General features: G+C 68.2%; 45 protein-coding genes, 2 tRNA genes, 3 pseudogenes and 1 riboswitch (2 of these 51 only partly in view). Of the genes and pseudogenes, 14 read left to right on the plus strand and 36 right to left on the minus strand.

Annotated elements, in window-relative coordinates; all coding sequences use genetic code 11:
* The 3 genes in view from A176_RS15805 to A176_RS15815 are tightly spaced (at most 48 nt apart) and all read left to right on the plus strand, a layout consistent with a single transcriptional unit that may run on beyond the window.
* A protein-coding gene (locus A176_RS15805) for an efflux RND transporter periplasmic adaptor subunit (protein WP_002640141.1) crosses the window boundary here: on the plus strand, nucleotides 1–543 show its end. 693 nt of this gene lie to the left of the window's left edge; only the last 543 of its 1,236 coding nucleotides appear in the window; its start codon lies off the left edge, out of view; it ends in the stop codon at nucleotides 541–543.
* 9 nt (nucleotides 544–552) lie between these two features.
* Nucleotides 553–3,660: an efflux RND transporter permease subunit gene (locus A176_RS15810; protein ID WP_002640142.1), complete on the plus strand. Its 3,108-nt coding sequence runs from the start codon at nucleotides 553–555 to the stop codon at nucleotides 3,658–3,660.
* Nucleotides 3,661–3,708: 48 nt separating this feature from the next.
* Nucleotides 3,709–3,978 (plus strand): DUF2277 domain-containing protein, encoded by a 270-nt coding sequence (locus A176_RS15815; protein ID WP_002640143.1) that lies wholly within the window; start codon nucleotides 3,709–3,711, stop codon nucleotides 3,976–3,978.
* 38 nt (nucleotides 3,979–4,016) lie between these two features.
* Here A176_RS15815 and A176_RS15820 read toward each other — a convergent pair whose 3' ends face one another.
* The 4 genes from A176_RS15820 to A176_RS15840 all read right to left on the minus strand — a co-directional run bounded on the left by A176_RS15820 (nucleotide 4,017) and on the right by A176_RS15840 (nucleotide 7,279).
* A complete protein-coding gene (locus A176_RS15820) occupies nucleotides 4,017–4,745 on the minus strand; it encodes an immunity 52 family protein (protein ID WP_044890898.1) in 729 nt (242 codons plus the stop codon).
* A 14-nt stretch (nucleotides 4,746–4,759) separates the two neighbouring features.
* Nucleotides 4,760–5,683: a Tox-REase-5 domain-containing protein gene (locus tag A176_RS15825; protein WP_049872313.1), complete on the minus strand. Its 924-nt coding sequence runs from the start codon at nucleotides 5,681–5,683 to the stop codon at nucleotides 4,760–4,762.
* A gap of 21 nt (nucleotides 5,684–5,704) precedes the next feature.
* Nucleotides 5,705–6,882 (minus strand): IS3 family transposase gene (locus A176_RS15830; RefSeq protein WP_420811432.1). Its coding sequence is split into 2 segments (ribosomal slippage): nucleotides 5,705–6,597 and nucleotides 6,597–6,882, totalling 1,179 coding nucleotides; the frame shifts between segments, so codons are not numbered across the junction.
* Nucleotides 6,845–7,279 carry a hypothetical protein gene (locus A176_RS15840; RefSeq protein ID WP_049872316.1) on the minus strand — a complete coding sequence of 145 codons (435 nt, stop codon included), beginning with the start codon at nucleotides 7,277–7,279 and terminating at the stop codon, nucleotides 6,845–6,847. Before A176_RS15840 ends, A176_RS15830 begins: the two co-directional genes overlap by 38 nt.
* Nucleotides 7,280–7,511: 232 nt before the next feature.
* Here A176_RS15840 and A176_RS15845 point away from each other — a divergent pair, with 232 nt between their 5' ends.
* Entirely contained in the window at nucleotides 7,512–8,342 is an 831-nt protein-coding gene (locus A176_RS15845; protein ID WP_021781563.1) for a cysteine hydrolase family protein, read from the plus strand.
* Nucleotides 8,343–8,359: 17 nt separating this feature from the next.
* On the opposite strand, the gene A176_RS15850 is transcribed toward A176_RS15845, so the two are convergent.
* Together A176_RS15850 and A176_RS15855 are read right to left on the minus strand one after the other, a co-directional pair.
* Nucleotides 8,360–9,202, minus strand: a complete 843-nt coding sequence (locus A176_RS15850; protein WP_021781562.1) for an alpha/beta fold hydrolase — start codon at nucleotides 9,200–9,202, stop codon at nucleotides 8,360–8,362.
* A 132-nt stretch (nucleotides 9,203–9,334) separates the two neighbouring features.
* Nucleotides 9,335–10,867: a methyl-accepting chemotaxis protein gene (locus tag A176_RS15855; protein WP_002640151.1), complete on the minus strand. Its 1,533-nt coding sequence runs from the start codon at nucleotides 10,865–10,867 to the stop codon at nucleotides 9,335–9,337.
* 295 nt (nucleotides 10,868–11,162) lie between these two features.
* Between A176_RS15855 and A176_RS15860 the strand changes: the two genes are divergently transcribed.
* On the plus strand, nucleotides 11,163–11,627 hold the full coding sequence (locus A176_RS15860; protein WP_002640152.1) for a GNAT family N-acetyltransferase: 465 nt from the start codon (nucleotides 11,163–11,165) through the stop codon (nucleotides 11,625–11,627).
* 66 nt (nucleotides 11,628–11,693) lie between these two features.
* Here A176_RS15860 and A176_RS15865 read toward each other — a convergent pair whose 3' ends face one another.
* Together A176_RS15865 and sugE are read right to left on the minus strand one after the other, a co-directional pair.
* On the minus strand, nucleotides 11,694–12,884 hold the full coding sequence (locus tag A176_RS15865) for an MBL fold metallo-hydrolase (protein WP_049872317.1): 1,191 nt from the start codon (nucleotides 12,882–12,884) through the stop codon (nucleotides 11,694–11,696).
* Between the two features lie 60 nt (nucleotides 12,885–12,944).
* The gene (gene sugE / locus A176_RS15870) at nucleotides 12,945–13,265 is read right to left on the minus strand and encodes a quaternary ammonium compound efflux SMR transporter SugE (protein ID WP_002640154.1); all 321 of its coding nucleotides are present in this window, start codon (nucleotides 13,263–13,265) and stop codon (nucleotides 12,945–12,947) included.
* Between the two features lie 17 nt (nucleotides 13,266–13,282).
* Nucleotides 13,283–13,353, minus strand: a riboswitch (guanidine-III (ykkC-III) riboswitch).
* Nucleotides 13,354–13,554: 201 nt separating this feature from the next.
* On the opposite strand from sugE, the gene A176_RS15875 reads away from it, so the two are divergent.
* Nucleotides 13,555–14,172, plus strand: coding sequence for a hypothetical protein (locus tag A176_RS15875; RefSeq protein ID WP_002640156.1), 618 nt, complete (start codon nucleotides 13,555–13,557; stop codon nucleotides 14,170–14,172).
* Nucleotides 14,173–14,219: 47 nt separating this feature from the next.
* On the opposite strand, the gene A176_RS15880 is transcribed toward A176_RS15875, so the two are convergent.
* The gene (locus A176_RS15880; RefSeq protein WP_002640157.1) at nucleotides 14,220–15,371 is read right to left on the minus strand and encodes a hypothetical protein; all 1,152 of its coding nucleotides are present in this window, start codon (nucleotides 15,369–15,371) and stop codon (nucleotides 14,220–14,222) included.
* 185 nt (nucleotides 15,372–15,556) lie between these two features.
* Here A176_RS15880 and A176_RS15885 point away from each other — a divergent pair, with 185 nt between their 5' ends.
* The gene (locus A176_RS15885) at nucleotides 15,557–16,561 is read left to right on the plus strand and encodes a formylglycine-generating enzyme family protein (RefSeq protein WP_044890895.1); all 1,005 of its coding nucleotides are present in this window, start codon (nucleotides 15,557–15,559) and stop codon (nucleotides 16,559–16,561) included.
* Between the two features lie 61 nt (nucleotides 16,562–16,622).
* On the opposite strand, the gene A176_RS15890 is transcribed toward A176_RS15885, so the two are convergent.
* Together A176_RS15890 and A176_RS15895 are read right to left on the minus strand one after the other, a co-directional pair.
* A complete protein-coding gene (locus tag A176_RS15890; protein WP_002640159.1) occupies nucleotides 16,623–17,513 on the minus strand; it encodes an HpcH/HpaI aldolase/citrate lyase family protein in 891 nt (296 codons plus the stop codon).
* Between the two features lie 18 nt (nucleotides 17,514–17,531).
* Entirely contained in the window at nucleotides 17,532–17,774 is a 243-nt protein-coding gene (locus tag A176_RS15895; protein ID WP_002640160.1) for a hypothetical protein, read from the minus strand.
* Between the two features lie 359 nt (nucleotides 17,775–18,133).
* Here A176_RS15895 and A176_RS15900 point away from each other — a divergent pair, with 359 nt between their 5' ends.
* Entirely contained in the window at nucleotides 18,134–19,015 is an 882-nt protein-coding gene (locus A176_RS15900) for a hypothetical protein (RefSeq protein WP_002640161.1), read from the plus strand.
* A gap of 84 nt (nucleotides 19,016–19,099) precedes the next feature.
* Here the strand turns inward: A176_RS15900 and A176_RS15905 are convergent, their stop codons facing one another.
* The gene (locus A176_RS15905) at nucleotides 19,100–21,139 is read right to left on the minus strand and encodes a membrane dipeptidase (protein ID WP_002640162.1); all 2,040 of its coding nucleotides are present in this window, start codon (nucleotides 21,137–21,139) and stop codon (nucleotides 19,100–19,102) included.
* Between the two features lie 232 nt (nucleotides 21,140–21,371).
* Here A176_RS15905 and A176_RS15910 point away from each other — a divergent pair, with 232 nt between their 5' ends.
* Nucleotides 21,372–22,808 carry an ELWxxDGT repeat protein gene (locus A176_RS15910; protein ID WP_002640163.1) on the plus strand — a complete coding sequence of 479 codons (1,437 nt, stop codon included), beginning with the start codon at nucleotides 21,372–21,374 and terminating at the stop codon, nucleotides 22,806–22,808.
* A gap of 115 nt (nucleotides 22,809–22,923) precedes the next feature.
* Here the strand turns inward: A176_RS15910 and A176_RS15915 are convergent, their stop codons facing one another.
* From A176_RS15915 to A176_RS15930, 4 genes are read right to left on the minus strand one after another with little or no spacing between them, the layout of a single operon-like run.
* A complete protein-coding gene (locus A176_RS15915) occupies nucleotides 22,924–27,975 on the minus strand; it encodes an amino acid adenylation domain-containing protein (RefSeq protein ID WP_049872318.1) in 5,052 nt (1,683 codons plus the stop codon).
* Nucleotides 27,930–55,571 carry a non-ribosomal peptide synthetase gene (locus A176_RS39220; RefSeq protein WP_049872319.1) on the minus strand — a complete coding sequence of 9,214 codons (27,642 nt, stop codon included), beginning with the start codon at nucleotides 55,569–55,571 and terminating at the stop codon, nucleotides 27,930–27,932. Before A176_RS39220 ends, A176_RS15915 begins: the two co-directional genes overlap by 46 nt.
* Nucleotides 55,572–55,574: 3 nt before the next feature.
* Entirely contained in the window at nucleotides 55,575–68,567 is a 12,993-nt protein-coding gene (locus tag A176_RS15925) for a hybrid non-ribosomal peptide synthetase/type I polyketide synthase (RefSeq protein ID WP_002639673.1), read from the minus strand.
* Nucleotides 68,560–85,731, minus strand: a complete 17,172-nt coding sequence (locus A176_RS15930; protein WP_002639672.1) for a non-ribosomal peptide synthetase — start codon at nucleotides 85,729–85,731, stop codon at nucleotides 68,560–68,562. The genes A176_RS15925 and A176_RS15930 overlap by 8 nt, the downstream gene beginning before the upstream one ends.
* A gap of 457 nt (nucleotides 85,732–86,188) precedes the next feature.
* Between A176_RS15930 and A176_RS15935 the strand changes: the two genes are divergently transcribed.
* The gene (locus tag A176_RS15935) at nucleotides 86,189–87,811 is read left to right on the plus strand and encodes a S8 family peptidase (RefSeq protein WP_002639671.1); all 1,623 of its coding nucleotides are present in this window, start codon (nucleotides 86,189–86,191) and stop codon (nucleotides 87,809–87,811) included.
* An 11-nt stretch (nucleotides 87,812–87,822) separates the two neighbouring features.
* On the opposite strand, the gene A176_RS15940 is transcribed toward A176_RS15935, so the two are convergent.
* From A176_RS15940 to A176_RS16005, 14 genes are all read right to left on the minus strand, one after another.
* Complete coding sequence (locus A176_RS15940) at nucleotides 87,823–92,235, minus strand: protein kinase domain-containing protein (protein ID WP_002639670.1); 4,413 nt, start codon at nucleotides 92,233–92,235, stop codon at nucleotides 87,823–87,825.
* Between the two features lie 528 nt (nucleotides 92,236–92,763).
* Nucleotides 92,764–92,840: transfer RNA gene (locus A176_RS15945), tRNA-Pro, on the minus strand.
* 88 nt (nucleotides 92,841–92,928) lie between these two features.
* The gene (locus A176_RS15950; RefSeq protein ID WP_002639669.1) at nucleotides 92,929–93,318 is read right to left on the minus strand and encodes an integration host factor subunit alpha; all 390 of its coding nucleotides are present in this window, start codon (nucleotides 93,316–93,318) and stop codon (nucleotides 92,929–92,931) included.
* 90 nt (nucleotides 93,319–93,408) lie between these two features.
* Nucleotides 93,409–95,823, minus strand: coding sequence for a phenylalanine--tRNA ligase subunit beta (pheT, locus tag A176_RS15955; protein WP_044890476.1), 2,415 nt, complete (start codon nucleotides 95,821–95,823; stop codon nucleotides 93,409–93,411).
* Nucleotides 95,824–95,887: 64 nt separating this feature from the next.
* Nucleotides 95,888–96,937 carry a phenylalanine--tRNA ligase subunit alpha gene (gene pheS, locus A176_RS15960; RefSeq protein ID WP_002639667.1) on the minus strand — a complete coding sequence of 350 codons (1,050 nt, stop codon included), beginning with the start codon at nucleotides 96,935–96,937 and terminating at the stop codon, nucleotides 95,888–95,890.
* A 160-nt stretch (nucleotides 96,938–97,097) separates the two neighbouring features.
* Complete coding sequence (gene rplT / locus A176_RS15965; RefSeq protein WP_002639666.1) at nucleotides 97,098–97,445, minus strand: 50S ribosomal protein L20; 348 nt, start codon at nucleotides 97,443–97,445, stop codon at nucleotides 97,098–97,100.
* 99 nt (nucleotides 97,446–97,544) lie between these two features.
* The gene (gene rpmI, locus A176_RS15970; protein ID WP_002639665.1) at nucleotides 97,545–97,751 is read right to left on the minus strand and encodes a 50S ribosomal protein L35; all 207 of its coding nucleotides are present in this window, start codon (nucleotides 97,749–97,751) and stop codon (nucleotides 97,545–97,547) included.
* 167 nt (nucleotides 97,752–97,918) lie between these two features.
* Nucleotides 97,919–99,847: a threonine--tRNA ligase gene (gene thrS, locus A176_RS15975; RefSeq protein ID WP_002639664.1), complete on the minus strand. Its 1,929-nt coding sequence runs from the start codon at nucleotides 99,845–99,847 to the stop codon at nucleotides 97,919–97,921.
* Between the two features lie 74 nt (nucleotides 99,848–99,921).
* Nucleotides 99,922–99,993, minus strand: a tRNA-Val gene (locus tag A176_RS15980).
* 78 nt (nucleotides 99,994–100,071) lie between these two features.
* Nucleotides 100,072–100,779 carry a uracil-DNA glycosylase gene (locus A176_RS15985; RefSeq protein ID WP_002639663.1) on the minus strand — a complete coding sequence of 236 codons (708 nt, stop codon included), beginning with the start codon at nucleotides 100,777–100,779 and terminating at the stop codon, nucleotides 100,072–100,074.
* Complete coding sequence (locus A176_RS15990; RefSeq protein WP_002639662.1) at nucleotides 100,776–102,014, minus strand: AI-2E family transporter; 1,239 nt, start codon at nucleotides 102,012–102,014, stop codon at nucleotides 100,776–100,778. Before A176_RS15990 ends, A176_RS15985 begins: the two co-directional genes overlap by 4 nt.
* 181 nt (nucleotides 102,015–102,195) lie before the next feature.
* Entirely contained in the window at nucleotides 102,196–102,558 is a 363-nt protein-coding gene (locus A176_RS15995; RefSeq protein ID WP_044890417.1) for a PEGA domain-containing protein, read from the minus strand.
* A 46-nt stretch (nucleotides 102,559–102,604) separates the two neighbouring features.
* Complete coding sequence (locus tag A176_RS16000; RefSeq protein WP_002639660.1) at nucleotides 102,605–103,420, minus strand: hypothetical protein; 816 nt, start codon at nucleotides 103,418–103,420, stop codon at nucleotides 102,605–102,607.
* 123 nt (nucleotides 103,421–103,543) lie between these two features.
* Complete coding sequence (locus A176_RS16005) at nucleotides 103,544–103,882, minus strand: PilZ domain-containing protein (RefSeq protein WP_193409846.1); 339 nt, start codon at nucleotides 103,880–103,882, stop codon at nucleotides 103,544–103,546.
* Nucleotides 103,883–104,111: 229 nt separating this feature from the next.
* Here A176_RS16005 and A176_RS16010 point away from each other — a divergent pair, with 229 nt between their 5' ends.
* Nucleotides 104,112–104,831, plus strand: coding sequence for an FKBP-type peptidyl-prolyl cis-trans isomerase (locus A176_RS16010; RefSeq protein ID WP_002639658.1), 720 nt, complete (start codon nucleotides 104,112–104,114; stop codon nucleotides 104,829–104,831).
* Nucleotides 104,832–104,837: 6 nt separating this feature from the next.
* Here the strand turns inward: A176_RS16010 and A176_RS16015 are convergent.
* The 3 genes and pseudogenes from A176_RS16015 to A176_RS16025 form a co-directional block, all read right to left on the minus strand.
* A pseudogene (locus tag A176_RS16015) lies at nucleotides 104,838–107,032 on the minus strand (hypothetical protein).
* A 33-nt stretch (nucleotides 107,033–107,065) separates the two neighbouring features.
* Nucleotides 107,066–107,270, minus strand: a pseudogene (locus A176_RS16020) (cold-shock protein).
* A gap of 115 nt (nucleotides 107,271–107,385) precedes the next feature.
* The gene (locus A176_RS16025; RefSeq protein WP_002639655.1) at nucleotides 107,386–109,275 is read right to left on the minus strand and encodes a M2 family metallopeptidase; all 1,890 of its coding nucleotides are present in this window, start codon (nucleotides 109,273–109,275) and stop codon (nucleotides 107,386–107,388) included.
* A gap of 222 nt (nucleotides 109,276–109,497) precedes the next feature.
* Between A176_RS16025 and A176_RS16030 the strand changes: the two genes are divergently transcribed.
* Together A176_RS16030 and A176_RS16035 are read left to right on the plus strand one after the other, a co-directional pair.
* On the plus strand, nucleotides 109,498–110,625 hold the full coding sequence (locus A176_RS16030) for a hypothetical protein (RefSeq protein WP_002639654.1): 1,128 nt from the start codon (nucleotides 109,498–109,500) through the stop codon (nucleotides 110,623–110,625).
* Entirely contained in the window at nucleotides 110,625–111,191 is a 567-nt protein-coding gene (locus A176_RS16035) for a DUF3105 domain-containing protein (protein WP_002639653.1), read from the plus strand. Before A176_RS16030 ends, A176_RS16035 begins: the two co-directional genes overlap by 1 nt.
* Nucleotides 111,192–111,201: 10 nt before the next feature.
* On the opposite strand, the gene A176_RS16040 is transcribed toward A176_RS16035, so the two are convergent.
* The 3 genes from A176_RS16040 to A176_RS16050 form a co-directional block, all read right to left on the minus strand.
* Entirely contained in the window at nucleotides 111,202–112,752 is a 1,551-nt protein-coding gene (locus tag A176_RS16040) for a DUF1501 domain-containing protein (protein WP_002639652.1), read from the minus strand.
* A gap of 11 nt (nucleotides 112,753–112,763) precedes the next feature.
* Complete coding sequence (locus A176_RS16045) at nucleotides 112,764–113,258, minus strand: hypothetical protein (RefSeq protein WP_002639651.1); 495 nt, start codon at nucleotides 113,256–113,258, stop codon at nucleotides 112,764–112,766.
* Between the two features lie 178 nt (nucleotides 113,259–113,436).
* Nucleotides 113,437–114,840, minus strand: coding sequence for a hypothetical protein (locus A176_RS16050; RefSeq protein WP_420811437.1), 1,404 nt, complete (start codon nucleotides 114,838–114,840; stop codon nucleotides 113,437–113,439).
* A gap of 183 nt (nucleotides 114,841–115,023) precedes the next feature.
* Between A176_RS16050 and A176_RS16055 the strand changes: the two are divergent.
* Nucleotides 115,024–115,343 (plus strand): annotated as a pseudogene (locus A176_RS16055) (SDR family oxidoreductase); it runs 594 nt beyond the window's last position.

The raw sequence follows: 115,343 nt of genomic DNA on the forward strand, positions 1-115,343 counted from the left end.
GAGGCGACCACGCCCCTGTTCACCGTCGCCGACCTCTCCCAGCTCTGGGCGATGCTGGACCTCGCCGAGTCCCAGCTCTCGCGCGTTCGCACGGGCCAGCGCGTGGCCATCACCGTCCAGGCGCTCCCCGGTCAGGCGTTCGAGGGCGAGGTGGGCTACATCGGCGACATCGTCGACGAGAAGACCCGCACCATCCCCGTCAGGGTGGTGGTGAACAACGCGGACCGGCGGCTCAAGCCTGGGATGTTCGCCCAGGCCACGGTCGCCACCGAGGCCGAGGCGCCCGGGGCCGGGCCGGGTGCGAACCACCACGTCGTGGTGCCCCGGCAAGCCATCCAACAGGTGGCGGGTGAGTCGGTCGTCTTCGTCCCCATCTCGGAGACGCAGTTCCGCCCCCGTGAAGTGAAGACAGGCGCCACCTCCGCCAGCGAGGTGGAGGTGCGCTCCGGCCTCCAAGCCGGTGAGCGCTACGTCGCCCAGGGCGCCTTCATCCTCAAGTCCGAGCTCTCCAAGGAGAGCATGGGCGAAGGCCACTCCCACTAGGCGGCCACCATGTTCGACAGGCTCATTCATCTCTCCATCAAGAACCGCATCCTCGTCTTCATCCTCACCGGGGTGCTCATCGGCTTCGGGCTGAACGCCCTGCGCGAGCTGCCCATCGACGCGGTTCCCGACGTCACCAACGTCCAGGTGCAGGTCCTCACCTCGTCACCCGGGCTCGGTCCCGTGGAAGTCGAGCGGTTCATCACCATCCCCGTCGAAACGGCGATGAGCGGCCTCCCTGACACGGAGGAGCTTCGCTCCGTCTCCAAGTTCGGGCTGTCCGTCGTCACCATCGTCTTCAAGGAGAACGTCGACATCTACTTCGCGCGCCAGCTCATCCAGGAGCGGCTGGCGTCCGCGAAGGAGAACATCCCGGAAGGATACGGCTCACCAGAGATGGGCCCCATCTCCACCGGCCTGGGTGAAATCTACCAGTTCGAGGTGCGCGGCGAGGGCCAGAGCGCCATGGAGCTGCGCAGCATCCTGGAGTGGCAGATCTCCCCTCGCCTGCGCTCCGTCCCGGGCGTGGTCGAGGTCAACGCCTTCGGCGGTGAGCTGAAGACCTACGAAGTGCAGGTGGACCCGGCGCGGCTGTCCGCCTACGGCCTGCCCCTGTCGCGGCTCTTCGAGGCGCTGGAGCAGAACAACGCCAACGCGGGCGGCGCATACATCGCCCGGGGCCCGGAGCAGGTGCTCATCCGCGGTGAAGGCCTGGTCGAGTCGCTGGACGACATCCGCACCGTCGTCCTCGCCACCTCGGACCAGGGCGTGCCCGTCTACGTCCGCGACGTGGCGGAGGTCACCTTCGCGCCCCAGGTCCGTCAAGGCGCCGTCACCCGCGATGGACGGGGCGAGGCCGTCACCGGCATCGTCATGATGCTCATCGGCCAGAACTCGCGCGAGGTGGTCAACGCCGTGAAGGCCGAGGTGGAGAAGATCCGCCCCGCCCTTCCGCCCGGCGTCACGCTGGACACCTTCTATGACCGCACCGACCTGGTCCGGAAGACGATTCAGACGGTGGCGACGAACCTCATCGAGGGCGGCCTGTTGGTCATCGTCGTGCTGTTCCTCATGCTCCGGAACCTCCGCGCGGGACTGCTCGCCGCGGCGGCCATTCCGCTGTCCATGCTCTGTGCCTTCATCGGCATGCGCGCGCTGGGCGTCTCCGGAAACCTGATGTCGTTGGGCGCCATCGACTTCGGGCTCATCGTCGACGGCGCGCTCATCATCGTGGAGAACGCCGTCCGTCACATCGCGGAGCGCAGCCACGCACTGGGCCGAGAGCTCACTCGAGAGGAACGCGACGACGTCGTCTACCACAGCGCCGTGGAGGTCCGGCAGGCCGCGGCCTTCGGGGAGGTCATCATCGGCGTGGTGTACCTGCCCATCCTCGCCCTCAGCGGCATCGAGGGGAAGATGTTCAAGCCCATGGCCATCACCGTCATCTGCGCCCTGGCCGGAGCCTTCGTTCTCTCCCTCACCTTCGTCCCCGCGCTCGCGTCCGTCCTCCTGCCTCGGAAGACACAGGAGCGGGAGAGCTTCATCGTGATGGGGGCTCGGCGCGTCTACGAACCCGCGCTGGCCTGGTGCCTCCAAAAGCGGGCCGTCGTCGTCAGCGTCGCCGCGGGACTGCTGGTGGCCAGCCTGGCCACCGTGCCGTTCCTGGGCGCGGAGTTCATCCCCCGGCTGGACGAAGGCGCCATCGCCATCCAGGCCTGGCGCGTCCCGTCCGTCTCCCTGGAGGAATCCGTCCGCCAGACGGGGCTCATTGAAACGGTGCTCAAGCGCTTCCCGGAGGTCACCACGGTGGTCTCCCGCACGGGCCGCGCGGAGATCGCCACCGACCCCATGGGCGTCGAAATCAGTGACATCTTCGTGATGCTCAAACCTCACGAGGATTGGACGACGGCGAAGGACCGTGAAGGGCTCATCGCCCGCTTCAACGAGGCGCTGGCCAAGGAGGTCCCCGGCAGCCTGTTCAGCTATTCGCAGCCCATCGAGCTTCGCGTCAGCGAGCTCATCGCTGGGGTGCGCTCGGACGTCGCGCTCAAGCTCTATGGCGAGGACCTGGAGGTGCTCAAGCAGACGGGCGACAAGCTCGCGGCCGCCCTGTCGAAGGTTCCTGGTGCCGCGGACGTCAAGGCGGAGCAGGTGGCGGGATTGCCCGTGGCGCGCATCCGAATCGACCGGCAGGCGATTGCGCGCTACGGCATCAACGTCCGCCAGGTGCTGGACACCATCGAGGCCATTGGCGGCAAGGAGGTGGGCACGGTGGTGGAGGGCCCGCGGCGCTTCGCGCTCCAGGTCCGCTTCGCCCCCAGCGCTCGGACGAGCGTGGAGCAACTCGAGGAGCTTCGGATCGCCAGCCCCACGGGGCAGCTCATCCCGCTGTCTCAACTCGCGAAGGTCGTCGTCGAGGACGGCCCCGCGCAGGTGAGCCGGGAGAACATCCAGCGGCGCCTCACCATTGAAACCAACGTGCGTGGCAGGGACCTCCAGAGCTTCGTGACGGAGGCCGAGCAGGTCATCGCGCGAGAGGTGAAGCTGCCCACGGGCTACTGGGTGGACTGGGGTGGCCAGTTCGAGAACCTCCAGTCCGCGTCACGCAGGCTGGCCTTCGTGGTGCCGCTCACCCTGCTGCTCATCTTCGTGCTGCTCTACACCACGTTCAACGCGGTGCGGCCGGCCCTGCTCATCTACCTCAACATCCCGTTCGCCATCACCGGCGGGCTGTTGGCGCTGCTGGTGCGGGGCATGCCGTTGTCCATCTCCGCGGCGGTGGGGTTCATCGCCCTGTTCGGCGTGGCGGTGCTCAACGGACTGGTGCTCGTCGCGAGCATCCAGAAGCTGCGGCACGACGGCTTGGAGCCCAGGCAGGCGGCCCATGACGCGGCCCACCTGCGTTTGAGGCCCGTGCTGACGACCGCCCTGGTGGCCTCCTTGGGCTTTCTCCCCATGGCCTTCTCCACGGGCGCGGGCGCGGAGGTGCAGAAGCCGCTGGCCACGGTGGTCATCGGTGGGCTCTTCACGTCCACGTTGCTCACCCTGCTGGTGCTGCCCACCGTCTACGCCTGGTTCGATGGTGGGGCCCCTCGGCAGGAGGGCAGCCCGGGGTGATGGCAACGGAGCGTGGCCAGTTTCCTGGCCACGCTCTAGCCTGGGGGCATGTGCCGGAACATCAAGCCCCTCTTCAACTTCGCGCCTCCCGCCACCGACGCAGACATCCGCGCGGCGGCGCTCCAGTTCGTCCGGAAGATTGCCGGGACGCGGGCGCCCTCCAAGGCGAACACGGAGGCTTTCGAAAAAGCCGTGGAGGAGATCTACGAGAGCTCGAAGCGCATGCTCGACGGACTGGTGGCCACGACCCCGCCTCGGGACCGGGCCCGGTTCGAAGCCATGAAGCGCTTGCGCTACAAGAACGCCGAACCTCGCTGAGCCTTGCAGAAGGTCCAGCAGCTCGCGTAAGCGCCGGGTTAGACGGGAGGCACGACGCCAGCGCGCGCCAGGAGCTCCGTCACCCGCGCAGCCAGCGCCAGGTGGTCCGGGTTTCTGGCCGTGAACCGCTCCGGGGTCAGAACGATGAGTGTCCCCTTGTCTTCCACCGGTTCAATTCGGACTGGGGCCGGCAATGGCGGCACCTTGCCCCGCTGCCTGGCGATGTACGTCACCCATCCGATCCAGAGCACGGCAGGGTCACCCTGATCGACCGACTGGAGGTGCTCAGATGACATCGCCACGGCAAAGTCGGGCTCCCACGCAGTCGCCATGCTCCTCACGAGCCCAGACAGCACCGGAGCCACCAACACCCGGTCTGCATTCGGTCCCTTGCTGGGGAGATCGAACATACAGGTGTTGCCCACTCGCTCGGAGTAGCCGCCACACGTCACTCGGAGCGCACTGCCATCCTGATCGTCGCTCGCGCCATTCCACGCGCTGAAGCGGAACCCAAGTTCCTCAACGACCCGGTCCCTGCCATCGCTGACGAGCTTCTCCAGTTCCGCACGCGTGGGCACGATGGGGCGCAGCAGCGCGTCCTTCCTCGACTTGCCTTGCCGAAACCACTGACGGAATGACGCGTCGACGTTCGCCAGCGAGGCAAAGAGCGCTTCCGCGCGCAGCGCACAGGCCGCCGCAGCTTCCCTACGGGCGCCCCAGTAGGCTCCAGCAAAATACGTTTCATCCTTGTGGAAAGCGGTGGGCATCAGCGGGGCTCCTCCTACAAGGGTGGGACATAGATGACTTCTATCCCGATGACCCGTTCCTTCTGGAATAGGAGTCGGATGGCTTCGGCCGTTTTCTCCTCGGCAATACACCACCTGATGGGCACACCCTTGGGAGTCACAGCCAACTGGCGCTGCGCCTGTTCGACAAGGGCTTTGGCTCCCGACCCCTCGAACCAGATTTTGGGCTTCAGGTTCTCAAGGAACTTGTTCGCGTAACCAGGCCCCTTCGCCTCCAGCAGGACGCCGTTCTCGAAGCCATCGAACTTGACGTTCCGCACCCAGTACGCCTCGTCCGCCGGGCGCCCCGAGATTTGCTCCTGGTAGCGCCGGGCGCGAGGAGACATGGACTCCTTCGCGGGCCCCCAATGCCCCGGGCCGTCGGGCGGGCCGGCCCCCTGCGCCGCGGCATTGGCACGCTGGAGAATGATGGCCGCGCCGGGTCCCCCGCTCAGCACCCCGGCGACCTGCTTCACCGGGACGGCGACACGCTCCAGCACCAACGTGCCCTCGGCCGACAGCGACAACACCGGCACCGACCCCTCAACCCCCACCATCGCCCCTTGAAACGTGCGACTCACGGAGGACGCCGTGCCCCAGGCTGTGAGCAGCTCCGTCGCAAGCCTGGAGACGGCCTGGACCTGCTCGCCACGCGTCATGTACTGGAAGCGCCGCAGGTATTCGGGCGACGAAGCAATCAGCGCCGCCACGGCGGCGGGCATGCGCTGGAGCGCCAACAGGTTGTCGGCGGGCGATGTCGAGAAGAACTGCCCCACCGCCAGCGCGAGCCCGACGAAGGCCTCCTCGGCACCATCGAGTGAGCGGCTGAGATAGTCCGCGTCATCGTGGACGTCAGCGAAAGCGCCGTGGCCCGACTCTTTCAGCCGGCCGTTCAACTCCCGAAAGACACTGAGCCTCACCCGCTTCGGTGGACAGGTTGACTACGCTGCCTGCCTTCGCACCTCAGCCGTTCGCTCGTATTCCACAGGGCTGATGTAGCCGAGAGCGGAGTGAAGACGCTTCCGGTTGTAGAACACCTCAAGGTAATCGAACAGCGCTCGTCGAGCCTCTTCTCGCGTCCGGAAGCTGCGCGTGTGGACGAGCTCCATCTTCAAGCTGCTGAAAAAGCTTTCGACGACGGCATTGTCCCAGCAGTTGCCCTTGCGGCTCATCGAGCAGGTGACTCCGTGCTCTGCCAGCCGCTCCCGGTAGTCCTCGCTGGCGTATTGGCAGCCCCTGTCGGAGTGATGAATCGCAGGGGCGCCACGCCCGGCGAGGGCCATGTTGAGGGCACCCAACGCGAGATGTCGGTCGATTCGCTCGCCCATACTCCATCCCACGACACGGCGGCTGAAGAGGTCGAGCACGACGGCGAGGTAGAGCCAGCCCTCCGCCGTCCAGATGTAGGTGATGTCGCTCGCCCAGGTGCGATTGGGGCCGCGGGGGAGGAAGTCCCGGGCCACCACGTTGGGGGCAACTGGATGGGCGTGGCGGCTGTCGGTGGTCCGCGCGAAGGGGCGCCTGCGGCGGGCCGCCAGGCCCTCCTGCCGCATGAGACGCGCCACACGCTTCGCGGAGACTCGGGCGCCCCGAGCGCGCAGCTCGGCATGAACACGGGGACTGCCGTAGGTACCTCGGCTTTGCTGCTGAATGGCCGCCACTTCCACTGACAGCTCGCGGTCGCGCTGTCGCCGCTGGGACTCGGGCCGCTTCGCCCAGGCGTAGTAGCCGGAGCGAGAGACGCCCAGCTGGCGACAGAGGAAGGCGACTGACAGAGAGGCCTTCTCCACGTGGATGAAGCGGAACTTCACTTCATCTCCTTCGCGAAGAAGGCCGCCGCGTTTTTTAGGAGCTCCTTCTCCATTTCCAGCTGCCGCACGCGTTTGCGCAGTTGGGAGAGCTCCGCCCTCTCCTCGCTGGTGAGTGCACCCTGCTTGCCCTGGCCCCGGTCCGTCCGGGCCTGCTCAACCCACCGGCGGAAGGCCGTCTCTGTCAGGTCCAAGTCCCTCGCCACCTCCGCGACGGATTTGCCCTCCTCAAGTACCAACTTCACCGCTCCGGACTTGAACTCCGAGGTGAAGCTACGTCGCTGCCGCCTCTTCTTCTCGCGCTCCGACATCGAACACCCTTCCATCACATCGGGGGTGTCCACGGAAGCGGGAGAGGCTCACACCGCCCCTCCCCGAGTAAAAAACGCCCAGCGTGAACTGCCCCGCGCGGAAGGCCCCATCCTTCCACTCCACGGCGCTCACACGTTGCTGCGTCTTCCCACTGCGCACCCATGCGAGGTAGCCGTCTGGTCGAAGGACGGCCAGATGCGTGAAGCGTTCCGCCCGAAGGTCCAACTCGGCGCGAGACACTGCTCCCGCGGTCAACACCTCGCGCAGCATGTACCCAACAGCCATGCGGGCCGGGAACTGTCCGAGCGTCACCTCCTTCTTGCCCAGTGCCTCCAACAGCGTCGCGGCCTGCGTGGGCGTCAGCGTCCTCTCGGGCCATTCTTCGAGCTCCGCCAATCCCGCGCCACGCACGAGCGCACCGAATGCATCACGCCGAGGGCCTCGCGAAACGCCCGCCCCTCGGGAAGCGACCGGTACGTCCACCTCCAAGGCGCTCCCACCGGGCAGCGATGACCGCTGATGGAGAGAACCCCTTCGAGTCGAGGCTTCACTCCCTGCGCAGCCCGTAACGATGAAGACCGCGCAAAGAACCCAAAGGCCAGCACGCACCCATCACCCCCTGGAGCAAATGCTGGCACTGACGGCGGACAACCAGCAACCCCATCCCGAGGCAGTCACCACCCTGGCGCTCCTCGCGGGCGCGCAGTTGAGCCCGGACCGAAGCACACATTCCCAGGCCCCAGCCCGGCTCGCCGTCCCAACAGGCAGTGCATACCCTTCCGCGGAGCAGCCTCCTGACGGCGGGGTGGACGTGGCGACGCAGCAAGGCAGGACCCGGAAGGCACGGAAGCGGACGTCCAGCGGTCAACGCTCCGACACGGCGCTGCTGATCATCGACGTCATCAACGACCTGGAGTTCCCAGGCGGTGAAGCCGTCCTCCCGTGGGCCCTTCGGATGGTGAAGCGCCTGGAGCCCTTCGCGGCCAGCATGCGGCGGGCCGGCGTCCCGGTCATCTACGTCAACGACAACTTCGGCTACTGGCGCAGCAACTTCCGCGACATCTACGCGCACTGTACCGGTCCGGGCATCCGGGGCCGGAACGTCGCACGAGCCCTCAAACCTCAGCCGGATGACTACTTCATCCTCAAGCCCAAGCACTCGGCCTTCTTCGCCACGTCCCTGGTGCCGCTCCTGGACCATCTGGGCACGAAGAAGCTCATCCTCGCAGGGCTGGCCACCAACCTGTGCATCTTCTTCAGCGCCCATGACGCCCACATGCACGAGTACAAACTCACCGTGCTGAGCGACTGCTGTGCGGCGGAGAGCGACAGCGACCACGACCTGGCGCTCTCCCAACTCCAGCGCTTCCTCCACGTGCGCGTCTGCCGAAGCGACGAAGTGAAACAGCGCGTGAAGCGTCGCCGCTCCACGGCCCGACGTCCTCGCGCCGCGAAGTAGCCCTGGCACCCCCAGCCTCAGGGCGCGTCGTACCTCGAAAAGAAGCTCGCCAGGCTCTCGTGGTAGAGCGGATCGATGAGTGTCGTGAGGTGGCTGCGTCCCAGGACGACGACGTTCTCCACCCGGGGAAGCTCTCGCGCCATGCGTGCCGACTTCGAATAGGGACCGTCGAAGCCGCCATTCACACACAGCACCGGGAACGCCACGCGGGACAGGTCCGGGTCCACCCGCGTCCAGGCGCCCCACGCCTCGACCAGCGCCGCGTGAGCCACCCTGTCGGGAGGCGGCGTGTTCGCGTTGGAGCGCTCGATCTCCTCCAGCATCCACGCCTCTTCGGGATCCGTCCCCTGAGGATCACGCGCCAAGGCAGCGGCCCGGAGCGCGTCATCCTGCTCGTCGACCCCAGCCCCTCCGACATGCGCGGAGAGGAACCGCTCCGGGACACGCTGCATCAGCCGGAGCGTCATCGAGCCGCCCATCGAGTAACCGCCGATGTGCGCCTTCTCGATGCCCAACGTGTCCATCAACTCGATGACGTCGGTCACCATCCGCTCGCCATAGGCGGAGGGCTCGTGCGGAGCGTCACTCTCTCCATGCGCCCGCTGATCCAACAGGATCACCCGGTGCCGCGCCCCCAGGGCGTCCACGAAACCCGGAGCCACCCAAGCGCTGGCCGCCGACCCCATGTAGCCATGGAGCAGCACCACCGGGCTCCCCTCCCCGGCCCGCTCCAGATAGTGGAGGCGAACCCCGTCGCTGGTGGTGAACCAACCATCCACCATCCGGTCCGGCGACTCAGAATCACAGCCCACGAGGGACACGAGTGCGACAGCCACCACGGCCACGGTCCATCTCGACATGTAGGGTCTCCGCAAGCGGAGGCAAGGACACCCCGTTCGGCCCGACGTGACGCCTCACTCCTCCCGAAACACTGCTGGTTTCGGGAAAACACCGGAGCCCCCGAAAACTGTCACCCCGCGTCCGCCGCCGCGTCAGACGTTGTAGGCGCGGACGACCTGGGACACGCGTTCGGACAGCATCTTCAAGGAGTCCGCCGCGTCGCTGGTGGTGGAGATGCGTGACACCGTGTCCGTCATCAACGTGTTCAGCTCATTCACGGCGGTGAAGATCTGCTCGATGCCCGTGGCCTGCTGGCTCACGGTCCGCGCGATCTGCCGGGCCGCCGCGGTGCTGTCCTCGACGATGGTGGTGAGCTGCTTCAGGGTGTCTCCGGAGGTGCGGACCTGCGCCAGGCCCGCCTCCATGCGCTCGGTGCCCTCGGCGGTGATCTCCACGGTGCCGATGATGGCCTGGTTGATGTCCAGGAGGATGCGCCGCACCTGATTGGTGGCGCGGATGGACTGGTCCGCCAGCACGCGAATCTCACGGGCCACGACGGCGAAACCGTGTCCATGCTCGCCGGAGCGCGCCGCTTCGATGGCCGCGTTGACGGCCAGCAGGTGGGACTGGTCCGCCAGGTCCTTCACCGTCTCGGTGATGCCGCTGATCTGCTTGGTCCGCTCGCCCAGGGCGGTGATGCGCGCGGCGATCTCCGCCACCTGATTGCGCACCTCTTCCATGCCATCGATGCTGGCCGCCACCGACTCCTCGCCCGTGCGGCTCAACTGCTCGGCGCGCTCGGCCACCTGGATGACGGACTCCGCGGAGCCCGACGCGAGCAGCGCCGTCTGACGAATCTCCTGCGCCGTCACCTGCGTCTCCTGGAGCGCGGCGGCGTGCCGGGTCACCATCTCGTTCTGCTGCTCGGCGGACTCCGTCAGCCCCATCACCGAGTCACTGAGCAGCTCCGTGGAGGACTGGAGCTGGTGCAGCAGATCCTTCAGCTTGCCCACCAGCAACCCCACGGCTCGCGCGAGCTGCCCCACCTCGTCGTTCGAGTCGATGCGGATGACCTCGCGCAGGTCGCCATGCACGGCGATTCGCCGCACCACCGACTCCAGTTTGACCAGCGGCGAGACGATGGCGCGGCTGATGAAGAAGGCCGCCCCCGTGAACACCAGCAACGCGACGACCACCACGATGCCCACGTTGGAGAGCGCGCCCTCGACCCGGCCTCGCGCCTGGGTGCGGTCGAAGCCCACGTGGACGCGGCCAGCGCCGCCTGGCACCAGCGCCATCAGGTCCTGCAGCTCCGTCGCGCCATCCCGGAGGATCAGCCCATCCTCCGACGCCATCAACTGCTCACGCGCGTCGCGGAGGACCTGCGCCTTCTCACCGGCCACGCCCACGAGCGCGCCGTCCGCGTCGAAGGCGGCCACATAGGCCACACCACCATGTTGGGCCACGGCCTCCAGCGTCTGCTGCACTTCCTCGTGCGCGTGACGCTTCATCCCATCCGACAGCGCGGAGGCCAGCACCGTGGGCAGCGCGCCGCTCAGCTCCCGGCCCTGGGCCTCGAAGGCCTCCTGGAGCCGAGGCACCGTGTAGCCCTGGGAGAGGAGGACGAACAGGAGCGCCACGACGATGGGCGCCAAGGTGATTTTATGCGTGAGAGAAAGTCGCATCCGCCCCGCCCCATCCGGGCACCCACTGGAAATGATGCTCCATCCAACAATTCAGACGCGGCGCATTGTGGGCGCCTGCGTGCGGGGGTGCAATCCCTCGGGAAACCACTACTTCACAGACGCACCCGGCTGCTCTGCCAATGGAATTTCACGCCGGGCATGAACAACGCCAACCACGGCGCCGATCCAAACCCAGACACGCGCAAAAGTGAATGGACACATGCAAGGCTTTGTGCACGGGGTCCACCATTTACGTATCGGCGCACGGCGTGGGTGCTACAGTCGACCCCACATCATGCAAGAAACCACCTACCAGCGGCTCCGCGCCGCGGACGCCGACCTGGCGCTGATGCGAGATCTGAACGCCGTCTTCGCGGAGGCGTTCGAGGACCCCGAAGCGTATGCCCAGCCCCCCGAGGACGACTACCTGCGCGCCATCCTCGGCCGAGAGGAGACGGTCGTCCTGGTGGCCCGGGTCGACAGCCAGGTCGTGGGCGGACTCGTGGCCTATGAGCTCCCCAAGCTGGAGCGGCGATGCAGCGAGCTCTACGTGTATGACCTCGCCATCGCGACGCCGTTCCGGCGCCGGGGCATCGCGAGCGAGCTGTTCGTGCGCCTGAGGAAGATTGCCGCGGACCGCGGCATCCCCGTCATCTTCGTCCAGGCGGACGCGGGAGATGCGCCGGCCGTCGGACTCTACGCGGGCATGGGCACGCGCGAGGACGTGGCGCACTTCGACATCACGACCACGAAGGCCTGAGCCCCCGCGCGGCACGGGGAGCCGCCATCGCTCCGCCGTGCGGCTTCGGACCTCGCGGCGACGCGCTTACGGCGCGTCACCCGCGACCGCGGCCCGCACCGTGCTCCACCACGCCGTGTCGGAGCGCTCCTTCGTGGGCTCCACGGGATGCCCCAGGATGGGCGTGAGCAGTGAGACACCCCGCTCACGCGCCTCGGCCACCAGCTCGTTCGCGGGTGCGTCCCAGGCGTGCAGCGCCAGGTTGAACGTGCCCCAGTGGATGGGCAGCAACGTTCGCCCCTTCACCATCTCGTGCGCCTTCAAGGCCTGCTGCGGCCCCAGGTGGATGCTCCCCCAGGACGGGTGGAACGCGCCCACCTCGAACATGGCGACGTCGAAGGGGCCGAAGCGCCGCCCCACTTCCTCGAACTCGTCCGTGAGCCCCGTGTCACCGCTGAAGAAGACGCGGTGCTGCGCGCCCAGCAGCGTCCAGGACGTCCACGACGTGCTGTTCCGGTCCGTCAGGCCCCGCCCCGAGAAGTGCTGCGCGGGCGTGGCGACCACCCGCAGCCGCCCCTCGCCCAGCGACACCTCCTGCCACCAGTCCAGCTCCACCACGCGCTCGGCGGGCACGCCCCACTGCTCCAGGTGCGCCCCCACGCCCAGCGGGGCGTAGAACGGCACCTTGCGCGACGCCAGGGCGCGAATGGTGGGCATGTCCAGGTGGTCGTAGTGGTCATGCGAAATCAGGATGGCATCCACGTCCGGCAGCGCCTCCAACGGCAGCGGTGGCGGGTGGAAGCGCTTGGGGCCGGCGATGGTGGTCGGCGATGCGCGCTCGCCCCAGATGGGGTCGGTGAGGACGCGGAAGCCATCAATCTCCACCAGCAACGTGGAGTGCCCCAGCCACGTCACGCGCAGCCCCGTCTCCGGCGGCTTCGCCAGCGCCGCGGCCACGTCTTGCTCCATGGGCAGCGGCGCGGGCGGCGTGCGCTGCTGCGTCCCGAAGAGCATCTCCTTCAGGGTGCTCCACGTCGGCCCGTTGAGCGCGACCCGGTCCCCCGCCGTGTTGGTGAAGATGCCGTCCTTGTAGCGGGAGGACGCCTTCATCCGCGCCAGCCTCGCGCCCTCGGCGTTCGCGCCAAAGGCCTGGAGGCCGTCGGTCGTCGTCCAGGTGAGGATGCCGAGAACCCCGGCGGCCAGCGCCACCACCATCAAGGAGTACCGCCACCAGCCACGCCGCCGAGGCCGCGTTGGGGCCAGGAATGCTTCGCTCATGGCCCCAACGTCTAGCGCTGACCACGAGTCAGCGCCCGGGAAATCAGCCCTCGGCCGCGACTACCGGCCGCTGGTGACCTTCAACCCCACGATGGAGACCAACAGCAGCGCCAGGAAGAAGAGGCGCGCCGGGGTGGCGGGCTCACGGAAAAGCACCATCCCCAGGATGGCCGCGCCCATGGCACCAATCCCCACCCAGACGCCGTAGGCGGTCCCGATGGGCAGGTTCTTCGTGGCCACACCGAGCAACACCATGCTGGCGACGATGGCACTGCCTGTCAGCACGCTGGGAACCAGGCGAGTGAAACCTTCGGTGTACTTGAGGCCGATCGCCCAACACACCTCGAGCAATCCCGCGATGACGAGGAGAATCCAGGACATGACGTACGACTCCTGATGTCGCGTCGTCTTGTCCTCACCGGGTACGGCGCACCTCGTCCGGGCCGACGACCTCACGATGAGGCGCCGACGGGCCCCTGTATAAATCCCCCGTGCTCCCAGTTCAACCGAAGCCACGAGGCCACTGCCCCACGGGGAGGGACACGGGAGCTGCGTCATGCAAGCACCCATGGAAGGGCTCGCGATGGAGGCTGGCTTGGTCCGGGTTGAACCGGGCTGTCCTCGGTCTCAGCTTCTCTCGGAACATTCCCAGCGGTCGGAGGCATTCGAGATGAAACGAATCCAGGCACTGGTCGTCGCGGGCGCGTTGTGTGGGGGCACGGCCCTGGCCAAGGACGAGCCGAACATGCGGGGGCTCACGGTGACCGTGGGTGGCGGCGTGGAAGGCTACAGCGGAGGACTCGCGCCGCGCATCGACCCGGGCGCAGCCTACGGCGCCACCGCGGCGCTCAAACCGTCTCGCGTGTTCGGCATCGAGGTGGGCTACACCGGCGCCATCAACAAGATCGACCGGCGCGACGTGCGAGAGCTGGCGCGCAACCCGGACATCGTTCGCAATGGCGGACAGGCCGTGGCCACGATTGGACTCACGGCCAGCCCCATCCAGCCCTACATCCTCGGCGGATTGGGCATCAACCGATACAACGTCCGCCGAGGCGCCGAGGCGCTCGGCTACCGCGACGACACCGCGGGCGCCGTGCCCTTGGGCGCGGGGCTGCGCTTCTACTCGGGCGCCTTCACCGCGGACCTGAGGGCCAACTACAACCTTCTCTTCGACCAGGAGCTCGTCCCCTCGCTGCGGCCGGCGGAGAATCAGCCGATCTCGGACGTCACGTTCGCGGGGGGCTCCAGCTACAACGCCACGCTGAACATCGGCGCCACGTTCTGAGTGAGCGGCGCGGGGGCCCGGGACACGCTTCCCGGGCCCTGCTCGCGTCACCGCAAGCCGTCGTGGATGAACTTGAGGACGGCGAGGAACTGTCGGTCCATCACCAGCAGGATGAGCAGGGGCGCCAGCGCCGAGCCGATGACGGCTTGCAGCGCCAGCAAGTCCCAGGGAAACAGCCGCATCCTCCGCGCCAGCGTGTACGCAGTGCCGATGTCCGCCAGGGAGGACATCTCGGGCGCCCCTAGCAAATCCTTCTCCGGTCCGCCTTCGAACCACTTCTGCTCGAACTGCCGGGAATGGCGTGCCGCGAGCGGAGAGAAACCCGCGCTGCACCGCCGCTTGGCGCGCACCAACTGCGGGACGAAGAAGCCCATGGGCGCGAACACCATCGCCACCGCGCCCGCCGCGATGACGGCCAGCGGAATCACGTAGGCCACCGGGTTCGCGGACAGCCCCTGGGGCTCGACCCGGGACGTGTACGCGGCCACCACCACGGCCAGGGAGAACACCACCGGCGAGAAGCTGGCCTGAGCGACAGGGAGGAATCCCAGTCCCGCCATCATGTCGGGATGGGTGGGCACCAGCGTCAACGGCAGCCTCGACACGCGAAGCAGGAAGGCGCTCCACACGACGCCTCGCCACAGCCACCGGAGCGCGAGGAAGCGAAACAGCGGCTGGCTCACCAGGAGGTTCCACCATCCCGCCATGGAATAACCATTTCCATCCGGCCCCAGCGTCCAGGAACGGGTGGCGGCGTCCGCGGGGGCGATGAGGGTGAGCGCATAGGCCAGAGTGAGCAGCAGCACCTCGACGACGTAGCTGTCACGCCAGCGCATGGCCCTATGGGCGTCCGCTTCGAAGGTCTCCAAACCATCAGCCCGCACGAGGTTGGAGTGAAGGAAGTGCCTGGCCGCGAAGCGCAGGCGCCCATCGATGTAGGGCTCCGCGCCAATCAGCACCGGCAAGGCAATCAAGAGCTGGGCGTGGACCTGCAGCTCATCGAAGAGCGAGGCCACGGCGTGGCGTCCGCCGACCAACGAGAACAAGAGCAGCGGGAGCCAGGCGAGCACGGCGACCACGAGGGCCCGCAGCACCGGGTCATAGCGGTGCCGAGGCGCCCGGCGCAGCCGCTGCTCGGCTTCGAACAGCAGCCCGCCCTTCACCAGGGAGAAGTCGGCAAGCGTCGCGTGCAGGTCCATGGCGCGGAGGTGCCGACAAGGGCGGCACCGGGTTCACGGTGGGGACGCCCGCGTCACCGGACAAGCGCGCTCGGGCTGGCTGCCGGGCCCCGCCGGGAGGGTCGGACATGGACACGCGCCCTGCCCCTCAGGGCCGGATTGTTCCCAGCCGCGCGGCCCCCACGTTTCCCACGGGAGGCACGCACATGAGCATCGACGTCATCGACGAGGTCGCGGCCCAGGACGAGCACCCCATGACGCGCGGCGCGGAGCAGCAAACCCGCTCTCTGCCCGGCATGGTCTACATCCCGGGTGGCACGTTCTGGATGGGCTCGGACCACCACTATCCGGAGGAGCGTCCCTCGCATCAGGTGACGGTGACGGACTTCTGGCTGGACAGCCAGCCTGTCACCAACGCCGACTTCGCGCGCTTCGTGGAAGCCACCCACTACGTCACCGTCGCTGAGCGGCCGTTGAATCCGGCTGACTTCCCCGGCGCGAAACCGGAGCTGCTCGTCCCGGGCTCGCTCGTGTTCAAGAAGACGCTCGCGCGCGTGGACCTTCGTGATTTGACGCAGTGGTGGTTCTACACGGCGGGCGCGTGCTGGAAGCACCCCGAAGGCCCGGACAGCACCTGGGAAGGACGCGAGCAACATCCCGTGGTGCACGTGTGCTTCGAGGACGCACTCGCCTATGCCACCTGGGCGGACAAGGCGTTGCCCACGGAAGCGGAGTGGGAGTACGCCGCGCGAGGCGGCATGGAGCGCAAGGTCTATGTCTGGGGCGACGAGTTCGCGCCCGGCGGCAAGCTGATGGCCAACACCTGGCAGGGTGAGTTCCCCTGGCAGAACCTCAACACGGACGGCTTCGAGAGCACGTCGCCCGTCGGCAGCTTCCCGCCCAACACCTTTGGCCTCTTCGACATGGCCGGTAACGTGTGGGAGTGGACCACGGACTGGTACCAGGAGCGGCACAAGAGCCAGGGCGGCAAGCCCTGCTGCATCCCCGTCAATCCCCGGGGCCCGGCCACGGCGGACCGGAGCCTGGACCCGTGCCTGCCCCAGGTGAAGATTCCTCGCCGGGTCCTCAAGGGAGGCAGCCACCTGTGCGCGCCGAACTACTGCCTGCGCTACCGGCCCGCGGCCCGCTCGCCACAAGCCGTGGACAGCGGCACGTCGCACATCGGGTTCCGCTGCGTCGTCCGGCCGTGACGGGCGTGTGTCTCCCGCTACCGCTGCGTGCCCAGGTTCTTGTCGGCGGAGACCCTCTTCTTCATGGGTCTCCCGTGCTGGGCCCTCGCCTGAGCGAGGCCAGCTCCAGCTCATCCATCAGATGTTCATGGGCCAGGACGCGCCGCGCCGCCACCACCAGGGGAGGTCCCACCATGGCGCTTCCGAGCCGCCGGATGCCCCCCGCGCCCTCCTCCGCCTGCGCCACCACGCGGCGCGCGTGATCCAACGAGCGTGAGCACGGCCGGAGCGCGCGATGGACCGCCGCCACCTGCTGCGGATGGACGACGATCTTCCCATTGAAGCCCAACGCGCGGGCGCGCCGCGTCTCCTCCTCCACCCAGGCCAGGTCGTCCAGGTCGAAGCACGGCGAGTCGATGGCGGACACCCCCGCCGCGCTGGCCGCCATGGCGATACGGGAGCGCGCGAACACCAACGACTCCCACGCGAGCGGAACGCCCAACTGCGCGGACAGGTCCGCCGCGCCAAACACGAGCGCCTGGAGACGCGGCGTGGCCGAGGCGATGGCCTCCACCGCCGCGATGCCCCGGGGCGTTTCGATGATGGCCAGCAGGGACACCTCCGGCAGGTGCGGCCCCAGCAGCGCGTCAAGCTGCTGCAACTCCGCGGGCGACTCCACCTTCGGCAACAACACCGCGTCCGGCCAGGCGCCACTCTCCAGGAAGGCCAGCACGTCTCGCAGGCCCTCCTGGGTGCGAAGGCTGTTGATGCGGACCGCCAGCGGGCGGGATGGGCCTCCCCGCGCCACGTGCTCGATGACCCGCCGGCGCGCCTCCGACTTGAAGGCCCGAGGAACACCGTCCTCCAGGTCGAGCAACCCCACATCCGCCCCCGCCTCCGCCGCCTTGTCGAAGCGCGTGGGCTCCAGGGCGGGCGTCACCAGGATGGACCTGCATGCAATCGGCCACGACACGACGCCACCTCCACTGCCTCAAACGCCTTGGCTGGACAGCGGTTGCACGGCGTCGCACAGGCGTTCGAGGTCCTGTCGCGACACGTTGGAACGCAGCATGATGCGCAGGCCGCGCGCGTCGAAGTAACGGATGTCCTCGCGCGGCGCCTGCTGCCGTGCCGCCAACTCCGGTGAGGCAGGGATGCGGGCGGAGACCGCGCCAGCGCCAATGCCATGAACAATCATCGACCCGCTGTTGCGGTAGCGGTTCTTCGCATCCATCGACGCCTCCTTCACGAGACGGCGTCGGCCATGCTCTGACTATTCATGGCTCCCTGGGAAGACCCGTCCCGAAACGTGCTTGAGACATCGCATTCACACACAACCGCAGTGGAAACTTGGAGTCCGGACGCGGGTATTGGCCGACGCCTTGTACAGCAACTGTCTGCGAAGCCTGGTCGGTGAACCACCGGGCATGCAGCGGTTCGCGAAGCCACCGCGGGGCCGCCGTCAACGCGGCCACCGCATGCCGCGCCGAGAATCGACATGCGGCACGCAACTCCTCGGGCAGATGAAGGACAATTCCTACAAATGCATGAGGAAACACACCTCATGCTTCACTGACCTGGGGGGTCATCATCATGGGGAACTTCACGAAGGCGACGTCGACGTTGGTGCGGCTCGGAACGCGGGAAGCCAGCCACACGGGAGCCAAGCAGGCACCCAAGCTGTTCAAGCAGCCCGTCGCCCACTTCTCGTCGACGGCCAAGACGCCGTCGAAGATCGCCCAGGAGGTCAACACGCGGAACAACAGCCTGGACCTGATGAGCGACATCATGGACGCGGAGGACCGCCGCCACGGCGGCAACAACGCGATGATGCCGCCCATCAAGTACGACGTTCCGCTGTCGCGCCGGGAGAACTTCGCGTTCGACTCCATCCAGCCAGGCTTCGGCACCCCGAAGTCCGCCATCGACAAGCAGGGCAAGCTCCAGCCCGCCGGTGACAGCCCCACCATCACCGCCGCCGACCACGTCGACGGTGAGAAGTCCGTCAAGGGCAAGACGCCGTTCACGTCCTTCAGCGGCCCACCGGTGGGCGTGGACGGCAAGGCCACGGGGCCCCTCGTCGACAACCCGCTCTACGGCAAGGACCGCATCGTCACCAACCCGGCGAAGGACCCCAAGATGGGTGTGGTGCTCGACCAGTTCGCCATCCAGCGGGAGCTGCGAACGAGCACCCGGCCCGGCTTCAACGACATCGCCGTGCTGCGCTCCGAGCCCCGTCCTCAGCCGCTCTGGCAGCCCACCGCCGAGGAGCGAGCAATCATGCCGAAGGTCGGCGTGGACCCCGAGAAGCCCTTCTTCACCTTCCGCGAGCGCGCGATGGTGAACTCAGCGCGGGACCTGGAGTACCTGGTCAAAGGCACCGTCGGGAACTTCGACTTCTTCCAAGGCCAGGCGGATGGCTCGCTCAAGCCCCTCACCAAGCAAGAGGTGATTGACGAGGCCGCCAAGAAGTAGCCCGGAGCCAGCGGTCCTCGCGGCCCCGGGAGACAATCCGGCGCGTGCCCCGAAAGCTCACGGGTCACGCGCCGGAACACCGCATCAGCCGCAGGTCATCGTCCAGCGGCAGTTGTTGGACAGGCACTCACGGCCGCTGGCGCACAGCGCGCCGCGGGCCTTCTTGTTCTGACACTTGCCCGCGTTGAGGCCCCAGCCACAGTACTGGCTGCTGCCGCAGTCGGAGTCCGTGGAGCAGACGCAGCTTCCGGTGAGGCCCGAGCAGCCGTCCATGGCGTTGCAGGCGCCGCTGATGCACTCCTGCGCGAAGCGGCAGCTCTCGCCCATCTGCTTGGAGGCGGGCGCGTACCGGTGGCCACACATCTGGGGATAGGCCGCCTCGCGGGTGGCCTTCGGGACGTACGTGGCCACGCCGGTGGTGTCGATGTTCGTCGCGGCGTCCGCCATGCCGGTGCGCGTGCCAGTGGCCCGCTCCCACATGCGGATGAACGTCTCGGCCGAGCCCTCCAGGCCCGTGGTGTTGACGCCGAGCTGCTTCAGGTCGCGCACCACGTCCGGCAGCAGGCCGACGTGGGCCAGGCCGTAGACGTCGAAGTCGGTGCCGAGCGGCGCCGGACCGGACACGCGCTGCTGGTGGGCCTGGGCGGCCGCCTCCGCCGGGAAGCCCGCGGAGCAGGCGCCATGATCACCAAAGCGCGGGCGGGTCTGCTGGATGAAGCCGTTGAGGTCCGCGCCGAAGCCCATGTTCACCTTGAGGCCCATGCGGCCGAACTCGTAGGCCTGCGCCAGCGAGCGCGTGGAGCCCTGGCAGTTGTTGGCCACCGGCGTGCGGGTGTAGTCGCGCGTCTCGTCGTGCGCGGTGCGCAGGCCGAACATGCCGCCCGTCTGGCGCAGGTAGCGGACGATGGAGGCGGGCGTCGTCTTCTCGTTCGCGGCCAGGCCCGGGTGCATCACCTCGCGGAAATGGCCGTGCGAGATGTAGAGCGGGTAGTAGTTGCGTCCCTGGGAGATGGCGAAGGTGTCGTCCACGGAGCGCTCGGACATGTGCGCCACGTCCACGAGCATCCCCCGGTTCATCATCTCCGCGACCAGGGCCTTGCCCTCGGCCGTCAGGCCCTTGGTGTTCTTGCAGTTGGCATCCACGTCGAAGCCCAGCGTGAAGCCATTGCCCGTGAGGCCACAGTCCGTGTCCACGTGGCAGTTCTCCAGGAACTGCGCGACCTGGAAGATGGCGTTGTGGGGCGCCGCGCCGCCAAAGCGGTTGTCCAACTGGTGCACCGGCTGGATGGAGCGCACGCCCAGGTTGTGGACGCGGGTGAGCTCGGACTGCCAGTTCTTGGTGCCGAAGAGCTTGCTCGACTCGATGGAGAGCACCATCGCCAGCTTACCGGAGGCGATGATCTGCCGCGCGTGCGCGGGCGACAGCGCGATCTCCGCCCAGGGCGTGCGCGCGTCGAAGTCACGCGCCATCTGGAGCTGCACGTCCACGTCCATCATCTCGTCGCAGGGACGCTTGATGTTCTGATACGGCAGCGCCTTGCAGAGGAACTCGTTGCTCACCAGCGAGATGGTGACCAGGGACATGCCGCCCCGGTGCGCCTGCTGCAGCCAGCCTTCCCAGGCCTGCTGATGCGCGATGGTGTCCCAGCGGGGCCACTGCGTGGGCACGTTCATCCGGCCCAGGTGCAGACCCGTGTCGCCCTCCGTCCCCTCTACCTGCCCGATGATTTCCGACGCAACCGCGCCGCCAATGCCGAACATCTGGGAGAGCACGGGGATGCCGCTCAGGTTCACCCCGCCCGCGTTGGGACACACGTTGAGCATGGAGCTCAAATCCATGCGCACGCGCGCATGGTCGCTCTCCGGGAAGCCGCCGTCACAGCTCACCAGCGTGCCGGTGTGCTTGCCGTGGAACCATCCGCCGCTGAACGCCTCCTCGGCGAACATGTGGTGGTGCATCTCCGCGAAACCCGGAACGGAAGCGGGCTGCGCGACCTCTCCCGTCACCGCCGCTTCAACGGGGACGTCTTCCTCCGTGGGCTGGCACCCCTGCGTGAGCGCGAGCGCGGAAACGAGGGACAAGGTCAACAAACGCCGAGGGTCAGGGCCGATACATCGCTGCATACAGTGCACCTTTCCAGTACCGCGGGGAGGTGCCGTGGGAGTACCAGGAGTGACTCCTGTTTTTCAATGATTCCAACTTTTTCTTGAGAACTGAAACAACCGCGTAGCGTGAGTCTTGGCGTGGTGTGAAGCGTCAGGTCACAACACGATTGCAAGCCTCGCGGGCAGGTGGGGCAATCGCCCACCCTTCACAGATTGACGCTCCAAAGTGGTCTCGACTTCGGAGCCGTGGATGAAGAAGCCCTGGCGTTGCTTCCCGGTGGTGCTGCCCCTCTTGGCTGCTTGTGAGCTGCCGGCCGTGGACGCCTTGCAACCGTCGCACAACGAAGCGCCTTCGCGGCCACAGAGGGAGTGGGAGCCTTGCGGACTCGCCGCGCCCAGGCTGCTGGACCTTCATCCTGGCCCAGGGGACGCGAAGATAGGCGAGCAGACCCCCGGCCCCACCGGCCTCTTCTTCACCGCGGACGATGGCCGTCACGGCACCGAGCTGTGGACGAGCAGTGGAACGCACGGTGACGGCACGCGCTTGCTCCGAGACATCGCGGGAGGCGCGATGGGCGCGGACCCCACGGACCTCACGCGCGTGGGGGACCGTCTCTTCTTCATCGCGGATGACGGCATGAACGGCCGGGCCCTGTGGACCAGCGACGGCACCCGTGCGGGCACGACGCTGCTCAAACGCATCCTGCCCGTGAGGGCGGGGCTGGGTGAAGGGCAGGCCCTGGTGGCGTACAAAGACCGGATCTACTTCGCCGCCGAGCACGCCCATGGGACACGTGGCACGGAGTTGTGGACCAGCGATGGCACGCCAGCAGGCACCCGAGAAGTCGCGGACCTGGCGCCCGGCCCTGAGAGTTCCTACCCTCGCCGCTTCGCCGTGCACGACGGTTCGCTCTACTTCGTGATCAGCCGGGGCGAAGAGAACTGGCTCGTGCGCGGAGAAGGCGGCGCCAGCTTCACCCCGCTCCACAAGGTCTTCGAGGACACGGTCATCTTCGGAATGAAGAGCGTGGACGAAAAGCTCTTCTTCCTCGTGGACCCCGATGAGGGCGAAGCCACCCTGCACGTCACGGACGGCACGCCCGCGGGCACGCGCCGCTTGCGCTTCTTCCCCGGCGAGTATCCCCACGACCTGGTGGCGATGAATGGCCGTCTCTACTTCAGCGCGGGCTCCGGAACGGATGAGGGCGAGGAGCTCTGGGTCAGCGACGGGACCGTCTCCGGGACCCGGCGCCTGAAGGACATCCGGCCGGGAAGAAAAGGCTCGTCGCCCGCGTCGCTCGCGGTGCTCGGAGACCGCATCTACTTCTCCGCGGATGACGGCAAGCATGGGCGCGAGCTGTGGGTCAGCGACGGGACCTTCGGGGGAACGAAGCTCTTCAAGGATCTGATTCGGGGCACGCGAGGTTCATCCCCCTCCGAGGTGACCACCCTTCATGACTGGTTGTTCTTCAGCGCGGAGAATTCAAACGGAAAGGCTGAAACCTGGATCAGCAATGGCAGCACATCGGGCTTCTGGCGAATTGACACGGATGGCGCCCACGCGGCGAAAGGCTTTGTCCGCTCCGGTTGGGATGTGTTCTTCACCGCCGAGACGCGAGGCAGCGGCCGCGAACTCCATGCCCTGCCCTTCCGTCCGACTGGAGAATGCGCGCAGGCTCGACCCTGAGTGCATTCGTGCGTCCGCGAACCGCGACGGGTAGAGCCTGCTGCCCAGAAGCGCCCGTCGCCGTTCGATGCCGCGCCGGTAGCCACGAGCTACCGGCGCGGCGCACGAAGCGGCCCTATTCGCCGCCGTGCCGCTTCACCATCGCCACCAGCACGTCGACCGAGGGCGCCTTGAGGATGGAGTGGTGATCTCCGGTGACCTCGGCCACGTCCACGCCTCCGCCCGCCAGCGCCGCCCACCCCCCATCCGCGCCCGTCGGAACCTGCGTCTCGCTGGCGCGAAGCAGGCTGACACGTCCGCCGTAGGGCCCCGGCGAGTACCGCCACAAGGCGCGGAGGTTGCTCGCGTACACGCGATACAGCGCGTGGAGTTGCTTGGAATCGACGCCCCTCGGCAATGCGCCTCCGTGCCGCGCATGGTTGAGCAACCGCGCCAACTGCGACGCCTCGCTCGGGAGCGGTGCATCCACGGTCCGCTCGGGAACGGGGAGCCCGAGGAGCTGGGCCGTGAACTCCACGAACCGGGCGGCCATCCACTCCGCACCGACGGGCTCCGACGGTCGTTGGTCGAAGGCATACGCATCGATGAGCAGGAGCTGCTCCACCTGCTCACCCTGCTGCTCCAGTTGACGCGCCATCTCGAAGGCGACCACGCCTCCCAACGACCAGCCGCCCAGCCGGTACGGACCGGAGGGCTGAAGCTCGCGCATCGCCGCCACGTAACACGCGGCCATGACCTCCACTGTCTCCAGCGGCGCGCTCGCGTCCTCGAGCCCCGGCGACTGGAAGGCGTAGAACGGCTGGTCCGGGCCCAGCCGCCGCGACAGCTCCAGGTAGGGCAGGACATTGCCGCTGACAGGGTGGACGCAGAAGAAGGGCCGCTGCGAACCCGCGCCACTCAGCGTCACCACGGGTGACACCTGCCCCGGTGCCTGCCGGAGCCGCGTGGCCAGGTCCTCCAACGTGCCCGCCTGGAACAGCGACACCACCGACGGGCTGCGTCCGAGCCGCTCGCGGATGCGTGACACCAGCCGCATGGCCAGGAGGGAGTGGCCACCCAGCTCGAAGAAGTTCGAGTGGATGCCAATGGGCCCAGTGCCCAGCAACTCCTCCCAGATGCCCGCGAGCACCAGTTCCAACGTGTCGCGAGGTGCCACATAGGCCCGAGCCTCCTCGGACCTGAGCGCCTCGGGCGCCGGCAGCGCCGCGCGGTCCACCTTGCCGTTGGGCGTCAACGGCAACGCGTCCAACGTCAGGATGACCGTGGGCACCATGAAGTCGGGCAGCCGCGCCTGCATGAAGCTCCGCACCTGCACCGTGTCGAGCGCCCCCTCCTGGCGGGCCACGATGTAAGCGACGAGGCGACGGCCCGCGCTCGCGTCCTCGCGTGCGATCACCACGGCCTCACGAATGGCCGTGTGACGACGGAGGGTAGCTTCGATTTCACCCAGCTCGATGCGGAACCCTCGCACCTTCACCTGCGCGTCGATGCGGCCCAGGTACTGCAGCTCACCGTCGGGCAGCCAGCGCACGCGATCCCCCGTGCGATACAGCCGGGCCCCAGGCTCCTGGCTGAACGCATCCGGCACGAAGCGCTCCGCCGTCAGGTCCGGCCGGTCGAAGTACCCACGGGCCAGTCCAGCGCCGCCCAGGTACAGCTCACCCGCGACGCCCTGAGGCACGGGCTGTCCGAAGACATCCAACACGTAGGCGCGCGTCCCATCGAGCGGCCGGCCCACGGTGGGCTCACGGGGAGCACCGCGAGGGGCCTCTGCCCACGTCGAATACGTCGTGTCCTCCGTGGGGCCGTACAGGTTGCGCACCCGCTGGACGCCGGGAGCCACCGCGTGAATCGCCTCCACCAAGGTCCCCGGCAACGGCTCACCGGCCAGGTTCACCGCCCGCACCGACTCCGGCACGGCGTTGGCGCGCACCAACTCCGCCATCGCCGACGGCACGGTGTTGATGAGCGTCACGCGCCGCGCGCTGGGGAGCGTCGGCAGTTCGAGGGCATTGCGCGCCATGACCACGGTCCCTCCTCGCGTGAGGGGCGCGAACAGCTCGAAGACGGACAGGTCGAAGTTGAGCGACGTGGAGGCCAACACGCCGGCCATTTCCGCCGGAGAGAAGGTCCGTGCCGCCCAGCGCAAGAAGGCCACCGCGCTTCGGTGTTCCAATGCCACGCCCTTCGGGCGGCCCGTGCTTCCGGAGGTGAACAGCACGTAGGCCAGGTGGTCCGGCGCGGCGCTGGCGACAGGCACCACGTCGAGCGGCACTGGCGTCCAGGCCTCATCGAGCGTGACCCGGGCCGCGTCCACGGGAGGCAGCCCCTCCAGCAACGCCCGCTGCCCCACGAGCACGCGAGGCTTCGCGTCCTCCAACATGTAGGCCAGCCGCTGCCGAGGATAGGCCGGGTCCAACGGGACGTAGGCGCCGCCCGCCTTGAGGATGCCGAGCACCGCGACCAACAGGTCCTCGTTGCGCTCCGCGCACAGGCCCACGCGAACCTCGGGGCCCACGCCCAGCCCGCGCAACCGCGTCGCGAGCTGACTCGCGCGCTGGTCGAGCTCCCGGTACGTCAGCGACGTGTCACCGGACACCACCGCCACCGCCTCGGGCGAGGCCGCGACCTGCCGTTCGATGAGGGTGTGGATGCACGCATCCGAGGGTCCGCCAGAGCCCGTGTCATTCCACTCCACGAGCACACGGTGATGTTCGCTCGGGTCCAGGAGGGGAAGCTCGAACAGGGGACGGTCGGGGGCGGCAACAGCGCTCTTGAGCAGGGCCTTCAGGTGCCCCAACAGCCGCTCCACCGTCGCGCGCTCGAACAACGCGGTGCAGTACTCCAAGCCTCCCGCGAAGCCCTCCCGGCTCTCCGTGAATCCGAGCGTGAGGTCGAACCGCGAGACGCGCTGCTCCACGGACACGGGGTTCAGGCCCGGGTGCTGGTGGGACGCGCTGTGTCCGGCCGCTCCTGGCGTGCTGTCGAAGGTGAGCATCACCTGGAAGAGCGGCGAATGGCTCAGGCTTCGCTCCGGGCGCAGCGCCTCCACCAGCTTCTCGAAAGGCACATCCTGGTGCGCGTAGGCGCCGAGCGTCACCTCTCGGACCCGGGCGATCAGCTCCCGGAACGAGGGGTTGCCATCCAGTCGGGTCCTGAGCACCAGCGTGTTGACGAAGAAGCCAATGAGTCCTTCCGTCTCCGCGCGCGTGCGCCCCGCGATGGGGGAACCGACGCACACGTCCTCCTGTCCCGAGTACCGCGCCAGCACCGCCTGGAACGCCGCCAGCAACAGCATGAACGGCGTGGCGCCTTCTTGTTGACCGAGCGCCCGCACCGCGTCGGACAACTCCGTCCCCAACGCGAAGGGAACGGTGGCCCCCTCCAGGGACTGCACCGCGGGGCGGGGCTTGTCCGTGGGCAGCTCCAACAACCGAGGCGCCCCCTCCAACTGCCGAGCCCAATAGCCGAGCTGCGCGTCCAGGACTTCTCCCTGGAGCCATTCGCGCTGCCAGACGGCGTAGTCCGCGTACTGAAGCGGCAGCTCCGGCAGCGTCGGCACGTGGCCGCTCGAGAAGGCCGCGTAGAGCTGCCCCATCTCCTCGACCAGCCGGCCCATGGACCAGCCATCCGAGACGATGTGGTGCATCACCAGCACCAGCAAGTACTCCTGCTCGGACAAGCGGAGCAAGGCGATGCGCAGCAACGGCCCGTACGCCAGGTCGAACGGACGCTGCGACGCCTCTTGTGCGAGCCGCTGCGCTTCCGCCTCCCGGGAGACCGCCGGCAACATCCGCAGGTCGACGATGTCGAACCGCACGTCCGCCCGGGCGTCGATGACTTGCACCGGCGATCCATCCAGCACCGTGAAGGTGGTGCGCAGGGATTCGTGCCGGAGGACCAATGCCTCAAAGCTCCGCTTCAGTGCGTCTTCGTCCAATGGACCGTTCAACCACACCGACGCGGGGACGTTGTAGACGGTGCTGTTCGGCTCGAGTTGCGCGAGGAACCAGAGGCGCTGCTGCGCGAACGACAAGGGCAGCGGCCTGTCTCGCGGCACGCGGACCAGGAGAGGCCCCTGAGGTGAACCCGCGGTGCCAGCGGCACGCACGAGGCGCATCGCCAACCGGTCCACACTCGGAGATTCGAAAACATCCCGAAGGGTGAGTTCGACGCCCAGCTCTTCCCGGACACGGGACACCAACTGCGTCGCCAGCAGGGAGTGACCACCCAGCGCGAAGAAGTCCACGCCAAGACCGACGCGCTCGACGCGCAGCACGTTCTCGAAGATGGCGGCCAGCTTCTTCTCGGCCTCCGTCCGCGGTGCCAGATACCCCCCAGTGGACAGCCGCTCCGCGTCGGGCACCGGCAGTGCCTTGCGATCCACCTTGCCGTTGGGCGTCAGCGGCAGTGACTCCAGCACCACGTACGCAGACGGCACCATGTACTGCGGGAGCCGTTGCTGCAGATGACCTCGCAGGGCATCCGCGTCCGGCCACGCTTCCTCGCGCGGCGTCACATACGCAACCAGTCGTTTGCCTTCGGCGCCATCCTCACGCGCCACCACGACGGCCTCGTTGACGTCGGGATGGGTCGTCAAGGCCGCTTCGACTTCCCCAGGTTCGATGCGGTACCCACGCACCTTCACCTGCGCATCCGCGCGCCCGAGGAACTCCAACGTCCCATTCCTCAGCCACCGCACCACGTCGCCCGTCCTGTACAGCCGCTCGCCGTCTCCAAACGGGCTCGGCACGAAGCGCTCCGCCGTCAACTCCGGCCGCCCCACGTACCCCACCGCCAACCCGTCTCCTCCCACGTACAGTTCGCCCGGCACGCCCACGGGCACTGGACGCTGGTGCGCGTCCAGCACGTACGTCGTCGTGTTCTTCACGGGACGCCCAATCGACACCGTCGCGCCCACGTCCTCCGGCTTCTCCATCCGGTGCGTGCTGGAGAACGTCGTGTTCTCCGTCGGGCCGTACCCGTTGATGAGTACCTGCCCAGCCGCAAGCCGTTCCTTCACGCGAGACACCGGCAGTGCGTCACCACCCGCTAGCAACTGCTTCACCTTCGCCAGCGCCTGCGGCTGCCTCGCCTGCATCTGCTCGAAGAGGGCCGCTGTCAGCCACAGCGACGTGACTCCCGTTTCTTCCAGCTTCCGGCCCAACTCCTCCAGCGACGGCGTCCCCGCGGGTACACCACCAGCTTCGCCCCATGGAGCAACGCACCCCAGAGTTCCAGCGTCGACGCGTCGAAGGAAATCGGCGCCAACTGCAGCCACACCTCTTCCGGCCCGAAGTGCGCGAAGTCCGTTCCCAGCACCAACCGCGTCACCGCGCGGTGCGGCACGCCCACGCCCTTCGGCTTCCCCGTGCTTCCCGACGTGAACATCACGTACGCCAGGTTGTCTTCGTGAACGCGCGAACTCGGGTTGCTCTCCGGCTGCGTCGCGATGAGCGCTTCCCACTCCGTGTCCACGCGCACGACGTGAGACGCTTCATCAAGGCCCACGCCTTGGAGCAGTTTCTGTTGGCCGACCCAATGCATCACGCCTGATTCACGCGTCATCCAGGCGATCCGCTCGGAGGGGTAACTGGCATCCAATGGGACGTACACGCCGCCCGCCTTCAGGATGCCCAGCACGCTCACCACCAGCTCCAGTGAGCGCTCCACGCACAATCCCACGCGCACTTCGGGGCCCACGCCGAGCGCCCTCAGATGATGCGCGAGTTGATTCGCGCGGCGGTTCAGCTCCCCATACGTCAGTTGCTGCGCTTCGTACTCCACCGCCACTGCACTCGGTGACCGTGACACTTGCTGCTCGAAGAGCGCATGCACGCTGGCGTCTCGCGGGTAGTCCGTATGGGCCCCGCTCCACACCTTCACCAACCGCTGCTGCTCCTCGCGCCCCATCAGCGGGAGTTCACCGACGCGCGTCCCGGGCTCTTCGAGCGCCGCTTCCATCAGCACCCGCAGGTGCCCCAGCAGCCTCTCCACCGTCTCCTCTTCAAACAAGTCGCTGTTGTACTCCAGCGCTCCCGACAAGCCCCCCTCGCTCGTCTCACCCACGCCCAACGTCAACTCGAACTTCGACGTCCTCCCCGCCGACTCCGCCGCCTCCACCTTCAACCCCGGCAGGCTCACTTCCCCTCCCGGCGCGTTCTGCAGCACCAGCATCACCTGGAAGAGTGGACTGCGACTCATGTCCCTCTCAGGCGCCAGCTCCTCCACCACCCTCTCGAATGGCACTTCCTGGTGCGCGTACGCACCCAACGTCTCTTCTCTCGCTTCCCTCACCAACTCCCGGAAGCTCTTCCTCCCCTCCACCTTCCCCCTCAACACCAACGTATTGACGAAGAAGCCAATCAGCCCCTCCGTCTCTCCTCTCGTCCGGTTCGCGATGGCTGTCCCTACGCACACCTCCTCCTGCCCCGCGTGCCTCGACAGCACCACTTGGAATGCCGCCAGCAGCACCATGAAGGGCGTCGCACCTTCTCTCTGCGCCAGCCCCTTCACCTCGCCCCACAGCGCCTTCGGCCACTCCAGCCCCGTCGTCCCTCCTCGGTACCTCTGCACCCCGGGCCGTGGCTTGTCCGTCGGCAGCTCCAGCGCACCCGGCGCTCCCTCTAGCGCCTTCCTCCAGTACCCAAGCTGCCCTTCCAGCACCTCCCCCTTCAGCCACTCCCTCTGCCACACCGCGTAGTCCCCGTACTGCACCGGCAACTCCGCCAGCGGCGACTCCCTCCCCTCCTTGTAGGCCCCGTACAGCCCCACCCACTCCTTCACCAGAATCCCCATCGACCACCCGTCCGACACGATGTGGTGCATCACCACCACCAACTCGTGCTCCTCCTCCCCCTTCCTCACCAACGTCGCCCTCAGCAGCGGCCCTGTCTCCAGGTTGAACGGACGAAGTGCCTCAGCGTTCGCGAGCCGCCGTGCCTCGCGGGCCCGTTCGTCTTCCGGCCACGCACGGAGGTCCACTACGTCAAGCCGAATGCCCGGCGCCTCGGAGACGATCTGCACGGGCATCCCGCCACGTGATTGGAATGTCGTGCGCAGCGACTCATGGCGCTGCACCAGCGCATCGAAGCTGCGCTCCAGCGCGTGGGTATCGAGCGGCCCCGTCAACCGCACTGCGACAGGCACGTTGTAGAACGCGCTCCCCGACTCCATCTGGTCGAGGAACCACAACCGCTGCTGAGCGAAGGACAGCGGCAACGCGGCCTCTCGCGAGGCCCGAAGCAGCGGAGGTGCCTCCAGCGCGGCGGGAGGTCGTTCCGCGAACGACAGCTTCCGCGCCAGCCGTTCCACCGTCGGAGACTCGAAGACGTCTCTCAGTGGCAACTCGAACTGGAATGACTCACGCACGCGAGACACGAGCTGTGTTGCCAGCAGCGAGTGGCCCCCCAGCTCGAAGAAGTCTCCGTCCACACTGACGCGTTCGACGTTCAGCACTTCCGCGAAGATCTTGGCGAGCGCATTCTCCGTCTCCGTTCTGGGCGCTTCGAATCGGTCTGCGTCGACACCTCGAGCCTCTGGCGCCGGCAAGGCCGCTCGGTCCACCTTGCCGTTGGGCGTCAGTGGCAGCGACTCCAGCACCACGTACGCCGACGGCACCATGTACTCCGGCAGCCGCTGCTTCACGTAACCACGGAGTGCGCTGGGTTCAGGCTCTGCGCCTGCTTGCGCCGTGACGTACGCCACCAACCGCTTGCCTTCGGCGCCATCTTCACGCGCCACCACGACGGCCTCGTTGATGTCGGGATGAGTCGTCAGCGCCGCTTCGATTTCCCCCGGCTCGATGCGGTACCCACGCACCTTCACTTGCGCATCCGCGCGCCCGAGGAACTCCAACGTCCCGTTCCTCAGCCACCGCACCACGTCTCCTGTGCGGTACAGCCGCTCGCCGTCTCCAAACGGGCTCGGCACGAAGCGCTCCGCCGTCAACTCCGGCCGCCCCACGTACCCCACCGCCAACCCGTCTCCCCCCACGTACAGCTCGCCCGGCACTCCCACCGGCACCGCGTTCAGGTGCCCGTCCAGCACGTACGTCGTCGTGTTCTTCACGGGGCGCCCAATCGACACCGTCGCGCCCACGTCCTCCGGCTTCTCCATCCGGTACGTGCTGGAGAACGTCGTGTTCTCCGTCGGGCCATACCCGTTGATGAGCACCTGCCCCGCCGCCAACCTCTCCTTCACGCGAGACACTGGCAGCGCGTCACCGCCAGCGAGAAGCTGCTTCACCTTCGCCAGCGCCTGCGGCTGCCTCGCCTGCATCTGCTCGAACAGCGCCGCCGTCAGCCACAGTGACGTCACCGACGCCTCTTCCAGCTTCCGGCCCAACTCCTCCAGCGACGGAGTCCCCGCCGGGTACACCACCAGCTTCGCCCCATGCAGCAGCGCGCCCCAGAGCTCCAGCGTCGACGCGTCGAACGAAATCGGCGCCAACTGCAGCCACACTTCCTCCGGCCCGAAGTGCGCGAAGTCAGCCCCCAGCACCAACCGCGTCACAGCTCGGTGCGGCACGCCCACGCCCTTCGGCTTCCCCGTGCTTCCCGACGTGAACATCACGTACGCCAGGTTTCCGCCGCCCACGCTTGGACTCGGGTTGCTCTCCGGCTGCGTCGCGATGAGCGTGTCCCACTCAGTATCCACGCTCACCACCAGCTCGCCGCCCGCCGCAACCTCGTCCGCCAGTCGCTCCTGCGCGACCAGTAGCGCCACCCCGGCCTCCCGCTTCATCCACGCGAGCCTCTCCAGCGGGTAGCTCGCATCCAGCGGCACGTACACGCCCCCCGCCTTCAGGATGCCCAGCACGCTCACCACCAGCTCCAACGAGCGCTCCACGCACAGCCCCACCCTCACCTCTGGCCCCACCCCCATTCCCCTCAGGTGGTGTGCCAACTGATTCGCTCGGCGGTTCAGCTCCCCGTACGTCAGCAGCTCGCCCTCGTACTCCGCCGCCACCGCCTCCGGTGTCTTCTCCACCTGCTGCTCGAAAAGCGCGCTCAAGCTGGCATCGCGCGGGTACTCCGAGCGCGCACCACTCCACTCCTTCACCACAAGCTGCTGCTCTTCACGCCCCATCAGCGGAAGCGCGCCAAGACGTGTCTGGGGCGCATCCACTGCGGCCTCCAGCAACACCTGCAAGTGGCTCAGCAGCCTGTCCACCGTCTCCGTGTCAAACAGGTCGCTGTTGTAGTTGGCCGCAGCAACGGCTCCATCTGGCACCTCTTGGAGCACCAGCGACAGCTCGAACTTGGACGTCTTTCCTTCGGACGCCATACCCGACAGCGTCAGCCCATCCCGCAGAGTCACTGCACTGGCCGGTGTGTTCTGCAGCGTCAACGTCACCTGGAACAGCGGACTGCGGCTCAGGTCACGCTCGGGCTGGAGTTCCTCCACCAGCTTCTCGAACGGCACCTCCTGGTGCGCATACGCCCCCAGGGTCGCCTCTCTCACCTGCCACAGCAGGTCCAAGAAGCGAGCCTCCGGCTTCACCTTCGCCCTCAACACCAGCATGTTCGCGAAGAAGCCGATCAGCCCTTCCGTCTCGCCATGCGTGCGCCCGGCGATGGGGGAGCCCACACTCACGTCTTCCTGTCCCGCGTACTTCGACAGCAACGTCTGGTACGCAGCCAGCAACACCATGAAAGGCGTCGCGCTTTCACGCTGTGCCAGCGCCTTCACGCTCGCCCACAGAGGCTTCGGCCAGTGATGCTCGAGATGGCCTCCTCGGAAACTCTGCAGTGGGGGCCGAGGCCTGTCCGTTGGCAACCCCAGGGCGGTTGAAGCACCCGTCAGTTGCCGCTTCCAGTAAGCGAGTTGCGCCTCCAGAACATCGCCCTGGAGCCACTCCCGCTGCCAGACCGCGTAATCGGGATACTGAACCGGCAGCGCGGGCAACGGCGAGGAACGTCCTTGCGAGAACGCCTCATACAGCGCGGCGACCTCACGCACGAGGATGTCCATCGACCAGCCATCCGCCACGATGTGGTGCATGACGAGCACCAGCACATGGTCCTGCTCGGAGAGGCGCATCAGCGTCACTCTCAGAAGCGGGCCACTTTCGAGGTCGAAAGGCCGGTGGGACTCGAGCGCAGCCAACTGAGTGGCCTCGACGTCCCGCAGGGCCTCCGGAATGGACTCCAGCTCCACCTGCCGGAAAACCGTCGGCGCCTCCGCCGAGATGACCTGCACCGGCTTTCCATCACGAAGGCTGAAGGTCGTCCGCAACGCCTCGTGACGACGCACGAGTTCCTCGAAGCTCCGCTGGAGCATTTCAGCATCCAGCAGTCCGTGGACCCGAAGGACGGCGGGCACGTTGTAGGACGCGCTGCCCGGCGCCATGCGGTCGAGGAGCCAGAGCCGCTGCTGCGCGAACGACGGGGGCAACACATGACTGCCATCGGCACGCGGCTTCAATGGGGGCGCCGACACCACTCCGCCGGCTCGCACAACCCGCTCCACGCTGTCCGCGAGTGCCGCCAAGGTCGATGCCTCGAACAGCGTGCGAAGCGGCAATTCAATCCCGAAGGTGCCTCGGATTCGTGAAACCACTTGGGTTGCCAACAGCGAATGGCCACCCAACTCGAAGAAGTTGTCAGTCCGGCCGATGCGTTCGACACCGAGTACCTGCGAGTAGATCGCCGCCAGCAGTTCTTCGGTGAGGGTGCGCGGTGCTTCGTAGCTGGCACCTTCCGAGCGCTCACCAGCCCCTGGGGAAGGCAAGGACTTGCGATCCACCTTGCCGTTGGGCGTCAGTGGCAGCGACTCCAGCACCACGTACGCCGACGGCACCATGTACTCCGGCAACCGCTGCTTCACGTGGGAGCGCAGCCCGCCAGCGTCCAACTCAGCGCCGTCTTGCGACGTGACGTACGCCACCAACCGTTTGCCTTCGGCACCATCCTCACGCGCCACCACGACGGCCTCGTTGATGTCGGGATGAGTCGTCAGCGCCGCTTCGATTTCCCCCGGCTCGATGCGGTACCCACGCACCTTCACTTGCGCATCCGCGCGCCCGAGGAACTCCAACGTCCCGTTCCTCAGCCACCGCACCACGTCTCCTGTGCGGTACAGCCGCTCGCCGTCTCCAAACGGGCTCGGCACGAAGCGCTCCGCCGTCAACTCCGGCCGCCCCACGTACCCCACCGCCAACCCGTCTCCCCCCACGTACAGCTCGCCCGGCACTCCCACCGGCACCGCGTTCAGGTGCCCGTCCAGCACGTACGTCGTCGTGTTCTTCACGGGGCGCCCAATCGACACCGTCGCGCCCACGTCCTCCGGCTTCTCCATCCGGTACGTGCTGGAGAACGTCGTGTTCTCCGTCGGGCCATACCCGTTGATGAGCACCTGCCCCGCCGCCAACCTCTCCTTCACGCGAGACACTGGCAGCGCGTCACCGCCAGCGAGAAGCTGCTTCACCTTCGCCAGCGCCTGCGGCTGCCTCGCCTGCATCTGCTCGAACAGCGCCGCCGTCAGCCACAGTGACGTCACCGACGCCTCTTCCAGCTTCCGGCCCAACTCCTCCAGCGACGGAGTCCCCGCCGGGTACACCACCAGCTTCGCCCCATGCAGCAGCGCGCCCCAGAGCTCCAGCGTCGACGCGTCGAACGAAATCGGCGCCAACTGCAGCCACACTTCCTCCGGCCCGAAGTGCGCGAAGTCAGCCCCCAGCACCAACCGCGTCACAGCTCGGTGCGGCACGCCCACGCCCTTCGGCTTCCCCGTGCTTCCCGACGTGAACATCACGTACGCCAGGTTTCCGCCGCCCACGCTTGGACTCGGGTTGCTCTCCGGCTGCGTCGCGATGAGCGCATCCCACTCCGTGTCCACGTTCACTCGCGGAGTTACATCTGAGATGCGAAGGGTTCTGAGCAGCCATTGTTGCCCAACGAAGACCTTCACATCGGCATCACGGGACATCCACGCCAACCGATTCAGCGGATAGCTCGCGTCGAGCGGGACGTACACGCCGCCCGCCTTGAGGATGCCCAGCACACTCACCACCAACTCCAGTGAGCGCTCCACGCACAATCCCACGCGCACTTCGGGGCCTACGCCCAGCGAAACCAGGTGGTGCGCCAACTGATTCGCGCGGCGATTCAGCTCTCCGTACGTCAGTCGCTCACCCTCATACGCCACCGCCACCGCATCTGGCGTCCGCCCCACCTGTGCTTCGAACAACTCCGCCAGCGACTTCTCGCGCGGATACTCCGCCACCGTCCCACTCCACGCCGTCACCGCCTGCTGCTCTTCGCGGCCCATCAGCGGGAGTTCACCGACGCGCGTCTCGGGCTCTGCGAGCGCCGCTTCCATCAGCACCCGCAGGTGCCCCAGCAGCCTCTCCACCGTCTCCTCTTCAAACAAGTCGCTGTTGTACTCCAGCGCTCCCGACAAGCCCCCCTCGCTCGTCTCACCCACGCCCAACGTCAACTCGAACTTCGACGTCCTCCCCGCCGACTCCGCCGCCTCCACCTTCAACCCCGGCAGGCTCACTTCCCCTCCCGGCGCGTTCTGCAGCACCAGCATCACCTGGAAGAGCGGACTGCGACTCATGTCCCTCTCCGGCGCCAGCTCCTCCACCACTCTCTCGAATGGCACTTCCTGGTGCGCATACGCACCCAACGTCTCCTCTCTCGCTTCCCTCACCAACTCCCGGAAGCTCTTCCTCCCGTCCACCTTCCCCCTCAACACCAACGTGTTGACGAAGAAGCCAATCAGCCCCTCCGTCTCTCCTCTCGTCCGGTTCGCGATGGCCGTCCCTACGCACACCTCCTCCTGCCCCGCGTGCCTCGACAGCACCACTTGGAATGCCGCCAGCAGCACCATGAAGGGCGTCGCACCTTCTCTCTGCGCCAGCCCCTTCACCTCGCCCCACAGCGCCTTCGGCCACTCCAGCCCCGTCGTCCCTCCTCGGTACCTCTGCACCCCGGGCCGTGGCTTGTCCGTCGGCAGCTCCAGCGCACCCGGCGCTCCCTCTAGCGCCTTCCTCCAGTACCCAAGCTGCCCTTCCAGCACCTCCCCCTTCAGCCACTCCCTCTGCCACACCGCGTAGTCCCCGTACTGCACCGGCAACTCCGCCAGCGGCGACTCCCTCCCCTCCTTGTAGGCCCCGTACAGCCCCACCCACTCCTTCACCAGAATCCCCATCGACCACCCGTCCGACACGATGTGGTGCATCACCACCACCAACTCGTGCTCCTCCTCCCCCTTCCTCACCAACGTCGCCCTCAGCAGCGGTCCTGTCTCCAGGTTGAACGGGCGTTGGGTTTCCTCGGCAATCCATCGCGATACCGAGAGGTCTCGGTCGGTCACCGTCGTACTGAAGTCCACCAGCACCAAGGACTGGAGGGGCTCCGCCGCGATGACCTGCACCGGCGCGCCATCTTCCATCCGGAACGTCGTGCGCAGTGATTCGTGTCGGCGCACCAACTCGCGGAAGCTGGCTTCCAAAGCCGCACCATCCAAGGCCCCCGTGAGCTTCACGACCGAAGGCACGTTGTAGAACGCACTGCCCGGCTCCATCTGGTCGAGGAACCAAAGGCGCTGCTGTGCGAACGACAGCGGCAACATCCCGCGGTGCAACACCCTCTCGATCGGCGGAGCACGAAGGGCATGCGCGTCTTGACGAGTGGCCTCATCCAAACGGCGAGCCAACGTCTCCACAGTGGGGCACTCAAAAACATCGCGCAGAGGCAACTCCACGCGGAGCTCATCCCTCACACGTGACACCAATTGCGTCGCGAGCAGCGAGTGTCCACCCAACTCGAAGAAGTCTCCGTCCATCCCGACCTGGCTGAGGTGCAGGACTTCTTCGAAAATGGCCGCCAGCTTCCGCTCGGTCTCTGTCCGCGGCGCCACGTACTGCGTGCTCGCGGTGCCTTCCGTGTCCGGGGCAGGCAGCGCCTTGCGATCCACCTTGCCGTTGGGCGTCAGTGGCAGCGACGCCAGCACCACGTACGCCGACGGCACCATGTACTCCGGCAACCGCTGTTTCACGTGACTGCGAAGCGTCCCGGCGTCCAACTCGGCGTCATCCTGTGCCGTGACGTACGCCACCAACCGCTTGCCTTCGGCGCCATCCTCACGCGCCACCACGACGGCTTCGTTGACGCCCACGGCTTCAGTCAGGGCGGTCTCAATCTCGCCCAGTTCGATGCGGTAGCCACGCACCTTCACCTGCGTGTCCGCTCGGCCCAGGAACTCCAGCGTCCCATTCCCCATCCACCGCACCACGTCGCCCGTACGGTACAGCCGCTCTCCGTCCCCAAACGGGCTCGGTACGAAGCGCTCCGCCGTCAACTCCGGCCGCCCCACGTATCCCACCGCCAACCCGTCTCCCCCCACGTACAGCTCGCCCGGCACTCCCACCGGCACCGCGTTCAGGTGCCCGTCCAACACGTACGTCGTCGTGTTCTTCACGGGCCGGCCAATCGACACCGTCGCGCCAACGTCTTCCGGCTTCTCCATCCGGTGCGTGCTGGAGAACGTCGTGTTCTCCGTTGGGCCGTACCCGTTGATGAGCACCTGCCCCGCTGCCAGTCGCTCCTTCACGCGAGACACTGGCAGCGCGTCACCGCCAGCGAGAAGCTGCTTCACCTTCGCCAGCGCCTGCGGCTGCCTCGCCTGCATCTGCTCGAAGAGCGCTGCTGTCAGCCACAGTGACGTCACCGACGCCTCTTCCAGCTTCCGTCCCAACTCCTCTAGCGACGGCGTCCCCGCCGGGTACACCACCAGCTTCGCCCCATGCAGCAGCGCGCCCCAGAGTTCCAGCGTCGACGCGTCGAACGAAATCGGCGCCAACTGCAGCCACACTTCTTCCGGACCGAAGTGCGCGAAGTCCGTCCCCAGCACCAGCCGCGTCACCGCTCGGTGCGGCACGCCCACGCCCTTCGGCTTCCCCGTACTTCCCGACGTGAACATCACGTACGCCAGGTTTCCACCACCCACGCTCGGACTCGGGTTGCTCTCCGGCTGCGTCGCGATGAGCGCATCCCACTCCGTGTCCACGCTCACCACCAACTCGCCGCCCGCCGCCACTTCGTCCGCCAGCCGCTCCTGCGCCACCAGCAGCGCCACCCCGGCCTCCCGCTTCATCCACGCGAGCCTCTCCAGCGGGTAGCTCGCATCCAGCGGCACGTACACTCCCCCCGCCTTCAGGATGCCCAGCACGCTCACCACCAACTCCAGCGAGCGCTCCACGCACAGCCCCACCCTCACCTCTGGCCCCACCCCCATGCCCCTCAGGTGGTGCGCCAACTGATTCGCTCGGCGGTTCAGCTCCCCGTACGTCAGCCGCTCGCCCTCGTACTCCGCCGCCACCGCCTCCGGCGTCTTCTCCACCTGCTGCTCGAAAAGCGCGCCCAAGCTGGCATCGCGCGGGTACACCACCACCGCACCGCTCCACTCCTTCACCACCCGCTGCTGCTCTTCACGCCCCATCAGCGACAGTTCCGACAGCCGCGCTTCAGGCTCGGAGATCGCCGTCTCCAGCAGCGTCCGCAGGTGCTGAACCAGCCGGCGCACGGTCTGTGCTTCGAACAAGTCAGTGTTGTAGTTGGCCGCCACCACGACGCCATGGGGCACATCCTCCACCATCAGTGACAGGTCGAACTTGGACGTCGTTCCCTCGGGCTCAACGCCCGTCAGCGTCAGACCCGCCGTGAGGTTCAGCTTCGTGACGGGCGTGTTCTGCAGCGTCAACGTCACCTGGAACAGGGGGCTGCGGCTCAGGTCACGCTCGGGCTGGAGTTCCTCCACCAGCTTCTCGAACGGCACTTCCTGGTGCGCGTATGCCCCCAGCGTCACCTCACGGACCTGCCGCAACAGCTCGCGGAAGCTCTGGGCCGGGGTCACATGCGTTCTCAGCACGAGCATGTTCGCGAAGAAGCCGATCAGCCCTTCAGTCGCCCCTTGGGTACGTCCCGCGATCGGCGCGCCGACGCAAACGTCCTCCTGCCCGGCATGGCGAGACAGCACCACCTGGAAGGCCGCGAGCAGCACCATGAAGGGCGTTGCGCCCTCACGCCTGCCGAATACCTCCATGTCGCGCCAGATGGGCTTGGGCCACGTTTCCTGGTGCAGGGCTCCGCTGTACGTCTGGACCACGGGCCTTGCCTTGTCGGTGGGCAACTCCAGCGCCGCGGGAGCGCCCTGCAGACGTTGCCGCCAATAGGCGAGCTGCGCCTCCAGCACCTCGCCCTGCAGCCAGTCTCGCTGCCACACGGCATAGTCCGGGTACTGCACTGCCAGCGCAGGCAGCGGTGACGGGCGACCTTGAGAAAAGGCCTCGTACAACGCCGCGGCTTCGCGGACGAGCACGCCCATCGACCAACCATCCGACACGATGTGGTGCATCATCAACACCAGCAGGTGCTCGTGCTCCCCGGTCCGCAACAACAAGGGCCGCAGCAACGGACCCTTCTCCAGATTGAAGGGCCGAATCGCCTCCGCTTCGACCCGGCGCCGAGCCGCCTGCGCGGCGTCGGGCAGCCCACTCAAATCCTCCACCGTCACAGCCACGCGTCCGGCGGGCGCGATGACCTGCACCGGCGACCCACCGTCGGCGCGGAACGTCGTCCGCAGGGCCTCATGGCGGCCGACAAGGGCTTCGAAGCTCCGCTCCAGGGCGTCCACGTCGAGCGCCCCCGACAACGTGACCACCGCCGGCACGTTGTAGAAGGCGCTCCCTGGCACGAGCTGTTCCAGGAACCACAGCCGCTGCTGTGCGAACGACAGCGGCACGACACCGCCGCGTCCCTCCCGAGGCTTCAACGGCGGCGTCACGACGCCGGCCCCGTCGCGCACCCACCGGTCGACCCGCTCGGCGAGCGCGGACACCGTGGGCGCTTCGAACAGGTCTCTCAGCGGAAGCTCGATGCCGAAGGCACCACGCACCCGGGAGATGGCCTGCGTCGCCAACAGCGAGTGCCCTCCCAGTTCGAAGAAGCCGCTGTGAATCCCCACCCGCTCGAGCCCCAGCACCTCCGCGAACAGGCCCGCCAGCAGCTCCTCCGTGGCGGTACGCGGCGTGGCAATGGAATCGGTGGCCACGGCTTGGAGCTCGGGCACGGGCAATGCCGCGCGGTTCACCTTGCCGTTGGGCGTGAGTGGCAGCGCCTCCAGCACCACCAGGGCTCTCGGAATCATGTATTCGGGAAGCGACTGGCCCAGGAAGTCACGAAGCGACTCGGCTTCCACCGCATGACCAGGCTTCGGCACGGCGTAGCCCACCAGGCGCTTGCCATCCGTCGCGCTCTCATGCGCCACCACGACCGCCTCGCGAACCGAGGGGTGCCGTTCCAGCGCCGCTTCCACCTCGCCCAGCTCCACGCGATAGCCGCGGACCTTGAGCTGGTAGTCCATGCGGCCGAGGAACTCCACGCGGCCATCCGCCAGCACGCGGGCCCGGTCTCCCGTGCGGTACATCCGCGCGCCCGGCACGTCCGCATACGCATCTGGCACGAAGCGTTCCGCCGTCAGGTCCGGCCGGCCCAGGTAGCCGCGTCCCACGGTGCTTCCGCCAATGCACAGCTCACCTGGGACACCGACGGGCACCGGCCGCAGGTGCGCATCCAGGACGTAGACGCGCGCATCGGGAATGGGCCGGCCCAGCGGCACGGCGGCCGACAGACGCCCCTCGGGTCCTCGCTCCACCTGGAGCGTGAGCACGCCCACCGTCGTCTCGGAAGGTCCGTAGTGGTTGAACACCACCAGCCCCGGCGCCAGGGCATGAATCCGGTCCATCAGCGACCAATCCGACGCGTCACCGCCCAGGACCAGGCGTTGCCGTGGCAGGACACGCTCGGGCTTCCCGGACGCGAGAAGCGCCTCCAGGTGCGCGGGTACGATCTTCAGGCAGTCCACCGCCTCTTGCTCGAAGAGCGCGGCCAGCGAAGAAGGGTCCGCTGCCCGGTCGCGTGAGACGAGGTGCAACGCACCGCCTCGGCACAGCGTGGGGAACACAGCGGTATGACCCAGGTCCGCGGCCAACGTGGACACGGAGGCGAAGGAGGCTCCCTCAGGCAGGTCCAGCCGGCGCGACACGCCTTCGACGTAATGGACGAGCTGCCGGTGTTCGATGGCAACGCCCTTCGGCCGTCCCGTGGAGCCGGAGGTGAAGATGACGTAGGCCAGGTTCTCCGGCGCCGCGAGCGGAGCGGGGTTGAGCTCACTCCACGCCGCCCAGGCTGAAGCATCCGAGTCCACGCAGACCACGGCGCCCGCATCCCACGCCAGCGTCTCCGCCAGCTTGGACTGTGTGACGAGCACCCGTGCCCCCGCGTCCGCGAGCACGTTTCGGAGGCGCTCGGCCGGAGACGTGACATCCAGCGGGACGTACGCACCGCCCGCCTTGAGGATGCCCCACAGGCCCACCAGGGCGCTGGCCGAGCGGTCCAGGTAGAGCCCCACCGAGACGTCCGGGCCCACGCCCAGCGAACGCAGGTGGTGCGCCAGTTGATTGGCCCGGCGGTTCAGTGCGTCGTACGTCAGCCGAGAATCCTCGGCGACGACGGCGACGGCTGTCGGCGTCCTCGCGGCCTGAGCCTCGAAGAGCGCATGGATGGTGCCGGGCACCAGCTCCGTGCGCGTGTCGTTCCATTCCACGAGGAGACGGCGCTGCTCCGCCGCGTCCAAGAGCGGCAGCGCGTCCACTCGCGCATCCGGCGTCCGCAGCGCCCCCTCCAGCAACACACGGAAGTGGCCTACCAACCGGTCCAGGGTTCCGGATGCGAAGAGGTCGGTGTTGTACACGACCAGGACCGACAGGCCATGCGGCGTCTCCGTCAGCTCCAAGGTCAGGTCGAACTTCGAGGTGCCGGACTCACCGGCCATCCCTTCCAGTGACAGGTCCGGCAAGTGCATCTGCACCGCGGGCGTGTTCTGAAGGATGAACATGACCTGGAACAGCGGGTTGCGGCTGAGGTCACGGCCCGGCTGAAGCTCCTCCACCAGACGCTCAAAGGGAATGTCCTGATGCGCATACGCGCCCAGCGTTCGCTCTCGGACCTGGGCCAACAGCGAACGGAACGTCGGGTTGCCCGCGAAGCGAGCCCTCAAGACCAGGGTGTTGACGAAGAAGCCGATCAGCCCCTCCGTTTCCCCCCGGTTCCGGTTCGCGATGGGCGAGCCCACGCAGAGATCTTCCTGGCCCGAGTACCGCGACAGCACCGTCTGGAACGCCGCCAGCAACACCATGAACGGCGTGGCGCCTTCTCGATGCGCCAGCGCCTTCACCGAGTCCCACAGCTCGCTCGGCCATTGGGTGTGTTGGCTGGCGCCACGGAACGTCTGAATGGCTGGACGCGGTTTGTCGGTCGGCAACTCCAGCGCCTTCGGTGCGCCCTGGAGCTGATCCTTCCACCAACCGAGCTGTGACTGCAGCACTTCGCCTTGCAGCCAGTTGCGCTGCCAGACGGCGTAATCGACGTACTGAAGCGGCAGCTCCGGCAAGGCGGCGGGCCGGCCCTGCGTGAATGCGTCGTAGAGCGCCACGACTTCGCGGACGAGCACACCCATCGACCAGCCGTCCGACACGATGTGGTGCATTACCAGCACCAGCACGTGCTCCTGCTCGCTCAGCTTCAGCAACGCCGTGCGCAGCAGCGGGCCTTGGGTGAGTTCGAATGAAGCCCCTGCGATCTGATGGATGCGCAGTTCGGCCTCGGCGGTCCTTTGCGCCTCGGGCAGGCTGCTCAGGTCCTCGACCTGGAGCCTCAGCGACGCCTCGGATGCGATGACCTGCACCGGGGCTCCATCCACCTCCTGGAACGTCGTCCGCAGGGATTCATGACGCTGCACCAGCGACGCGAAGGCCTGCTCCAGTGCATCGACCCGGACCGTCCCCTTCAGCTTCACGGCGATCGGGATGTTGTAGGAGGTCCCTCCAGGTTCGAGCTGGTCGAGGAACCACAGGCGCTGCTGCGCGAACGACAACGGCAGGGAGCCGGTTCGAGGAACTCGCGTCGGAGCTGACACCTGAAGCGCGTTCCTGCCGGGAATTGCCACTTCGAGCCGCTGGGCGAGCTTCTCGACCGTGGGCGTTTCGAAGACATCCCTCAGCGGCAACTCCACATGGAAGGCCTCGCGTACGCGAGACACCAACTGGGTCGCCAACAGCGAATGCCCTCCCAACTCGAAGAAGTCGCCGTCCAAGCCGACGTGCTCAACGCGAAGCACTTCCTCGAAGATGGCCGCCAGCTTCATCTCGGCCTCCGTTCGTGGCGCGGCGAATCGCGAACTTGTCGTACCTCCTGCGTCCGGGGCATGCAGCGCCTTTCGGTTCACCTTGCCGTTGGGCGTCAGTGGCAGCGACTCCAGCACCACGTACGCCGACGGCACCATGTACTCCGGCAACCGCTGCTTCACGTGACTGCGCAGCCCGCTGGCGTCCAACTCAGCGCCGTCTTGCGCCGTGACGTACGCCACCAACCGCTTGCCTTCGGCGCCATCCTCACGCGCCAGCACCACTGTTTCGTTGACACCCGGGTGCGTCGCCAGCGCCGCTTCGACTTCGCCCAACTCGATGCGGTACCCGCGCACCTTCACCTGCGTGTCCGCTCGGCCCAGGAACTCCAACGTCCCGTTCCCCAGCCACCGCACCACGTCGCCCGTACGGTACAGCCGCTCTCCGTCCCCAAACGGGCTCGGTACGAAGCGCTCCGCCGTCAACTCCGGCCGCCCCACGTACCCCACCGCCAACCCGTCTCCTCCCACGTACAGCTCGCCCGGCACTCCCACCGGCACCGCGTTCAGGTGCCCGTCCAACACGTACGTCGTCGTGTTCTTCACGGGCCGACCAATCGACACCGTCGCGCCCACGTCCTCCGGCTTCTCCATCCGGTGCGTGCTGGAGAACGTCGTGTTCTCCGTTGGGCCGTACCCGTTGATGAGCACCTGCCCCGCAGCCAGCCGTTCCTTCACTCGCGATACCGGCAGTGCGTCACCGCCAGCGAGAAGCTGCTTCACCTTCGCCAGCGCCTGCGGCTGCCTCGCCTGCATCTGCTCGAACAGCGCCGCCGTCAGCCACAGCGACGTGACCTCAGTCTCTTCCAGCTTCCGGCCCAGCTCCTCCAGCGACGGCGTCCCCGCCGGGTACACCACCAGCTTCGCTCCGTGCAGCAGCGCGCCCCACACCTCCAACGTCGACGCGTCGAACGAAATCGGCGCCAACTGCAGCCACACTTCCTCCGGACCGAAGTGCGCGAAGTCAGCCCCCAGCACCAGCCGCGTCACCGCTCGGTGCGGCACGCCCACGCCCTTCGGCTTTCCTGTGCTTCCCGACGTGAACATCACGTACGCCAGGTTGTCTCCACCTACCAACGGGCTCGGGTTGCTCTCCGGCTGCGTCGCGATGAGCGTGTCCCATTCCGTATCCACGCTCACCACCAACTCGCCGCCCGCCGCCACCTCGTCCGCCAGCCGCTCCTGCGCCACCAGCAGCGCCACCCCGGCCTCGCGCTTCATCCACGCAAGCCTCTCCAGCGGGTAGCTCGCATCCAGCGGCACGTACACTCCCCCCGCCTTCAGGATGCCCAGCACGCTCACCACCAACTCCAGCGAGCGCTCCACGCACAGCCCCACTCGCACCTCAGGTCCCACCCCCATACCCCTCAGGTGGTGCGCCAACTGATTCGCTCGCCGGTTCAGCTCCCCGTACGTCAGCCGCTCGCCCTCGTACTCCGCCGCCACGGCCTCAGGTGTCTTCTCTGCCTGCTGCTCGAAAAGCGCGCTCAAGCTGGCATCGTGCGGGTACTCCGAGCGCACCCCGCGCCACTCCTTCACCACCCGCTGCTGCTCTTCACGCCCCATCAGCGGAAGCGCGCCAAGTCGCGTCTCCGGAGCGAGGGTCGCCGCGTCCAGCAACACCTGTAGATGGCCGAGCAGCCTGTCGATGGTCGCGGCCTCGAACAGGTCGCTGTTGTAGTTGACCATCGCCACGACGGCGTCCCGGCCTTCCTCCACCACGAGCGACATGTCGAACTTCGACGTCTGCTCGTCTGTCTCCATCCCCTTGAGCGTCAGGCCCTGGAGGCGAACTTCGGAGGCGGGCGTGTTCTGCAGCGTCAGTGTCACCTGGAACACCGGGCTGCGGCTCAAGTCGCGCTCGGGCTGCAACTCCTCCACCAGCTTCTCGAACGGGACGTCCTGATGCGCGTACGCGCCCAGCGTGACTTCGCGCACCTGGGACAGCAGCTCGCGGAAGCTCAGCGATGCCGTCGGCCTGGCCCGCAGGATCAGCGTGTTGACGAAGAAGCCAATCAAGCCCTCCGTCTCACCTCGGGTCCTGTTGGCGATAGGCGCTCCCACGCAGATATCGTCCTGGCCCGAGTATCGCGATAGCACCGTCTGGAATGCGGCCAAGAGCACCATGAACGGCGTGGCGCCCTCGCGATGCGCCAGCGCCTTGACCGAGCCCCACAGCTCGCTCGACCACTTCGTGCTTCGATTAGAACCGCGGAACGACTGCACCGCCGGGCGCGGTTTGTCCGTCGGCAACTCCAAGGCCTGCGGGGCCCCCTGAAGCTGGTCCGTCCACCAACGAAGTTGCGACCGCAGGACCGCCCCTTGCAACCAGCCCCGCTGCCAGACGGCGTAGTCGGCATATTGAAGCGGCAACGCGGGAAGCGATGACGGCCGCCCTTGGACGAAAGCTTCGTAAAGCGCCGCGACTTCGCGGACGAGCACGCCCATCGACCAACCGTCCGACACGATGTGGTGCATCACCAGCACCAACACGTGCTCCTGCTCGGTCAGCCTCAGCAAGGCCGTGCGCAGCAGCGGTCCGCTGGCCAGGTTGAATGAAAGCTCCGTCTCCTCTGCGACGCGGCGCCTGGCCTCCGCGGTGCGCGATTCCTCGGGCAGACCCCGCAGGTCCACCGTACGAAGGTGTACCCGCACCTCGGACGCGATGACCTGCACCGGGGCGCCATCCACCTCATGGAACGTCGTCCGCAGGGCTTCGTGACGCTGAATCAACGCCGCGAAGGCCTGCTCCAATGCATCCACCTGGACCGTTCCCGTCAGCTTCACGGCGATCGGGATGTTGTAGGAGGTCCCGCCCGGTTCGAGCTGGTCGAGGAACCACAGGCGCTGCTGCGCGAAGGAAAGCGGCAGCGTGCCTTCACGAGAAGCACGCATCAACGGTGGAGCCTGGACACTCGAAACGCTGTCGCGTTCCCCCGCCAGACGCTGAGCCAGCTTCTCGACCGTAGGCGCTTCGAAGAGATGCCTCAGCGGCAACTCGACCTGGAATGCCTCACGCACACGCGACACCAACTGCGTCGCCAGCAACGAGTGGCCGCCGAGCTGGAAGAAATCTCCGTTCAGGCCGACTCGCTCGAGGTGCAGCACGTCTTCGAAGATGCTCGCCAGCCGCTGCTCGAGCTCGGTCCGTGGCACCACGTACTCCGCGGTCGCGAAGCCTGCCGCGTCTGGCGCGGGGAGCGCCTTGCGATCCACCTTGCCGTTGGGCGTCAGCGGCAGCGACTCCAGCACCACGTATGCCGACGGCACCATGTACTCCGGCAGCCGCTGCTTCACATGGCTTCTCAGCGCTGCCGCATCCAAAGCGGCAGCATCGCGAGGCGTCAGGTACGCCACGAGTCGCTTGCCCTCTCCGCCATCCTCCCGCGCGACGACGACCGCCTCGTTGACGTCCGGATGAGCCGTCAATGCCGCTTCGACTTCGCCCGGTTCGATGCGGTAGCCACGCACCTTCACCTGCGTGTCCGCTCGGCCCAGGAACTCCAGCGTCCCGTTCCCCAGCCACCGCACCACGTCGCCCGTACGGTACAGCCGCTCTCCTTCCCCAAACGGGCTCGGCACGAAGCGCTCCGCCGTCAACTCCGGCCGCCCCACGTACCCCACCGCCAACCCGTCTCCTCCCACGTACAGCTCGCCCGGCACTCCCACGGGCACTGGACGCTGGTGCGCATCCAACACGTACGTCGTCGTGTTCTTCACGGGCCGACCAATCGACACCGTCGCGCCCACGTCTTCCGGCTTCTCCATCCGGTACGTGCTGGAGAACGTCGTGTTTTCCGTCGGGCCGTACCCGTTGATGAGCACCCGCCCCGCTGCCAGCCGTTCCTTCACGCGAGACACCGGCAATGCGTCACCGCCAGCGAGAAGCTGCTTCACCTTCGCCAGTGCCTGCGGCTGCCTCGCCTGCATCTGCTCGAACAGCGCCGCTGTCAGCCACAGCGACGTGACTCCCGTCTCTTCCAGCTTCCGTCCCAACTCCTCCAGCGACGGCGTCCCTGCCGGGTACACCACCAGCTTCGCTCCGTGCAGCAGCGAGCCCCACACCTCCAACGTCGACGCGTCGAACGAAATCGGCGCCAACTGCAGCCACACTTCTTCCGGCCCGAAGTGCGCGTAGTCCGCCCCCAGCACCAGCCGAGACACCGCTCGATGCGGCACGCCCACACCCTTGGGCGTCCCAGTGCTCCCCGACGTGAACATCACGTACGCCAGGTTTCCGCCGCCCACCCGTGGACTCGGGTTGCTCTCCGGCTGCGTCGCGATGAGGGCATCCCACTCCGTGTCCACGCTCACAGCCCGGACCGTCTCACCGAGCCCCGTCTGCTGGAGCAACCCCTGCTGGCCAACCCAATGCGTCACGCCGGCTTCGCGGGACATCCAAGCCAGTCGCTCCATCGGATAGCTGGCATCCAGCGGCACGTACACGCCACCTGCCTTCAAGATGCCCAGCACGCTCACCAGCAACTCCAGAGAGCGCTCCACGCACAGCCCCACTCGCACCTCGGGCCCCACTCCGATCGCCCGCAGGTGGTGCGCCAACTGGTTCGCACGGTGATTCAGCTCGCCGTACGTCAGCCGCGTCCCCTCGTACTCCACCGCCACCGCTCCCGGCGTCCGCTCCACCTGACGCTCGAACAGAGCGCTCAAGCTGAGGTCGCGCGGGTACTCCACCACCGTCCCGCTCCACGCCTGCACCACTTGCCGCTGCTCTTCACGGCCCATCAGTGGCAAGTCCGTCAGGCGCGTCTCCGGTACGTCGACGGCGGCCGCCAGCAGGGTCCGCAGATGCCCCAAGAGCCGGTCCACCGTCTCGGGCTCGAACAGGTCGCTGTTGTAGTTCATCACCACGGCGAGTCCCTGTTGGGAATCGTCCGCGAGCAGGGACAGGTCGAACTTCGACGTCTTCTCCTCGGCTTCAAGGCCCGTCAGCGTCAGGTCCTTCAGTTGGACCTCGGAAACCGGCGTGTTCTGCAGCGTCAGGAGTACCTGGAACAGCGGGCTGCGGCTCGGGTCCCGCTCGGGCTGCAACTCCTCCACGAGCTTCTCGAAGGGAACGTCCTGATGCGCGTACGCGCCCAGCGTGACTTCGCGCACCTGCGCGAGCAACTCACGGAAGCGCAGCTCAGGTGACACCCTGGCCCTGAGGACCAGGGTGTTGACGAAGAAGCCAATCAGCCCCTCCGTCTCCCCCCGGTTCCGGTTCGCGATGGGCGAGCCCACGCAGAGGTCTTCCTGACCCGAGTATCGCGACAACACCGCATTGAACGCCGCCAGCAGCACCATGAACGGCGTGGCGCCTTCCCGATGTGCCAGCGCCTTTACCGAGTCCCACAGTTCGCTCGGCCATCGGACCGTTCGGTTGGCGCCGCGGAATGCCTGCACGGCCGGACGCGGCTTGTCCGTTGGCAACTCCAGTGCTTTTGGCGCTCCCTGGAGCTGATCCTTCCACCAACGGAGCTGCGACTGAAGCACCTCACCTTGCAGCCAGTTGCGCTGCCAGACGGCGTAATCGACGTACTGAAGCGGCAGCTCCGACAAGGCGGCGGGCCGCCCCTGCGTGGATGCGTCATAGAGCGCCGCGACCTCGCGGACGAGCACTCCCATCGACCAGCCGTCCGACACGATGTGGTGCATCACCAGCACCAGCACGTGCTCCTGCTCGCTCAGCTTCAACAACGCCGTGCGCAGCAGTGGACCTCGCGCCAGATCGAATGAGAGCCTGGCCTCCAGGTTGACGCGGCGCTCGGCTGCGGCGGGCCTTTGCGCCTCGGGGAGGCCGCTCAAGTCCACGCGCTGCAACCGCACCGACGCCTCGGATGCGATGACCTGCACCGGGGCGCCATCCACCTCCTGAAACGTCGTCCGCAGGGATTCGTGACGCTGCACCAGCGATGCGAAGGCCTGCTCCAGTGCATCCACTCGCACCGTTCCCGTCAGCTTCACGGCGATCGGGATGTTGTAGAAGGAACTCCCAGGCTCGAGCTGGTCGAGGAACCACAAGCGCTGCTGCGCGAAGGAGAGCGGCAGCGGGCCCACGCGAGATGCGCGCGACAAACGTGGCGAATGAAGGTTCGAAACGCCGTGGAGCTCTCCGGCCAGGCGCTGTGCCAACTTCTCGACCGTGGGCGCCTCGAAGACGTCCCTCAGCGGCAACTCGACCTGGAACGCCTCGCGCACACGAGACACCAGTTGCGTCGCCAGCAGCGAGTGGCCGCCCAGTTCGAAGAAGTCTCCATCCAGTCCGACGCGTTCGAGGTGCAACACATCCTCGAAGATCTTCGCCAGTCGATGCTCAAGCTCGGTCCGTGGCGCCACGAACTGCGCGGTCGCGGTGCCTTCCGTGTCTGGAGCGGGCAGTGCCTTCCGGTCGACCTTGCCGTTGGGCGTCAGTGGCAGCGACTCCAGCACCACGTACGCTGACGGCACCATGTACTCCGGCAACCGCTGCTTCACGTGACTGCGAAGCGTCCCGGCGTCCAACTCGGCGCCGGCTTGCGCCGTGACGTACGCCACCAGTCGCTTGCCTTCGGCGCCATCCTCACGCGCCACCACGACGGCTTCGTTGACGCCCACGGCTTCAGTCAGGGCGGTCTCAATCTCGCCCAGTTCGATGCGGTACCCACGCACCTTCACTTGCGTGTCCGCTCGGCCCAAGAACTCCAGCGTCCCGTTCCCCAGCCACCGCACCACGTCGCCCGTCCGGTACAGCCGCTCGCCGTCCCCAAATGGGCTCGGTACGAAGCGCTCCGCCGTCAACTCCGGCCGCCCCACGTACCCCACCGCCAACCCGTCTCCTCCCACGTACAGCTCGCCCGGCACTCCCACCGGCACCGCATTCAGGTGCCCGTCCAACACGTACGTCGTCGTGTTCTTCACCGGCCGGCCGATGGCCACCGTCGCGCCCACGTCTTCCGGCTTCTCCATCCGGTGCGTGCTGGAGAACGTCGTGTTCTCCGTCGGGCCGTACCCGTTGATGAGCACCTGCCCAGCCGCCAACCGCTCCTTCACGCGCGACACCGGCAGCGCGTCACCGCCAGCGAGAAGCTGCTTCACCTTCGCCAGGGCCTGCGGCTGCCTCGCCTGCATCTGCTCGAACAGCGCCGCCGTCAGCCACAGCGACGTGACCTCAGTCTCTACCAGCTTCCGTCCCAGCTCCTCCAGCGACGGCGTCCCCGCCGGGTACACCACCAGCTTCGCTCCGTGCAGCAGCGCGCCCCAGAGTTCCAACGTCGACGCGTCGAACGAAATCGGCGCCAACTGCAGCCACACTTCCTCCGGACCGAAGTGCGCGAAGTCAGCCCCCAGCACCAGCCGCGTCACCGCTCGGTGCGGCACGCCCACGCCCTTCGGCTTCCCCGTGCTTCCCGACGTGAACATCACGTACGCCAGGTTTCCACCACCTACCAACGGGCTTGGGTTGCTCTCCGGCTGCGTCGCGATGAGCGAGTCCCACTCCGTGTCCACGCTCACCACCAGCTCACCGCCAGCCGCCACTTCGTCCGCAAGTCGCTCCTGCGCCACCAGCAGCGCCACCCCGGCTTCGCGCTTCATCCACGCGAGCCTCTCCAGCGGGTAGCTCGCATCCAGCGGCACGTACACTCCTCCCGCCTTCAGGATGCCCAGCACGCTCACCACCAGCTCCAGTGAGCGCTCCACGCACAGCCCCACCCTCACCTCTGGCCCCACCCCCATACCCCTCAGGTGGTGCGCCAACTGATTCGCTCGGCGATTCAGTTCGCCGTACGTCAGCCGCTCACCCTCGTACTCCGCCGCCACCGCCTCCGGCGTCCTCTCCACCTGCTGCTCGAAGAGCGCGCCTAAGCTGGCATCGCGCGGGTACTCCACCACCGCACCGCTCCACTCCTTCACCACCCGCTGCTGCTCTTCACGCCCCATCAGCGGAAGTGCGCCGAGTGGCGTCTCAGGGGCCTCGATCGCCGCTTCCAGCAACACCCGCAGGTGTCCAAGCAATCGGTCAACGGTCGCGGCCTCAAACAGGTCGCTGTTGTAATTGACGACCGCTACGACGGCGTCCGGGACCTCTTCCACCACGAGCGACATGTCGAACTTCGACGTGTGCTCTTCCGTCTCCATGCCCTTGAGCGTCAGCCCCTGGAGGCGGACTTCAGAGGCGGGGGTGTTCTGCAAGGTCAACGTGACTTGGAACAGCGGGCTGCGGCTCAGGTCGCGCTCGGGCTGCAACTCCTCCACGAGCTTCTCGAACGAAACATCCTGGTGGGCATAGGCGCCCAGCGAGGCCTCTCGAACCTGCGCGATCAACTCCCGGAAGCGCAGCGACGCCGTCGGCTTCGCCCGCATCACCAAGGTGTTGACGAAGAATCCGATGAGGCTCTCGGTCTCCGAGTGCGAGCGTCCCGCGATGGGAGCCCCGACGCACACGTCCTCCTGCCCCGAGTAACGCGACAGCACCGTCTGGAATGCGGCCAAGAGCACGATGAACGGCGTCGCGCCTTCACGCCAACCGAAAGCCTCCACGTCACGCCAGAGGGTCGTAGGCCACCGGACGAGCCGGTTCGCACCTCGGAAGGTCTGCGTCGCGGGACGCGGCTTGTCCGTGGGCAGCTCCAAAGCGCGAGGCGCGCCCGCGAGCTGCTTGCGCCAATAGGCAAGCTGCGACTCCAGCACCTCGCCCTTCAACCATTCCCGTTGCCAGACCGCGTAGTCCGCGTATTGCACCGCGAGCGCCGGCAGCGGCGAGGGCAGACCATGCGCCAACGCCTCGTACAGGGCGGACACCTCTTGCACGAGGATGCCCATGGACCAGTAGTCCGACACGATGTGGTGCATCACCAGCACGAGCACATGCTCTTGCTCGGACACCTTCAGCAGCACCGTGCGGAGCAACGGTCCCTCCTCCAGACGGAAGGGGCGCCGAACCTCGTCCTCCGCCCGCGCCTTGGCCGCGGCCTCGCGGGCCTCGGGAGGAAGGTTCCCCAGGTCCACGACCTGGAGCGGAACCCGGGCCTCGGGGGCGACGACCTGAACGGGGGCGTTGCCATCGACACGGAACGTGGTGCGCAGCGACTCGTGCCGGAGCACCAGTGCCTGGAAGGCCCGTTCCAACGCGGACACGTCCAAGGTCCCTGTCACACGAACAGGGGCCCACAGGTTGTACGAGGTGTTCTCTGGGTCCAACTGCGCGAGGAACCACAGGCGTTGCTGCGCGAAGGACAGCGGGGCCGTGCCACCACTGCGCTCAGAAGGCTTCAGGGGCGGCGCCGGAGTCCCGCCGACCGCCACGGCTCTCGAAATCCGCTCCGCCAGGGCCGCCACGGTGGCGGACTCGAAGACGTCGCGCAGCGGCAGGTCGATGCGGAAGGATTCACGCACCCGCGCGACCAACTGCATGGCCAACAGGGAGTGCCCACCCACCTCGAAGAAGTTGTCGTGAAGGCCCACGGTCTCCAGGCGCAGCACGTCCGCCCAGAAGCCGGCGAGCATCTGCTCCACGGGCGTGCGCGGCGCGACGTACCCCACCCGCCGTGACGCTCTCACCGTCTCCGGGGCGGGAAGCGACTTGCGGTCCACCTTCCCATTCGGCAACAAGGGGAGCCGCTCCAATGGCACCACGGCCTGCGGCACCATGAACCGAGGCAGCCGAGACTCCAGCGCCGCGCGCACCTCCCCCCCGTCCAGCGTCCGTCCTTCGCGAGGCACGACGTAGGCGACCAGCCGCTTGTCGCCAGGGACGTCCTCCCGCACCAACACCAGCGTCTCCCGCACGCCGGGTACACCGAGCAACGCGGACTCCACCTCGCCTGGCTCGATGCGGTGCCCGCGCACCTTCACCTGGGTGTCGCCGCGCCCCAGGTATTCCAACACACCGTCACGCCGCCAACGGGCCTTGTCTCCAGTCCGGTACAGCCGCGCGCCGTCACCGAAGGGACCGGGCACGAACCGCTCCGCCGTCAGTCCCGGCTGGCCGAGATATCCCCGCGCCACGCCCTCACCGCCGATGTACAGCTCGCCCACCACCCCTGGAGGCACGGGCTCCAGCGCCCCATCGAGGACATAGACGCGGACGTTCGTCAGGGGCCGACCAATGGCCACCTCCCGTCCAGGCACGTCATCCCCGGCCGCCAGGTCAATGGCCGTGGCCACGGCGGTCACCTCGGTGAGGCCGTAGGTGTTCAGCAGCGGCACCGCGCCGCCCACGTGACGGCGCCACTGCGCCACGCGTTCGGGAACCGCGCGCTCACCGCCGATGACCAGCCACTTCAAGCCCGCGGGCAACCGGGCCTTGCCCTCTTCGAGGCTCGCCGTCACCTCGTGCCAGAAGGCGGTGGGAAGGTTGATCTGGGTGATTCCGGCCGCCTCGCACCGGGCCAGGAAGGCCTCGGGGACGTCCAGCATCTCGGGAGTGCGGAGCACCAGCGTGCCGCCGCGCGTGAGGCACGGATAGATCTCCTCCGCGCTCGTGTCCCAACTGATGGACGCGAACTGGAGGACGCGGTCGCCCGGTTCCACGGGGCAGGTCCGCCACTCCGCGCGGATGAAGTTCACCAACGAGCGGTGCTGCACCACGACGCCCTTCGGGCGCCCCGTGGAGCCCGACGTGTAGAGCACGTAGGCCGCGGCTTCGGGAGGAACCGTCACGCCAGGGGACGCCGCATCGCCTTCCGCGACGAGCGCATCCACATCCAGCCACTGGCAACCGGGCGCACCGCCCAGCTTCTCGCGCAACCGCTCCCGTGACACCACGACGCGGGCGCCGCTGTCCTCCAGCATGAGGGCCAGCCGGTCCGCCGGATACTCCGGGTCCAGCGGCACGTAAGCGCCGCCCGCCTTGAGCACGCCCAGCAAGGCCGCGACCAGCTCCACCGAGCGCTCGACGCACACGGCGACCCGGGTCTCCACCCCAACGCCCCGCGCACGCAGCCCGTGGGCAATGCGGTTCGCACGCGCGTCCAGCTCGCGGTACGTCACGGACTCGGAGCCGAACATCACGGCGGCGGCATCGGGAGTGCGCGCGGCCTGGTCCTCGAACAGCGAATGAACGCTCACGTCGCCCGGCAGCGGCTCGGGCGCTCCGTTCCAATCCACCAACAAGCGGTGCCGTTCAGGAGCACCGAGCAGCGGAAGGCGCTCCACGGGCTGCTCGGGTGCAGCGACCGCCGCGCCGAGCAGGACCTGGAGGTGCTCCAGCATCCCATCGACGGTCGACGCGTCGAACAGGTCCGCGTTGTACGTGGCCGACAGCACGAGCCCCTCGGGGCCTCGCGCCATCATCAACGTCAGGTCCAGCGCCGTGCGCGTCGCGTCCAGGTCGAGCATTCGCACGCCCAGCCCCGACACCACGGGCAGGTGCAGCGGCGCTTCGGACTCACCCACGAGCACCTGGAACAGCGGCGCGCGCAGCGGGTCCCGCTCCACGCCCAATCCCTGCAACAGCGGCTCGAAGGGAACGTGCGGATGCGCGGAGGCCGCCTCCAAGCTCGACTTCGCGCGGCGCAGCAGCGTCCGGAAGTCCGGCCGGTCCGACACATCCGCGCCCACCACCAGGGGCTCGGAGAAGAGTCCCAACAGGCCCTCGGTCTCCTTGCGGTCACGATTCGCATGCGGCGTGCCGATGAGCAGCTTCTGCTGTCCGGTGTACCGGGAGAGCAGCGCCTGGAACCCGGCCAGGATTCCCATGAACAACGTGGCGCCCTCGGCCTGGGCCCATGCGTCCAACCACTCCACCCACGCCGGCGACAACACGACCTGGCGTCGCGCCGCACGCCCCTGCGCCGTGCGCCTGGGCCGATCCGTGGGCAACTCCAACCCAAGCGGCATTCCGTCCAACTGCTTCCGCCAGAACGCGATGTGCGCGTCCAGCGCCTCACCGCGCAGCGTCCCGCGCTGCCACGCCGCATGGTCCGCGTACTGCTGTGGCAATGCCGGCAAGGACGAAGGCACACCCTGAACGAAAGCGCCGTAGAGCGACAGCACCTCCCGTGCGAGCACACCCACGGACGCGCTGTCGGAGATCAAGTGGTGCATCACGACCACGAGCACGTGCCGCTCGGGCGCCAGGCGCAGCAGCACCCCGCGAGCCAGCGGCGCGCGCGTGAGGTCGAACGGGGTTTCCCACTCGCGTTGGACGCGGTGCCGCACCGCATCCTCGAGCCCTGCCTCCAGCACTCCGTCCAGAGCCTCCACGGTGAACGGAACCTGCGCCTGGACGTCCACGAACTGCACTGGGGTTCCAGAGACTTCACCGAAGCGCGTGCGCAGCGTTTCGTGGCGGCGCGCCATCTCCTGGACGCTCCGCTCCAGGGCGGACACATCCAGGCGCCCCGTCAGCTCCACGGCCCAGGGAAGGTTGCAGGCGGAGGGCCCGGGCGAAAGCTGCTCCAGGAACCACAGTCGCTGCTGGGAGAACGTCAGCGGCGACGCGGGTCGAGGCTTCTTCTCCAACCGCTTCGCGAGCAGCGCGAGCTTCTCCTCGCGGGTGAGCGTGGGCTTCTTCTCTGACTCATTCCCCATGGCTCAACCCTCCGCCTCGGTCGCGTCCAGCAGCGCGTCCAATTCCTCGTCCGACAGTTCGTCCAGCGAGGCGGCGTCCAATGCGCCTTCGATGCGGGACACGACCTCCGCCATGCCCGCGAGCGTGGTCGCCTCGAACACCGCCGTCTGCGGCAGCTCGACGCCCAGGCGCTCCCGCACCCGCACGACAATCCGTTCCGCCATCTGGGTCTGCCCGCCCAAGGCGAAGAAGTCGTCCCGGGCTCCGATGCGCGGATGACCGAGCAACTCCGTCCAGATACCCGCGAGCGCCAACTCCTCTGGCGTCGCGGGAGCCACGTACTCCACGGCCTTGGCCGGGGATGCGGCAGGGGCGCGAGGCACCCACTCCCGCTCTTCACCGCGCAGCTTCGCCACATCCGTGAGCCGCGCCACGCCCGACGCCAGCCCTTCCATCAAGACGCGCCACTGCGTCAGCAGCCGCGCCACGACTTCCGCATCGAAGTGCGCGGGGGCATACGCCACGCTCAGCCGCAGCGAGTCCCCAGGGACCACATAGGCGATGAGCGGGTGGTTGCCCTGCTCCTGGCTCTCCACGTCCCGAACCTCGAGGCCCGGCACGCCCTGTCCCAGCGTGGTGTCGAGCGGGTAGTTCTCGAAGATGAGCAAGCTGTCGAAGAGCGGCAGCCCGCGGGACATCTCGCTCCAGCCCTTCACCTGGACCAGCGGACTGTGCTCGTACTTGCGCAGCTCCAACTGACGGGCCTGGAGCTTCTGGAGCCAGGGCACCACCTCGGCGTGCGGAGACAACTGCACGCGGATGGGCAACGAGTTGATGAACAGGCCGACCATGGACTCCGCCTCTGGGAGGTCCACGGGCCGTCCAGAGACGGTGGCCCCGAACACCACGTCGTCCGAGTCCGCGGAACGTCCGAGGAGCAGCGCCCACGCGCCCTGCGCGAGCGTATTGAGCGTCACCGCGTTGCGTCTCGCGAAGGCCTGCAACGCCGCCGTGGACTCGCGCGAGACCCACTGAATCTCCTCGCCCGTCACCACGGCCTCCGTGCCGGGAGACGGCGTGCGAGCGCTCGGCAGCGGCGTGGGCGTCGTGAAGCCCGCCAGTTCCTGCCGCCAGAATGCTTCCGCCCGTGACAGGTCCTGCCGCTGCAACCAGGCCATGTAGTCACGCCACGCGGCGGGACGCGGCAACGCGACGTCGCGGCCCTCGGTGAGCGCCGTGTAGCAGGCGAACACCTCCTGCAGCATGACGCCCACGCCCCACCCGTCCATCACCAGGTGGTGGTGGCTCCAGAGGAACCGGTACTCCTCTTCATCCACGCGGACCACCTGCATGCGGGCCAGCGGCGCGGGGGCCAACGAGAAGCCGCGAGCGCGGTCCTCACGGACCAACTCCGCCAACCTGGCGCGCTGTTTCTCGGCGGGGACGCCGCGCAGGTCGTGCTCGGCCCAGGGCAGCTCCAACTTGGAGTGGACGACCTGGAGCGGCTCCGCCAAGCCCTCGTGAACGAAGGACGTCCGCAGCACGGCATGTCGTGAGACCACCTCCGCCCACGCCTTGCGCAACGCAGCCACGTCCGCATTCCCACGCGACGTCCACGCGAGCTGCTCGTGGAAGACACCCGAGCCAGCCGGCGCGAGCGCCACGTGGAAGAGCATGCCCTGTTGAAGGGAGGTCAACGGGTACACGTCCTCCACATCCGGCCACTGCCGCAGCAAGCGGTCCAAGGCCGCGGGTGACAGCCGGGTCAACGGGAAGTCTCCAGGCGAGCGGCGTGCCGCGTCCGCGCTGCCCCGCCCGTCCACCAACTCCTTCAGTGACGACAGGAAGTGGGCGGCCACGGCCTCGATGGTGGCCCGCTGATGAACCTGGGCGCTGTAGACCCAGCTCACCTTGAGCCGGCCCTCGCTCACCACCGCATTGACCTCGAGTGGATGCGGCCGCCGTCCCCCCGCGCCGTGCCATGGCCCACTGGGCTCCTCCGTGAGCGCGAAGCGCTCCGAGCCTCGCGCCGCGGCATCGAGCTGTCCCAGGTAGTTGAAACCGACCTCCGCGCGCGGCGCCCCCTGCAGCACCTTCGCCGTGTCCTCACGCAGATGGCGCAGCAGGCCGTGGCCCATGCCGTTCGCCGGGAGCTTCCGGCGCGCATCCCGCAGGGCTCGGAGTACGTCACCCGGGCTGCCCTCTTCCGGCACTGCGACTTCCAGCGGGAAGGTGCTGGTGAACCAGCCCACCGTGCGCGACACATCCACATCATCGAAGAGCGCCTCGCGACCGTGCCCCTCCAGCTCCAGGCGCACGGTCCGGTTGCCCGTCCAGCGAGACACCGCGCGTGACACCGCCGCCAGCAGGACCTCGTCCACGCGCGCCCGGTATGCAGCGGGAACTTCGCTCAGCAGCGCCCGCGTCTCCTCGACGCCCAGGGCCACCGACACCAGCGCCTCCGAGCCCTGGGTGTCCGCGCCCTCCGGCAAGTCGACGGGCAGCGGCGCCGCCTCGCTCGCAGAGGTCCACAGGGGCAGTTCGCGGCCCAGGGACTCCGAGCGCGCGTGCTCTACCAACCGCTCCGCCCAGGCCTTGAAGGACGTCGTCTTGGCGGGCAGCGACACCGCCGCGCCACGCTCCAACTGCGTGTACGCCGCCTCCAGGTCCTCGAGCAGGGGCCTCAGTGAAACGCCGTCCACCGCCAGGTGGTGCACCACCAGCAGCAACCGGCCCGTCCGGCCCGCGCCCCGCTCGAACAGGGCCGCGCGCAGCAACAATCCTTCGCCCAGATCGAGGCTCCGGTGAACCTCCGCGCCAACGGCCTCCAACGCCGCGCCCTGCTCCGCTTCGACGACGGAGGACAGGTCCACGCGCCGCACGGCGATGCGATCGGGGACACCCGCAGTGGCCTGTTGCCACCCTTGCGCGGTCCGAGTGAACCGTGAGCGGAGCGCGTCGTGGTGGGAGACCAGCGCGCGCAGCGCCTCTTCCAACAGCCCCGCATCCACGGGCCGCCGCACTTCCAGGACAGCGGCCAGGTTGTAGTGGTGTGGCTCTGGCAGCGCCCATTCGTCGAAGAAGACGTGCTGCATCGGCGTCAGCGGCACGGGGCCTTCCACCAGCCCCTGCTCGGCGGTGCTCGCCTTCGCCGTCCCCGCCGCCGCGGCCAACTCCACCAGCGTCTGCCGCTCAAAGAGCGTGGCGGGCTCCAGCTCCAGCCCCGCGGCCTTCGCCCGGGAGACAATCTGGATGCCCAGGATGGAGTCGCCCCCGAGCTCGAAGAAGTTGTCGTGCAGGCCCACGCGCTCCACGCCCAGGACCTGCGCCCAGAGGGCCGCCAGCGTCTTCTCCGCTTCCGTCCGCGGTTCAGCGAAGGCCGTCCCCGCGCCGCCGCGCGCGGCATCCGGCGCGGGCAGCGCCGCCCGGTCCACCTTGCCGCTAAGCGACAGCGGAAGGGCCTCCAACGCCACGAAGGCCGCGGGCACCAGGTGGTCCGGCAGCCGCTCCTTCAGGAAGGCCCGAACCGAGGAGATGTCCAGTTCAGAGGCATGGACGACGTACCCCACCAGCCGCTTCGAGCCGGGCGTGTCCTCGCGCACCGCCGCCACCGCGTCGCGAACGCCAGGGAACTCACGAAGCGTGGCTTCGACTTCACCCAGCTCGATGCGGAAGCCGCGCAGCTTCACCTGGAAGTCCGTGCGGCCCAGGTACTCCAGGCGTCCGTCCCCGAGGAAGCGAACGCGGTCGCCCGTGCGATACAGCCGCGCCCCCGCCTCGCCCGAGAACGCATCGGGGACGAAGCGCTCCGCCGTCAACGCGGGCAGCCCCAGATAGCCACGGGCCACGCCAGGGCCCCCCAAGTACAGCTCTCCGGGCACGCCGGGAGGCAGGGGCTGGCCGCGTCCATCCAGGACGTAGGCGCGCATGTTGGCGATGGGACGCCCGATGTCCGGACGGTCCGCGTCGAGTTCCGTCGCCAGCGTCGCGCAGACCGAGGCTTCGGTGGGGCCATAGCCATTGAGCAGCCGCCGGCCCGGCTTCCAGCGCCGCGCCAGCTCCGGCGAACACGCCTCGCCCGCGGAGATGACGGTCTCCAACGAGGCGAGCCCCTCCGGGTCCAACTGCGACAACGAGGTCGGCGTGAGCGTCACCGTGGTAATGCCCCGCGACGCCAGCAGCTCAAGGAGCGGCGCTCCCGGCAGCAGCGAGTCTCGCGGCGCCAGGTGCAGCGTGGCACCCGCCACCAGGGTCGACAGCACCTCCAACACGGACGCATCGAACCCGAGCGCCGCGGCCTGAAGCACCCGCTTCCCTGGCCCCACCCCGTGCGCGCGAATGATGGAGTGCAGGGTGTTCCCAAGCCCCTGGTGCGGCACGAGCACGCCCTTCGGCGTCCCCGTGGAGCCCGACGTGTAGATGACGTACGCCAGGTGTCCCGGCAGCGTCCCCACGGCAGGCGGCGTCTCGGCGTTGCGCGCGATGTGACGCCACTCGGAATCCAGCGCCACGAGCAGCTCACCGCCCGCGGGCAGGACGTCCGCGATGTCGTCCACCGTCACGACGACCGACGTCCCGGCGTCCCGCAAGGTGTGCGTCAGCCGGGCCGTGGGATAGGCGGGGTCCAGCGGGACGAATGCGCCACCCGCCTTCAAGATGCCGAGGAGCCCCACCACCAGCTCCACGGTGCGATCGACACACAGGCCAACCCGCACCTCGGGCCCCACGCCCAAGGTGCGCAAGTGGTGCGCGAGCTGATTGGCCCGGGCCTCCAGCTCGGCGTAGGTGAGCTGCGAATCCTCGGCCACCACCGCCACCGCATCCGGCGTCCGCGCGGCCTGGGCCTCGAACAGGCCGTGCAGGGTCGCATCCGCCGCGACAGGCTCGCGCGTGTCGTTCCACGCCACCAGCAGGCGCTGGCGCTCCGCGTCCGACAGCAGGGGCAGCTCCCCCACGCGGCGCGACGGGTTTTCGACGATGCCTTGCAACAGGCGCACGAAGCGCTCCCACAGGAGCTCCACCGTAGACAGTTCGAACAGGTCCGCCGGGTACTCCAAGCCACCCGTGAGGCCCTCGGGCGTCTCGCGCAGCTCCAGCGAGAGGTCCACCTTGGTGGCACCAATGTCGAGTTCGACCATCTTCACGCCCAGCCCTGGCGTCCGGACCTCGACGGGCGGCGTGTTGTGGAACGTGAGCATCGCCTGGACCAGCGGCATGCGGCTCGGGTCACGCGGCACGCGCAGCTCGTCCACCAAACGCTCGAACGGAATCTCCTGATGGGTGAAGGCACCAATGGCGGCGGTCTTCACGCGGCGCAGCAACTCCACGAAGGTGGGGTCGCCCGACAAGTCGCCCCGGATGGCGAGCGTGTTCAGGAAGCAGCCGATGAGGCCTTCCAACTCCGGGCGGTTGCGGCCCGCCGCGGAGGTTCCCACGATGACGTCGTCCTGCCCCGAGTAGCGTGACAGCAACGTCTGGAACGCGGCCGTCAGCACCATGAAGGGCGTGGCGCCCTCGCGGCGGCCCACGGTCCACAGCGCATCCATCAACGGCTTGTCCACGCCCACCAGGAGACGGCCACCCCGGCCCGACCACCGTGCCGGACGCGGACGGTCCGTGGGCAGCTCCAGCACCTGCGCGCCCGCGAGCTGCTTCTTCCAGTACGCGAGCTGGGCCTCCATGCCCGCGCCCTGCAACCAGCCCCGCTGCCAGACGGCGTAGTCGGCGTACTGCACCGGCAGCTCCGGCAGCGGCGACGGCTGGCCCGACGCCAACGCCTCGTACCCCGCCACCAGCTCCCGGAAGAGGACGCCGCCGGACCAGCCGTCCGAGGCGATGTGGTGCAGCGTGAGGTGCAGCACCGACACCGCTTCGCCCACGCGAATCAGCACGGCCCGCATCACCGGTCCCCGGACCAGGTCGAAGGGCTTGCGCGCATCGGCCAGGGCCAACCGCAGGGCGTCCGCCTCGCGCGCCTCCAACACGTCGCCTCGCGCATCCAATCGCGCCAGGGTCAGGGGCATGGACTCCGCGATGACCTGATGCGCGTTGCCATCGTCCAGCCTGAAGGTGGTGCGCAGCACCTCGTGGCGGCGCACCAGCGCATTCAACGAGGCCTCCAGCAGGGCCTCGTCCACCGCGCCGTCGAGCCGCAAGGTGACGGTGTTGTTGTAGGCGATGCCCGCCGGATCCAACTGGTGGAGGGCCCAGATGCGCTGCTGCGGGAACGACAGCGGCAACGGGCGCTCACGGCTGACACGAGCCACGGGCGTCGCCAGCGCGGACGGGGCCTCGGTACCGAGCGACGGCTTTGCCCCCACGGAAGTCCGAGCCGGCTTCGCGGCCGGACGCCGTGCCTTCGACGCACGACCGGGCGCGACGAGCTCCACCTTGCCCGCATCGCGGAACCGGGCTCGCTGCCCCGTCAGGAGGTAACGCCCCTCCGTCCCGACAACCGAGACGAAGCGCGCGCGGGTGGTCTCGGGGTCGTTCCAGAACCCGAGCGGCACGCATCCACCGCCCAGGGCCAGCTCTCCCACCGCGCCCACGGGCACGAGTGCCCCGGAGGCATCGCGAACCAGGGCGGGCGCGGAGGCCGGCGTCGGCCATGCCGCCCCCACCAGGGAGGCGTCCATCTCCACCACGCGCTCGGGACGCAGACCACCACCGGTCTCGCCCCCCAGCACCCAGAGACGCACTCCGCCCAGTGCCTCACCCGCGCCGGGAAGCGCAGCCAGTGCCTGAGCTTGCGACGGAGCACACCGGAGCGTCGTGACGCCCTCGCCCTGGACGAACGCCAGCACGTCACCGAAGCCCGCATCGCCCTCCGCCCGCACGGCATCGGTCAAGGCAGGCCGCACCTGGCTTCGCTGCCGCAGCACGTCCAGCAGGCGCAGGCTGGACATCATCGGCTCCAGCGCCACGCCGAAGTCGACGAGGCATGCGATTTCGTCCACATCCAGGGAGCGCACGCGCTCCACCACCTGAACGCAGTCCTCCACCGAACCGAAGAGGCCGCCTTCGCGGATGTAGTGCTCCACCCCCTGGGCGAGCATCACCTCGACGTCCTCCGGCGTGAGCCCTCGGACATCCACCTGGAGTCCCTGGCTGGCCACCAGGTTGGCGAACACATCCACCGAGCTTCGGAAGTAGGCCAGCAGCGGCTCACGCACGGCCTCGCGCACCTCGTCCAGGTCCTGGCCCAGGAAGGTGTGGAGCATCAAGGTGACGTGGCCACGGCCCTGGCCATGTCCCGACTTGCGGTAGGTCTCCCGGTACAGCGCCACCTTCGCCGCCAGCTCGTCCAGGCTCGAGCCCAACCCGAGCACGTTGGTGAGGATGCCCGCCCCCACCTCACCGGCCTTGCGGAACGTCTCCGGGTTGCCGGTGGACGTCAGCCACACGGGCAGCTCCGCCTGCTTCGGCTTGGGACGCAGCGCCAGCTCCACCTCGTTGCCCGCGCCATTGCGCCGCAGCACCGTCCCGCCACGCCACAGACGCCGCACCTCCTCCAACCGATCGATGAGCACCTCGCGGCGCCGGTCGAAGGTCCCCGGCGAGAGCGAGAAGTCATTCGCGTGCCAGCCCGTGGCGAAGGACAGCCCCACGCGCCCGCGTGACAGGTTGTCGACCACGGACCACTGCTCGGCCACTTCGATGGGGTCGTGCAGCGGCAACACCACGCTGCCCGCGCGAATCTGCACGTTGCGCGTGAGCATGGCCAACGCGCCGCCCACCACCGAAGGCTGAGGATACAGGCCACCGAATGAGTGGAAGCGCCGCTCGGGCGTCCACACCGCGGAGAACCCATGCGCGTCCGCGAACTTCGCGCCTTCGAGCAGCAGCTCGTACTTCTCTTCCCCCGCCGAATCCTCGTCGTTGGCGAAGTACGACAAGCTGAAGTCGAGCGGCCGGCGTGTGTCCGGCGTGTGGCCCAGGACAGCGAAGCGCGCGGCGAGCCGATCGGGCGGCAGGACGACCCGCATGCCTCGGGCCAGCGCCCACAGCAGGTCCAGACCCGCAGGATCCGCAGAAGGTCCGCCGGCCGCGAGCCAGACCTCCCCATCACCCGTGCCCATTCTCGCGTCCAACGAGGCCAGGACGTGCGCCACGTTGCCATGGCTCAGCATGACGCGGCCACGGACACCCAGGACCTCGGGAGCGGGAACGATGAAGGCCAATCGCTCCACCGGAACGGCCTCCACCGGCCCCTCCGCGGCCTGCACCGATTCGACCGCCAGGGCACGAAGGCCCTTCGGCAACACCGGTACGTCACCCGCACGGGCCACCAGCAACAACCGAGGCCCCTTCGCGGGCAGAAGGGACGCGAGCTCCGCGACCTCGCCCGCCGTCACCGGCAGACACGCGGCCCCGGCTTCGAGCACGCCCCAGAGGGCGACGACGGCCTCGGGTGAAGGCGTGATGCGAACGGCCACGGGCATCCCCTCGCCCACACCCTCATCCTTCAAGCGTGACGCGAGCCCACGGGCTCGGGCGGCCAGCTCCCGCCAGGACCAACGCACGGAGCCCGTGCTGATCGCCACCGCCTCCGGTGTCTTGGACACCCACGACGCCAGTCGGTCCAGCACGGACATGGGAGCCGGGCTCGCGGCCACGTCCACTCGCGAGGTGGGGCGCGCCTCCCCCTCCGCCGCCAGCGGCATCCGCGACACGCGAAGCTCTGGATTCGCGAGGGCCGCGCCCAGAAGCGTCTCGAGGTGTGCCGCGAGCCGCGCGACGCGGGGTTCATCGTAGAGGTCGGTGGCGTATTCGATGAAGCCGTGGAAGCCACCGCTCTCGCTTTCGTTGAGCAGCAGCGTCAACTCGCCGAGCGTCGCGCCGAACTGCGCGGGCGTCCCCGGGACTTCCACCAACTGCATGCCCAGGCCCGCGACGGACGGAGGCGCCGTCGCGACATGCGCGTGCAGCACCAGCGCCGCGTCGCACAGCCGTGAGCGCGCGGGATCCCGCCCCGGCACGACGAGCGGCAACAGGTGCTCAAAGGGAACGTCCTGATGACTGGACGCGCCAATCGTCGTCTCGCGGGCCCGCCCCACCAGCTCGCGGAACGTCGGGTCACCGGACAGGTCCGTGCGCAGCGCCATCGCGTGCGCGACGAAGCCGATGAGCGGCTCCAACTCGCCACGGGCCCGGTTGCCGACCGGCGTCCCCACGACGATGTCCTCACGCCCCGAGTAGCGGGCCAGCAGCGATGTCAGCGCCGCGAGCAACGTCATGAAGGGGGTGACACCTTCACGCTGGCTGAACGCCATCAGCGCCGCGCTGAGCTCACGCGAGAAGGCGACCGGGAAGCGCGCGCCGCGAAGCCGCAGGTCCGTGCCTCGCGGCCGGTCCGAGGCCAGCTCCAGGGACGGAGGCAACTCCGCCAGCACGTCACGCCAGTAGGCCTCCTGGGCCGCCAGCGCGCCACCCGCCAACGAGCGGCGCTCCCACGCCGCCGCGTCCACATACTGCACCGCCAGCTCCGGCAGCGGCGCGGGCTTCCCTTCGAGGAACGCCTGGTAGTTCGCCGCGGACTCACGGAAGAAGGCCACCATGGACAACGTGTCCGAGGCGATGTGATGCACCGTGAGCAACATCAGGTGCTCGGTGTCGCTCAAGCGCAGCAAGCTGGCGCGGACAATGGGGCCCTGCTCCAGCGAGAACGGCAGCACCGCCTCCGCGAGCGCGAGCCGCAGCGCCTCGGCCTCTCGATCTCCCGCGTGGCCCCGCAGGTCCACCACGGGGACCTCGATGCGGACCTCCGCGGAGAACCGCTGACGCACGCGCCCGTCCTCCACGCGGTACGTGGCGCGCAGCATCTCGTGCCGGCGGATGACCTCGTTGACGCTCCGCTCCAGGACGCCCACGTCGAGCGCCCCGGAGATGCGCACCGCCAGGGGCATGTTGAGGGACGGGTTGCCCGGGTCCAACTGCTCCATCCGCCAGACGCGCTCCTGCACCACGGACAGGGGCAAATCGCCGGACCGGTCGATGCGCACCATCAGCTCGGGTGCGGCGCCGCCCTCCATCGGACGAGCGGCCAGGAGCATCGCCTCGATGCGCGCGGAGATGCCCGCCACCGTGGGCGCCTCGAACAGCGCGCTCAGCGGGAGCTGCACGGAGAACGTCTCGCGAAGGCGCGTCAGCATCTGCGCCGCCATCAGCGAGTTGCCTCCCAGCTCCAGGAAGTCATCGTCCGGGCCCACCTCCACCGCGCCGAGGCGCTCCCGCCAGATGTCCATGACCCGTTGCTGGATGTCCCCCACGGACGTCACGGGGACGGACGGCAGGACGGGCGTTTCCGCCTCCTGGGCCGCCTGCGCCACGGCCATCGTCAGCGCCGTCACCACCAACGGTGCCCCCTGCGACTCCAGGCGGCAGGGCTTCTCCTCGAAGGGGTACGTGGGCAGCGAAACGCGGCGGCCAGACGCGCCGGCGTGGAACTTCGCCCACGCCACGTCCACACCCGCCGCCCAAAGCTCACCCACCGACTGCAACAAGCCTCGGAGCTCCTCCTCCTTCGCGCGGCGCCGCAGCGAGGGCGCCGCCACCAGGTGCCGCGCCGTCCGAGTCCAGCCTCGGGCCAGCGAGGTGAGGTCCGTCCCCGGGCCCACCTCCAGCAAGACGCTGCATCCGTCGCCCAGGAGCACCTCCAATCCCGCGGCGAACCGCACCGGCTGCCGCATCTGGCGGGCCCAGTACGTGGGGTCGGTGGCTTCCTCGGGGCGAATCCACGTCCCCGTCAGGCTGGAGACGAACGGCAGCTTCGGCGCTTCCAAGCGGAGCGAGGACACCGCGCGCGCCAGGTCCGCCATCAACGGCTCCACGGCGCTGGAGTGGAAGGCGTGCGCGGCCGGCAGGCGCACCATGCCCACGCCACGCTCGGACAGAGAGGCCTGCAACGCCTCGATGGCCGCCACCGGCCCGGACACCACGCACCGGCCCTCGCCGTTGACCGCCGCGAGCGAGAGCCCATCCTTGAGCAAGGGGACGACGTCGTTCTCCTCCATCCCCACCGCGATCATCGCCCCAGCGGGCATTCGCGCCATCAGCGCGCCACGGACCACCGCCAGCCGCAGCCCGTCCTCGGGCGACATCACGCCCGCGACACACGCCGCCGCGTACTCACCGAAGCTGTGCCCCAGCAGGGCATGGGGCCGCACGCCCCACGACATCCAGAGCCGGGCCAGCGAATGCTCGACGATGAAGAGACCGGGCAACGCGACCCGAGGGTCCGCCAGCTTCAGCGCGGCGGCCTGCTCCTGCCCCTGCGCGGGAAGCAACAGCGCTCGCACCTCGGCGGCGAGCGACGGCTCCAAGCGGGCGAGCGCCGCGTCCACATCCTTCCGGAAGCCGGGCTCGGAAGCGTGCAGCTCACGGCCCATGCCCACCGACTGCGCGCCCTGCCCCGGAAAGAGGAAGGCCACACGGCGATTGCGTCCCGCCTCCACCGCCGCGGGTTTGCGCAGCCGCTCCGCCAGCTCGGCCGCATCCGCGGCCACGACGGCACGGCGATGCTCGAACGCGCGGCGGCCCACGTTGCGAGTGAAGGCCACGTCCGCCAGCGCCACCCCCGGTGATGCCTCCACGTGTGCGGCCAGCTCTCGCGCCATCGCCTCCAAGGCCGTGGGGGTGCGCGCGGACAACGTCACCACCTGCAACGCGCGGGCACTCCGGGCCGCCACCGCCGGCGAAGGTGCCTCCTCCAACACGACGTGCGCGTTGGTGCCACCAATGCCGAACGAGCTCACGCCCGCGCGGCGCGGCGCGTTCTCCCGAGGCCAGGGCTTCAACGCCGTGTTGACGAAGAACGGGCTGCGCTCGAAGTCGATCTCCGGGTTCGGCTGCTCGAAGTGGAGGCTCGGCGGTAGTTCGCCGTGCTGGAGCGACAACACCGCCTTGATGAGCCCGGCCACGCCCGCCGCCGCGTCCAGGTGTCCCAGGTTCGTCTTGAGTGAGCCGATGGCGCAGAAGCCCGTCCGCTCCGTCGTCTTGCGGAAGGCGCGCGTCAGCGCGGCGATTTCAATCGGGTCGCCCAGCGACGTCCCCGTGCCATGCGCCTCCACGTAACCGATGTCGTCGGCCCCCAGCCCCGCATAGGCCAGCGCATCCGCGATGACCTCCGTCTGGCCCTCGATGCTCGGCGCCGTGTAACCCACCTTCTGCTGACCGTCGTTGTTGACGGCGGAGCCCTTGATGACGGCGTGGATGTGGTCTCCATCTCGCAGCGCGTCCGCGAGCGGCTTGAGCACCACCACGCCCACGCCGTTGCCCGCGACGGTGCCACCCGCACGGTGGTCGAAGGCGCGGCAGTGCCCGTCCGGCGAGAAGATGAGCCCGTCCTGGTGCAGGTAGCCCGTGCGCTGGGGACTCGCGATGCGCACCGCGCCCGCCAGGGCGATGTCCGACTGCCGCGTCAACAAGCTCTGGCAGGCCATGTGGATGGCCACCAGGCCCGTGGAGCACGCCGTGTAGACGGCGACGCTCTCGCCCCGGAGCTGGAGCTTGAACGAGGCCTTCATCGCCAGGCTCTCCGGGCCCGCGGTCGCCAGCTCCAGGCCCGCGCCCGCGTCCTTCCGGGCCTCTGACAGCAGGTTCAGCAGGTGCCCCGAAGCACCCGCGCCCGCATACAGCGAGATGCGGCCCTTGTAGCGCGAGGGGTCATACGCCGCGTCCTCGAGCGCCGCCCAGGCGCACTGGAGGAACACGCGCTGCTGGGGGTCCATCCACTGCGCTTCCCGCAGCGGAATGTCGAAGAAGCCGTGGTCGAAGCCCTCCGCGCCTTCGAGGATGCCCCCCGCCCGGATGAAGCGCGGGTTCTTCCACAGCTCCTCCGGAATCAGCGGCGAGCGCTCCAGCTCCGCCTCGGAGAAGAACGAGATGGACTCCACGCCATCGCGGACGTTCTTCCAGAAGTCGCCCAGGTTGCGGGCCCCCGGGAAGCGCCCCGCCATGCCAATGACCGCGATGTCGTTCCCGGTGTCCTCGCCCAACACGTCATCCCGTTCAGTCATTGCCGTGGTTCCCTCGCCGGCCCTGCCGACGGATCGCCTGTCGCCGCTGCTGGGCGCGATCCACGTGGGCCTCGTTGTCCTGGGTTTCAGCCGCCGCCTCGCCGTCCCGCTCCAGGGACATGACGAACGCGCGGACCGTGGGGTGTTCGAAGAAGCGCGTCGCCGGAACGTCGCGCTTCAGTTCATCGCGCAAGAGTGCGCACGCCTTGACCACGGACATGGAGCTGCCGCCCAGGTCCGCGAAGAAATGGTCCTCCACACCGACCCGCTCCACGCCGAGCACCTTCGCCCAGAGCACCGCCACCTGGCGCTCCAACGCCGAGGTGGGCTCCGTGAACGTGCTCCCCGCCAGACGAGCGACCTCCGGCTCCGGCAGCGCCGAGCGATCCACCTTCCCCACCGGCGTGAGCGGCAGCGCCGTGAGCGGCACGAGCGCGGACGGCACCATGAACTCGGGCAGCGAACCGGCCAGGAACGCCCGCAGCTCGCGGGGCTCCAGCGTCGTCCCCGCCCGAGGCACGGCGTACGCCACCAGCCGCTTTCCACCCGCGGGGTCTGGCCGGGCCACCACCACCGCCTCCGCCACCGACTGATGCTTGCGCAGCGCCTCTTCGACCTCGCCCGGCTCGACTCGGTAGCCCCGCACCTTCACCTGCGCGTCGAGCCGCTCGAGGAACTCCAACGTTCCGTCCTCGCGGTACCGCACGCGATCTCCGGTGCGGTAGAGCCGCGCGCCCGTCTCGGGCCCGAAGGGATCCGGAATGAAGCGCTCCGCCGTCAGCTCCGCCCGGCCCAGGTAGCCCCACGCAAGGCCATCGCCGGCAATGAGCAGCTCGCCGGGAACGCCCACGGGGACCGGACGCAACCCCGCGTCCACCACGTACACGCGGGTGTTCGCGATGGGGCGTCCAATGGGAATGGCCCCCTCCGCGATGGTGCCCTCCATCACATGGCAGCACGTGAACGTGGTGCCCTCCGTGGGCCCGTAACCGTTCACCAGGACGCCGCCGCGCGCGAGCCGCTCACGCACCGAGGCCGGGGGCAACACGTCGCCACCGACCAGGAGCTGGCGCACGCCGTCCAGGGCATCGGGCCGCGCGGCCGAGAGCGCCTCGAAGAGCGCGGCGGTGAGCCACAGCGTGGTGACGCCGTGGCGCGTCAGCACGTCCTTCAACGCGTCCACGGTGGGCGTCCGGGGCGGGAACAGGACCAGCTTCGCCCCGTGCAACAGCGCCCCCCACAGCTCGAAGGTGGAGGCGTCGAAGCAGATGGGCGCCAGTTGGAGGAAGACCTCGTCCGCTCCCCACCGCGCGAAGCGAGAACCCAGCACGAGCCGCGCCACCGCGCGCTGCGGAACACAGACGCCCTTGGGCTGCCCCGTGGAGCCCGACGTGTACATGACGTACGACAGAGACTCCGCCGGTACGGAGACCTTGGGGGCCGACTCAGGCTCACGGGACACATCGTCCCAGGCCGAGTCCAGGAGCACCACCTCCGCGCTGCCCGTGGGCAACAACGCCAACACCGTCTGCTGCGCCAGCACCACGGACAGGCGCGTGTCCTCCACCATGAAGGCCAGTCGCTCCTTCGGATACGCGGGGTCGAGCGGCACGTACGCCCCGCCCGCCTTGAGGATGCCGAGCATCCCCACGACCAGGTCAATGGAGCGATGCAGGCACAGGCCCACGGGCATCCCTGGCGCCACGCCCCGCTTTCGCAGGTACCACGCGAGCTGGTTTGCCCGCCGGTCCAGCTCCGCGTACGTGAGCCGGGCGTCCTCGCACTCCAGCGCGATGGCGTCTGGCGAACGCGCCGCTTGTGCCTCAAACAGCTCCGCGAGGCAGGCCTCCCGTGGGTAGTTCGCGGCCGTGTCGTTCCACGTCACCAGGAGCTGCTGGCGCTCCGCCGCGTCCATCATCGGCAATGCCCCCAGCGCCTGCCCCGCGTCCGCGACCGCGCTCCGCATGAGGACCTGGAGCCCGTGCATCCACCGCGTGGCGGTTTCCCGCGTGAAGAGGTCCGCGTCGAACTCCAACGTCCCCGAGAACCCCTCCGCCGTGTCAGCGAGCGACAACGTGAGGTCGAACTTCGCCGTGCCCGAAGCCAGCTCCACGGGGCGAAGGGTCAAGCCCTCCGGCGCCGCGTCGCGCCGCGTGCCTTCATGGAGCGCGAGCACCACCTGAATCAACGGCGCATGACTCAGACTGCGGGGCGGTTGCAAGGCCTCCACCAGCTTCTCGAACGGGACGTCCTGGCGTGCGTACGCGTCCAGCGTGGTCTCCCGCACCTGATGCAGCAGCTCCCGGAACGTGAGCGACCGAGGCAGCCGCGAGCGCAACACCAGGGTGTTGACGAAGAAGCCGATGAGGTTCTCCAACCCCGGCTGCTGTCGACCCGCGATGGGCGAACCGACGCACACGTCCTCCTGCCCCGAGACTCGCGACAGCAGGAGCTGGAAGGCCGCCAACAGCCCCATGAAGGGGGTGACCCCTTCCCGAACACACAGCGCGCGGAAGGACTGGGACAACTCCGAGGGGATGGCCACCGCCACGGTGTCCCCGCGGAAACGCTGCAGGCTGGGCCTCGCGAAGTCCTTGGGCAGCTCCAGCACCGGCGGCGCTCCGGCCAACTGCTTCCGCCAGTAACCCACCTGGTCGGTCAGCGCTTCGCCCTGGAGCCACTCGCGCTGCCACACCGCATGGTCCGCGGGCTGGAGGAAGGGCTCGGGCAAGGGTGACGCGCGCCCGTGCAACTCCGCGCCGTACAGCGCGGTGAGCTCTCGGACCGCCACCCCCAGGGACCACCCATCCGAGATGATGTGGTGCAGCGTGAGGACCAAGAGGTGCGCATCCTCCGCCGTGCGAATCAGCAGGGCTCGGAACAACGGCCCCTGAACCAGGTCGAAGGGACGGCGCACTTCGTCAGCTGCGGCGCGCAGGGCCTGGGCCTCTCCCTCCGGGACTCCGCGCAAATCAACCACGGACAGCGGCAGGGCAAGGTTCGGGTGGATGACCTGCACCGGCGCCCCCGCGTTGCTGGAGAACGTCGTGCGAAGCGCTTCGTGACGACGCGCCAGCGCCGCGAGCGCCCGCTCCAGAACTGGTACGTCCAGCGGCCCCGACAGCCACGCGGCCCAGGGCACGGTGTAGAGGGCCGTCCCCGGCTGAAGCTGCTCCAGCAGCCACAGTCGCTCCTGCATCGCGGACAGGGGCAACGGGCGCTCGCGACTCACCGGAACGATGGGCGGCGGACGCACCCAGGTCGATGACACGCGGGCCTGCCGGATTCGCTCCGCGAGCCGAGCGACGGTCGGCTCCTCGAAGAGGTCTCGAAGCGGCAGGGCCACACCGAAGGTCGCGTGAATCCGAGTGACGACCCGAGTCGCCAACAGCGAGTGACCACCCAGGTCGAAGAAGCTGTCATCGGCACCGACGCGCGGCACGCCCAGCAACTCGCCAAAGAGGCCGGCCAACAGCGCCTCCTCGGGTCCGCGTGGAGCGAGCGTCTCCACCTCCAGCGTGGGCTCCGGAAGCGCACGGCGGTCCACCTTGCCGTTGGGCGTGAGCGGCAAGCGCTCCAGGACCGTGATGGCGGATGGCACCATGTACGCAGGCAGGTGCTCCACGAGGAACCCGCGCAGCGCCGAGGCCGCGAGAGGCGCGTTGGCGACACCCGAAGGCACGGCATAGGCCACCAGCCGCCGGGAGCCCCCCACCGCGTCCTCACGTGCGAGCACCACGGCCTGCCCCACGCCAGGATGGCGCAGCAGCGCGGCCTCGACTTCGCCCGGTTCCACGCGGAAACCACGGACCTTCACTTGCGTGTCCACCCGGCCGACGAACGTCACCGCGCCATCCGGCAGCAACCGCACCCGGTCCCCGGTTCTGTAGAGCCGTGCGCCAGGGCGTGGGCTGAACGGGTTCGGGGTGAAGCGCTCCGCCGTCAGGTCGGGCCGCCCCAGATACCCCCAGGCCAACCCGTCACCACCGAGCCACAGCTCCCCTACGCCCCCCGGAGGCACCGGCGCCATGGCGTCGTCGAGCACGTACTGCACCGTGTTCGCCAAGGGCCTGCCAATGGGAATGCCCGCCGCGTCCTCTGGAACATCCGTGATGAGGTGCCACGTGGAGAAGGTGGTGTTCTCGGTCGGGCCGTAGACGTGCAGCAACCGTTCGGGAGGCCCTTCGCGAAGCACCCGGCGCACGGGCCGTGGGTCCACCGCCTCGCCACCGAAGTGAAGCTGGCGCAGGCCTCCGAAGGCCTCTGGCGCTTCACCCACGACCTGGTTGAACCAGGCCGTCGTGAGGAAGAGGACCCGGATGCCCGCGTCCTTCAGCCAGTTCGCGAATGCCCGGGGCGACAGCGCCGTGTCCCGATCCACGCCCACCAGCCGGGCGCCGTTCAGCAGCGCGCCCCAGACCTCGAACGTGGCCGCGTCGAACGACGCATTCGACGCCTGAGCCACGCGGTCCTCCGGAACCACGCGGATGAAGTCCGTCTCCACCACCAACCGGACCACGGCCCGGTGCGGGACACAGACACCCTTTGGTGTCCCCGTGGAGCCCGAGGTGTAGATGACGTACGCGGCGTCCTCGGCGCCGGACACTGGGGTGAGCGGCACATGGGCACCGTCACCCTCCCCGACCGAGACCTGGTCCAAGGAAAGAACGCGTACGCCATCCGAGGGCAGCGTCGCGCGCAAACGCTCCTGCGTCACCAGCACCCGCGCGCCAGAGTCCGACAGCATCCACGCGAGCCGCTCACGAGGATACGCGGGATCCAGCGGAACGTAGGCGGCCCCCGCCTTGAGGATGCCGAGCATTCCCACGACGAGCTCCGCCGAACGCTCCACGCAGAGGCCCACCGTCGAACCGCGTTGGACGCCCAGCCGCAGCAACCGTGAAGCCACCTGCTCCGCGCGGGCGTCCAGCTCCGCGTAGGTCAGCGTCGTCCCGCCATGGTCCACGGCGATGGCGCTCGGGGTCCTCGCGGCCTGTGCCTTGAACAATCCATGGACCGTGGCCTCGCGAGGGTATGCCGTCTCCGTGGCGTTCCACTCCAGCAGCACACGCCGACGCTCCGCCTCGGACAGCACGGGCACGTCTCCGAGCCGTTGCTCCGGCCGGGCCATCATCGTCCGCAGCAGCCCGCGCCAGTGCGCGACCAACGTCGCGGCGGCGTCATCCCCGATGCGCTCTCGACGGTAGAGCACCTTCAGGCGCAACGAGCGGCCCGGCACCGCCACCGCGGTCAGCGGATAGTGCGTGCGCTCGAAGGCCCCGAAGTCCTTCAACTCCAACCCCGCGGCCCCGCGTCCGAGCGCGGCGTCCACCGGGTAGTTCTCGAAGACGAGCAGGCTCTCGAAGAGCGGCACACCGCGAGGGATGTCGCTCCACTCCTGGAGCCGGGTGAGCGGCACATGCTCGCGCTGGCCCAGGTCCACCAGCAGCCCCTGGAGTTCGCGCAGCCAGGCCAGCAACGCTACTGTGCTCCGAACGCGAGTCCGCACGGGGAGCGTATGGATGAACAGGCCCACGGCCTCTTCGATCCCCGGCAGCTCCGGCGGACGGCCCGCGAGCGTCGTCCCGAAGACAGCGTCCGCTCCGCCGCCATACCGTGACAACACCATCGCCCAGGCACCGTGAACCCAGGTGCTCGGCGTGACCCCATGACGACGCGCGAGTTCCTGAAGGACGGCCGTGTCCGCGTCCCCCAACTCCAGGGCCTGCTCACCCGTGTCTCGAGCCCCCTTGACGCCCCCCTCAGCTGGCAACAGGGTCGGAGCCTCGACTCCCTCGAGCAGCTCCCGCCAGAAGGCCGCATCCCGCTCCGGCTGCTGGTGCCCCAGCCACTCGACATAGGCACGGAAATCCGTCACGGGACCGGGACGCCATTCTCCGCCCCGGACCAGCACCGAGTACGCCTCCAGCACTTCGCCCAGCACACGCGCCAGGCTCCACCCATCCAGCAGCAGGTGATGGAAGCTCCAGACGAATCGCCACGCATCGTCCTTGAGACGCAGCAGTGCCACCCGCATCAACGGCGCGCGGGACAGCTCGAAGCCTCGAACCCGGTCCTCGCGAAGGAACGTCTCCAAGGCTTGGGCCTGCGCGTCTTCCGAGGGAAGGCCACGCCAGTCGTGTTCGCTCCAGGGCAGCGTGATTCGTGAGCCGACGACTTGGAGCGGCGTGTCCAGTCCCTCCCACAGGAACGAGGTCCGCAACGCGGGATGCCGCTCGACCACCGCATCCCAGGCCCCGCGCAGCGCGCGGACATCCACGGGCCCGGAGAGCGTCCAGCTTCGCTGCTCGAAGTAGGCATCCGTGCCGGGCTCCAGCAGCACCTGGAACAGCAGGCCATGCTGAAGAGACGAAAGCGGGTACCGCTCCTCGGTGGGACGCGCCAGCTCGGTCAACGTCTCCACACATCCGCGAGCCAGCGCGTCGATGGTCTCACGTGAATGCAACGCATCGCTGAAGCGCCAGGACAGCTCCAAGCGCCCCTGGACGACTCGGGCCACGACTTCCAGCACATGGCTCCGCGGTCCACGTGTTCCTTGGGCGGCGCCCGTGGACTCCGAGGCCAGCGAGAACAACGCCGACGCTCGGGAGCCGGCGTCCACCTGTCCCAGGTAGTTGAACAGGACCTCGGACGCAGGGGCCACGGTCGAATCACGACGCAGGTAGCGAAGCAGCCCGAACCCGATTCCCCTGCCCTGCCGACGCTCGCGCGCCGCATGAACCTCGGCCAGCACCGCCGCCGCGTCCGCGCCCTTCGACAGGTCCAGCCGCACCGGGAACAACGCGGTGAACCAGCCCACGGTGCGCGACAGGTCCACGTCGTCGAAGAGTTCGTCGCGGCCGTGAGACTCCAGGTCGATGCGCAGCCGCCGCGCTCCGGACCATCGAGCCAGAGACCGAGAGACACCGGCAAGCAGCACGTCCTCCAGGGACGTGTGCCTCCCTGCCGCCGCCGAACGAAGCAGTGCGCGCGTTACGTCAGCGTCCAACACCGACGTCACGACGCGCTCCGAACCCTGGCTGTTCACGCCCGCCGGAAAATCAACGGGAAGCCGGGCAACATCCGAGTCCGGCGCCTTACGCCAGAAGGCCAGCTCCTCCGTGAGCGCCGGCGAGGCCGCGTACTCCTCCAAGCGCCGCGCCCACGCCTGGAATGACGTGGACTTCGCGGGAAGCGCCACGGCCCCACCACGGCCGAGCTGCCCCAACGCGGTCTCCAGGTCCTCCAGCAGAATGCGCCAGGAAACGCCGTCCACCGCGAGATGGTGGATGACCAGCAGGAGTCGGCCGGTCTGCCCCGCCCCTCGGTCGAACAGCACGGCGCGCACGAGGCGCCCGTCCGCCAAATCCAGCCCCGCTTGCGCTTCGGTGGCGAGGCGCTCCATTTCGGAGGCTTGCGCAGCGGGCGTCAGTCCCGCCAGGTCCACCTGACGCAAGGGAACATCGCGGCCAGGTTCGGCACACGATTGCTCCCACCCCGCGGTACTGCGAGTCAGCCTCAGCCGGAGCGCATCGTGGTGGTCCACAAGTGCCCTCAGTGCCGCCGAGAGCATCTCCGCGTTCAGGGGCTCGCGTGGCTCCAGCAGCAATGCCTGATTGAAATGATGAGCTTCGGGCAGGTCACGCTCAACGAACCAGGTTTGAATGGGTGTCAGTGGAACGGGCCCCATCACCGGCCCCTGTTCGCCCAACCGCCGCGCGCTCGCCGCCACCTGCGCCAGCCCCGCCACCGTCGGGTGCTGGAAGACCTGCCGCGCCGTGAGGTGGATGCCCGCTTGCCGTGCGCGAGCAATCACCTGGAGCGCGAGGATGGAGTCACCCCCAAGTTCGAAGAACCGCGCCTCCGTCCCGACGCGCTCCACCCCCAACACATCCGCCCAGATGCGTGCGAGCTGTTGCTCCAGCGCGTTCCGAGGCGCGACGTAGGAATCTCCAGCGCCGAGCGTCGAACGCTCCGGAGCTGGCAACGCGCGACGGTCCAGCTTGCCACTGGGAGACAGCGGCAGTGCCTCGAGCGTCACGAAGGCCGAAGGCAGCATGTGCTCGGGCAAGCGCGTGCCCAGGAAGTCCCGCAGCTCCGAGACCTCGCCTTCGGACGTGGCCACCACATAGGCCACGAGACGCCGGTCCCCCGGGATGTCCTCACGCACCGCGACGGCCGCAGCGCGAACACCCGCGTGCTGCGACAACACCGCTTCAATCTCACCGAGTTCGATGCGGAAGCCCCGCACCTTCACCTGGTCGTCCAATCGGCCCAGGTACTCGAGCGCCCCATCCGCCAGGAAACGCGCCTTGTCGCCCGTGCGATACATCCGTGCACCGGGGACGGCGGCCACGGTATCCGGAAGGAAGCGCTCAGCCGTCAGCGAGGGCCGCTGCCAATAGCCCCGCGCCAGCGGTTCGCCACTGATGAACAGCTCTCCCGGCACGCCCGGCGGAACGGGGCGCAGTCTCTCATCCAGCACGTACATCCGCGCGTTGGCGATGGGCCGGCCAATCGGCACCAGGGGCCTGCGGTCCTCGCGCGCGCACGCCCATGCCGTCACGTCCACGGCGGCCTCGGTCGGGCCATAGAGGTTGTGCAGCTCCGCACGCGGGACGGTGAAGAACCGATCCCTCAAGTCCGCGGGCAGCGCTTCGCCACTGCAGAATACCCTCCGCAAACCCGCGCACGACGACACCAGGTCCAGCTCCTCCAGGAAGGGCCGGAGCATGGAAGGCACGAAGTGCAACGTGGTGATGCGCTCGCGCGAGACGGTGTCCGTCAGATACGCGGGCTCGCGGTGGCCCCCGGGACGCGCCATCACGAGCCGAGCCCCCGTCATCAACGGCCAGAAGAACTCCCATACCGACACGTCGAAGCTGAACGGCGTCTTCTGGAGAACGCGGTCGCTCGCGTCCAGGCCATACGCCTCCTGCATCCAGAGGAGCCGGTTGCAGACGGCGGCGTGGGTGTTCATCGCGCCCTTGGGCCGTCCCGTGGAGCCCGAGGTGTAGATGACGTATGCGAGCCCCTGTGGCTGGACCCGCACATCGAGACGCTCGGTGTGCTCTCGCGCCACCCCTTCCCACTCCGAATCCAGGCACACCACCGTCGCGCCACCGCGAGGCATGCCGTCCGCGAGCCGCGCCTGCGTCAGCAGCACGGGCGCCGAGGCATCCGTGAGCATGTACTCCAGGCGCTCGCGTGGATACTCCGGGTCGAGCGGCACATACGCGCCGCCGGCCTTGAGGATGCCCAGCAAGCCCACCACCATCTCCAGCGACCGCTCCGCGCACATCGCGACCCGCACATCCGGTCCCACGCCCCGGGCACGCAGATATCGAGCGAGCTGATTCGCGCGCCCGTCCAACTCACGGTAGCTGAGCGTCTCGCCCTCGAAGCTCACGGCCACGGCGTCCGGCGTGCGGTCCACCTGCGCCTCGATGAGCCGGTGCAGGACCTGGGGCTCCGCCCTCGACTTCAGGGTGTCGTTCCAGGTCACCAGGACACGGTGCCGCTCCTCGGGTGGCATCAGGGGCAGGTCCACGATGGCCTGCTCCGGCTCGCGGACACCCGCGGTCAGCAGCTCGCGCAGGTGCGCCAACAAGCGGGATGCCGTGTCCGCGTCGAACAAGTCGCTGCTCAGCTCCAGGTTCGCGGAGTACCCCTCGGGGGTGTCCGTGAAGATGAGCCGCAGGTCGAACTTCGCCGTATGGCTCGGCTGGGGCTGGACGCTCAGTCGGACGCCAGGGACGGACATCTCCGGCAGGGGGTCCTCCTGCATCACCAGCATCGCCTGGAACAGGGGACTGCGGCTGAGGTCACGCTCGGGCTGGAGCGCCTTCACCAGCTCCTCGAACGGTGCGTCCTGATGCGCGAAGGCGCCCAGCACGGTCTCCCGCGCACGGCCAATCAGCTCACGGAAGCTGGGCGTCCCTTCGAGCGACACGCGGAGCACCAGCGTGTTGACGAAGCAGCCGATGAGTCCTTCCAGCTCCGTCCGGTCGCGGCCCGCCACGGGCGTGCCCACGCACAGGTCGCTCTGTCCCGAGTGACGCGACAACAAGGCGGAGAAGCCCGCCAACAGCACCATGAAGGGCGTGGCGCCCTCACGCAGCGCCAAGGACTTCAACGCCAGGGACAGCTCCGAGCCCAGGAGCATGCTCCGGTTCGTGCCGCGACTGCTCCGCACGGCCGGGCGTGGATGGTCCGTGGGCAACTCCAGGACGCGCGGCGCGCCATCGAGCCGTTGCCGCCAGTAGGTAAGCTGCGCGTCGAGTGCGTCACCTCGCAGCCAATCGCGCTGCCACGCCGAGTAGTCCACGTACTGAAGCGGCAGCTCCGCCAGTGGAGACGGCTGGCCCTTGGCGAAGGCTCGGTACAACACCGCCACCTCGCGAACGAGCACGCCCATGGACGCGCCATCCGTCACCAGATGGTGCAACACGAGCAGCAACACCTGCTCCCGCGAACTCAACCGAACCAACGAGGCACGCAGTGGTGGCCCCGAGGCCAGGTCGAATGCCCGCAGTGAAGCCTTCCCCAGGTGCGTTGCCAGTGCCGTGGACTGGGCCTCCCCTGCCAACGCGGAGAGGTCCACCTGCTCCAGACGGAGCTGTTCGACGGCGTTGATGCGCCAGGACGGCGTGCCCGAATCGTCGTGGAAGGTGGCGCGGAGGACGTCGTGACGCTGGACCACCTCACGGAGGCAACGCTCCAGCACCGCCACATCGAGAGCCCCCTCCACGCGAACGGCCACCGAGTCGTTGTAGGCGGCACCACCGGGTTCGAGCTGCTCCAGGAACCACAGTCGCTGCTGTGCGAAGGACAGCGGCAACGCGCCCGAGTGCGTCCGAGCGACCAATGGGGGCACACGTGACGCGCCAAGGAGTCGCGCATCGATGCGGGCTCCGAGCGCGGCCGGCGTGGCGGACTCGAAGAGCTCGCGCAGCGGCAGGTCCACGCCGAAGGCCTCGCGGATCCGCGAAGCGGCCCGGGTGGCGAGCAGCGAGTGTCCGCCCAACGCGAAGAAGTCATCGTTGGCGCTGACGCGCTCCATGCCCAACAGCGTGGCCCATAGCTCCGCCACCCGTTGCTCGGTCTCCGTCCGCGGGGCCACGTACTCACGACGGGCCACATCGATGGCGGCCTCGGGAGCGGGAAGCGCCTTGCGGTCCACCTTCCCATTCGGCGTCAGCGGAAGCGCCTCGAGCGTGACCACGGCCGAAGGAACCAGATGCTCGGGAAGCGACCGCCGGGCGAAATCCCGCAGCGCCTCCACGGGAACCCCTGCCGGTGACCGGGACACCACGTACGCCACCAGCCGCGCGCTCCCAGGCACATCCTCCCGCGCCACCACCACGGCCTGCGAGACATCGGGGTGACGGACCAGCGCGGACTCCACCTCGCCGGGCTCCACCCGGAAGCCACGGACCTTGACCTGGTCGTCCGCGCGTCCAAGGAACTCCACCGTGCCATCGGCCCGCCACCGGACGCGGTCGCCCGTGCGATACATCCGCGCCCCCGCCTGCGAACCCCAGGGCTCTGGCAGGAAGCGCTCAGCGGTCAGCTCCGGCCGCGCGTGGTAGCCGCGAGCGACACCGGCACCGCCGATGTACAGCTCACCGGGCACGCCGATGGGCACGGGACGCAGCACATCGTCCAACACATAGAGCGACGTATTGGCGATGGGCGTACCAATCGGAACAGCGCCCGAGACACCGTCCACGGTGTGCGTCGAGGACCAGATGGTGGTCTCCGTGGGGCCGTACATGTTGAGCAGCGCCCCACCCACGGTGTCCCGCAGCCGCGCCGCCAACTCCGCGGGCAGCGCCTCGCCACCGACGAGCAGCCGCTCCAGACCCGAGAGCGCACCTTGCGCCCCAGGCTCCAGCAGCAACGCCTGGGCAAGGGACGGCGTACATTGCAGGTGAGTCACCGCCTGCTTGCGAAGCTGGGCGGGCACGCTGTCCCCGCCATCCGACTGGAGGTGAAAGTCGCGTTCGCATCGCTGCCGCACGGCGTCCAGCGCGGGCAGGCTGGCAAGTACCGCGTCAGCGTCCACACCGAAGTCGACGAGGCACGCCACCTCATCCACTCCCAACGCCTCGATGCGCGCCACCTGCTCACGGCAGGTACGCGGTGTCCCGAAGAGCCCCGCACCCTCGAAGAAGCGCCCGAAGGCGCGCTCCACCAGCGCGTCGAGGTCCTCGGGACGCACGGACGATGGATCCAGGTCCACGCCCAACGTCCGGCCCAGCCCCCGCATCAGGTCCGCGGAGTCGCTCAAGTAGCGACGCAGCGGCCCTTCGACCACCTCCCGCACGCGCTCCACGTCGTGCCCCACGAACGTGTGGAGCATCAACGTCACGTGCCCCTCTCCCGCATGACCAGCCTCACGCCAGGCCTCGCGGTAGAGCGCGATACGCTCTTCCAATTCTTCCCACCGCTGCCCCAACAGGTGCGTGAGGACACCCGCGCCCAACCGGCCCGCCTCGCGGAAGGTGTCGGGATTGCCGGCAGCGGTGAGCCAGACGGGCAGCTCTTTCTGCACGGGGCTCGGACGAAGGCGAACATCGACAGGTGAACCCGCGCCATTCGGGAAGCGCAGCGTCTCCCCCCGCCACAACCGCCGCACGGTGTCCAGGTCCTGCCGCGAGCGCTCCCGACGGTCCGCGTAGTTGTCGGGAGCAAGGACGAAGTCATTCGCGTGCCAACCCGGCGCCACGGAGATGCCCACGCGGCCCTTCGACAGGTTGTCGACGAGCGACCATTCCTCGGCGACACGGACCGGATGATGGAGCGGCAGCACGACGCTGCCCGCGCGAATGGCCACGCGCTCGGTGATGGCGGCGATGGCCGCGCCCGTCACCGAGGGGTTCGGGTACAGCCCGCCGAAGGCGTGCAGGTGCCGCTCGGGCGTCCACACGGCCTCGAAGCCATGGCGGTCCGCGAACCGCGCGCCTTCGAGCAACAACCGGTACCGCTCCGCGCCCGCGGCCCCCTCATCCGCCGCGAAGTAGAACAAGCTGAAGCCCAGCGGCTTTTTGCGCGACCGCACAGGACGGCGAGACGCCGCCCCCAAAGCCCCCTGCTCTCCCTGCACGACGACCTTGAAGCCACGCGCCAGCGTCCAGAGCAGCTCGAGGACCGAGATGTCGAACGAGACGCTGGTCACCGACAACCACGTGCCCGGAGTGGCCCCCACACGCCCGTCCATGCCCGTGAAGAAGTTGGCGACGTTGCGGTGCGGAATCAGCACGCCCTTCGGTCGGCCCGTGGAGCCGGAGGTGTAGAGGACGTACGCCAGATTCTCCGGGCCCACGGCCGTTGAGGGCGCCTCGGCCGCCGAAGCACGCCCCTCCGAAGTGTCGAGCAACACCACCGTTCGGCCACCGAACGGCAGAGCCCCGGCGAGATGCCGATGCACCAGGACCACCGATGCCCCGGAGTCCTCCAGCATCAGAGAGAGACGCGCTTCGGGATAGGAAGGGTCCAGCGGCAGGTAGGCGCCACCAGCCTTCAGGATGCCAAGCAGCCCCACCACCAGGTCCACCGAGCGGTCCGCGCACAAGCCCACGACGCACTCAGGCCCAACACCCTGTTCCCGCAGACGCCAGGCCACGGCGTTGGCGCGCTGGTCCAGCTCTCGATACGTGAGCGACGCGGCGCCACACACCACCGCGACGGCGTCCGGAGTCCGCGCCACCTGCGCCGCGACGAGAGCGTGAATGCACGCATCCGGGGCCTCGGTCCGTGTGTCATTCCAATCGACCAGCATCCGCTGGCGCTCCGCCTCGGGCAGCAGCGGGAGCGTGGAGATCGGCTGCTCCGGATCCGCCGCGACGGCCTCCAGCAGCACACGAAGCCGGGCCACCAGCCGCTCCGCAGTGGCCGCGTCGAACAGGTCCGTGGCGTACTCGAGCCATCCGCCCACACCCTCCGCCCCCCGGGCGAGCGACAGCGTCAAATCGTAAGGCGTGGCGCCAGGGTCGACCTCCACGCGCCGAGCCTCCAACCCCGGTAGCGAGAGGCCCGCCCCCGGTTCAGGCTGGAGCACGAACAGCACCTGGAACAGCGGCGCACGGGCGCGGTCCCGCGCAGGCTGGACGGTCTCGACCACCTGTTCGAAGGGAACATCACGGTGGGCGAACGCATCCAGCACGGTCCGCCGGGTCTGCGCCAGCAGCTCGCGGAAGCGCGGCGCTCCAGCAACGGAAGCACGGAGGACCACGAGGTCGAGGAAGCACCCCATCAGTCCTTCAAGGCCTGTCCGCTCTCGACCGTTGACGGCGGTGCCGACGCAGAAGTCAGTCTGTCCCGAATGACGCGCGAGCAGCACCTCGAACGCCGCTAGCAGCGTCATGAACAGGGTGGCGCCCTCACTCCGGCCCAGCGCCTCCAGTTTCGCCGTGAGTAACTCGGGGAGCTGCAACGACACACGACCGCCGCGATACGATGGCGTCGGTGGACGCAGCCGGTCTGCCGGCAACTCCAACGCGGTCGGAGTTCCCGCGAGATGCGCCTTCCACCAATCGAGCGATGAGGCCCAGGCCCCGTCCGCCTCCTGTGCCCTACGCCAACGCGCGAAGTCGGCATACTGGAACGCCAACGGAGCGAGCGCGGCCTGTCCACCGTAGAGCGCGCTCAACTCGCGGGCCAGGATGCCAAACGATGCGCCATCCGAGGCGATGTGATGCATCACCACGACCAGCAGGTGCTCCTGCGCCCCGAGTTGAAACACCGTGCCCCGAAGCAACGGCCCGAGCACCAGGTCGAAGGGAGCACGGGCCTCGTCGTGCGCCAACTTCAGCGCGGAGGCCTCTTGGTCCGCGGCCAGCGTATCGCGAAGGTCCACCCACCTGAGCACCGGAGTGGGCACGGGCGCGGCGACCTGGCCCGGCGTTCCATCGTCCTCACGGAGCGACATCCGCAGTGCTTCGTGTCGCTGAAGGATCTCCGCGAAGGCACGCTCCAGGGCCTTGGCATCCAAAGGCCCCGTGAGCCGAACCGCCGCGGGAAGATGGTACGCGGGGCTACCACGTTCGAGCTGTTCAAAAAGCCACAACCGCTGCTGCGCGAGCGAGAGCGGAGCGGCAACACCCGCTTCACCCCGAACCAGCGCAGGGCCCGAAGCGCCCCCCCGCGCCGAGAAGAGCGTCCGCGCCAGCTCGGCCACGGTCGGCCCGTGAAGCAAGGCCTCCATGCGAAACACCGAACCCAGTGCTTCGATGTCATTCGCCAGTTCGACAGCGCCGAGGGAGTCCAGCCCCAAAGACGTGATGGGGACGTCCCGAGCCAGCTCATCGGGCGAGGTGCGCAGTCGTGCGGCGACCCGCGACAGCAGCCACGCTTCCAGCGCCTCGACGGTGACGGGCGTGGAGTCCTCTCCAGGAACCCGGACAGCCTCCATCTGCGTGCTCGGGCTCGAGTCCGACTCACGCCAGTTCAGTACGGAGCGAGAAGTCCCCGCGAGCAACTCCGCTCGGCAGGCGCGCCGCTGAATCTTCCCGCTGGAGGTCTTGGGCAACGCGCCGGGCTCGATGAGAACGAGCGTGTGGAGCTGCACCTCGTGAGCCTCGGACAGGCCTCGCCGGACGGCCCCCACGACGTCTTCAGCGGTCCACGGCTTGCGCGCGTCCACTTCGTACACCACCGCGAGCCGCTCCTCACCGCCCACGTCGATGGAGAACGCCGCGCCACAGCCAGGCCGCAGCGCTGCGTGGCTGCGCTCGACGGTCAGCTCCAGGTCCTGGGGATGCAGGTTGCGGCCACGCAGGATGATGAGGTCCTTCCGGCGACCCACGACAAAGAGCTCACCGTCCCGCATCAACCCGAGATCACCGGTGCGCAGGAACCGAGGCCCCTCCTCCGAGTCCGCAAGACGCGCGCCGAAGGCCGCTTCGCTCTCCTCCGGCCGTTCCCAGTAGCCAAGCGCCACGCTCGGCCCGGAGACCCAGATCTCCCCAACCCGCTCAGGCGGGCACGGCAGCCGCATCTCCGGGTCCACCACGAGCAGCGACTGGTCCGGCAGCGTCTGGCCGCACCCGACCAACGGACGCGCGCCAGGACCGCCCACGGCCTCCAGCGCCTCGTTCCGCTCCAGCGCCTCGGAGTCCCAGGTCCGCGTCAGGACGCCCGCGCCCTTCTGACCTCCGGACGCAATCAACGTGCCTTCCGCGAGCCCGTAGCAGGGATACAGGGCTCCGCCCTTGAAGCCCACGGGAGCGAAGGCTTCCGAGAACCGCAACATGACCTCTGGGCGAATGGGTTCGGCGCCGCAGAACGCCAGCTCCCAGCGGCTGAGGTCCAAGCCTTCTCGTTCCGACGGCGGCACCTTCCGAACGCAGAGGTCGAACGCGAAGCAAGGTCCGCCGCTGACAGTGCCTCCAAAACGGGAAAGCGACTCCAGCCAGAAGCGAGGACGCCGGAGAAACGCCAGGGGCGACATCAGCGCTACGGGGAACCCCGCATACAGTGGCTGCAGGATGCCACCGATGAGCCCCATGTCGTGGTAGGGCGGCAGCCAGATGACGCCCACGCTGTCCGAGTGCACCTCGAACGCGTGGGAGATCAGCCCCAGGTTGTGCAGCAGGTTCCCGTTGCTGAGCAGCACGCCCTTTGGGTCGCCCGTGGAGCCGGACGTGTACTGCAGGAAGGCCAGCGTGTCGCGAGTCGGCGACGGCCGACGCCAGCCCTCTTCGGTGCCCTCGGGTAACGAATCGGTGGCGACCCATCGCAACGCCGCGAGTTCGGGCGCTCCCTCGAAGAGCCCCTCCCCCATCTCCAGGATGAAGGCGGTGGTGAGGACGACGGTCGCGCGAGCATCTCGGATGATGGCGCGCAGCCGAGGCAACGTCCGGTCGAGCCGCGTGGGATCCGGCGGGTACGCGGGGACGGCGATCAACCCGCCGTAGAGGCACCCGAAGAACCCAGCGACGTATTCCAGGCCCGGTGGATACAGGAGCACGGCCCGCTCGCCCGCTTGGGCCAGCGCCTGGAGCGCGGCACCGATGCGCCGAGCGCGCAGGTCCAAGCCCGCGTAACTCAGCGACTCATCGTCCCCACCATCCTCCAGGAACGTGTAGAGGCGCGTGTCGCCAAGGGACTGCGTCCGGGCTTCGAGCAACTCCATGAGTGTCACAGCCGAAGGTGGGCGCATGCGAAGCGGTTCCTTGGTGGAGTGCGGAGGAAAGGCCGGGGGACCTTCGCCGGAGACCGGGGCGCAGCATAAGCGATGAGCCCCCACATTCCGGTTCTCGACCCGCGAAAGGAACTCGCAGCGAAAGTCGGTTCATCCGTTTCCGCGCGCATCGCAAGATCTGCTGACACTGCTGGTACGCGTCCGCGCGGAGCACCCTGCGTCCACGATCTCGACACGTCGACTCAGCGCGGAGCAGCAGCGAGGACTCGCCCTCGAGTGCCGCCGTCACGGCCCGCGGACCTTCCGCGCTTCAACCACCGCCAGCCCACTGCCGCGGGCATGCTTGACGTCGGATTCGCCGCCTCCACTAAAGTGCTGCCAAACACAGAACTTCGCTCCGCCAATCACAGCAACCACAAGAATCCCAGCCACGAAGACGGCATATCCACCCGAGTCATCCCCAGTGGGCCCAGTCATGTTCGATCCCAATCCGTTCGAGTCTCCGAAGCTCCGAACCATTGACGTCATCCTCGAAGAGGGATGTGGCGCATGCGACCTGGAGAAGGCCGTCGCCGAACTCGTCGGTGCAGAGCCGTGGGACATTCGCCCGGTGCCGCTCGAACCCAGTGGCCGCGAGTTCGATCTCATCCCACAGGCCCCCGTTTCACCGGAGCGTGCCTGGGAGCTGACGTATGCGCTTCAGAAGCGTCCTTGCGTAAAGGATGCCGATCCGAACTTCGAGGCGATCTACGCGGAGGAGGATGTCGCCCTGAACGAAATGACTTCGAGCGTTCCGCCTTCCACCAAGATGCGACTGGAGACGCCTCGGAGCGGGGAGTTCACTGAAGACGATTGCGACTGGAGCGTGAGGTTCGTGAAGGCCCAAGACGCCTGGGACCTCCCCGACAGCATCGGACGACAGGGAGACGGCATCCGGATTGGCCACCCCGATAGCGGTTATCAGGCGCACGCCGAACTGGGACCGAACTTCAATCCAGCGCTGGGCTGGGACTTCGTCGACAATGACAGCACGACGGAGAACGCCGGTGGTGGCCACGGGCTGAGCACCGCCAGCGTCATCTCGAGCCCCCATGACTTCGCCACGGCATCCACGGGTGATGCCCCCCAACGCTTCGTGGCAGGCATCGCACCGAAGGCCGAGATCATCCCGCTGCGGGTCGCGAAGCCCACGGGATTCATTCCGGCGCCGGTGCTGTTCAACGTCGGAGTCGACCGGCTGCGAGATGCGATCTGGTTCGCCATCCACCGGCAAGTCCACGTCATCAGCATCAGCCTGGGATGGATTCCCAACGCCGGACTGCACCGCGCCATCCAGCACGCGGTGCGTGAGAACATCATCGTCATCGCCGCGGCCGGGAACTACACGGGCCCCATCGTCGTCTGGCCCGCGGCGTACGACGAAGTGGTGGCCATGGCCGCCTGCAACGCGCGCGCGACGCCCTGGACATACTCCGCGCGGGGCAGCGCGGTAGACGCCACCGGCCCGGGTGAGAACGTCTGGACCGCGCAGCCCGAGAACAAGGTCGCGAAAAGCAGCGGCACCTCGCACGCAACGGCCACCGTGGCGGGCATCGCCGCGCTCTGGCTCGCCCATCACGGCCGTGACAACCTGCTCGCGCGATACCAAGGAGGCCCGCCACTCGCCCAGGTGTTCCGCCACGTGCTGCGCGCGACCTGCGATAGCTGGCCCGCGAGCAAGGAGTCGTGGGGCGCCGGACTGGTCAATGCGAAGGCCTGCCTCCAGCATCGCCTCCCTGCCGTGAGCGAACTGGCGCCACTTGGCACGAAGGACTCCGGCAAGAAGGCCGCCGATGCCTTGACGGACACTTTCAGCGATCTACCGAAACCCGTCGTTCAGAATCGCCTGGCGATGACCTTGGGCGTCGACGAGCAGAAAGCGGCGCGAATCGATGCTGAGTACGGACGCGAGCTGAGGTTCTGGGCGCTCACCCAGCCAGCCTTTCGCCACGCGCTTCAAGACGAAGCGCCCCCGACGCTGCGGCTCAATGCGTCCAGGTCCATGGAGGAAGCCGCCCTTCCCCCCTTCTCTCCAAGCCTCAAGGCGGTACTTCGCTGAGCGTGACGCGCTCAGACCGGCGCCGTGGCCGGCGACAGCCAGAACCGCAGCAGGTCTTGCAGACCTGGAACGCACCCGGTGCGTTCCAGCAACACAGCCACGTGGTCCACGGCGCCTCGAAGCAAGGCGGGCTCCCCCATGCCAAAGACGGTTTGCCTTCCCAGACACCGATAGGCGCTTTTGAGGATCTCATCGAAGCGGGCCCCGTGTGCGCTGGCGTTCCGCAGGACACCCACCGCCTGCGCCTGCACACACACGAATGGGCGCACTGCATCCGGAAGATGTTCCCGCTGGGCATGCCGGCCTACCCCGTTCAGCGAGATCTTCTCGGTGTTCAATTCATTGCGCAGGTGTGGGTGCTGCTCCGCGACGTAGACCTCGAAGATGTTCTCAAGGAACTCCGCGACGCAAGCGAGCTTGGACTCGACCCGACCGATGAGCCCGTGCCGACACGCCCAGATATCGCCTTGCGCACGCGCCAGCAGGTGCTGGTATCTGCCCGAAAGCCTCGCGCCTTGGTCCTGAACCTCCTTCACCATTCCGCTTCGGTGAGCGTCCTCCCGGGCACGCACGTCCTCGGCGACGAAGAATTGAGCGGCCCGTTCGAGCGAAGGTCTCGCCTGGGGGCGATGCGCCGTCATTTCCGCCAGGAACGCCTTCAAACGAGGCGCGGAGACCGAAGGCGCCAAACACACCTTGAGCGTCTTCCCGAGCGAATAGAGGTCTGCACACGATGTCCAGGTCTGTCCCGCGACGACTTCCGGTGGCACGAAATCCGGTGAGCCCACGAACGTAGGCCCTCCCCGCTGCAACTCCGCCACGGCTCGCGCCAATCCAAAGTCGATGAGGACCGGTTTCCTGTCCTCCACGCGAATGAGGATGTTCTCGGGCTTGATGTCCCGGTGAACCACCTGGAGTTTTTCGAGCGTCTGAAGGACGGCCACCAGACGCGTGCCGACCGCAAGCGTGGCCAACTCGGAAAGCGACTCGGGCATCAGCGACTCGCCACGAATCCACTCGTAGACAACCACCCCGAGGTGAGAGTCCTGCGCGTCGATGCCCACCCGCAACATGTGCGGGAGCGCGCGAAGCACCTGGTGGTTCTCCTGCTGGGAGAGCCGTGAGAGCCGCTGCAACAGTCGCACTTCACCCTGGAAGCGCTGGTGGGCCTTTTCGCTGTCCAACTTCACGCAGCGAACCGCCACCTCGCGGCCACCTTCCGTCGCGGGATAGACGCGCGCCTGGCTCCCTTCGAACGTCCTTTCGCCAGCGGTCAGACCCTCGCTGGGACGCTCAATGCGAGGAAGCCCCAGCCGACTGAGGGCTTCGCGTTCACGAGGCTCGCTGAGCGGCTGGGGCCGGGCAGCACGCACCTGCAAGAAGCGCTCGAGCATGGGCAGTTGAACGGCGCCATCCTCACGAAGCACCTGCGCGTCGCGGAGCGTCTGGATGCACGCATCCACCCGCTCTGGGGAGATCTCGATGTCACCCGCCCACTGACGAAGCGAAGCAAGCGCGCGATCTCGGACGGCGGTATCGCCCGTGGAGAGTGCCTTTGCCCATGCCAAAGCCACGGGGTAGGTCTCGCTGGGTCTCCAATCGTTGAGGTTGTCGCTCTCATTGAGCACATCACGGACATACGTCCACACGTCCGCCGCGCCTTCCTGATAGTTCCTCACGATCTGCTCGGCGGCCCGGTTCACATCTTGCTCGATGAACCAGGCGCGCTTGGCGCCGTGGCAGATACTCAGTACGGCCTGAAGCAACCGGTTGAGAATAAACAGGTTGCCAGCGAGCGCGGCAAGGCTCGCCCGAGCCTCGGATGAACTCTGCAATCCCCCAGCGGCGAAGGAGCGCAGCAGGGGAAGCAGATCTTCCTCCTTGAGTGACGAGGCCTCGAAGGCCGCGGGGATGGCGGCAAGCAGGTTTGCGCCCATCAACTTGCGCATGTGAAGTTGGCCGACAAGCCCAAGCTTGATGGCCGCTCTCCCCTCACCTGCGATTCCCCAGGAGTGCTCAAGCCGGGCCTTCAGTCGCTCGCCCAGCAAATACGGGTGACCGCTTCGCGCGGCGGCCAGGGAGAAGAAGGCCTGAGCTTCATCCAGGACGATGTAGATGGCGCGGATGGGCCGCTTGCCGTCACCCTGCCTGGCCGCCTCTTCACGCACCTGCTGAAAGGCGTCCACGGTCGGAAGAATGCCGTCCTCCAGCTCCATCTTCACGGGCCGGTTGAAGCGCGTCGAAAGCTGCTCGGCCACTGCGTTCCAGAGGGAAGCAATGTCCGGGTACTCGGTGGCGACGATGAGCGGAAGAACCACGACATCCTGAAACGTCTGCGCCCGTTCCAACAGCCCCTTGAGCAGCGTGGTCTTCCCGTAGCGCCGGGGACCACAAATGTAGAAGGAGCGGTTTCCACCTTGGACCTCGCGCAGCAAGTCCTGGAAGCAACCCTCCACCCCCAACGGGCGCGACTCCATCACCTCAACGGGAATGTTGTCGTGAAAGGGCGACTCGAAGAACACCGGATCGAGCTGCAGCCCCTGCCAATTGAGTTCCTTGCCACTCGGGCCGAACGGCCAGATCAGCTCAGGCGAGGCGAGGTGGAATCTGACGGTGAGGTTCCTACGGCCGATGGAGAGCGGCTCGGCGCGCGCGCGCACGATAGGAATGACCACCTCCAGGTCGTGCGTCTCCGCCCCCTTCGGGATGAGGAACTCCTGCTGAGAGAGGTCCTCCAGCCATGCGGCCGGCGTATCACGCAGGTCGCCCGTCAGCTCCACCTTCAACCTGACCTCGAGCTGTGCGGGAGCGGGGCTTTCGAGCACCACACGCACCGGAAGACTCACCCGACCATAGGGCTCACCCAGCACGGGAGGCTGCCACAGCAGGTCCGATGCGTAGGTGGTCGCGGTCAACCCCACTTTGCGCGAGAGTGGGTGGCGCAGCTCCTTCACCTTGGCCATGCGCGCCGGAGTAGGCGCAGGCTCCACGGGGTGACTTGGAGAAAATGAAGCGAGCCTGCGCACCGCTTCAAGGCTCGCCAGCGCCGGAAGCAAACCCGCCAGAGGACTTCGCACCGCACCCTCTACGTCCGAAAGGATGGATTCTGAGTCGGTCGGAATCATCGCCAAGGCAGCCATCAACTCGGCTGCTGCATTCGAATGCAGCCGGGGCGAGAGCGCGTCGGCCCGTTGAAATAGCGCCTCTGCCTGCTCAATCCGGGCCCAGGTCTGAGGCATTCCGATTTGAGCGTGCATTGAGTGGCAAACCTCAGCACTCAGGCGGCTGCGAAGCACCTCGATCCGCGGAAGCCACTTCGCTTCCACCTCCGCAGCGCGAGCGCGCAGCTCCACGGCCCCCTGAAGCTGCTCCAACCATGAGCCCGTGACGCCATTGGGCATGGGAACCCCTTGGCTCAGGCGTCGAACTTCTTCCTGTTGGGTCTCCACCCACGCCACGCACTGCAACATCTCACCGCAGACATCGGGCTCAGCAACAAGGGCCATGAACATCCGCGCACGAGAACCGTGCGTCGGAGTCTGGAGTGCGCGAGGCCAGACCCAACTCGGCAGGCCCGCTTGCTCAATGCGCTCCAGCGACTGTGCCACCGCGACAAGCTCGCTCAGCTCCGAACGCGCATTGAACGCCTCTACGAGGTCCCCCGGAATCGCATCCGCATCCCTCAGCCCCATCACCTGAAGGATGCGTGCAACGTTCGCCTCACGGGTCCTGAGGAGCTCGGGCTCAACGTCGAACGCCACAAGCTTCTGGAGCGCCTGCAAAAGGGTCTTCACGGCACCGCTACGACCTTCTTGGCTCTTCGCGGAGAAGGGCTGCTCCATCCAGGAGGACTGGTTCTGGCACAGCACATCCCAGGCCTGGGCCACCTGCCCCCACGCTGGGCGGGCCGCGGCCCTAAGCGCCTCCAGGCGTTGTTCTTGGTACTTGGGAACGGGCAAGGCAATCTCCAGCCTCCTTGCCGAGGTCTCTACGACGGTGCCAACGACCGCGGGCAACACGACGACCTGCGGAGCCTGCCTGGGCACCGCCAGAGCGGCGCCCCCGCTGACGGATGGCACGATCGGAGCAGCGGGCAATTCCGCGAGTGCTGGCCGCGGATGCGGTTGTGCAGCAGGCGCTGAAGCCGCCCCCGCCTGCACAACAGGCCTGGCGTTGGGCGGGGACACCAACACCTTGTGAAGGACCTGATTGAGGAGCGCGATGGCGTTGCGGACCTTCTCGTCCGTACGAGCGCCGTGCGCCTGAGCCAATGACTTGAGCGAGCTGTCGCGCTCAGGCGACTCCTTCAATTCCCACAGGGACTGGCAGTCACCGAGCTTCAGACAAAGCGCTTCGTACGAGATTGGGCGATTCTGATCGAAGCCATCGAGGTGCTTCCTGGCCAGAGCACGCGCTGCGGACATTTCGCTTTCAATCGGTCGCACAGTCCAGATCCACGTCCCCCAGAGCGGTTACGCGCGTCATGCACGCCCTACCCAGAGAATTGTCATTCCAGCAGATTGGATTGACGTCCGGCTAGGACCTCTCCCGAGGAGAATGTCTTCCGAGGGCTTCTGGGAATGGCGTCTGGTCGCCAATACCTCGCAAGAGGTATGGCGCCGTGCACCCATGGTTGGCTTTGGGCGGTGAGCCAGCCGCCCAGGCACGAACCCTGTCTGGCTTCGACATGGGCACTCGCCAAGACCCGCGGGACCCTTCGCGGGGAGCACGGGAGGTCGAGCTGAGGTCACTGGGAGGGAGGCACTGGCGCGCACCCGGTGTCGAACGTCCACCGCAAGCAGCACGGCGCACCCCCTCTCAGCCCCTGCCCCGGCTGCCGTGCTGGCACCACCGGCGATCACGGCGAGCCACGCCAGCGGTCGACGGCCTTGGCCCCAAAAGGTGAAGGCCCTGGAATCCTCAGCTTTCGCTGAGAACTCCAGGGCCTTCGATGGTCGGGGCGACAGGATTTGAACCTGCGACCACTTGCACCCCAAGCAAGTGCGCTACCAGGCTGCGCTACGCCCCGGCACTGCTGCTGCCGTGAAAGGGTGCGCCCTTATGCCCCCACATGACGTTCAGGTCAAGCAAGAGAAGCGGGGCGCCTACCAAAAAACTCACCCTTCCATGTCCTCCATTCCCTCTTCGTCGAAGTCCTCGCCACGGGCCTCGGCCGCATCGGCGGCGGCCTCTTCCCGAGCGTCGATCTCCGCGTGATCCTCCGGCGGGGCCTCCCCGTTGAGGGCGCTCTTGAGGACCTGGCTCGGCCGGAAGGTCAGCACCCGGCGCGCCGAGATCTCGATCTCCTTGCCCGTCTGCGGATTGCGGCCCACGCGCGCCTTCTTCTGGCGCACCTGGAAGTTGCCGAACCCGGAGATCTTGATCTTGTCCCCGCGCTCAAGGGTCTCCTTGAGCGTGTCGAACACGAGCTCCACGATTTCGGCCGACTCCTTCTTCGAGAAGCCGACCTTCTCGTAGACACCCTCGATGATGTCCGCCTTCGTCATGCGAATCCTCGGGAAGCCCTCGGGGCTGAACGCGGGGCACTGTTGCAGCCTTCCCGAAGACGTGTCAACCCTCTGACTTCATTCAGGAATTCAGGCGCGCAAGGCTGCCCCCAGCCGCTGCTTCACCTCGTCCACGATGCGCTGGTGCGCCTCGTTGACCTCCACGTCGGTCAGCGTCCGCTCGGGCGAGCGATACCGCAGCGCATAGGCCAGGTTCTTCCGACCCTGGGGAATCTGCTCACCGGTGTACACGTCGAACACCTGAGCCTCCTCCACCAACGGTCGGCCGACCTCCAGGATCACCCGCCGCACCTCGTCGTTGGGCAGCTCCAGCGGCACCACCACCGCCAGGTCGCGCAGCACCGCCGGGAACCTCGGCAGGGAGCGGTACGCCGGCACCAGCTTCGCCGCCGCGTACAGCGCGTCCGTGTCCAGTTCGAACACGAACACCCCGTCCGGCAGGCCCAGCGCCTTCACCACCCGGGGATGCACCTCGCCCACATGGCCCAGCACCGTGCCGTCCGCCGCCTTCACCCGCGCCACGGCCTTCGGGTGGTACGCCGCCGGCCCCTCGGGCGAATACGTCACGCCGTCTACGCGGAGCGCACCCAGCAGCCCCTCCACCGCCGCCTTCGCGTCGTAGAAGTCCGCCCGCGCGTCCTTGTGCGTCCAGCTCCGGCCGCCACCGCGCAGGCCCCACACCAGACCGGCCACGCGAGGCACCTCGCGCGCCGCGGGCCGCTGCCCCTGCCCGCCCTCCGCGTCCTGGAAGTAGGCCCGACCCGTCTCATAGAGGGCCACCGCCTCCACCTGGTGCCGCACGCTGCGGGACAGGTTCTCCAGCAGCCCCGGAAGCAGGCTGGTGCGCATCACCGACTGCTCGACGCTCAGCGGGTTGAGCAGCGCCACCGGCTTCTCCGCGCCCCCCAGCACCTCCAGGCTGCGCGGCGCGACGAACGAGTAGTTCACCACCTCGTCGAATCCCGCCCCGGCCAGCGCCTGGCGCATGCGGCGCTCGGCTTCCGAGTGCGCGGGCTCCGGCGCCAGCGTGGCCAGACCGCGCGGCAGCGTCGCCGGGATGTTGTCGTAGCCATAGATGCGCGCGACCTCCTCCAGCAGGTCCTCCTCACGCTCCACGTCCACGCGGGCCCGAGGCACCTCGTACGTCGCCTGCCCCGTCCCCTCCTCCACCTGCTTGAAGCCCAGGGCCTCCAGGATGCGGCGGACCTCCTTCTCCGCCACGGCCACGCCCAGCACCTGCTCGACTCGGGCGAAGCGCAGCGTCACCTTCCGAGGCGGCTTCGGCGCCGGGTACACGTCCACGCGGCCCGGGGCCACCGTGCCCCCCGCCAGCTCCGCGATGAGCTGCGCGGCCCGGTCAATCGCCGGCACCACCGCGTCCAGGTCCGCGCCGCGCTCGAAGCGGTGCGACGCCTCCGTGTGCAGCCCGTGCCGCTTCGACGAACGCCGCACCGAGGAGCCCTGGAAGTTCGCGGACTCGAGCACCAGCCGCTTCGTGCCCTCCGTCACCTCGCTGTCGCCGCCGCCCATGACCCCAGCGATGGCCTGCGCCCGGTCCTTGTCCGCGATGACCAGGTCATCCACGTCCAGCACGCGGTCCTTGCCGTCCAGCGTCTTGAGCTTCTCGCCGCGCGTCGCCGGGCGGACGACAATCTCCTGCCCGGCCAGCTTCTCCAGGTCGAAGGCGTGCAGCGGCTGCCCGTACTCCAGATTCACGTAGTTGGTGACGTCCACCACGTTGTTGATGGCGCGCACCCCGGCCGCCTTCAGCCGGTCCTGCATCCACTGCGGAGACGGGCCAATCGTCACATTCTCCACCACGCGCGCCACGTAGCGCGGGCAGCGGTCCGGGGCGTCCACGCTCACCTTCACCTGCTCGGCCGCGGGCGTGCCCGACTCGGGCGGCTGGGGCTGGGGCACCTTCAGCGCGGAGCCCGTCACCACGCTCACCTCGCGCGCCACGCCCAGGTGGCTCAGCGCGTCCGGCCGGTTCGGCGTGACGTTGACCTCCAGCACCACGTCATCCAGCCCCACGGCCTCCGCGATGGGCAGGCCCACGCGCGTGTCCGCCGGGAGGATGAGCAGGCCGCTGGACTCCTCGCTCAGGCCCAGCTCCTTGGACGAGCAGAGCATGCCGAAGCTGTCCACGCCGCGCAGCGCCGCCTGCTTGATGTCCATCCCGTTGGGCAGCTTCGCCCCCACGGTGGCCAGCGGCACCTTGTCGCCCACCTTGAAGTTCTTCGCGCCGCACACCACCTGGAGCAGCGCCGTCCCGCCGATGTCCACCTGCGTGACGGACAGCTTGTCCGCGTTGGGGTGCTGCACGGACTCCTTGATTTGCGCCACCACCACGCCGCGCAGGCCTTCCGCGGGGCGCTCCATGCCTTCAATCTCAAGGCCCGCGGCGGTCAGCTTGCGCGCCAGCTCGTCCACGGACGGCGGCAGCGCCACGTAATCGCCCAGCCACTTCACCGAAATCTTCACAGGTCCACCCTCTTCTTCTTCCGGCTGGAACACGGGGGCCGCCCTCAAGGGGCCCCCTGGAATCTCAGAACTGCTCGAGGAAGCGCGCGTCGTTCTCGAACATCATCCGCAGGTCGTCGATGCGGTAGCGCAGCATCGCGATGCGCTCCACGCCCATGCCGAACGCGTAGCCCGTCACCTCGTTCGGGTCATACCCGGCGGACGTGAAGACGTTGGGGTGCACCATGCCGCTGCCCAGCACCTCCAACCACCCCGTCTGCTTGCAGATGCGGCAACCCTTCCCGCTGCAGTTGGTGCAGGTGATGTCCACCTCGGCGGAGGGCTCCGTGAAGGGGAAGAAGGACGGGCGGAAGCGCGTGCGCGTGTCCGAGCCGAAGAACGCCGTCACGAACGCCGCCAGCGAGCCCTTCAGCTCGGCGAACGTCACGCCCTTGTCCACCAGCAGGCCTTCCACCTGGTGGAACATCGGCGTGTGCGTCAGGTCCGAGTCGCGCCGGTACACCCGGCCCGGCATCACCGCGCGGATGGGCGGCTTGCGGTTGAGCATGTACCGCACCTGCACCGGGGACGTGTGCGTGCGCAGCAGCGCGGAGCTGTCCGCCTTCTTCGCGTGGCCCAGGGTGGCCTCGTCCACGTAGAAGGTGTCCTGCATGTCCCGCGCGGGGTGGTCCTTCGGCAGGTTCAGCGCCTCGAAGTTGAAGTAGTCCAGCTCGATTTCCGGGCCGCTGGCCACGTCGAAGCCGAGCCGCGAGAAGGTCCGGACAATCTCCTCCATCGTCCGCGACACGGGGTGCCGGCTGCCCAGCGCCACGCCGCGTCCTGGCAGCGTCACGTCCAGGCCCGGGCCCTGAAGCTGGGCCTCCAGCGCGGCCGCCTCGGCGCGCTCCACGGCCTCGGCGAGCAGCTTCTCCAGCTCCGCCTTGACGCTGTTGGCCACCTCGCCCAGCGAGCGCCGCTCATCCGGGGGCAGCTTGCCCATGCCGCCCAGCACGCCGGACAGCTCGCCCTTCTTGCCCAGGTAGCGGACCCGCAGTGCTTCCACCGCGGACAGCTCCGACGCGCCGCCAATCTCCCGCCTCGCGGACTCCGCGAGCGCCAGCAACCGATCCCGCATGGACTTCCGCCTCCGTTCCAGTTCCCCGCGCGCCCTTGGCGCCGAGGCAAAAAAAAGGGCCGCCCCAGAGAGGCAGCCCGTTCAAACATCCGGACAGGGTGGCCAGCGTCAGCCCACCACCCCACCCGTTCTGTCTCCAGCCTTGGGGGCTGGATGTGTCTCAGGCCGCCTTCGCGATGTTGGCGACGGCCGTAAAGCCCGAGGGATCCGCGATGGCCATGTCGGACAGAACCTTGCGGTCCAGGCCGATCTTCGCCTTCGCGAGGCCCGCGATCAGCTTCGAGTAGGACAGGCCGACCGTGCGGGCCGCCGCGTTGATGCGGACGATCCACAGGCGACGGAAGTCCCGCTTGCGCTGCATGCGGTCGCGGCTGGCGTAGTCCAGCGCCCGCTCAACCGCCTGGTTGGCGCGCTTGTAGCAGTTCTTCCGACGGCCGCGGAAACCCTTGGCCAGCTTCAAAATCCGATTACGACGACGACGGGCCTTGACGCCCTTCTTAACGCGCATGACTGCCTCACTTCGGACTGCGTAGTTTGGAAGCCCCTCGGCGCAGGCTTACCGCCGCTCCAACGAGGCCACGTAATCCCTGATTCCCAGACGGCGAAATCAGCCCCCGTAGGGGAACATCTCCTTGATGACCTTCTTCGCGTCCATGTCGCGAAGATGGCCGGTGCCGCGGCCGCTGCGCTTGGACTTCGGCGTCTTCGAGAACGTGAAGAGGTGCTTCGCGAAGGCCTTGCCGTACTTGACCTTGCCGCTCTTCTTCACTTCAAAGCGCTTCTTCGCGCTGCTGCGGGTCTTCAACTTCGGCATCGTCCTGATCCTTCCATGCACCGTGCCGTGGGACTCTCTCGGTCGGTGCGAGAACTCTCGGATATTGGGGAACTTGGGCAGGCTCCCCTCGAAAGTGCGCCAAGATACTTAGGTGCAACAGGGAGTCAAGGCCCGTCAGCAAGCGACCTGCCAGCCGGGCCTCCCGATCACGGCAGGGCCGCTTCCTTCGCCAGCAGGGCCTCGAAGTCCGTCAACTTCATCGTCTTCAGGTCCTCGCCGCCGTACCGGCGCGGTGACACGCCCTCCCCGGACACCTCGTTGTCGCCCACCACCAGGGTGAACGGCACCTTCTGGAGCTGCGCCTCGCGGATCTTCGCGTTCATGGACAGGCCGCGCTCGTCGAACTCCACCCGGTAGCCCTTCGCCTTCAGGTCGTCCCGCACCTTCCGCGCGTAGTCGTTCTGCCGGTCCGCCACCGTCACCAGCACCGCCTGGATGGGCGCCAGCCAGGCCGGGAAGGCGCCGGCGAAGTGCTCGATCAGGATGGCCGTGAAGCGCTCGAAGGAGCCGAAGATGGCGCGGTGGAGCACGACGGGCCGGTGCGGGGCGTTGTCCTCGCCCACGTACGTCAGGTCGAAGCGCTCCGGGGCCAGGTAGTCCAACTGCATGGTGCCCAACTGCCACCGGCGGCCGATGCTGTCCGACACCGCGAAGTCGATCTTCGGGCCGTAGAAGGCGCCGTCGCCCGGGGCCAGCTCGTAGTCGAGGCCCAGCGACTCGAGCGCCGCCTTCAGACCGCCCTCGGCGCGATCCCACAGGGAGTCATCCCCCAGGCGCTGCTCGGGCCGGGTGGACAGCTTCACCGCGTAGGTGAGCCCCACCGCCTTGTAGACGTGGTCCAGCAGCTTCACGAAGCGGCGGACCTCGTCGGTGATCTGCGCTTCGGTGCAGTAGATGTGCGCGTCGTCCTGCGCGAACTGGCGCACGCGCGTGAGGCCGCCCAGGGAGCCCGCCGCCTCGTTGCGGTGCAGCACGTCCTGCGTGTGGTAGCGCAGCGGCAGGTCGCGGTAGCTGTGCTTCTTGAAGCCGTAGAACAGGTGGTGCGACGGGCAGTTCATCGGCTTGAGCGAGTAGTCATGCTCCCCCGACTCGCTGTCGAGCACGAGGAACATGTTCTCCTTGTACTTGCCCCAGTGACCGCTGGTCTCCCACAGCCCCTTGTTGAACATCAGGGGCGTCTTGATCTCCACGTAGCCGTCGTTCTGCGTCAGTTGACGCATCCAGTTCGACAGCGTGGTGTAGAGCGTGGTGCCCTTCGGGGTCCAGAAGGCGGAGCCCGGCGAGTACGGGTGGAAGTGGAAGAGGTCCAGCTCCTTGCCCAGCTTGCGGTGGTCGCGCTTCTTCGACTCCTCGATGCGGTTCAGGTACTCCGCGAGCTGCTTCTTGTCGAAGAAGGCCGTCCCGTAGACGCGCTGGAGCATCGGGTTGCGGTGGTCACCGCGCCAGTACGCGCCGCTGGAGGACAGGATCTTGATGATGCCGATCTTCCCCGTGCTGGGCGCGTGGGGCCCCAGGCAGAAGTCCACCCAGTCACCGTGGGTGTAGAGCGTCAGCGTCTCCGCACCCTTGGCGGCGATGTCCTTGACGATCTCGACCTTGAACTTCTCGCCCTTCTCCTCGAACAGGCGCACGGCCTCGTCCATGGAGATCTCGGTGCGGACGAAGGGCTGGTCGCGCTTCAGCTCGGCGTTCGCCTCGACCTCGATCTTCTCCAGGTCCTCGGGCGTGAAGGGCTTCTCGCGGAAGAAGTCGTAATAGAAGCCCTCTTCCGTCGAGGGACCGATGGTCACCTGCGTGCCCGGGAAGAGCTTCTGCACCGCGCTGGCCACCACGTGGGCGGCGTCGTGGCGGATGAGCTCCAGGGACTCGGGGCTCTTGGGCGTGAAGATCTGAAGCTTCGCGTCCGCGTCCAGCTTGCGGGCCAGATCCATGTCCTGGCCATTCACGCGCGCGAACAGGGCCGCCTTGGCCAGACCGGGACCGATGCTCTCTCGCACGAAGTCCGCGATGGTGGTGCCCTTGGACGTCTGCTTCTGCGAGCCGTCGGGGAGCGTCACCGTGATGAAGTCGGACATACGAACCTCGGAAAAACAGCGGGCGGCAGGCTCTTTAGAAGCCATGCCGCCCGCTGAAAGTCACTCTCTGATGATGGGTCGTAGTGGGATCGAACCACTGACCCCTACCGTGTCAAGGTAGTGCTCTACCGCTGAGCTAACGACCCTTGGCGTTGCAGCCGCTTTGGTGGCGCGGGGAATACCAGCGGGCTCCCCAAGCTGTCAAGGAAACATGGAAGCCCACTTCAACTCTTCCCGCGCGGCTTCGGATCCGCCGTTTCCAGCAGCGCGTGGACCCGGGCCATGACGGCATCGAACATGTCCGGGGTGAGCCGCCCCGTCTGCGTGTTCTGTTGGCTGACGTGGTAGCAGCCCAGCAGCGTCCTGCCGCCCGGCAGGCCCAGCTCCGCCCCATGCCCGAAGGCGGGCCGAGGTGACGGCACCACCATCCCCTGCCGCGCCAGCGTTACGAGCGCCGCGTTCCAGCCAATGGCTCCCAGCGCCAGCAGCACCCGGCCCGGCAGCAGCGCCAGCTCCCGGTCCAGGAACGGCGCACAGCGGGCCAGCTCCTCCGGGAGGGGCTTGTTGTCGGGCGGAGCACAGCGCGCCGCGGAGACGATGAAGGCGTCCTTCAGCCGGAGCCCGTCGTCCCGGTGCTCGCTGAGCGCCTGGTTCGCGAAGCCCGCGCGGTGCAACCCGGCATAGAGGAAGTCCCCCGAGCGATCTCCGGTGAACATCCGCCCTGTCCGATTCGCCCCATGGGCCGCCGGCGCCAGGCCCACGATGATGAGCCGGGCCTTCGGATCCCCAAAGCCGGGGACGGGCCGGCCCCAGTAGTCCCAGTCGCGGTAGGCGCGGCGCTTCACACGCGCCACCTCCTCCCGCCACGCCACCAGCCGCGGGCAGGCCCGGCAGCCGGTGATCTCCTCGTGCAGCGACTCCAGCTTCGTCACGGCGACCGGGGCTCCCCCGTATAGAGCGCCGTCCGGCGGTACCGCTGCACCACCACGCTCAGCACCACCTTGAGGATGGCCGCCACCGGCACCGCGAGCAGGATGCCCACGAAGCCGAACAGCTCACCGAACGCCAGGATGGCCAGGATGATCGCCACCGGCGCCAGGCCCACCTTCTCACCGACGATGCGCGGGGTGATGACGAAGCCCTCCAGCATCTGCCCGATGACGAAGGTCGCCGCCACCGCCGCGAGCTGCCACGGCCCCTGCCAGGACAACATCAGCCCCACCAGCGACAGGATGATGCCCACGCCTGTGCCCAGGTACGGCACCATGTTGCCGAACCCGGCGATCACGCCGATGACGATGGCCATGTCGATGCGCGCCGCGGACAACCCCACCGCGTAGATGCCCGACAGCACCGCGCCCACGATGAGCTGGCCGCGCACGAAGGCGGAGAGCACCTCGTCCACCTCCGCGAAGCGCCGGCTCACCAACCCCACCGCGCGGCGAGGCAGCAGGTCCTTCACCATGCGCGTCAGCCGCGGGTAGTCCTGGAGGAAGAAGAAGGCCAGCACCGGCACCACCGACAGGCCCAGCAGCGTCACCACGAGGCGCGCCGTGTTGCCCGCGAAGCTCGCGAGGATTCGCGCCGCGGCGGGACCCGCGCTCTGGACCAGGTCCGACGCCTGCTTGCCCAGCTCGGCCGTGCGCTGGCGCACCAGGTCCGGCAGCGAGTGCCCGACCAACGCCTCCACCTTCGGCACCACCTGCGTGCTCGCGCGGTTGAAGAAGTCCGGCAGCTTCGACGCCTCCTCCCGGAACACCGGGATGAGGTACAGCACCGAGCCCACGAGCAGCAGCGTCCCCGCCGCGAAGACGAGCGTCGTCCCCCACGTGCGATCCAACCGCCGCTTCTCCAGCTCCGTCACGATGGGATTGAAGATGTAGGCGCCCGCGAGCGCGAGCAGCACCGGCACCGCCACCCCTCCGAACACGGAGAGCAGCGCGAACACGAGCCCCAGCGAGCCCACCATCACCGCCGACCACCACAGGTCGATGCGCCGAGCGTCGGCTTCCGGCAACTCGCCCGCCTCCACCGCCACGATGTCCGAGCGGACCACGTCCTCGCCAGGCCGTGCTTGCGCGTGCGCCACGGCGACCTCGGGCGCCGCGACGGAATGGAGCACGTTCGCGGGCCGCGTCGGCGGCGGCACGGGGGCGGACTTCTTCACGGCGGCGGGCGATTGACCTTTCCTGCGGCGTCCGATGGCGGTCTCCTCTTCAGTTCAGCGCCTACTACGGCGTCGTCGTCACCTGATTGCACATCGCGAAAGCTCCGGAATCATCGCCGGACGGCTTCGGATTGGAAGAGCGGGCTTCTTCGCCCGCTCGCCTGCCGGGCGCCACGGGTGCTCAATCGGAGGTTCCGGTCGAGCTTCCCGTCGCACGGAGTCGAATCGTCAGCCGCGCGCGGGCACCACGGGCCTCGTAGTACGTCGTATACGGCCAGTACCCCTGCTTCTTCACTTCGATCTGATGCAGGCCGAGCCCGACGCCGAGGCCCTTGGGCGCTCCCGTGAAGTCACTGCACAGGCCCTGCCAGACGCCGTCCAGATACACCTCTGCGTCCGTGGGCTCGCACAGCAGGGCCAGGTTGCCGCTCGGGTTCTCGGCCTCCGCCATCAGCTCGCGGGCCTTGATCAGGGACTCCGGCTCCTGGCGCTTCGCACACGCCGCCGCGCCGCACAGCACCACCGTCAACAAGACCTTCCGCATCACCCCGCCCGGAACCTCGAAGCCATGAAGATATTCGCTCGCAAGGCTACTGCGTGACGATGACGACGCGGCCCTCGGCCAGGAAACGCGTGTTCGCCTCGACGAGCGCCTTCGCGTCCTCCGAGGCCAGCACCAGATCAGAACCTTGCGAGCCGGTGGCCTTCACCACCAGGGGCTTGTCGCCCACCAGGGCCGCCTTCTTCGCCGCGTCCAGGCTCTGGAACCAGGCCGCCACGCCCGTCGCGCCACGGCGCTCCTGGGAGAGCGCGGCCTCGCCATAGAGCGCCTTGCCACTTCCATCCAGCAGGCGTGGTGACAACACCGGCTGGACGCCCAGACCGCGCGCGTCCACCACCAGCCCCGTGTACTTCTTCGCGCCCGCCCCGTTGATGGCGATGACGGCGTCCGGCCCCGCGGCGGAGAAGAGCGACGCACTGAGGGCCGCCAGTGGCAGCTCCACGTCAATCTCCACGCCACTGTCCGAGAAGAAACGCCTGGCGACGACCTTGTAGCCACCGATGGCGCCCTCGACGCGCTTGCGCACATCGTCCTGGGCCAGCGCATCCCCCACGGTGCGGTCCGCGCGGATGTGGAGGCGGCGCGCCTGTTCGAGGAGGTTCTGGGTGGCGACCAACCTGGCGGTCCGCTCGGCGCCCAGGCGGGCCTGCCCGGGGTTCGAGGCCTTCAGGTCCGGGGCGCCTGCGCCCGTGGCCCGCAGGACCTGCCCTTCCCAGTTCACTCCCGGTGCCCCCGGAGCCGTCTTCACGGCGGCGGCGGTGGGCTTCGGGGCCTTCGCTTCCTTGCCCTGCCCGAGCGCGGTCAGCGGCACGGCCAGCAACATCCCCCACAGCGAGTGCCTCACGGGAAATCCTCCAGCCCTCACCCGACGTCACACGTCGTCTCAGGGTCGAATGGCGCCCCATTCAACGGGCCTGCTTCTGGGGAAGTCAAGGCAGGCACCGCGGGCACAACGCCGGTGCGTCCTTCAGTTCTCGTTACCGTGGCGGTCGACGTAGGCGTCGATCATCTTGCGGTGACGGTCGGTGAGCAGCGTGAAGCGGACACCCGAGCGATCACGCTTGGCCGTGCCCAGCTCCGCCCACTCGCGCACCACTTCACCCTCGGCGTAGATGATCTCCTCCGAGCCCGGGAGCTGGAACTGAAGGCCGATGCGCTTCGCCTCGTGCTGAGGCTCGAGCAGCCGGGCGAGGCTCAGCCCTTCCTGGCTGATGTCCGCGGCCCGCGACATGTACGGCACGCCACCCATGTACTTGTTCAGGTAGATGTCGAGGGGCGCCCGCTTGTTCTTCCGCTTGTCGCTCATGGCTTCTTCGCCTCCGGTCAGGTGGTGCAACAGGTTGCTCCGGGGGTGAAGCAACCTGGATGCAGGGTAGAGGCGAGCGCCGAACTCGCAAGAAAACGGTCGCCTCACGAAGGCCTCGCGGGCTCGCTGTGCTTCCTCGCTGAATTCTTCGCGCCGGCTTGTGTCCACAGCGCGAGCGACGGCGCTCTATAGTGCGCCCGTCTTCATGAAAGGTGGATGCATGCGATCGATGTGGACGGCGGCCCTGGTGTTCGCGCTCGGCGCGACGGGGGCCCAGGCGCAGGATTCGAAATCGGCGAAGAAGCCCGCGGCCAAGGCGGCACCGGCCACCGAGCCAGCGCCCGCGCCACTCTCCGCCGAGGACGAGCAAACCATCTACACCCTCGGCATCTCGCTCGGCCGTGACTTGTCCCTCTTCGCCCTCTCGCCCGAGGAGCTGAGCGTGCTCCAGCGAGGTCTGACGGACGGCCTCGCGGGCAAGACGTCGGACGTGGACCCCAAGGAGCAGGGCCAGCGCATCCAGGCCTTCGCCAAGGGACGACAGGCCCTCGCTGGCAAGGCCACGTTGGACCGCGCGGCGAAGGAGCCCGGCGCGGAGGTGCTTCCCTCCGGCGTCGTCTACAAGCAGGTCCAGGCGGGCACGGGCCGCAGCCCGCGCGCCATCGACACCGTGAAGGTCCACTACGAGGGCCGGCTGGTGGATGGCACCGTCTTCGACACCTCCGCCAAGCGCGGCATCCCCGTGGAGTTCCCGCTCAACGGCGTTATCCCCTGCTGGACGCAGGGCGTGGGGAAGATGAAGGTGGGCGGCAAGGCGAAGCTCACCTGCCCCGGCAACACGGCCTACGGCGAGCGCCCGCCCTCCGGCTCCCGCATCCCGCCCAACGCCGTGCTCGTCTTCGATGTCGAGCTCATCGACATCCCGGGCGACACGTCGCGGCAGCCGTAGTCCTGTTCAACGCGTGAGCGCGTTCTCGGCGGCGCGGAGCAGTGGCTCCGCGCTCACCGGGGCCCCCGTCGCGTGGACCATCCACTGGTCCGGCGTCACCGAGCCGTAGGTGGCCATCCGTTCGAACTCCGCGCCCAGCGAGCCCTTGCGCTTCAGGTGCTCTTCAATCTGGAACGCGATGAGGTGGCCCAGCGGATAGTCGGGCAGGTAGAGCGGGTAGCTGATCATGTGGCTGTAGACGGCCAGCAGCGAGCTCCCCTCCCCGCCCAGCACCGGCGCGAAGTATCGATTCCACACGCTCCGGGAGATGCCCACCACCGCCTCGCGAAGCTGCGCGGGCGTGGCGTCCGGATGCGCGTACATCCAGTGCCACACCTCCATGTCCACCAGCGCGATGCCAGAGCGCTCCCACGTCTGCCACAGCTCGCCGAGCACCCGCTCCCGCTCGCTCGCCGCGTCGGGCTTGCCCAGGCCGAGCAGCTCCAGGTCCCGCGACTGGAACACGAAGGCCAGCGCCTCCGTGAAGGCGTTGTTGGGCACGCCCGTGAGCAGGGTGTGGTCCACGCCGTAGAGGCTGAACACCTGCTCCACGTTGTGCCCCAGCTCGTGCACCGCGATGTTGTAGCCCTTGTAGTCCATGCCCCCTTCTCCACGCGCGTGCGCAGCCGGGGGAAGTCACCGCGTCGCAGCGCGGGCATCGCATGTCCCGCGCCCCGTGAGGCGTCCACGCGGATGCGCTCCGCCAGCCACGTGGCCTTCGCCTTCGTGAAGCCCATCCCCTGGAGGATGCGCGGCAGGTCCTTCGCGAAGGCCTCCGCCGTGGGGTAGCGCTTGCGCGTCAACGCATCCAGCTCCGCTTCCGGACGCTTGCCTCCGGGATTGAAGCCCGGATACCAGAGGTCCTGCGGCTCCAGCTCGCGGCCCAGGCGCGTCTTGATCTCCTTCGCCACGCGCGGCACCAGCGGCGACTCCAACACCTGCGTCAGCAGCGCCCGCACGCGCGCTTCGGGCAACTCGCGCGTCAGCTCGAAGCTGCGGGCGATGCGCGTGGGCGCCACCGGCACATAGGGGTCCGCCGCGCGCGCGGCCTGGAAGGTGGCCAACAGGTGCGCATACCGCGTGTCCGGCTCTGGCGCCGCGTCCGGCTTCTCCGTGCGCGCGGGGGCATCCGCTTCCACCGTCTCCGCGGGCGCCACCGTGACGGCGTTGGTGAACGGGTCCCAATCCAGCCGGGGATTGTCGATGACGGCGGCGGGAATCAACTGCGTGATGATGCGCTCCATCACCTGGACGATCATCCGCTGCTTCAGCGCGCCCGTGGCCGTGTCGCCGTAGTCACCCTTCAGCTCGTCCCGCAGGTTCCAGTGGCTGATGAGACGCAGCCCCTTCGGGAAGGGCCGGCGTCCCTGCGCGTCCACCAGGTGGTGCATCCAGATGTTGTACTCGGCGATGTAGAGGTTGGCCGCGGCGATGGCGCGCGAGGACGCCTGCTCGATGGCCGCGGGCACGCGCCGATTGAAGCGCCCCGCCAGCCGAGCCTCCGCCCACTGACGGCGAGTCCACGTGGGCCCCTGCTCCACGCGCTCCGCCAGCGTGGTGAGCGGAAAATTGAGCAGCACCACGAAGCCCACGCGCGCGCGGAACAGGTCCTCCGTGACACTCGCCGCGGGGTCATACGCCGCGAGCAACGGCTCCACCGGCAGCAGCGGACCCAGGTCCAGGTCCGTGTACCAACTGAGCTCCCGGCTGATCTCGTACAGGTGCCCGTCGAGCTGCTCGAACAGGCGCTCCAGCCGCTGGAAGGTCGCGTCGAGCGCCTGGGGCTCCGACAAGAACTGTTCACGTGTGAACTGGGCGAGGTCCCCGTCCTCCGGTCGCCACATCGCCGCCACCTGGTCCACCCCTCGCTCGATGCGGGCCCGCTGCGCCTCGCCATGGCGAGCCACGAGCTCGGCCTTCAGGGCGGCGGCGTCGAACGCGGGCGTCATGGCGGACTCCTGGGGTCCCGGCGAAGCGGGAGCCGCGGCTTCTGGGGACTCGGACTGACGCGTGCTCGCTGGCACGGCCGGCGTGGTGGAGCACCCGAGCGCGGCGAGAACAGGCAGCCAGCAGGCGCGGCGGAGACGGAACTTCGTCGACGAAAACACGGTGGGCACTCCAGAAAGCACGAAGGGCCCGACCCCGTGGGGCCGGACCCTCATGATGCAACAGAAGCAGTTCGAACGACGCTCGGCTCAGGCCGCGCGGACGTTCTGCGCCTGCAGACCCTTGGGGCCGCGGGTCACTTCGAACTCCACCTTCTGGCCCTCCTGCAGGGTGCGGAAGCCATCCAATGTTGATGGCCGTGTGGTGGCAGAACACGTCCTCACCACCACCGTCCTGCGTGAGGAAGCCGAAACCCTTCGCATCGTTGAACCACTTCACGGTACCAGTAGCCATTTGCGCTCTTCTTCTTTCGTCACGGACGCGAATATCCGCCGTCCGGTCCTACGAGCGAACCCGCCTAGACGGTCGCAATTTAAGCGTGGCCGCCCGGCGCGTCTACTCAAGACCGTTACCAACCACACTTCTGGCCCTTGTTCTGGGCCTGGAGCCAGGTGCGCAGCGGGCTGAAGTAGTCGAGCAGCGGCGTGGCGTCCATCTGCCGGGTCCCCGTCATGGCCTGGAGGGCGTCGGGCCACGGCTTGCTCGCGCCCAACTCCAACATGGCCTGGAGCCGCTTGCCGGCCTCCTTGTTCCCATAGATGGAGCACTCGTGGAGGGCGCCCTTGTAACCAGACGCCTCACAGAGCGCCTTGTGGAACTGGAACTGGAGGATTCGCGCCAGGAAATAACGCGTATACGGAACGTTTGCGGGCACGTGGTACTTCGCACCCGGGTCGAAGTCCTGCTCGGACCGCGCCACCGGCGCGCCCACGCCCTGGTACTTCTCCCGCAGCGTCCACCAGGACTTGTTGTAGTCCGCCGGCTGCACCCGGCCGGAGAACACCTCCCAGCGCCACTGGTCCACGAGCAGACCGAACGGCAGGAAGGCAATCTTCTCCAGCGCGTCCTTCATCTGGAGGTTGATGAGGTTCTTCTCGTTCTTCGGAACCGCCTTCAGCAAACCGGCCTGCTGGAGGTAGCTCGGGGTGATGGACAGCGTGAGCGCGTCGCCAATGGCCTCGTGGAAGCCGTCGTTGGCGCCGGCCTGATAGAGCACCGGGAGCTGGTAGTAGTACGTGTAGTAGTAGTTGTGGCCCAGCTCGTGGTGGATGGTGACCAGGTCCTCCTCGGTGGGCTTGATGCACATCTTGATGCGCAGGTCGTTGTCGAAGTTCACGTCCCACGCGCTGGCGTGACACACGACGTCACGGCCTTCCGGCTTGGTGAACTGCGAGCGCTCGAAGAAGGTCTGCGGCAACTCCTTGAGCCCCAGCGAGGTGAAGAACTTCTCACCCAGCTTCACCATCCGCATCGCGTCGTACTTCTGCTGCTTCAGCGCCGCGTCCACGTCCAGGCTGGCCTGCCCCGGGAAGGGCTCCACCAGCGGGTAGATGTTGTTCCACTCCTGCGCCCACATGTTGCCGAGCAGGTGCGCGGGAATGGGCTTGCCCTCGGGGACCTTGTCGGCGCCGTACTGCTTCGCCAACCGGCCACGCACGTAGCAGTGCAGGTCGTCATAGAGCGGCTTCACCTGGCCCCACAGGCGCTGGGCCTCGACCTCGAACTCCGCGGGCGGCATGTCGTACGCGGAGCGCCACAGCGTGCCCAGGTCGTTGAAGCCAATGTCCTTGGCGCCCTCGTTCGAGATGGACACCAGGCGCTCGTACAGCGGACGCATGGGACGGGCCACCGAGTGCCAGCCCTGCCATGCGTCGAGCAGCTCGTTGTAGTTGCGGCTCTCCGCGATGACGTCGGACAGCACCTCGAGGTCGCGGCACTTCCCCTTCCCGTCCGGACCGCAGTACTTGCCCTTGCCGTAGAGGCCTTCCAGCTTCGCCGCCGTCGCGGCCAGCTCGGACCGCTTCTGCGCGTCCGACGGCGCGGGCAGCGCCTGCGACACCTTGAGCAGGTGCAGCATGCGCGCGGTGTCCGCGTCCAGCGTCAGGCCGTCGAAGCGGCGCGCCTCCTTGATGGCGCCGTTGACGTAGGCCAGCACCTCTTCGTTGACGTACGCCGCGTTCCGCTCGGTGTCGTCGGTGATGTACGTGGATTTGATCCACTCCGCGGTGGCCTGCTTCGTCCACAGGGCCTTCAAGTCCGCGTTGATCTTCTCCGCGAACGCCTTCGCCTCTTCGGGCGTGGGCTGGGACGCGGCGGCGCTCGTGGAGGCCTGGGACTCGGCCGCGGGGGGCGCCTCGCGCGTCGCCTGGGAGTCCTGGGCACACCCCAGGAAGGCGGGCAGCGCGACGGCCACGGCGGCCGTGCGCAGGAGGGAATTCAGGGGATGTTTCCGGTTCATGGCGCCGGACCGTAGAAGAAGGCGCGGCGGATGACACTCCGAAACTGGGCGTCCGCTGGCACCTGTCATCCCCCATACGGTCGTGCGTCCACCGCCGCCGACGCGACGCGACACGTCTTCGGGTGACCCCAGGTGACGGGGCCCGCAACCGCCCGGCCGGGCACCGTCCGGCCTCTCCGCCCCCCGCCGCCTGGATGTCAGAGCAGCGTTACACCTTCGCGCATGTTGCTCGGACATCCCCAGGACCCGCATTGGCCCGCACCGGAAGCCGCGCTGACCGAGGCGCGCCGCTTCCTCGCGACACTGAAGGACCGCCGCGTGGTGGTGGTGCCCCACCCCGGCGTGGAGGGACTCACCGCGGGTGTGCTGGCCCTTCGCGCCCTTCAGGCCGCGGGAGCCCGGGTGACGGCGCGTGTGCCGGACAAGGGGGAGCACGCCTTCTCGCCGGCCATGCGGGATCGGCTGCGGCTGGTGGCCCCGGACGCGTTGGTCATCCTCGAACCCGCGAACCGGCCGCCGCCTCGGGCCGACGCTGGGAAGACGGCCGGGACTGAGTCTCAAGGCGCGAACGCCACGGGCTCGCCGAACGGCATCCCCTCGCTCGTCGTGGCGCCCCAGGGCACGACTGACGGCTATCCGGGGTCCACCCTGCTCTCCGCGCGAGGGCTGGAGCCCGCGGTGAACGCGAGCCTGCTCACCTACCTGCTCGCGTCGCCCAGCGTCATCCCGGGCCCGATGGAGTGGCTCGCCGTCCTCGGGACGGTGGCGGCGCACGGCGCGGATGCGCCCATTCCGTTCATGAAAGACGCCCTGCGCCGGGCTGGACGTACGGCCGTGACGGAGGCGGTGTCGCTGCTGAACGCGGCCCGGCGGTCGTCCCGGTTCGCCGCGCCCATGGCCCTGGAGGTGCTGCTGCGCGCGGGCAGCGCCACCGACATCACGCGAGGCAACGTGCCCGGCGTCGATACGTTGCACGACTGCCGGTTGGAGGTGCAGCGCGAGACGGCGCGGTGTTCGAAGACGCCTCCTCGCACGACGAACAACATCGTCTTCTTGCTCTTCAGCTCGGAAGCGCAGGTGCATCCCCAGGTGGCGGTGCGGTGGGCCCAACGGCTGCCGGACCACATCGTCATCGCCGCCAACACGGGCTACCTCCCCGGCAAGGTGGACTTCTCCGTGCGCAGCCGCGTCCCGATGGTCCTCGAAGCCTTGTTGGCGACGTTGAACTTCGACCCTGGCGTCAGCGACCTGAGCCTGCCCCAAGCCGACTTCCTTCGCCTCGCAGCGTCCCTGGGATTCAAGGGACTGCGAGGCACCGACGTGGAGCGGCGAGGTGCGTTTCCAGGCTGATGCGGTATGACGCGGCCGTGATGCCCCGCTCTCGCCTGTTCCCCCTCCTCACGCTCGCCGCGCTCACGGGCTGCGGTGAGACCGAAGTCGATCCGGATGCCGCGTGTGCGCGGTTCAGCTTTCCGCTGTCGGCACCGAGCCCTTCGCACCACCTCGATTCGTGCTCCACCGAAGGGTGTGGCAACGAGGAGAACCCGCCGAACTCCGGCCTCCACTGCGGCAACGTCGCCCCGTGCCTCCTGCACTCGGAGCCGGTCCACCCGTGCCTTTACATCCACAACCTGGAGCACGGCCACGCGGTGTTCCTCTACAACTGCCCGGACGGGTGCCCCGACGAGGTGGCGAAGCTCGAAGCCGCCGCGGCCACCGCCCCGCGAGGCGGCAACGGCGTTCACCGGGCCCTCATCGCGCCAGCCCCCGGGCTGCCCCAGCGCGTGGCCGCGATGCTGTGGCGGCGGACATACCTGGCGGACTCCGCCGACCCCGAGGCGCTCCGCTGCCTCATGGCGCTTCAGGACCAGGGCGCGCCGGAGCCGTACCTGACGTGCCCGAGCGGACTCTTCTGAAGTCCGCGGTTCAGCCGGGCAGGAAGGCGCTCGCGTCGGGAAGGCCGCTGCCCGACGTGTCCACGCCCAGGGCCGTCAGGATGCCGGAGAAGATGTCCGCCTCGTTCGACTCCAGCTTCCCCGGCAAGGGCGTGCCGGTGCGCGCGTCGAAGCCGTAGGTCAGCGTCGTGCGCGGGTCGATGCCACCCAGCACGGTGTTGCCCCTCAGCATCGGCGAGAGCAGCAGGAAGCCGTTGTTGAGGTCATGCCCGCTGCCAAACGCGGTGGCGTTCGCGACACGGGACCGGGTGCGACCGAACTCGGTGGCGACGTAGATCAACGTCCGGTCCCAGAGACTCTCGCCCGTCGACACGTCGAATGGCTCGGACTTGAGCAGGTCGATGAGCTTGTCCACGATGCGCAGGACCCGCGCCCACATGAAGGCCTGCCCGGTGCGGTGGTCGTTGTGGCTGAAGTCGAAGGCCAGGGGCGGATTCGCGATGCCGAAGTCCCCGCCCACCGACACGTTGAACGACGGCCCCAACGTCACGGTCACCGACACGCGGTTCTTGAGCAGCAGGTACGCCAGGGCCGCCTGCCCCTCCACCGGGTCCGTGAGGTAATCCGGAAACGCCGCGCGGAGCCGGGCGCCATCCGGAGAGCCCGTCAGGCCGAACTCAGACAACGGAAGCCGAGGCGGTGCATCCGGCAACACGCTGAGGCGGTTGATGAGGTCCTGCATCTCCAAGGCGGGCTGCCCCACGATGCGCTGGTCATTCCAGCGACGCAGCGCCGGGGCATCCTCGAACGTCTGACCAAAGACGGACCGCGCATCCAGTGTGTTCCGCGTCCGCCGGGCCATGGCCATCACGGCCTCCGACGGTGCGCCCTTGAGCCCCTTGCGGCCATCGAGCCCCAACGGCCACAGCGACGCATGGGTCACCACCTCGCCATAGCAGTGCGAGGGCAGCGACACATCCGTCCCCCGCTCCGCATAGCCCCCCGCCCCCATGTTCACATTGGGAATGGGGCACCCCGCACCGTATTGCAGGGCCACGCATTCCTGGAGCGTCCGACCCCGCCACGCCGCGTTGCCCGTGAGGCTCCGCTTCTGCGCGATGGCGTGGTTGACGGACGTGCCCACCGTCGTCGCCACCAACATCGAGTCCTTGTGCTTCGTCACGAAGGGAAGCTGGTCCGCGACCACCGGCACGGGAATGTCGCCCAGGCGTGGACTGGACACGCGCACCGCGCGGAAGGGCGAGCCCGGTACGTTCAGCACCTGTTCATCCGCGAAGGTGTTGACGCGCGCGGCGTCGACACCTGCTTCCGAGGCACGAACCGCCAGGAAGCTGTCGACGATGGAGGCCCCTCCCGCGGCGCCCACCACGATGAGGAAGCGAGGCTTGCCGTCGAGCCGCGCCCGGCGGACACCGCCTTGCGCTTCCCGAGACGCGGGCGACTCGAGCGACTCACGGCAACCTGTCAGCAGCGGGCCCAGCACCGTCGCACCCGCACCGCACATCGACAGCGCCTTCATCAACTCCCGGCGAGAGAGCCGGCCATCTTTGCGAAGTGACATGGTGGGCTCCTTCAGAAGAAGACGGACTCGGCGGAGGAGAGGACGGCGAAGCAGACCGCGGTCATCCAGTCGCGACCCGGGTGAGGACTGCTCGACGAGGACTCGATGTCCGCTGCGAGCTGGACCCACGCCTCCAACTCGGAGGCGTGGGCGTCCCGCTGGAGGCCTCGCTGATAGAGAACGTTGATGGCGGTCCTCACCGACGTGCCACCGCGGTCCACCAACCGGCCCTGCGCGTCCAGCGCCACGCCCTGAAAGAGGACCGCCCGCGAAGGCGTGGCCACGTCGAGCTCGACGCGCCGCGAACACCCCGCCAGCGCCATCCGGTCCACGGCGATGGGCGTCGTCACACCGGTGATGGGAAGCGGCTCGTAGATGCCGCTCTGGTAGGGGTCAACGCCCCCCAGCGTGACGGTGTGGACGGACTCGGCGCACGAGTACTGCCCCAGCTCGTTGCACAACTGGTCCGGAGGCAACTCCAGCGCCGCCGCGAAGTCCGCCGTCAACCGCTCAGGCCCCTTGAAGCGGAGGTTGTTCCGAGTCGATTTTGCCGCGACGGGGGGCGTCCCAGAATCTGGCTCGGTCCCCGGCGGCGGCGGTGTTCCCGCATCTGCATCCCCATCCCTGGCCACGGGCTGCCGCGAACATCCGGCCAGCGCGAGGACCGCTACGAACACGCAGGTCTCAAGGCGCACCGTAGGCCTCCGTCCGAATCAGGTCGTGAAGCATCCGCTGCACGCTGTACCCATGCGTGCCCTTGAAGCGTTGCCAGACGGCGACGAACTCCGTCTGTTCCTCGGCCGTGGGTGCGTGGCCCACCAGCAACTTCCAGTAGTCCGTAACGGCGGCGATGGCGAAGGCATCACTGTTGGCGCCCACCTGGGCCCATTCCTGGAGGTCGCGGACGGGCTGGCCCAGCAGGTAACCGGTCTCCGGTATCTGGGTGATGGTGGGCGCCTCGGCGGCGAAGTATCGCTCGATGCGGCCGGTCTCGTAGCGCGCCGAGGACAGGCCCGCGATGCCGTTGTAGTTCCGGAAGGGATAGCTCAGCGGATCCAACGTCGCGTGACACGCGGCGCAGGCGGGCGCCTGGACGCCCTTGGCGTCGTAGTCCCGAGGCTCTCCGGGAATGCTGTAGAGGCCCTCCTGCATCGCGATGTCGAGCCCCAGGTAGGCGCGGTAGCTCTGGGACGCCGCGTTCCGAGGCAGCGCGGTGAACATCACGAACGAGATGAGACTCCACCTCGATGTGAGGTTGCCCGCGCGGCGAGCCTCTTCGACGAACTGGGAAGGCAACGAGGGCGTCGCGGTGTAGCGCGTAGGCTCCGTTTGACGGCGCACGTGGTACCGCGCCGTCATCACCTCGCGCGCGTCGTGCCCGTCGAGCTGCGTGTACGCGTACAGGGCATAATCATCGTAGTAGTCCGCGAGCGGGATGGGGCCTGCGTCCTCGCCCGACTTGATGGAGCCCACCGGGCGAATCTTCGGATGGGCCAGCTTCCACAGTTGGCCATCCTTCCCCCGCCAGAACTCCCCTTCCGTGCAACGGTCCAGCTCGACGCTGAGGAACTCGCGCTGCCCCTCCTCGGTTCGCGCGGTGAAGGCTTGGAGCTCCGCGTACGTGGGCGACTTCCCACAGAAGTCGAGCAGCACCCGCCGGTAGGCGAAGCGCGGGTCGTAACGGCACACGTCGTAGACGGGATTCGAGCCCGAGGCGCAGTCCCGCGGCGCCTTCGGAACGCTGACGGGGTCCGCCGGCCACGTGCCTCGCAGCAGCTCCTCCACGTTCGGGACGCCGTCACCATCGGCATCCTCCGCCTCGACGGCGCGCAACGCCGCGGGCAGGGCCATGGCGAAATCACCGTCCGACAAGGGACGCGGCGCGCCTGGGGCCAGGTGCGGTTCCAGCGATGCGCCAAAGACATTTCGCTGCGGTGGCGCGGAGTGACAGAGCGTGCAAGCCGGCTGCTGGCCCATGCAGGCAGGCGCGCTGGGATAGGTGGCACAGACGCCGCCCGCCGCCGGAGGCTTGGCGAGCGCCACGCCTGGCAGGCAGAGGGCCGCGGCGCACAGGATGAATCGTCGAATCACGCAACCTCCTCGCGTACGGCTTGCGTCGTGTGGACGCGTGCACGGTCGAACAGGCGAGCCCCGAAACGGTCGCAGTGGCTTCTTGCTCGAAGCGAGCCAACGGCCCCAATCCTGACAGGAGGTGTCAAGAATCCCTCGTAGGTTTGCCCTCCAACACGAAGTTCCACTGAGGAGACAAACATGACAGGGACATTGAAAGGACGTGTGGCGCTGGTGGCGGGCGGCACGCGCGGCGGGGCAGGGGCATCGCGGTGCAGCTCGGCGCGGCGGGGGCCACCGTCTACGTGACAGGTCGGTCAACGCGGGCGCAGCGCTCGGAACAGAACCGGCCGGAGACCATCGAGGAGACGGCGGAGATGGTCACGGCCGCGGGGGGCACCGGCATCGCCGTGCAGGTGGACCACCTGGAGCCCGAGCAGGTGCGCGCCCTGGTGGAGCGCATCGACCGTGAGCAGGGCCGGCTCGACGTGCTGGTGAACGACATCTGGGGCGGCGAGCAC

The organism is Myxococcus hansupus, assembly GCF_000280925.3.
Classification (GTDB): Bacteria; Myxococcota; Myxococcia; order Myxococcales; family Myxococcaceae; genus Myxococcus; species Myxococcus hansupus.

Bases quoted from the DNA above. Each gene is read 5' to 3' on its own strand.
- A176_RS15810 (WP_002640142.1), top strand. From the start codon at position 553: ATGTTCGACAGGCTCATTCATCTCTCCATCAAGAACCGCATCCTCGTC.
- A176_RS15815 (WP_002640143.1), top strand. From the start codon at position 3,709: ATGTGCCGGAACATCAAGCCCCTCTTCAACTTCGCGCCTCCCGCCACC.
- A176_RS15820 (WP_044890898.1), bottom strand. From the start codon at position 4,745: ATGCCCACCGCTTTCCACAAGGATGAAACGTATTTTGCTGGAGCCTAC.
- A176_RS15845 (WP_021781563.1), top strand. From the start codon at position 7,512: ATGCTGGCACTGACGGCGGACAACCAGCAACCCCATCCCGAGGCAGTC.
- A176_RS15850 (WP_021781562.1), bottom strand. From the start codon at position 9,202: ATGTCGAGATGGACCGTGGCCGTGGTGGCTGTCGCACTCGTGTCCCTC.
- A176_RS15855 (WP_002640151.1), bottom strand. From the start codon at position 10,867: ATGCGACTTTCTCTCACGCATAAAATCACCTTGGCGCCCATCGTCGTG.
- A176_RS15860 (WP_002640152.1), top strand. From the start codon at position 11,163: ATGCAAGAAACCACCTACCAGCGGCTCCGCGCCGCGGACGCCGACCTG.
- A176_RS15865 (WP_049872317.1), bottom strand. From the start codon at position 12,884: ATGAGCGAAGCATTCCTGGCCCCAACGCGGCCTCGGCGGCGTGGCTGG.
- sugE (WP_002640154.1), bottom strand. From the start codon at position 13,265: ATGTCCTGGATTCTCCTCGTCATCGCGGGATTGCTCGAGGTGTGTTGG.
- A176_RS15875 (WP_002640156.1), top strand. From the start codon at position 13,555: ATGAAACGAATCCAGGCACTGGTCGTCGCGGGCGCGTTGTGTGGGGGC.
- A176_RS15880 (WP_002640157.1), bottom strand. From the start codon at position 15,371: ATGGACCTGCACGCGACGCTTGCCGACTTCTCCCTGGTGAAGGGCGGG.
- A176_RS15885 (WP_044890895.1), top strand. From the start codon at position 15,557: ATGAGCATCGACGTCATCGACGAGGTCGCGGCCCAGGACGAGCACCCC.
- A176_RS15895 (WP_002640160.1), bottom strand. From the start codon at position 17,774: ATGGATGCGAAGAACCGCTACCGCAACAGCGGGTCGATGATTGTTCAT.
- A176_RS15900 (WP_002640161.1), top strand. From the start codon at position 18,134: ATGGGGAACTTCACGAAGGCGACGTCGACGTTGGTGCGGCTCGGAACG.
- A176_RS15905 (WP_002640162.1), bottom strand. From the start codon at position 21,139: ATGCAGCGATGTATCGGCCCTGACCCTCGGCGTTTGTTGACCTTGTCC.
- A176_RS15910 (WP_002640163.1), top strand. From the start codon at position 21,372: ATGAAGAAGCCCTGGCGTTGCTTCCCGGTGGTGCTGCCCCTCTTGGCT.
- A176_RS39220 (WP_049872319.1), bottom strand. From the start codon at position 55,571: ATGGGGAATGAGTCAGAGAAGAAGCCCACGCTCACCCGCGAGGAGAAG.
- A176_RS15925 (WP_002639673.1), bottom strand. From the start codon at position 68,567: ATGACTGAACGGGATGACGTGTTGGGCGAGGACACCGGGAACGACATC.
- A176_RS15930 (WP_002639672.1), bottom strand. From the start codon at position 85,731: ATGCGCCCACCTTCGGCTGTGACACTCATGGAGTTGCTCGAAGCCCGG.
- A176_RS15935 (WP_002639671.1), top strand. From the start codon at position 86,189: ATGTTCGATCCCAATCCGTTCGAGTCTCCGAAGCTCCGAACCATTGAC.
- A176_RS15940 (WP_002639670.1), bottom strand. From the start codon at position 92,235: ATGTCCGCAGCGCGTGCTCTGGCCAGGAAGCACCTCGATGGCTTCGAT.
- A176_RS15950 (WP_002639669.1), bottom strand. From the start codon at position 93,318: ATGACGAAGGCGGACATCATCGAGGGTGTCTACGAGAAGGTCGGCTTC.
- pheS (WP_002639667.1), bottom strand. From the start codon at position 96,937: ATGCGGGATCGGTTGCTGGCGCTCGCGGAGTCCGCGAGGCGGGAGATT.
- rplT (WP_002639666.1), bottom strand. From the start codon at position 97,445: ATGCGCGTTAAGAAGGGCGTCAAGGCCCGTCGTCGTCGTAATCGGATT.
- rpmI (WP_002639665.1), bottom strand. From the start codon at position 97,751: ATGCCGAAGTTGAAGACCCGCAGCAGCGCGAAGAAGCGCTTTGAAGTG.
- thrS (WP_002639664.1), bottom strand. From the start codon at position 99,847: ATGTCCGACTTCATCACGGTGACGCTCCCCGACGGCTCGCAGAAGCAG.
- A176_RS15995 (WP_044890417.1), bottom strand. From the start codon at position 102,558: ATGCGGAAGGTCTTGTTGACGGTGGTGCTGTGCGGCGCGGCGGCGTGT.
- A176_RS16005 (WP_193409846.1), bottom strand. From the start codon at position 103,882: ATGAGCGACAAGCGGAAGAACAAGCGGGCGCCCCTCGACATCTACCTG.
- A176_RS16010 (WP_002639658.1), top strand. From the start codon at position 104,112: ATGTGGACGGCGGCCCTGGTGTTCGCGCTCGGCGCGACGGGGGCCCAG.
- A176_RS16025 (WP_002639655.1), bottom strand. From the start codon at position 109,275: ATGAACCGGAAACATCCCCTGAATTCCCTCCTGCGCACGGCCGCCGTG.
- A176_RS16030 (WP_002639654.1), top strand. From the start codon at position 109,498: ATGTTGCTCGGACATCCCCAGGACCCGCATTGGCCCGCACCGGAAGCC.
- A176_RS16035 (WP_002639653.1), top strand. From the start codon at position 110,625: ATGCGGTATGACGCGGCCGTGATGCCCCGCTCTCGCCTGTTCCCCCTC.
- A176_RS16040 (WP_002639652.1), bottom strand. From the start codon at position 112,752: ATGTCACTTCGCAAAGATGGCCGGCTCTCTCGCCGGGAGTTGATGAAG.